Genomic DNA, 81267 nt, shown 5'->3' with positions numbered 1-81267 from the left:
TTTCTTGTTTACTATAATGTTTAATTATAGTTTTAATATCAGTAAACTTGCCATACATAAAGACTCGTGCAATTATAAAATTTTTGTTGGTTTGATTGAGCGTAGTCATATCAATATCCCAAAAGGCAGTATTGCTTAATTCTAATTGCATATCAATAATGTCTATTATTTTGATGTTAAGATAGAAAAAATATACATAATGATACCAACAAAATAGATGATAATAGCATTATGACTGATTTTTTAGAATAATACTAAGTCAATTAAATTTGTTGATTAAACTTAACTTTAGTGAAAAATATACAACATAATATCAACAGCAATATAAAAACTATTTAGCTGTAGAAACGCCTCTGGTTTCTCTAATTGCGGTAACTTTTATTTGTCCTGGATATGTCATCTCGTCTTGTATTTGCTGTGCAATTTTAAATGCAATTTCTTCTACATCGCTGTCTGTAGTTTTTTCTGCTTCTATAATTACACGCAATTCTCTACCTGCTTGTATGGCATATGCTTTTTGTACACCATCGTATTTTATAGCTAGATTTTCTAATTCGCTGATGCGTTTCATATAGCTTTCTAAGATTTCTCTTCTTGCTCCAGGTCTTGCTCCTGAAATAGCATCGCAAGTTTGTATAATTGGTGAAATAACATATAACATTTCCATTTCATCGTGGTGAGCTCCTACTGCATTAATAACTGCTGGATGTTCGCCATATTTTTCACACAATTTTGCTCCTAGTAAAGCGTGAGATAATTCTGGATCTTCGTCGGATACTTTGCCTATATCGTGTAGTAAGCCAGCTCTTTTTGCAAGCTTGACATTCAAGCCCATTTCTGATGCCATAATAGCACATAAGTTGGCAACTTCTCTTGAGTGTTGTAGTAGATTTTGTCCGTAAGAAGAACGGAAACGCATTTTTCCTACAATTTTAATCAACTCTGGATGTAGACCATGAATGCCTAAATCGATTACAGTTCTTTCTCCAATCTCCATAATTTGTTGGTCGAGTTGCTTTTTTGTTTTAGCCACTACTTCTTCAATTCTTGCTGGATGTATTCTACCATCGGTTACTAGTCGTTGTAAACTGATACGAGCGATTTCTCTTTTATAAGCATCATAACCAGAAATTACAATAGCTTCTGGTGTATCGTCTACAATAATTTCTACGCCAGTTGCTGCTTCTAAAGCACGAATATTTCTACCTTCTCTACCAATAATTTGTCCTTTTTGCTCGTCGCTTTGTAAGTTGAAAACAGAAACAGTGTTTTCTATTGCTGTTTCTGCTGCTAGTCGTTGTATAGACTGAATTACGATTTTTTTAGCTTCTTTGTTGGCTTTTAATTTCGCTTCGTCCATTACCATTTTTACATGACTTAAAGCATCGGTTTGTGCTTTGCTTTTGAGTTGTTCTACTAGTTGTGCTTTGGCTTCATCTGCTGTAAGCTTAGCAATTTGTTCTAGTTTTTCTATGTGTTCTTGCTGTGCTTTGTCTAACTCTACTCTTTTCTTTTTAGCAATATCGAGTTGTTCTTCTAAAGCTCCTTTTAAGTCGTCGTATTCTTTTTCTTTTCTTCCTGCATTAGCCAATTTATCTTTTAAAGATTGTTCTACTTGCTTAACTCTATTTTCTGCAACAGCAACTTTTTTATTGCGTTCTTCTATGGTAGCGTTGTGTTCTTCTTTTAGTTTTAAGAAGTGTTCTTTGGCTTCCATCATTTTGTCTTTTTTAAGCGAGTCAGCTTCTGTTTTCGCTTCTTTTAAAATGAGTTCTGCTTGTGCTTTTGCATTTTCTTGCGTGTTTTTAGCTGCTTCAATTTGCTTATCTACATTGGCTTTGAAAATGAATTTTCCTAAAACAATACCTACAATAAGTGCAACTATTGCTGCTATAACTGTGTACATTAAAAATCCCATGTTGTTCCCTTTTTTATGATTTAAAAATGAGCAACCGAGTTAAAATCAGAAAAGTGTAATACCTAAATGTTGGTCGAGTGTGGCTTCTAATTGATCTAATTTTTTATCTAGAGAAGCGTTGGTTAACTTATTTCTGTTTTGCAAAGCTTCTGTAGCAAATTGTAAACAAATCATCGACAAAAAATCTTGCTTGTCTCTATTGAGCAGTGTTTGTTGGTATTCTGCAATTTTATCGTTAATAATTTTAGCAGCTTCACGAACATACCTTTCTTCGTCTGCACTAACCTTTAGTTTATAAGGTCTGCTAGCTATGAGTATATTTATATTTAAAGCTTCTGCCATTACATTGTTATATTAGTTAAACACTCGTCAATTTCTTCAATCATTGTTTTGATTTGTTTTTTAGTCTCTACTCTCTCTTTTTCTGATAATCTAACTTCTTTAGTTGCTTTTATTAATTTATTTTCTTCTTTTAATTGTTCGTTTTGTTTTTTTAAATTTAGTATTTCTTGGCTTAAATCTGAAATATTATTTTTCAAAAGTAATTCAGATTGTTCTAATTTCTTATTTTTTTCTAAAATTAGCTCAATTTTTTTTAAAACTCTATTCCATTTATCGTCAATCTTTGCCATTATCTTATACTTGCTTGTAATTCTTTTTCAAATTTACTAATTAATTTCTTCATTATAGCGTCTATTTCATTATCGGTCAAAGTTTTATTGTCATCTTTAAATGAAAACGAAACTGCATAAGATTTATTTTCCTTACCTATTTTTTCATCTTGATAAATATCAAACACATCTACTGTTTGTAATAATTTTTTAGCGGTTTGCTTGGCTATGGTTTCAATTTGATGAAAAGAAACACTTTGATTGACCAATAAAGCCAAATCTCTTTTTACTGTTGGATATTTACTAATTGGTCGATATTTTATTTTTTGCTCTTGTACCAATTGTAGTAAGTTTTTCCAATTAATAGTAGCAAAATAGACTGCTTGTTTGATGCCAAATAGTTGTTGAAATGTAGTATTTACTTTTCCAAAGCTAAGCATGGTTTTATCACCAAAAATATAATCTAAGCCAAAATCGAAATAAGGCGATTGTGTATCTTGAATGCTATAATTTGTTGTACCTAATTTATTAAGTATAAGTTGTACTATAGATTTTAAGCTATAAAAATCTGCTGTTCGTTCTGCTCTGTTCCAATTGGTATCTTGTTCAACACCACTCATATACAATACTAAGTGCTCGTGTTCTTCGTAGTTTTCTTTTTTATGATATGATTTTCCTAATTCAAAAAAGGCAATGCGTGCTTGCTTGTGATTAATATTATAAGCAACGCTTTCTAGTCCAGAAAATAGCATATTGTTTCGTAGTACATCTAATTCTACATTAATAGAACTGAGTAAATGTACCCATTCTTCTTTTTTAAAGTTTGGATAAGTACTTAGTTTTTCGAGATAGGTTGATTTTGTTAATGGATTGGTCATTATTTCATAAAAACCATTAGCTACTAATACATTAGCTATAGTTTGATAGACTGCATCATCATCAAACAAAGTAGTAAAACTAACACTTGCATTTATTTTAGATGGAATTGGAATATTATTGAAACCGTAAATTCTTAAGATTTCTTCAATAACATCTGCTGATCGTTTTACATCGGTTCTATATGCTGGAACAGAAACTTGTAGTTGGTCTGCTTGTTCATCAACAATATCAATTTCTAAACAATGTAATATATTTTTAATTTCACTAGTTGGAATTTGTTTTCCTAGTAGTTGTTGTACTTGATTGATGTTTAAAGGAACAATTGTATTTGGAAATGTTTGATTTTGAATATCGGTAATATCAGAAATAATTTTTCCGTTGGCAATTTCTACTATTAACTGTGCTGCTCTTTTTAATGCAGTAATGGTAATATTTGGGTCGATGCCTTTTTCAAAATGTGTAGCTGCTTCGGTTCGTAGTTGATGCTTAGTTGATGTTTGACGAATACTTTTTGGATTGAAGTAAGCACTTTCTAAGAAGATAGTAGTTGTAGTATTTTTGACACCAGAATTTAATCCACCATAAACACCAGCAATACACATAGGTTCTTTAGCATTGCAAATCATTAAATCTGTGTCTAGCAACTCAATTGTAGTACCATCTAAAGCAACAAATGATGTTTTGTTAGCAACAGTTTTTACTACAATTTGATTATCTGTTATAGCATTTAAATCGAATGCGTGTAATGGTTGACCGTATTCGTGTAAAATATAATTGGTGATGTCTACTATGTTGTTGATTGGTTTTTGACCAATGGCTTTTAATTTATTTTGTAACCAAATTGGTGATGGTTGTACTGTAATATTATCGATAACAATGCCTGCATATCTTGGACAAGCTACAGCATCTTCTACACTTACTTGTATTGGTTTTTCTGTTTGATTGAATAACGCTTCGTCAATCTTTGGTAGTTGTAGTGCTTCGTTTTTATTTTTTCTAAAGTTGATAGCTGCTAATAAATCTCTTGCTACGCCAATATGAGAGTATGCATCGGTTCGGTTTGGTGTTAAACCAATTTCAAAGATGGTATCTTCATAAATATCATAAATGCTACTTGCAGGAATTCCAACTGTGGTTTCGTTTGGTAGTACAATAATTCCATCGTGAGAAGTTCCGATACCAATTTCATCTTCGGCACAAATCATTCCGTTAGAAACTTCGCCACGAATTTTTGATTTTTTAATGGTAAATGAGTCGCCATTTGTTGGATATAAAGTTGTGTTATTGGTTGCAACAATTACTTTTTGACCAGTTGCTACATTTGGAGCACCACAAACGATGTCTAAAATTTCAGTGCCAATATTTACTTTGGTAACAGCTAATTTATCTGCATTTGGATGCTGTGCTTTTTCAATGACTTCGCCAACGACTAAACCTTTTAAAGCACCTTTAATTGACTCGTACTGTTCTATGCTTTCTACTTCTAAGCCAATATCTGTTAGCAAATGCGAAATTTCATCGATAGACAAATGGTTGATGTCGATATAGTTTTTGAGCCAGTTTAAAGAAATTGTCATACTACAAAAATACAAGCTATATTTTTAATAGCTAAGATTTAGTTATTAGGTGTTTGTTAATTGGTCTATTATGCGTTAAAATTTATTATGAAAAACTTCTACTTGCTAATAACCTAAAATCTATTATGAAAGAGGTCTATTTTGTTTTAGTTTATCTAGAGTGCCATATCTCACAAATAAAAAAGGAAGCCATTACAGCTTCCTTTCTAAATTAATTATTCATCAGATAAAAAACTTTTATTCTTTGTTGGCTTTTTTGCGTTTTGTTTTTACACTAAAGCTCAACTTCTCTTTATCATCAGCATTGGTATCTACTACAATAGTATCGCCTTCGCTAATGTTTGCATTTAAGATTTCTTCTGCTAATGGATCTTCTACATACTTTTGTATTGCTCTATGTAATGGTCTTGCTCCAAACTGTGGATCATATCCTTTTTCTGCTACAAAATCTTTAGCAGCAGTTGTTAACTCAATAGCATAACCTAAAGTTTCTAATCGTTTGTAAACACCACTTAACACAATGTCTATGATTTGATGTATTTGTTCTTTGCCTAAGCTGTTGAATACTACTACATCATCTATACGATTTAAAAACTCTGGCGAAAATGTTTTTTGTAATGCTTTTTGAATAACGCCTCTGCTAATATTGTCGAAGTTGTCTTTAATAGCATTAGTATTAAATCCTACACCAGTTCCAAAATCTTTTAGTTGACGAACACCTATGTTAGAAGTCATGATAATAACAGAATTTTTGAAATCAACTTTTCTGCCAAGACCATCAGTTAACTGACCATCATCTAATACTTGTAATAAAATATTATATACATCTGGATGTGCTTTTTCAATCTCATCTAACAAGATAACAGAATATGGTTTTCTACGCACTTTCTCTGTTAACTGTCCACCTTCTTCGTAGCCAATATATCCTGGAGGTGCACCAATTAAACGAGAGATAGAGAATTTCTCCATGTACTCACTCATGTCAATTCTAATCAATGCATCTTCTGTATCGAACATATAACGAGCTAAAGTTCTAGCTAATTCGGTTTTACCTACACCAGTTGGTCCTAAGAAAATAAATGAACCAATTGGTTTTTTAGGATCTTTTAATCCGACTCTATTTCGTTGAATAGCTTTAGTAATTTTAGCAACAGCTTCATCTTGACCAATCACTTGTTTTTTCAAATCATCTGCCATGTGCGTTAAGCGTTTGCTTTCGGTTTCGGCAACTCTGCTTACAGGAATACCAGTAACCATTGCTACCACTTCTGCAATATTTTCTTCATCAACAGGATAGCGTTTGGTTTTAGCATCTTCTTCCCACTCATGTTTTGCTTGTTCTAATTGTTCCTTCAGCGTTTTCTCTTTATCACGCAACTCAGCAGCTTCTTCATATTTCTGTGTTTTTACTACCTGATTTTTTTGCTCTTTTACTACTTCGATTTCTTCTTCTAGTTTGGTAATATTTTCTGGAACAAAAATATTTTTAAGGTGTACTCTTGCACCAACTTCGTCCATTAAATCGATGGCTTTATCTGGCAAAAATCTATCGGTAATATATCTTGTACTTAAAGAAACACATGCATTAATAGCAGCTTCTGAATAAGATACATTGTGATATTCTTCGTATTTATCTTTTAAGTTATTTAAGATGATTACAGTTTCTTCTGGTGAAGGTGGATCGACGATTACCTTTTGAAATCTTCTATCTAAAGCACCATCTTTTTCTATGTGTTGGCGATATTCATCTAGCGTAGAAGCACCAATACATTGTAACTCACCACGAGCCAACGCTGGTTTAAAAATATTAGAGGCATCTAGAGAACCAGTTGCACCACCAGCACCTACAATAGTATGAATTTCATCGATGAACAAAATGACATCTCTGCTTTTCTCTAATTCTGTCATAATGGCTTTCATTCTTTCTTCAAACTGACCTCTATATTTAGTTCCAGCAACCAAAGCAGCTAAATCTAAAGACACTACTCTTTTATTGAATAAAACTCTAGATACTCTTCGTTGAATAATACGAAGTGCTAAACCTTCTACAATGGCTGTTTTACCAACACCAGGTTCTCCAATTAAAATTGGATTGTTTTTCTTTCTTCTTGATAGAATTTGAGATACTCTTTCTATTTCGTTTTCTCTACCAACAATTGGGTCGAGTTTACCTTCTTCTGCTAATCGAGTAATATCTCTGCCAAAATTATCTAACACTGGTGTATTTGATTTTGGATTGGCTTTTTGCGTTCTACCAGTTCCAGAAAATCCTTTATCTTTTTCGTCGTCATCAGCATCTTCAAAAGATGATTTAGGAAACAGCTCTTGAAAATCATCTGCAATATTTGATGACTGTTGTGTAGAACTATCAACACCATAGTGATAATCTACTTCTGATTTAAAGACTTCGTAGTTAATATCCCATTTTCCTAAAATCTGAGTAATTAAGTTGTCTTTATTCTTTAAGATTGCCAACAATAAATGCTCTGTTCCTACAGTATCTTGCTTAAAACTTTTCGCTTCTAATAAAGTAATTTTAAGTATTTTTTCTGCTTGTCTAGTTAAAGGCAAACTCGTTACATTTACAGGAACAGAAGTAACTTTGTCAGCAATTGTACTTTCAATCTTTCTTTTCAGTAAAGCCAAATCCACTTCTAAATCGGTTAAGATTTTAAGTGCTAAACCACCACCTTCTCTCAACAAACCCAACATTAAATGCTCTGCACCAATTTGATCGTGTCTTAAACGGATAGCTTCCTCTTTACTGAAAGAGATTACTTCTTTTACTTTTGGTGAAAATTTTGAATCCATATATTTTATTATTCAAATACTTTGCCAGTTATTTATTACTGACAATATTACATCATCTAAAGTAATACCGTTTTTTTAAAAATACACCAATGTTGATATAATAATTGTGAAAATAAACAGAAAAAATGATTTTAAATACAAATAAATGGTGATTCTATTGATTATTTAGCATGATTGTTGATGATTATTGAGCAATAAATTTTACTTTTGTTTTTATAAAATATAGATTATGAAATTTAGCGTAGATAAGCAGGAAAAATATATTATATATGAATTTATGGAAGAAAAGTTAACTTCTGCAAATGCACCTTTGTTGAAATCGGAATTGGTGATGGCTGGAACCGAAGGTTATCAAAATATCATTTTAGATTTAAGTGATGTTTCATTTGTAGATTCTTCTGGATTGAGTGCTATATTAATTGGCAATAGAATTTGTAGCGAAGCCGATGGTGTTTTTGCTATTTGTGGTTTGAGTGATGCTGTAAAAAGTCTAATTTCTATTTCTCAGTTAGATGATGTTTTAAATATTTTTTCTACACAACACGATGCTCTGAATGCAATTAATGAGCAAGCTTAATTAGTGATTATTGACTTTTAATGTCTATATATTAGGTAGCAATTCTGCACTTCCTAATCATGGAAGAAATCCAACGGCACAAGCAGTGCAAATAGACCAGAATTGGTATTTGATAGATTGTGGTGAAGCTACTCAAGTTCGATTAATTGAATATGGCATTAAATGGTTTAAAATAAAACAAATATTTATTTCTCATTTACATGGTGATCATTATTATGGTTTGATTGGATTATTAACTACTTATCAATTATTAAAAAGAACAGATCCGTTAACCATTTTTGCACCACCAGCATTAGAACAAATTATACAATTGCAGTTAGCAGCTTCTAATACTACACTTAATTATAAATTGAGCTTTGTTGCAACACAAGCCAATACCTTTGAAAAAATATTTGAAGATAATATTATTGAAGTCCATAGTATTCCGTTGAATCATAAAATTGATACTACTGGTTTTTTATTTAAACAAAAGCAAAGTTTACCTAATATAGATAGTGAAAAAATAAAAGCATTCAATATAGACCCAAAAGATTTTAAGCAATTAAAAGAAGGCATCGATATTGTAGATATAGATGGAAATACAGTTTTAGCAAATGAAGTTACTACTACAAAACATCCATTAAAATCGTATGCATTTTGTTCAGATACTTGTTATGATGAACGCATTGTACCACATATAAAAGATGTTGACTTATTGTACCACGAAGCTACTTTTTTACACGATGCAAAAGATAGGGCAACAGAAACTAAACATTCTACAGCAATAGACGCTGCTACTATTGCACAGTTAGCAAATGTAAAACAGTTAATTATTGGTCATTTTTCTTCGAGATATATTGATTTAACAGTATTAGAAAAAGAAGCCAAAACTGTTTTTGAAAACACACAATTAGCTATTGAAGGAAAGGTTTTTGAGGTCTGAAAAATTCTTAAATCTATTGATAAGTAACAGTGTTTAGTTTTGATTTAGCTAAAGACTTCATACCTTTACAATAAACTAAAAAATCATGCAGTTTATACAATCTGAAATTAATAGCAATAAAGAAAGATACATTCAAGAGCTTTGCAATTGGCTTAAAATTCCATCAATAAGTGCCGATACTAAATATAAAGATGATGTAATTCATGCTGCTGAATTTTTAAAAGCAGCGTTTCAAAAAATTGGCATGGATGAGGTAAAATTATTAGCAACCAAAGGTTATCCAGTAGTCTACGCAGAGAAAATAATTGATGCTAATTTACCTACTGTTTTGGTGTACGGACACTATGATGTGCAACCACCAGACCCAATTGATTTATGGACATCACCACCTTTTGAGCCAGTAGTAAAAACTACTGCTTTACATCCACAAGGTGCTATTTTTGCTCGTGGTGCTTGTGATGATAAAGGTCAAGTATATATGCATGTTAAAGCATTAGAAATCATGCTAAAAAATAATTACACACCATGTAATATCAAAGTAATTATTGAAGGCGAGGAAGAAGTCGGCTCTGCTCACTTAGAAGATTTTTTAATTGAATACAAGCAAAAATTAGCTTGCGATGTTATCTTGGTTTCAGATACTGGAATAATAGACAATAACACACCTTCTATTTGTAATGGTTTGCGTGGTTTATGTTATATGGAAGTAGAATTAACTGGACCAAACAGAGATTTACATTCTGGAATTTATGGTGGTGGCGTTGATAATCCAATCAACAGATTAGCACAATTAATTGGTACGCTTAGAGATGAAAATGGTAAAATTACTATTGCTGGATTTTATGATGATGTAGTAGAATTAACTACAGAAGAAAGACAAGCATTAGCCCAAACGCCTTTTAGCGAACAAGAATTTAAAGAGAGCATAGACATTAAAGCTGCTCCTGTAGAAAAAGGATATACGCTACAAGAACAACTTACCATTCGTCCTACTTTAGATGTCAACGGAATTTGGGGTGGTTATACTGGCGAAGGTGCTAAAACAGTAATTGCTTCTAAAGCAAATGCAAAAATTTCCATGCGATTAGTACCGAATCAATCGTCTAAAAAAATTGCAGACTTGTTTACTAAACACTTTGAAAGCATTACACCAAATACCGTAACTGTAAAAGTCACCGAACATCATGGTGGTGAACCTGTTGTTATTCCTATTGATACCAACGAGTATAAAGCTGCTGAATTGGCAATGGAACAGTCTTTTGGTAAAAAACCAGTTCCACAAAGAAACGGAGCTAGTATTCCAATCGTAGCATTGTTTGAACAAGTATTGGGTGTAAAAACAGTACTCATGGGTTTTGGCTTGGATAGTGATGCCATTCATTCGCCAAATGAACATTTTGGTGTATTCAACTTTTTAAAAGGCATTGAAACCATTCCGTATTTTTATCATTATTATGCTCAATTAAAACAAGCTTGATAAGTAGAGATTCCATACGACAAATTATTGAAGCTGCTCGAATCGAAGAAGTGGTAGCAGACTTTGTGCCTTTAAAAAAAGCTGGTTCAGTACTCAAAGGCAATTGTCCTTTTCACATGGAGAAAACACCTTCGTTTGTAGTTAATCCAAATAAAAATATATTTAAGTGTTTTGGTTGTGGTAAAGGTGGCGATGCTGTTAAATTTGTAATGGAACACGAAAAATTTACCTATCCAGAAGCATTGCGATTCCTAGCACAGAAATTCAATATTACTATTGTAGAAACCGAATCTTCTGAACAAGATAAACAAGCAGCTCAAGAGCAAGAAAGTATTTATATTGTACTGAATTATGCTAAGAAATTTTTTCAGGAGCAATTGTTTGATACCGAACAAGGTAAAAATATTGGTTTGTCGTATTTTAAAGAAAGAGGTTTTTTAGAATCGACGATTAAGTCATTCGATTTAGGTTATGCACCAGATAGTTATGATGCATTTTATAATCAAGCAATTGCAAATGGTCATCAAAAAGAACGATTAATCAATGCTGGATTAATCAAAGAAAAAAATGAAAAGTGCTACGATTTTTTTAGAGATAGAGTGATGTTTCCTATTCACAATGTATCTGGAAAAGTCATTGCTTTTGGTGGAAGAATTTTAAAGCAAAATGAAAAAGCACCGAAATACATCAACACACCAGAAACCGAAGTCTATCATAAAAGTCATATTGTTTATGGTATCTATCAAGCAAAAAATGAAATCAGACAACAAGAAGTATGTTATTTGGTAGAAGGTTATACTGATGTGATTTCGCTACATCAAGCAGGCATTAAAAATGTAGTGGCATCAAGTGGAACTGCTTTAACAAAAGAACAAGTACTACTCATTAAACGCTTTACGCAAAACATTACTATTTTATACGATGGTGATAATGCTGGTATCAAAGCAGCTTTGCGTGGATTAGATATTGTACTAGAACAAGGTTTAAATGTGCATTTGGTTTTGTTACCTAATGGCGAAGATCCAGATTCTTTTGTTCAAACAAATGGCTTAGACAAAACTTTAGACTACATCAATCAAAATAAAAAAGATTTTATATTTTTTAAATCTTCTTTGTTGATGAAAGAAGCTGGTAATGATCCTATAAAAAAATCGGAAGTCATAAAAGATATTGTTGAAAGTATTGCTAAAATCGACGACAATATAAAACGACAATTATATATAAAAGAGTGTGCTAATATTGTTGAAGTTACCGAAAATGTATTAGTTAATGAAACCAATAAGATAAGAACTTCTTCCTTTAAAAAAGCAAGACAAATTAATGAGAGCGAACAACAATCCATTAATAATTATGTTGAAATTGAAGAAGACCACGAACAAAATGCATCTCAGATTCCGAAACTCTATTATCAAGAAAAAGATATATTAAGATTGTTAGTTGAATTTGCAGATGAAGTATATGATAAAGAACATAATGTTGGAGAACATATATTAAGTGAATTAACAGAAGTCGCTTTCAAAAATTCTATGTTCGATAAAGTAGTTCAATATTATATCAAAGGTTATGAAGATGGACATTCGTTTAAAGCATTGAATGACATTGCTATTATTGATGATGAAGACATTAAACAAGTTATTGTAGAATTACAATCATCGCAATATGAGTTAAGTGAGAATTGGTTAAAAATGCACGATATCATCGTTCGAGAATCAAATAGAACATATATTACAGATGTAGATTCGGTGATGAATCGTTTTCGTTTTTATAAATTGATGGAAGCCATGCAAGTCTTAGACCAAAGAATAAAAACAGCAGATGAAAACAAGCAAGTAGAAGAGTTGTATGGTATTCAAATAAAAAAGATGGAATACATTTCACTTAAAATTGACCTAAGTAAAAAAATAGGCACGATTACACATCCTTTTTAAATTTAATGTGTTTTTGTTTGATTTTCTGATAAAAATTAAATACCTTTCTAGCAATAAAAACAAAAAATATGAAAAAACTAACGGTACTAATGTTAGGAATCATTACATTCCTTACATTCTCATGTAAAAAAGACAAAAACGAAGAAGAAGTAGCACAAGCAGCAAGCGAGTTGTATTACACAGCTTGGGCAGATTCTTCGGTTGGCAAAATTGAACTCAACAATGGAAATTTGAATAGTATTATAGCGAAAGGAGCTACTGACAATATTTATGGCAAAGGACCTATTGGCATTACTACAGATGGAACAAATTTTTATGTGACTTTAGAAAAATATAATGGTGCCATTTTTAAAATTTCTAACACAGGTGTCGTTACTTTACTGTATTCTGGAATTGATGCTACAAAAAGCCCAACAGGAATTGTTTATAACAAAAATAATAAAATGTTATATTGGATTGCATCAGATGTAGATAAAATATATTATGCCAACACAAGTGGAACGAGTACACCAACCTCATTGTTTGGAACAACAGCTATAGAAGCTTGGGGCTATGGTTTAGATATTGACCTAAAAACAAATAAAATATATTTTACAGACTGGGATAATATTTGGGTAGGCAACTTAGATGGAACAGGTACACCTTCAAAATTATACGATGGAGATTCGTATTGGCCAGATACATTAAATTCTCCATCAAGTATTATTGTTGATAATGCACACAGCAGAATATATTATACAGATGAATCGACTGATGTAGTAGCTTATGCAAACTTAGATGGAACAGGAAACTTTAATATTCTATTTAATAGTGCAACTGATGGTGTTGACAGAGCAGATGGCTTAGCTATTGATTTTGTTACAAATAAAATCTATTGGTCAGAAACCAACTCAGGTAGAATTAGAGTAGGCAATTTAGATGGAAGTGGAACACCTACAACACTCTTAAATCAAGAGGATGTTTATAAAATACTTTTAAAGTAAGTAAATACTTTTCAATCAGTTAGGTACATACTAATTGTGTATCTAACTGATTTTATTTAAAAAAGAATTTGGGCTTAACCTGAATCTGTAATCAATTCAGTATAAAATAAAAAAGGCAATAGTGTGCTATAACTATTGCCTAAAATGTATAGAAAATAAATATTGCTTATTGTTGTATTAATTTTTCATTGGCTTTGTCTATAAGCTCTTGACTTTTATTCTGAATCGTTTTTAATTTAGATTCGTAAGCTTCAATTGCTTTTAGTTTTGACTGATATTCTGCCTCAGAAATTTCATTAGCTTTTCTTTTTGCTTCTAATTTTTTTTTAGCTAAAGTAATTTTATCTTCTGTAGTACTTACTTTATCTGTAATTTCTTGATTTTTAGTTTTACTCTGATTTAAGATTTCTTGCTCTTTGTTTTTAGCATCTTCAGCTCTTTGTTGACCAAATTCTTTTCCAGATAAATCGCCTTTATTTTTACCATAAGCATTGCCATTATTGCTTTTTTCTTTTAGTTCTTTTTCACCTTTTTCTTTTAATTCGTCCGACTTATTTTCATAGTCTTTTTTGTGTTCGTTGGCTTTGTTTTGGTAAACTTTAGACTTGTCTTGATATTTTTCTTTTTCTTCATTGGCTTTGTCTTCGACATCATCTTTGTCTTTTTCAACATCTTTTTTGATTTTGTCTAGCTTTTCTTGATTGCCTTTGATTTTGTTTTTGCCATTAGCATTTCCATTGCCTTGAGCAAATGCACTTACACTTAGTAATAAAACTAGTGTGGTTAAGAGTGTAGTTATTTTTTTCATTTTTCTTGTTTTTATAAATCGTTTAAAATACTGTCGATACCTTGTTCAACGCTTTGTACTGCTTGCTGTAGAGAATCAGTTGTTTGTTGAATGTTTTGAACATCGTCACTAATTTCAACTACTTCTACTTCTGTTACAGTTTCGTCGTTGTCAGCATCTTTCGTTTTACAAGAAACAATTAGCGTGCCAATTGCTACTAATACTAATAATTTTTTCATTTCATTTAAATTTTAATCAAATCTAACAAACTAATTATCAATGCAGTAGAAATAAATCTAAAAATATGTTATTATTATTCGGTGTGTAATCGTAGATGAATGTTTAGACACATAAACTTCTCTACTTATTGCAGAATTCTCTACGAGAAACTTTTGCTAAGAATAGCAAAAACAGAATAACGACTAAATATTTATTCTAAGTTATGAAAAACTGTCTGAACATCGTCATCTTGTTCTAGCTTGTCGATTAGCTCTAATACTTCGTCTACTTGTTCTTCAGTTAATGTCATAGTATGTGTTGGTATTCTTTGTAACTCCGATTTTTTAACTTCAAATCCTTTTTCTTCCAGTGCTTTTTGCATGCTACCAAAATCTTGAAAAGCAGTATAAATTACAATATCGTCGTCTTCATTTTTTTCTAGCTTATCTAATCCAAAGTCAATTAAATCTAATTCTAGCTCTTCAATATCTATATTATTACTTACAATAGTAAAAACGCCTTTTCTATCAAAAATAAAATCGTGCATACCTTGCGTTCCCATAGAACCATTGGCTTTTTTTAGTATTGCTCTTAAATTGGCAACTGTTCTTGTAGGATTATCGGTAGCTGTTTCAATAACTATGGCAATTGCATGTGGTCCCATTGCTTCGTAAACTACTTCTTCAAATGCTTTTTCATCTTTGTTGGCTGCTCTTTTTATAGCTGCTTCAATTCTATCTTTTGGCATTTGAGCAGCTTTGGCGTTTTGTATAGCTCTTCTTAGCATTGGATTGTTCTCAGGAATATCTCCGCCAGCTTTTACAGCTATTGCAATTTCTCTACCAGCTCTAGTAAACGCTTTTGCCATTTTATCCCATCTTGCAAATTTGGTAGCTTTTCTATATTCAAACGCTCTTCCCATAATCTATTTTTTTGCAAATATAAATCAATTTTAAGAGAGAATTGACTTACATTTTTTTATTTTTATGATATGAGTGGAAAGAAAGGAAAAAATGATTTTATAAAAAAACACGAGTATCCTGGTGGAAAGCAAGCGTTTCAGCAGTTTTTAAAAGAAAATTTAAAATATCCGAAAGCGGCACTAGAAAATAAAATTGAAGGACATGTTTTGGTAGCGTATAGTGTAGACTTTAATGGAAAAGTAACTAGTGCAAAAGTATTAAAAGGCATTGGTTATGGTTGTGATGAAGAAGCTTTGAGAGTTGTACTTTTATTACAGTTTGCACCACAAAATAATCATGGTGTTAAAATATCATCTAGACATAAAATAAAAATTCCATTTAAATTAATGGCTGTTGAAAATACAATACAGTACAATTATACTACGAGTACTGCTACTAAAAAAAATGAAGCAAATAAAACGAATAAGAGTTATAGTTATACTGTAAAAATAAACAAATAAAATAATTATAAATGAATAATAATAATATAAAGATATTATACTTGTTAATCTGCTTATTAATACTAAAAATAGGAAAAAGTTGTATTAATGAATATAGAACTTTACTAGATGGTAGTGTAGTTTTTACAGATAATATAAGTTTTGTGCCACAAGGAAGATTTGATGTAGTTAGAGACAAAGACTATCTAATAGAAAGATTAAATGATGCAAAAGCTAAATATGAAACGACAAAAAACTTAGAAGATTTCTCTGACTTAGGTGCTATGTATGTTTACAATGGTGAGTATTTAAAAGCTAAGGCAATTTTTCAAGCTATAGAAAAATCATTACCAAATTTATACCAAACAGCTGCTAATTTAGGTACGACCTACGAGTTACTCGGATAAAATGATTCTGCTTTAATTTGGATAAAAAAAGCTGTTGAAATAAATCCTGCATCTCATAATCATTCCGAATGGATTCATGTAAAAATACTTGAAGCTAAAATTAAAGCAAATGGAAATGAACAATATTTATGGAATAACAATGTACTTAATCTTAATTTTGGAAACAATCTAAAACCTAAAAATATTAATCATTATAATCTTGATAGTCTAGAAGAACAATTGTATGAACAGTTAACTGAAAGAATGACTTTTATTAAACCAAAAGATCCAATTATAGCACAACTTTTATTTGAGCTTGGTAATATAAATGCTATAAATTATGATGTTAAAAGTGGTTTAGAAGTTTATTTAGTTGCAAAAGAATATGGGTATACTTCAGATTTAATAGATAAAAGAATTGAATATTTTGAAAAACTTCAATCAAAAGCAGAATTTAAGAATAGTAAAGAAAAAGCAAAAAGAAAAGTAAGTAGTAATGCTCATTTTATTTTAATAGGTTTTACTATTAGTATTTTGTTATTAATAATTTTCAGTATTTATATTTATAAAAAAAATAAAAATCAATCAAGCTTATCCTAAAAACTTAGCTTGCTGTTCTTTGGTTGGTAGCATACACGCCTCTCAAGTTTGACACGATATTGAGTTAATTAATTGATTATCAACAATAGTGTTATTGGATTGGCTCACTACAAATTGGATTTTATAGTGTTAGTTTGTCTTTTGGAATGATGGGTTGTAATGGCATTAAACCTATTGCTCTTTGAAGTGCAATTTCGTTTTCTGTTGGTCTTGAACGTACATAGATTTGCTCTTTATTGTGTTGTAACAAGCTTACTTGCATTTTATTTAGCGTAGTTCTTAGCGTATTCTCTGTGAGTTTTAGTCCGCTTTTATTGGTTCTTTGTAGTGTGTAGTTTAATAGTGTATAAGCGATATAGCATAAACAAATATGTCCTTTAATTCGTTTGTCTGTCCAATGAAACATGGGTCTTATTTCTAAGTGTGCTTTAAAGGTTCTAAAGGTGTGTTCTATTTTATAAAGTTGTTTGTATTGTTCTAATACTTGTGTTGCTGTAAGGGTTTTGTTGTTGGTGCTAATAGCCAAAATGCCATCGTACTTTGCATCGTTTATTAGTTTTTGTTCATTCAGTTCATAGCTGCCTTTTGGGTTTTGTTGTATATAAAACCTACTTGCTTTTTTGGTAATTAGAGCTGTATTTTTTAATAGTATTTTAGCTGTAGCTTCTTTGTCTTCTCTATCTTGTTTGTCTTTTTTTGCTCGTTTTTGGCTGTGTGTTACGATGATTGTTTTACCATCGTGTTCTACGGTTTTATATGTAATTACAATGGCTTCGCCAGTTGTATCATGGTATATCCATTGTTTGGTAAAAGAAGCTAAATCGGTAAGCTCGGTTTGTAATGTTTTAGGTAAACTTTTGATGCGTTCGCCAAGTATAAATTCGTAGCCATTGTTTTTGGTAATTTCGATGTTATGTTTCGATAACATACCTCTATCTGCTACCATAATTATTTTTTCTATTTGATATTGTTTTTTTAAATCGATTAATGCTTTTTCAAAAGTATGTCCTTCGTAGGTATTGCCTTCAAAAATTTGATAACCAATCGGATTTTTATCAGTATCTATGAGCATACAAAACAAGATTTGTGTGTTTCCTATTTTGCCATCTTTACTAAATCCTTTTTGCCTAAGTTTGCCTTGTTGTTCTACTTCACTTTCAAAATACAAAGTGGTTACATCATAAAATACAACATCCAATTTTTGATTAAATAAATCTCTGCCTGTTTGGAAAATTTGTTGTTGAATGAGCGATTGATTGTCGGCTAATTTATCTAAAGTTCGATACAAGTGATGTAGCGAAACAGTAGGCAAATTAAGATATTCCGACTGATGTAGATAATTTTGATGTTTACTACACGGATCTTGTAATCGCTCTAAAAGCATCAACAAAACAGCATCCGAAAAATTAAATTGTAGTTTGTTTTTTGAGGCTATTCTGCGAAACACATCTTGCAAACCATAATGCTGTAATACTTTTTGGTAGAGGTATTGATAGCCATAATTGTATCTGCCTAATTCTAACAAATCGCCAGTTAGCAATGCCTTTACTTCGCCACCACCTAACTCAAATAATTGGATACCGATGGCTCGCAATTGGGCTGGTTTATAATCTTCTACTTTGCCAAGTGTGTGTAATATTTTGTGCTTTGATTTGCCCTCATCATTTCGATAGCTTTCTAAGATACGCAAATACGTGCCTGATGATTTTTTCTCTATCCGCAAAAATGACATACTGCAAAAATAGAGCGGATAAACTAATTATAAAAGCAACCAAAAAAAAATCGGCTCACTACAAATTTGAAAAAATAAAAACAAAACTCAATAAAATAAGGCGTTCTCAGTCATATTTTATGAAAAGGTGTCAAACTCGAGAAAAAGCAAAAAGAAAAGTAAGTAGTAATGCTCATTTTATTTTAATAGGTTTTACTATTAGTATTTTGTTATTAATAATTTTCAGTATTTATATTTATAAAAAAAATAAAAATCAATCAAGCTTATCCTAAAAACTTAGCTTGCTGTTCTTTGGTTGGTAGCATACACGCCTCTTGTTTTCCAAACCAATTATATCTGTTTTTAGCTATAAAATCGTAGACGATATTTCTTAAAGGTGCAGGCACTATATAAAAAATTAAAAGTGGTTTCCAATACCAAGGAAAAAACTGTAGTATTTTTAATGCAGCTGTTGATTTGATATATGCTTTTTCATCTTGAATAAAAACAATACTATCTACAGTAGTTGGAACTTGATATTGTTCTAAAAGTTGTTGACCAATAGTAGACTGTAGAGAAGCAAATTTTAATTGATTTTGTTTATCGTTGCGTATAACTAACTGCACACTACTATTACAAAAATTACAAACACCATCAAAAAGTACAATATTATTCATCTTGTTTTATAAACTTTGCAACACCAAACGAACCATTGGTAGTATTTGTAACTCTTACAAGATACATACCACTGCTTAGTGTTTGTATATTCAACAATTTATCTTTATTAATGTTTTGTGTCAATACTTGTTGTCCGTTAATATTAAAAATAGCTACTTCTACTTCATCTTTAATTCCAGATAAATAAATATGTGTTGTAGCTGGATTTGGATACAATTTAATAGAGAAAGTAGTATTTAAATTTTCTTTGATTGGTGTTAAATAACCTGGTAATTTGCTGCCAACAACTGCATTAATAAGTACAGCACCATTTGTAGTCATTCTATACCATTTAGATTCATAATTAACATAAGTATTAGTATTGTTGTTATGATTGATGTCTAAACCAAGCACTGGAGAATCATTATAGTAATTAACAATACCTATATAAAAAGAATCATTTAGCACTAAAGGAAAACCATAACCATTTTGAACATAGTCTGCTTGTAAAGCGTAATACACTTTATTGTTAATGGTATCGTAGCCAAACTCTTTCGATAAATCACTCAATAAAATACCATCGTGTTTGTAAATTACTTCGTCGGTATTACTAGCAACATTTATAGTTTTATAGATGACTATGCTAAATGGTTGTGAATTAGTTAAGTATTTAGAAGCTACAAACTGCATTTTTACAGCTTGAAGTGTATCTGCATGACTTAGTTTATATTTTACTGCCATTCTTGTCTCATCTGGCGAAATACTATATACTTTAAAACCTCTTTCTGGCGAAGCATCATCATAAGCAAAGAAATTACTAAACACTTGATTTTTAGTGAGCATATTATTAGCTAATTCAACGCTAGAAGCACTTGCTTCGGCAGATGTCGCAAAACTATAATCTACCTTAATCGTTACAGTATCATCTGTTAAACCAGTTGGGATATTAATTTTATTATAATTGAAAGGATTAATTGTTTGTGGTTGTAAATCTATAGAAGGACCATTATATGAATTTATTGTTGTAGCATTATTTTCTATTGTTGCAGTGTATTGGTCAACATAATCTGTCGTAGTAAAAATAAAATTATTTCTTACAGAAAGCGTAATTGGCTCAGCTAAAAAAGAAGAATCAAAATGCGAGTAAGGCATTACATAGTAATTTTTCAATAAGCTTGGTACAGGATATTGATAAGCCATATCAAAGATATTTTTTTCTACAGCAGTATCTCTGTTCTTATCGAGCTTTACATAGTCAATATTCCAAATATCATAAACACCACCTAAATTGCCATTTACTTGAAATCTAAATTGAAAGTTATTATATAAGTATGGTGAATCTATTTGTATGAAAACTTGTTTAAAATCTTCTGTATTATTAGCATCTATTCTTTTAATCGTATTCCAGTTGGCATTGTCATCTAAAAACTGAATTAAGACATAATCGGTTCCAGCTTCTGGAGGTTCTCCATTACTTAAATATTCGTAAAAGAAACTCAGCCAAACATTATCTGCCAATGTTAAACCACTTAAATCAATCGGTTGCGAAGTCAATTTATCTGCCAGACCAATTGCTTCTGGATTAGTACTATATGGATTACCTACCGAATTAGTACCATCAAAAGAAGCTACACCAATTGATATTGGATTGATTGGAAAAGTCTGATTAATAAATACAAAGTTGTCTTGCCATAATGCAGGATTAGGATGAGCAGCAGTTTGATAAAAATCATCAAAAAAAGGCAAAGATAAAGCGGCTTGTCTTCTGTTGCTTAATAGTTGATGAAAAGCATTATCAGTGGTTTTATTTACCATAGGGTTTTTAGTCATAGGTACAACCAACTCTTGAGCCAACAATAAATGAGATATTGTAAAAAGTAGTATTAGTATTGCAATATTTTTTTTCAAAGCCATATTTAGAATATAGTATATTTTTTTCTGATTATGGTTGCGTAAACTCAACTGGTGTATCTGTAATATATAATTTAACCGCATTGCCACTTGCCAAAGCACCAACTACACCATACATTGGATCTTGGTTATAAATATAAGCATTCATGGTATCTGCTATCGGACCATCTGCAATTAAATTGCCTAAGTTAATATGTACAGCTTCTAATACCGCTTGTGCTTCTAGTACAGTTAAGCCAATTAGTGGAGGCACTTCTGTAATCTGACTGCCAATACCATCGCCTAATACTAAATCTATAGATGCTCCTTTTTTTACTGTTTTTCCAGGTTCAACTATCTTGCCATTCATCTGAATACCAAGCACAGCATCTTTTGCCATATCTGGAATATAAATTAGCTGACCAATATTTAAACCCCAAGAACTCAAAATTAATTCTGCTTGTCTTCTTGAATTATCTATTATATTAGGAATTTTTACAGAAGGTGGATTCGACGAATTAATAGTTAAATATATTTTTCTGTCTTTTTTAACTTTTGCACCTTTTAATGGATTTTGATAAAGAATAGATAATGGTTTATGTGATTTATCAAAAGTAGAGTCAATTACTCTAAGTTCTAGATGATGCTTTTTTAAAACTTGCTTGGCATCATAAAAAGACATGCCTTGTACATTTGGTACTTCTATAGCATCACCATGTCTAGTATACCAATTAATAAAAAAATTAGTAGCTAGCAATAGCAAACCAGTTGTAACCAAAATTAGCACTATATGTAATAACGATTTCGACATTACTTTATTTAATAATGTTCAAAGATATTGTTTTCCATCATTTTTTTATTACTTAAAAACTAAATAATGTTTAAAATACTGAATTGCACAAATTTGATTTATCTTTAAACAAAAAAATATGTCGTCAAAAATAGCAATGGCACTAGTTTTTGGAGGAAAATCTCCAGAGCATGAAATATCTATTTTATCTGCAAGAAATATTTATCAAGCAATCAATAAAGACAAATACAATGTAACATTAATTGGCATCAATCAATATGGAAAATGGTTTTTAGAAACCGAAGAAAATTTACTAGATAAAAATTGTGTTATAGGTAAAAATAATATTGCTTTAAGTATTGTTTTTGGTGATGATAATCAACAACTCATACGATTAGATAATGCTACTGCTTTACCTTTAATAGAAGTAGCATTTCCAATAACACATGGTCCAAATGGCGAAGATGGAAGTATACAAGGCGTTTTCAGACATATGAATTTAGCTTTTGTTGGTCCAGATGTAATGTCGTCTGCTGTAACTATGGACAAAGACTTTACCAAAAGAATTTTACAACAAGCAGGCATTCAAGTAAGTGATGGAGAAGTTATTTATAAATATGAACAAGATAAAATTAACTATACTACTATATCACAAAAATATGGAAATATAGTATATATAAAACCATGCAACATGGGAAGCTCTATTGGCGTAAGTAAAGCAACCGATGAAGCATCTTTTAATTATGCAATACAAGAAGGTTTTAAATTTGACAATAAATTATTAGTAGAAAAAGCAATTGTTGGTAGAGAAATTGAATGTGCAGTTTTAGGCAATGAGCATGTAGAAGCAAGTACCGTTGGCGAAATTGTAATGCAACAAGGTTTCTATGATTTTGAATCGAAATACCAAAGCGAAGATGCAGCACGACTAGATATTCCTGCTAAAGATTTGACAACAGCACAAATAGAAAAAATTAGACAAACAGCAATAGCTGCGTACAAAGCTTTAGACATTGAAGGTTTAAGTAGAGTAGATGTATTCTTAACAGATGATGATAAGGTAATTGTAAACGAACCAAACACTTTGCCTGGTTTTACTAATATATCGATGTATCCAAAATTGTGGGAAGCATGCGGACTTTCATATGCTGATTTGATAGATAAACTAATTTTATTAGCTATACAAAGACACAAAAGATACATTGCACTACAAAAAGTAAGAATAGCAGATTAACATTCACTAAACTAGTTTTTTATTCTATTGACTATAAATTTACAGTAGCTTAAACTTTATTGATTTAATATTTCTTCAATATTAACCTTTACGATAGATTAACATCAACGACACAAAGAACTCATTTTTAAATTATTTTTTAGTAATTCAAAAAAATTGACAAGCAATACTTTGTGCTATACCTTTGTACTATTATTTTATAACAATATAAACTTTTTAAAAATGGAAATCACAAACAAAATTAAAGAAACAGTTGACACATTTGTTAACGAAGCAAAAACAAACTTAAACGATGTAAAGAGCAATGTTGAAACAACTTACAACAACTTCTTAAACGAAGCTAAAGAAGAGTTAAACATTCAAACTAAAAACTTTAAATCTACATCAGAAAGAATTCAAACTAAATTACAAGGTCCTTTTACATTAGAAAAAATCCAATCTGATGTTAAAGAAGAAGTTGAATTTTTAGTAGCAGACTTTAAAGATGCTTACGAAAGAAATGCTGGAAGAGTAAAAAGTATCATCAACCAAACTCAAGAGCAAGTAGAAGGTTTAAAGAGCAAAGCAGAAAAAACTGCTAAAACTGTAAAAAGCGAAGTTGAGAAAACTGCAGATACAGTTAAAAAAGAAGTAAAGAAAACTACTTCAAAAGCTAAAGCTAGTACTAAAAAAGCTACAGCTAAAGCATAATCTACAACACAGATTACATTTTTAAAAAGAGTCGCCCATTTTTTCTGAGGCGACTCTTTTTTTATTACAAATTGCATTAGCATAAATTATAAATAAAAATACTTGACATAGACTCATTTTTTAATACAAGAAGTACGAAGTACTTCAATGTGAGTAACCATGTGTGTAACTCATGGGATAAAAAAGCATCTAATGTGTAATTTGGGTTTACATTTACAGTATGAGAATCGTAGGACAAATAGATCATCCATTTATAAAAATTACTTTACTACAAATCAACGATAAGTTTTTAATTAAACTAGAACACGGTTTAATGGAACAAACTTATAAAATTCGTATATGCGATGAAATTCCAAATACCGATGTTGTAACACAACTAGTAGACGAAACATTTTTAGGTCAATGCATTGCACAATTTAGTACTATGAATAAAGCATTGTACGAAAGCATGCAAAGACACAATATTGTTTAGTTAGATTTGCAAGGTTTATCTTATCAAAATTACTAGAAAGAAAAATACTGCTGTATAGCGTAGTTTATTCTTAAAAAGTTTCACTCAGAGTTTTACTTTTTGTATAAAATAAAAACAACTCACTGAAAATCAATGAGCTGTTTTGTGTTTTGCGGTCTGGACGAGACTCGAACTCGCGACCTCCTGCGTGACAGGCAGGCATTCTAACCAACTGAACTACCAGACCGTTTTGCATTTATTCAAATGCGAGTGCAAATATAATATTTTTTCTATTCAAAACAATAGTACTATCATTTTTTTTATAACTTTGTATAAATTTTATGGATTTTATAGAAAATATCAAATCTTTCATCATTACGCAGCTTATCCGCAACAAAAAAAGAGATAATAAGCTACGGTTTACAGATATTGAAAGAGCCAATTCTATAGGCATCATTTTTAAAGCAGACAATCCAAATAACAACGAGGTTATCGTAAATTTCGCCAATCAATTAAAACACAACAATAAAGACATTCAGCTCTTGGCTTACATTAATAAGAGAGACGAACATATAAACTATCCATTTCCTTTTATCTCTAATAAAGAGCTAACTTGGTATGGAAAACCTGGAGGTGGCACAGTTGGTTATTTTATTAGAAATCCCTTTGATATTCTAATCAACTTTACTACAAATAAGTGTTCGCCGTTAAACTATATCGTAGCATCATCAGCTGCCAAATTTAGAGTTGGCTTTAACCAATCAGAAGCACTAGATTATTACGACTTTATGTTGGTGGGAAGAGAAAATGATAATGCAACAAACTTAATTGATAATTTAAATAAATATTTACATTAAATATGAGCAATATAAATTTAAGAGGAGTAGGAGTAGCTTTGGTAACACCGTTTCATAATGACAAAGTAAATTATGACGAGTTTGAAAAAGTGTGTGATTATGTAATTAATAATGGAGTGGATTACTTGGTAGTTTTAGGTACTACTGGCGAAGTTGCAACAATGACCGATGAAGAAAGACACGGATTAATTAGAGCAACTGTAAATGTAAATAATGGTAGAGTTCCTGTTGTTGCTGGATTTGGTGGAAACTATACTCAAAAAATTGCAGCAGAGTTAAACAGTTTCGATTTAAGTGGTGTGGATGGAATTTTATCAGTTTCACCATACTATAATAAACCAACACAAGATGGTTTGTATCAGCATTATAAAACAATTGCACAAAGTACTGACTTACCTATTATTTTATACAATGTTCCAGGAAGAACTTCTTCTAATATAAAAGCACAAACTACACTTAAGTTAGCAGAAGAATTTAAAAATATAGTAGCAATAAAAGAAGCGACTAGCGATTGGACGCAAATTATTGAATTGGCACATCACAAACCAGATAATTTTTACTTGCTTTCTGGTAACGACGACTTAATTGTAGCACAAGTAGCTTTAGGTTATGATGGTGTGATTTCTGTAATGGCAAATGGAACACCAAAAATATTTTCTGATATGGTGCACCAAGCATTAGACGGAAATTTTGAAGCTGCTAGAAATTTATTATTCGAAATAGACGATTTAATTGCAATGATGTTTGAGCAAGGCAATCCAGCTGGCGTAAAAAATTTATTGCATCATCTAAATATTTGCTCCGAAGAAGTTCGTTTACCATTAATGCCAATTAATGAAGACTTAAGCATTAGCATTGCTAAAAAAATAGAATACCTAAAAGGTAAATTTGAGCATAAATTATAGTAATAGTTATTTGTCATTAGGTCAATAAAATTATTAGTTTTCGCCATATTGAGCGATAGCGAAATATCTCACCATTAAGTTTTGTCGTCCATGCTGAGCGAAGCATCTCATCTCTAAAAAAGTCGTAATTACGACTTTTGTGAAGTATGAACAAAATGATTAATCTATAAACTAGCAATCTCATTCTGAATTTATTTCAGAATCTTTTTAACTCAAATCAATCTTTATTCTATTAGCAAGAAACAACCAATAACCAATAGACCAATATTTCTTGTAACTTTATGACGCATGTCTAAACAACAACAAAACGCAGTTCGTTTACTACAAAAACTAACATGGTATAAAATATACAATATGTTGTTGGTGTATGTGTCATTCTATTTAACTAAAATACTAAAGCACCCAATTCAGTTTGGCAAACCATTTTCGGTTTCAATAGAACCAACTACTTCATGCAACCTACGATGTCCAGAATGTCCTAGCGGTTTGCGTTCATTTACAAGACCAATAGGTATGTTGCAAGAAGGCTTCTATAAAAAAACAATAGACGAATTAAAAAATCATTTATTATATCTTACATTTTATTTTCAAGGCGAGCCATATCTTAATCCAAAGTTTTTAGAAATGGTACAATATGCCAATCAGCAAAAAATTTATACTTCAACTTCTACCAATGCACATTATTTAAACGATGAAAATGCTAAGAAAACAATACAAAGTGGTTTAGATAGATTAATTATTTCTATTGATGGAACTACTCAAGAAACCTATAAGCAGTATAGAATTGGTGGTCAGTTGTCTAAAGTTTTAGAAGGTACTAAAAATATCATTCGTTGGAAAAAAGCATTAAACAGTGCTACGCCTTTGGTTATTTTTCAGTTTCTGGTAGTGAAACACAACGAACATCAAATAGAAGATTTAAAGCTAATAGCAAAAGAGTATGGAGTAGATGAAGTACTTTTTAAAACAGCTCAGGTCTACGATTTTGAAAATGGCAACGACTTAATTCCTACAATAGATAAATATTCTAGATATAAAAAATTAGATAATGGAAAATATGTCATTAAAAATTTACTAGAAAACTCATGTTGGAAGTTGTGGCATAGTTGTGTAATTACTTGGGACGGAAAAGTAGTGCCTTGCTGTTTTGATAAAGATGCACAACATCAATTAGGAGATTTAAATACGCAGTCGTTTAATGAGATTTGGAAAAATGAAGCGTATAAAAATTTTAGAGTTCAGTTAACCAAAGGTAGAAAAGAAATAGATATTTGTAAAAACTGTTCAGAAGGTTGTGATGTAAACTTTAAATATGAATTCTAATAATAAATATTTAATAGTTATAGCTGGACCAACTGCTGTTGGAAAAACTGCTTTGGCTATTTACTTGGCACAGCACTTTAATACAAGTATTATTTCAGCAGATTCTAGACAAATTTATAAAGAACTTAATATTGGTGTAGCACGACCAAGTACCGATGAATTAAATGCTGCTACACATTTTTGTATTGCACATAAAAGTATACATGAAAAATATACTGCTGGCAATTTTGAACGAGAAGTAAATCAAATTTTAGAAGAACAATTTAATCAAAAAAATATAGTTATTTTATGTGGAGGAACTGGTTTGTACATTAATTCAGTGTTGTATGGTTTTGACGATATTCCTACAGTAGATGAAAACATAAGAAATGATTTACATCAATCATTTACAAAAAACGGAATTGAATTTCTTCAAAATAAATTACAAAAATTAGATATTGATTCGTACAATACAATTGATATTCAAAATCATCAAAGAGTTATAAGAGCTTTAGAAGTTTGTATTGGAACAGGAAAACCTTTTTCAAGTTTTAAGCAAAAAAAAGAAAAGTCATTAAACTTTATACCAATAAAAATTTTGTTAGAAGAAGATAGAACTATTCTATACAACAATATCAACCTACGAGTCGATAAAATGCTAGAACAAGGATTAAAAGCAGAAGTAGAAAAAGTATATCCATTTAAACATTTGTCAGCATTAAAAACTGTTGGTTACCAAGAGTGGTTTGATTTTTTTGATGGAAAAATAGACGAAACAACTGCAATAGAAAAAATAAAACAACACACCAGAAACTTTGCCAAACGACAAATTACTTGGTTTAAAAAAGACACTTCATTTAAAACATTCGCTCCAAGTCAAAAAGAAAAAATTATAGAGTATATTAATGAACATTTAAGTTAATATAGTTTTCAAATCAATTAAATATTCTATTTCTTAATAATCAATTAAGCTAGTAAAAATGAACAAGCTGTAATAATTATACTAAATTAGCTGTTTCACAATTTTATATGAAAGATTATTCTAGAGATTCGTTGGCATTACACGAAAAATTGCAAGGCAAAATCAGCATTAATTTAAAAACGCCATTAGAAAGTAGGTTGGACTTAACGCTGTGCTATTCGCCTGGTGTTGCTGAACCTGTGAAGCAAATTGCGAATGATGAAGAGAAAGTCTGGGATTTAACCATTAAAAATAATACCGTAGCCATTGTTAGCGATGGCTCTGCAATTTTAGGTTTAGGAAATTTAGGTGCAGAAGCAGCCATTCCTGTAATGGAAGGAAAAGCGATGTTGTTTAAAAAGTTTGCAGATATTAATGCTTTTCCAATTTGTTTGGCAACTCAAGAAACCGAAGATATTATCATCACGATAAAAAATATTGCACCAGTTTTTGGTGGCATCAACTTAGAAGATATTTCTTCACCTAGATGTTTTGAAATTGAAGAACGCTTACAAACTTTAGGTATTCCTGTTTTTCACGATGACCAACATGGAACGGCAATTGTTGCTTTGGCTGCATTAATTAATGCTTGTAAATTACTAGATAAAAAATTTGGCAAACTAAAAGTGGTGATTAATGGTGCTGGTGCTGCTGGTTTGGCAATTTCTAAATTGTTGACCTCAGAAGATTTGAAAAGCTTTGGCTTCAAACCTATTGAACAGATTGTAATGTGCGATACGAAAGGCATAATTCATAGCAGCCGTTCTGATTTAAATGACTTTAAGAGAGAGATTTTAAAATATACGAATAAAGACAATAGTAAAGGTACACTTAAAGATGCCATTGTTAATGCAGATGTATTTATTGGTGTAAGTCAAGGAAATGTTTTATCTAAAGACGATGTTAAAACAATGAATACAGCACCAATTATTTTGGCATTAGCAAATCCAAATCCAGAAATTTCACCAGATGATGCTTACGAAGGTGGTGCAGGTGTGGTAGGCACTGGAAGAAGCGATTTACCAAATCAAGTGAATAATGTTTTGGCTTTCCCTGGAATTTTTAAAGGTGCTTTGGCTTGTAGAGCTCGACAAATTACTACGAAAATGAAAATTGCTGCGGCTATTGCTATTGCTGATTGTGTTACTGACTTAAAGCGAGATGAAATTATTCCGAATGCATTAAATATGGAAGTAGCACCTAATGTAGCAGAAGCAGTAAAATCTACTTATTTGAATGACTTAAAAAAACATGCAGCTCCAAAACATGCATTATAATGCAAAGCAAAATTGCCTTAAATGCTTCTTGTCCTGAATTTATTTCAGGATCTAGTTCGTTTTGCCTGTTTACCAACAGGTAAATATCAAGACAAAATGAACGAAAGAATTTATATTTATATAAAAACATATTTATTAAAAAATATATCAAATTATTTTTTTAATGCTTGAGAATTAGAAGAGGAGAAACAAGGTTGTAAGACTAATGAATTTTACTTTATTTTGTATCTAATATGGATAATGAAATTCAGTTATTTCAATTAAGTAATCAACATATTTCTATTTATTTAACTAACTATGGAGCTACACTAGTAAGTTTTTTAGTTAAAGATAAATCCAATCAACTAACAGATATTGTTCTTGGTTATGGTACTATTAATGAATATATAAAAGATGACTATTATATTGGTGCTACAATTGGTCAGTTTGCTAATAGAATTGAATATGGACAATTTGAGTTAAACCATCAACAATTTAAGCTGAGTTGTAATAATGAATTGCACCATTTACATGGTGGAAGTTTTGCTTGGAGTAAACAAATCTGGACAGCAATTCAACACAATGAACAATCTATTTCTTTTTTATTAAATACTAGTAAAATAGACAATGAATATCAATCAACTGTTAAAGTAAAAATTACTTATACTATTATTGATAATGAATTGATGATTGATTACCATGCTACAACAGATAAAACAACAATTATTAATTTAACCAATCATTCGTACTTTAATTTAAGTGGAACAAATGAAAACATAGGCAAACAAGAGCTACAAATATTTGCTGATGCATTTTTTCCATTGCTAGAAAATGGTACTCCAAATCAAACATCATTATCAATAAAAAATACTGTTTTTGATTTTAGCAATGCTAAACCAATAAGTACTGCATTAAATAGTACAGATAGTCAAATTGCACAAGCTAAAGGCATCGACCATTTCTTTATAAAAAATGGAGCTATTAATCAACTAGATGCTGTAGCAATACTTTTCAATAAAACTAATGGTTTGAAGTTGACAGTTGCAACAACAAAACAAGGTGTGCAAATTTATACTGGTAATTTTTTAAATCTAATAAAAGGAAAAGATAATCAGCTATATAATCAGCACTCAGCCATTTGCTTTGAATGTCAAGCAGTACCAAATGCAATTAATCACACTCAATACAAAGACTTAGTACTATTACAACCTAATACAGTTTATCATCATCAAGATAAGTTTGTAGTAGCAGTAAATACTTAATAAACTATTTAGAAATTTTTACTGGCTAATTCATACCAAGCTGTTACGCCATCATAGTAAACCACACCTATATCAGGTTTAAAATAAATGGTGTCAGGTCCAAATAAACTTGTACTACTTTGAAAAGTATATTTATAACAATTGGTATAGGTATTCTCAAGAGATAAAGTTGTTACTGTAGCATTCTTAGAAAATAATTCATATGAATATACTGTGCCATTTAAAGTTCGAGTCCATGTATCACCGACTTGTGCATCTAATGAAATCCACCAATGACTATATTGATTATAGTTGCCATCTAATGAAGTATATAAATCTTTACCACAAGCATGATAATAAATTGTACTAGAACTTCCTGGCTTATATGTTAAAGTTGATTGGTAAGTTCCAACAGAAGGCATTGATTCATTTTTTACTATCATACTATCAGCACCACTTGTCCAATCAGAATAAATATATCTTAATTCATGACCAACACCTAAGTATGGAAAGTTAACACTGCCATCTGTGCAATCACTATTGTTTGCATCATTAATGCTATCTTTCTTACAAGAAACTACTAATAATAAAGACAAACTAATTAGTAAAAAAAAGTATTTTTTCATTGTATAATTTTAGAATGTTTAAGGTATAAAAATACATATTATTATCTGAAATACAACTTTTTTTACGACAAATCTTTGCTAATTAGTTTCATAAACTCACTTCTGGTTGCATTTTTTTCAAATTCGCCAGTAAATGCAGATGTAGTAGTAATAGAATTTTGTTTTTGTACACCACGCATCATCATACACATATGTTTGGCTTCTATTACCACAGCAACGCCAAGTGGTTGCAATGCTTCATTAATACAATCTCTAATTTGAGTAGTGAGTCGTTCTTGCACTTGTAATCGTCTAGCATAAGCATCAACTACTCTAGCAATTTTGCTTAAACCAGTAATTTTACCATTAGGTATATAAGCCACATGTGCCTTTCCGAAAAAAGGCAACATGTGGTGTTCGCATAATGAATACAATTCAATATCTTTTACAATTACCATTTCGCTGTGGTCTTCATTAAAAATAGCAGAAAGAACAATGTCGATTGGATTTATATTATAACCACTGGTTATAAATTGCATGGCTTTTGATACTCTTTCTGGAGTTTTTAATAATCCTTCTCTTTTAACATCTTCACCTAGTAAGTTAAGTATTTCTTGGTAATGACCTTCCATTGCTTTGGTAGCTGTTGCATCGTTTACATTAGTAGTATTTAAATCCATAGTTTAAAAATAGCTTAAATACTTCTAACAAAAAACTATGCCGATTGTTTTTTTGTATCCATTAGCAAAACTTCATTGGCAACAATTTCTGTAACATACTTTTTGTTACCATCTTTATCGTCATAATTTCGATAAGTGAGCTTACCAGTCACTATTACTTCTTTACCTTTTGCTAATTTATCTTCGCAAATAGTTGCTAATTTGTTCCAAACAACCACATTGTGCCATTGTGTGTCGGTTTGTTTGTTGCCATCAGCATCGTAATAATAATCTGAAGTAGCTACACTAAAGTTGGCTACTTTCTTGTCGTTTCCAAATGTTCTTACAATTGGGTCTTTTCCTAACTTTCCAATTAACTGTACTTGATTTTTCATTGCGTTCATAACTAATCATTTAATCGTTCTAAAATATTATTTGCTATTAAGACGCAATTGGAATAAAAATTCCATAAAAATTTTCAAAAAAAATGAAAAAATATTTTTGGATCTAAGAAAGTATAATAAAATAAGGTGCTTTTATTGAGTAAGCGTGATTAAATAAGTAGTTAATAATTTAAATCAATCAAAAACCTTTTAGTAGTAATTGTTTTATTTTTTTGTCTTTTGGTGGATTGCCTAAATAGATATTTATATTTTATTTGGATTTAAAATTTTCAGATTGTCAATATTTTCAAAATCAGCATCAGCAGTTATAAGTGTAAAGTTATTTACAATAGCAGTTGCTGCAATAATTGCATCTGGTGTTTTTATTTTTCTACTTCTTCTAATTCGGACACATTCCGCTACAATATTAGGCGTAATAAATAGTATATTAGAATCATTAATAAACTCTTTAAGTATTGATTCTTTATTTTTATCTTTATTTGTCCAAGAAAGAGCTTCGATTTGAGTAATTACAGAAATATTGGGAATTTTATCAATAACATTAGCCATAAATTGCATGGCACTATCATTCAACAATTCAGAAAAAAAATAAGAGATGGCATTATTATCAATTAAGTATTGCTCCATTCTTTTCTAGAATTTTGAGTGTGTTCATTAAAACTTAAAGCATCTTCTTTAGTAAAAACACCTTTGTATTTTTTAGATATATTTAATTTATTAGTATTGTTATTATGTTTTATTACTTTGATTAAATTCAAATCTTCCATATCCTGTAAAAGTTTTACAGCTTTTTTATTGGTTAACTCTATAATTAATGTGTCGTTCATAATAGTTAATTAAAAGTACAAAATTATTTTAATTTATATCTGAAAAACTTCAAAAACCTTTTAGTAGTAATTGTTTTATTTTTTTGTCTTTTGGTGGATTGCCTAAATAGATATTAAAAATGGTATCGGCTATTAGTTGACAGTCGTTTAAAGTTAAAAATAGCTCGTTGTTTTTATACAATTGCAATTCATTTTTATTGCTATAAATATCTATACTGTCTTTGTATTTTACTGCCGATTGTATAACTGCTTCTTGTATGGCTTCTACTGTAGATTTATATTCGTAGTACAATTTACCTAGTCCGTTTTTCATACCATCGCTTAAATTATCGCTTACTGCTTTTGGCGTTGCTAATGGTGTGATAAGTTGCATACGCAAAACTTTAGCATCAGTTGAAGTTAATATTTCATGTTCATTTGTAGTGCTTTTTTGTAAATACAAACTAATAATATAAGTATCTATAAAAAATTTAGTTCTAATAGCAGCACCATTTAAAAACAAATTCGTGTTGTTGATGTTGATTTGTTGTGCTACTTCAAAATTTGATAACTTCATTTTTTCATTCCTTTTACAAAGCAAGTTCTGCATCTTGGTTCGTAGCTTTCTTTTTCGCCAAGCAAAACAGTTTTATCGTTATCAATTAATCTAAAAGAATAATTTGCCAAAGCACCACACTGCATACAAATTGCATGTACTTTGGTTACATATTCTGCATCTGCCATTAATCGTGGCATTGGTCCAAATGGTTTACCTAAAAAGTCTTTGTCTAAACCAGCAATAATTACACGAATACCTTTGTTGGCTAATTGTTCACAAACGCTTGGTAGTTCTTCATCAAAAAACTGTGCTTCATCAATACCAACTACATCAACATCGTTACTTAATAGCAAAATATTTTGTGAGCTGGCTACTGGCGTAGATAAAATTGAATTGCTATCGTGCGATACGACTGCTTCTTCATCATAGCGCGTATCGACCATTGGTTTAAATATTTCTACACGCAAATTGGCAATTTTGGCTCGTTTTAATCTGCGAATTAGCTCTTCTGTTTTGCCAGAAAACATAGAGCCACAAATCACTTCTATCCAACCATTTTTGGAGTAATTAACATTTTGTTCTAAAAACATTTTTTACATTCAATTATTTTGATATAATATTGGCTACAAATTAAACATTAGCAATGGAAATAAGAAATACTTTATTGAAATTGGAGAATTACTTAGCAGTAGTTACGAATTTAAACAAAACAATTTTGTCAGAAGGCACTATGTCGCCAGAAGAATTGCAACTCATGAAGAAGCATTTGTACATTTGTATTGACAAGATTGAAGAAGTAGAAAGCAAATTAGGTTTAACAATAGACGATGTTTTTGATAAACAGAAAGCATCAGCAGTACAACTAGAAGAAGAAACAATAGTACAAGAAACTGTTATTCCGCAAGAAATTACGATACAAATTCCTAATGATTTAAAGTTGCAGCAAGAAAAGCTACCATCAATTGCTATAGAACATGAGCCAATTTGGGATTTATTTGCTACGAAAATTGAAGAAAAAGAATTGGTCTTAGCAGATGTATATCAAAGCAATCATCAGTTTGAAAATAATATAGAAGAAAAAAATATAGTAAATAATAATGTATATAATGACGATGATGATTTTCTTGTTGAACAAAACTCTAATACGCTAGTAGCAGATGATGAACACAAAGAAGAGTTATTTTTCAATAATGATTTAAAAGATAAAGTAGAATCGACTATTACTGAAGTAGAAAATAAAGTGGAATCTGTTGTAGAAAACACACATCAAACTAACAATTTACTAGTAGCAGAAGACGAAGAAAAAGCAGCGTTATTTTTCAATAATGATTTAAAAGACAAAGTAGAATCGACTATTACTGAAGTAGAAAATAAAGTGGAATCTGTTATAGAAAACACACATCAGACTAACAATTTACTAGTAGCAGAAGACGAAGAAAAAGAAGCGTTATTTTTCAATAATGATTTAAAAGATAAAATAGAATCTACTATTACTGAAGTAGAAAATAAAGTGGAATCTGTTGTAGAAAACACGCATCAGACTAACAATTTACTAGTAGCAGAAGATGAAGAAAAAGAAGCGTTATTTTTCAATAATGATTTAAAAGATAAAGCAGAATCGACCATTACTGAAGTAGAAAATAAAGTGGAATCTGTAGTAGAAAACACACATCAAACTAACAATTTACTAGTAGCAGAAGACGAAGAAAAAGAAGCGTTATTTTTCAGTAATGATTTAAAAGATAAAGTAGAATCTACTATTACTGAAGTAGAAAATAAAGTGGAATCTGTTGTAGAAAACACACATCAAACTAACAATTTACTAGTAGCAGAAGACGAAGAAAAAGCAGCGTTATTTTTCAATAATGATTTAAAAGATAAAATAGAATCTACTATTAATGAAGTAGAAAATAAAGTGGAATCTGTTGTAGAAAACACACATCAAACTAACAATTTACTAGTAGCAGAAGACGAAGAAAAAGCAGCGTTATTTTTCAATAATGATTTAAAAGAAAAAGCAGAATCGACCATTACTGAAGTAGAAAATAAAGTGGAATCTGCTGTAGAAGACACACATCAAACAAAAAGTGATTTTAATTTAGAATTCATTACTGACGAAGACGATAATATGCATATTGCCGTTCCTGAGTTTGACATCAATAGAAAGTCGTTCAGTGAAAATATTTCCCTCAACGAAAAATTTATTTTTGTAAGAGAATTGTTTAATAGTCAGTTTACCGCTTATGAAAAAGAGTTGAAAAAGCTAGACGAAATGAATTCTTACCAAGAAGCAGCACAGTATTGTAATACTACACTATCGGATACTTACAATTGGAAAGCAGCACAAAAGCAAGACAATGTCAATAAGTTTATGAATTTGCTAGAACAGCAATTTCAGTACTAATTTGAATAGTAAGGTGCTTTTAATAAATTCATTCTGAGTAAAGTAGAATGTAGTAAAGTTGCTTAAACTAAATTTGAACCAAAGAAACAATAGTATTCCAAATTCGTTGACTGGTATTCAAATGTTGCTCTAAAAATTTATTTTTATTTGCCATTTCAAGTGTTTTTACTTGAGATTTTTTATCATTTGATATTGTATCAATCAACTGACACCAATCATCTTCATTGCTAATTAAAAAAATAATTTGCTCTTTTGCTAAATTTTCTTCCATAGCAAATTTTGAAATATTATTGCCACAACACACAACAGTATCATAAATCAATGCTTCAAAAATATTGTGTAACTTATTGTTAAAACCACCACCAATAAAACTAATAGTTGCATATCGATATAGGTATTTTAAGACGCCTTTCTTATCTATATATAGTAAATTTTTCCATATTCTATCACTTTCAGAATATCTAAAAAACTTATCTTCAAAAAGTACATTACAAGTTCGATAAAAGTCTTCTGTTGGTTCATGCGGACAAACAATTATTTTAATATTTTCTTTATTGTTTAAACTACAATACCAATGTGCCACAATTCTAACTTCTTCTAAATAACAACTTGCTAAAAGAATAACCAAATTATTGCTACAAAAAGTTTCAAGTTGCTTATCTTCAAAATTATCAATTTTATGTGCAATAGCTTGTTCAATTTTGGTATCTCCAAATTGGTTGACATTAAATATTTTAGTAAAATAAGTATAACTATAATATAAATATTTCTGATAAATAAAACTTCTTTTTTTATCTTCTTGATTAATTAAAAATGTAGGAGTTTGTTTTGCTTTCAATGCAACTAATGTATTCAACCAAATTTCATATCGAATAAAAAAAACAGCTTGTGCTTTAATTTTTTCTACCATTAGTTGAGCATTGTGTTTTGTGTCTAAAGGAAAATAAAAACTAAAATCTACTAAATTGTGTTTGGTAAACAAATCAAAACCTGACTTAGAAAAAAAACTAACTACAATGTGACTGTCTTTTTTTTCTTGCTTTATTATTTTAATTAATGGTAATGCTTGTTCAAATTCTCCAGCAGAACTTACTACAAACCAAAACGAATTTGCTTTTGGTGTATAGTTTACCATTGCTTCTTTAAATAATAGCTGTTGTTGTCTAAAGCTACTAAATTGTTTAAAAATATTTAGTTGCAATAAACTATTTATTATAAAAATTAAAATATTATATACGAGCCAAATTGTCATTTTTTATTGATTATCCAAAATTAAATATACCTAACATTCGGACGAAATGAATTCTAAATAATATTAATAAAATTTGTACCATTAGCCATCTTTTTTTTACACAAGAAGCACAAAGTGCTTCAATATTAATAACCATGTGTGCAACTCTTGGTATAAAAACCTGCTTTTACATTGCAACCTTTCTTAATGTTTTACAAACTTCAGTAGTAACAACAATTTGTAAATATAATCCCAAAATAAACATTTATCTTTGGCAAAATTAAATTTTAGCAATATGAATGTCCAAGCAGACATTAATTCTTATATCAACAAAGAAAAAAAAATAGCAGTTATTGGTTTAGGTTATGTTGGTTTACCAATTGCACTTGAATTTGCTAAAAAATTTAGTGTTATTGGGTTTGATATTAATGCAGAAAGAGTTGCGCTTATGCAAAACAAAATTGATCCAAGTAAAGAATTATCATCAAAAGATTTTGACAATACCGATATTCAGTTTACTGCGAATATAGACGATTTAAAAGCAGCTAATTTTTTTATTGTAGCAGTACCAACACCAGTAGATGATCATAAAGTGCCAGACTTAAAACCTGTTATCAGTGCTTCTACTACAGTTGGTAAAGTAATTAAAAAAGGCGATTGTGTAGTTTTTGAATCTACAGTTTATCCAGGTTGTACCGAAGAAGATTGTATTCCTATTATAGAAGAGTTGTCTGGTTTAAAAGCAATATCAGATTTTACCTATGGCTATTCTCCAGAAAGAATAAATCCAGGCGATAAACAACATACGCTTACAAAAATTACAAAAATAGTTTCTGGTTGTAATAACGAATCACTCGAACTCATTGCTGCAATTTATGGCTCAATTATTGATGCTGGTGTATATAAAGCTACTTCGGTTAAAGTTGCCGAAGCTGCTAAAGTTATAGAAAATACACAACGCGATTTAAACATTGCTTTGATGAATGAACTGTCGCAAATTTTTAATAAAATGGACATCAATACTTATGATGTGCTGGAAGCTGCTGGAACAAAATGGAATTTCTTAAAATTTTTTCCTGGTTTAGTTGGTGGACATTGTATTGGTGTTGATCCATACTATTTAACCTATAAATCGAATCAATTAGGGTACGAGCCAAAAATTATTTTAAGTGGAAGAAGCATCAACGATGGTATGTCTGCTTATGTTGCTAAAAAAATGGTGCAGTATTGGTTAAGTATTGGTAAAAATCCTGCAGATTGCAAAGCTTTAATATTGGGTGCTACTTTTAAAGAAAATGTAAGCGATATTAGAAACTCAAAAATCTTCGATTTATATAAAGAATTGCAAGATTATAATGTATCGGTTACCATTACAGATCCATTAGCATCTAAAGAAGAAGTTCAACATGAATACAATGTTGTATTATATAAAGAAGCCAACGATAAATACGATGCAATTATAATAAGTGTGGCTCATAACAACTATTTAGCTTTAAATGAAGAATATTTTATTAATTTAGCTAATGAAAATTGTATTATAGCCGATTTGAAGAATATCTACAAAGGAAAAATTAATCATTTAAAATACTGGACATTATAATGGACAAAACTATTTTGGTTACAGGCGGTGCTGGTTTTATTGGCTCACATGTGGTTAGATTATTGGTAAATAAATATCCAAACTATCATATAGTTAATGCAGATAAACTAACTTATGCTGGCAATTTAGAAAACCTAAAAGATATAGAAGATGCTAGTAATTATACATTTGTAAAGGTAGATATTGTTGATGCCAATGCAGTTAATCAATTATTCCAACAGTACAATTTTGATGGTGTAATACATTTAGCAGCAGAATCTCATGTCGATAGATCTATAACTAATCCATTAGCATTTATTCAAACCAATGTTATAGGAACTTTTAATTTGTTAGAAGCAGCTAAAAATTCGTGGAAAGATAGTTTTCAAGATAAATTATTTTATCACATCTCTACCGATGAAGTTTATGGATCACTTGGAGAAACTGGTTTATTTTTAGAAACTACACCTTATGATCCTCGTTCGCCTTATTCTTCTTCAAAAGCAAGTTCCGATCATTTTGTAAGAGCTTTTCAAAATACCTATAATCTGCCAACAATAATTTCTAACTGCTCTAATAATTATGGAAGCTATCAGTTTCCAGAAAAATTAATTCCTTTGTTTATCAATAATATCCAAAACAACAAAGCATTACCAGTTTATGGCGATGGAAAATATACACGAGATTGGCTTTGGGTAGAAGACCATGCTACTGCAATTGATACAATTTACCATAACGGAAAAATTGGTGAGACTTACAATATAGGTGGATTTAACGAGTGGCAGAACATCGATTTAATTCATTTGCTTTGCGATATTTTAGATAGAAAACTAGGAAGAGCAGAAGGTACTTCAAAACAATTGATTACTTATATTAAAGACCGACCAGGTCACGACAAAAGATATGCCATTGATGCTTCTAAATTAAATAAAGAATTAGGTTGGAAACCATCATTACAATTTGAAGAAGGATTAGAAAAAACCGTAGATTGGTATTTAGCCAATACTGCATGGTTAGAAAATGTTACTTCTGGCGAATATTTAAATTACTACAACAATCAATATGAAACAACACAAGTTTAATATATTACTTCCACTATTTTTTTTGTTGATGCTTGGTTTTCAAAATACAAGTACAGCACAAATAGTTCCTTTTATTCCACCAACACAACCACAACCAACTATACAAGAAATTATTAAAAAAATTGAAGATACCTTAAGCGTAAAACAAGGTAGTTTAAAATTAGAAGATACTAAATTAGCAGAGGAAAAAGCCAAACAAGTAATTGGCAATAATAAACCACTTGGAACAACTGGAAATCAATCTGAAACTTTATTACAAGAGGCAGTTAAAGCAACAGAAACTGTTGAAAAACTAACAGAAACAGCTACGCTAGAACTTAGAGAAGGTCTCGACTCTGTAGATATTTTTGGATTTGATTATTTTAGAAGAAAGGATATAAAACTTTTTAATAATGCAGTAGATATAAAACCACCAATGAATTATATTTTGGGCGTTGGTGACCAAATTGTAGTGTCTATTTGGGGTTATGCAGATTATAATCGATTATTTTATATAGATAAAGATGGCTACATACAACAAGAAAATATTGGTAGAGTTTACTTAAAAGGATTAACATTAGAACAGGCAAAAGAATTACTTAGAACAAGATTTTCCAATGCCTATATGATTAATAAATCGAATTTTGATGTTTCTTTAAACTATTCAAGAGTAGTAACTATACATGTAGTTGGTGATGTAGAAAATCCAGGTTCTTATACTTTCCCAGCTATTAATACAGCTTTCAATATCTTAGCTTATGTAGGAGGTCCAACCCGTTCAGGTACACTTAGAGATATTCAAATTAAAAGAGATGGAAAAGTTATTCAAAAATTCGACTTATATAAGTTTTTATTCGAACCAGAAAAACAAGGGGATGTTTTCTTAAATAATAATGATTACATCTATGTCCCTCACCAAAAAAATATAGTAAAAATTACTGGTTTTGTACACAAACAAGGTAAATATGAAATGTTACCAACAGAAAATTTTGATGATTTATTAAAATATTGTGGTGGTTTTAAGCCAAATGCCTATAAATCAGTTGTACAAATAAAAAGATACTTAGAAGATAAAACGGTACTACTTGACTTCAATTTAGATAGTCTAAAAGCTAAAGGAGAAAAACTTTTGCTGTTTAATGGAGATGAAATTACAGTGAGAGACATTCCAGAACCAATTAAAAACTTTGTAGAAATTACAGGTTCAGTCATGTTACCAGGTAGATATGAACTGAAAGAAGGAAATAAAGTTAGAGATATCATTGATAAAGCACAAGGATTTAAAGATGATATTTATATGGATGAAGCATATGTTATTCGCACTAATATAGATGATGGTAGAAAAACAATCTATAGAATTAATCTCTATAATGTAATGAACGATGCTAATTCTGTAGATAACTTAGAACTACAAATTAGAGATGTAATTGAAACTTATTCCAAAACTTACTTTATAGATACTTTTAGTATTTCCATTTCTGGAGAAGTGAGAAATCCAAGACGATTTGCATTAGAAAAAGAAATGACACTTAGAGACGCAATTATGATGAGTGGTGGTTTAACTGATTTTGCTTTCTTAGATAAAATTATAATTTATAGAGTAAATGAAGATTTAGCAGATCAAGTTATTTCTTTTAAAATAGATACTACTAATAATTATGCTGCTCTAGATGAATTTAAACTTCAAAAAAGAGATAAAATTATTATACAAAGAGATTTATCAAAGCTTGACAAATATACGATAGAAGTAAATGGCATGGTTAGGAAACCAAGCACTTTACAATACATGGAGAACATGACACTTGCAGATGCTATTATACTTGCAGATGGTTTTAAAATGGAAGCAGCTTCTAATAGAATAGAAATTGCTAGAATTGCCAATTTTGATAAAGCAATAGCACAATCTGTTCCTACACAAATGACTATTTTAAGTTATAGTATTAGCAAAAATATAGGTAAAGATCCAATTGCTAATACCGTTAAATTACAACCATTCGACCAAATTTTTGTGAGAAACACACCAGAGTTTGAATATCAAACTAAAGTAAATATAAGTGGAGAAGTATTATATCCAGGGCAATATGTGCTTACCTCTAAAGATGAAAAATTAAGCTCAGTTATTGAAAGAGCTGGTGGCTTAACGCGTTTTGCTTATCCATTAGGTGCTAAACTGCATAGAAAAGAAAATGGTGTTGGTTTTGTAATTATGGATTTAGAAAAAGTTATGCGTAGAGAAAATTCTAAGTATAACTACATTTTAAAACCAGGCGATTCTATCATTATTCCTACAGTACAAGATTTAGTAGCCATCAAAGGTGCATTTAATTATCCAACAGAAAAAAAACCAGAAATATTATATGTACCATATACACAAGGTAAAGGTGCTAAGTTTTATATTAAAAACTATGGTGCTGGTTATGCTAAAAATGGAAAAAGAATTCGTGCTTATGTAGAATATCCAAACGGAAAAATACAAAAAGCAAGAAAAGCTAAAATTGATAAAGGTGCTACCATCGTCATTCCTCAAAAAGAAAAGAAGAAAGAAAAGAAAGAAAAGAAAGAAAGAGATGGCACTAAATTCTATACCGCAATGAATGCTACTATTGGAACCGTAAGTTCTGTACTAACACTCTATTTATTATACTTAACCATTAGGAATGGAGGAAGATAAAATAAATCAAAATAATAATGTTGATCAAATACAAGAAGATAAAAATGAACTGGCTTCTATAGAGGTTGCTTTGTTGTATGTAAATAAAGTATTTAAAATAATTAAAAAAAATATATTATTATTAATTCTAATATTTATCTTATTTGCACTATATGGTTATAAAAAATCTAAGGAAGAAAAAGAAACAACCTATACTGCGACTATGTCTTTTATTCTATCCGAAGAAACACCTCAAATAAGCTACAATAATATGTTTATTAATCAACAACAAGATGTAAGCTTTAATAATCCTAATAAACTAATGACTTATGCTTTTACAGAAAAAGTAGGTGCTCAAATGTTATTCAAGAAATATACTCTTAATGGAAAAGAAGATTATTTAGCCAATCATTTTTTAAAAATAAACTCTGGGTATAAAGAAAGCTATTTTAAAAATTTTACAGATATTAAAGAGTTATCATCTCAAGAATATGGTACATTTAAGAGAATCTTAGCTGGAATAAAAAAAATTTCAATTATTAATGCAGATCAAGCTCAAATATATTATATTATAATAAATTCAACAAACGAACAATTAGCTGTTTTGCTTTGTCACGCTATGTATGATAATATTATTGATTACTATATAGAAAGAACTACCAATAAAGCAAAAATAAATGTAGACTATTTAAATGACAGACTAAATAAAATCAGCAATCAGTTAGAACAAGCAGAGTTTAACTTAGCAGAGTATAAAGACAAAGCAAATAATTTAGTTACTTATAAAGCAGAGTTAGAAGAAATTAGACAAGAACGAAATAAGCAGTTGTTAGAAAAAGACTTTTTAACTACTACACAACAATTAGAACTAGCAAAAGCAAAGTATGAATCAATTAAACCTTTATTCCAAATTGTTGATGAACCAAGATTGCCATTGCCTAGCGATACACCAAAGCCATACACTACAATTTTAATATATGCCGCAATTGGTTTTATTTTAAATTTCTTAATAATTATAACCCTTTTTATTAAAAAAGAGTATGGCTCAGATATTGCTAGTACATTCAAAAAAGTAAAACAATACAAAGAAGCATGATCCTAACCAAAACGACCATTCCAGATGTATTTATAATTGAACCAACTGTATTTGAAGACGACAGAGGTTTCTTCTACGAAAGCTATAACCAAGAAAAACTAAAAGCACACAATATCAATTATCACTTTGTGCAAGACAATCACTCTAAATCAACTTATGGTGTTTTGCGTGGTCTGCATTTCCAACTCGAACCATATGCACAAACAAAGCTAGTAAGAGTAACACAAGGTGCTGTTTTAGATGTTGCTGTCGATTTAAGAAAAAACTCACCAACATACTTACAACACATTGCTGTTGAACTATCTGCCGAAAACAAAAAACAATTACTCATTCCAAGAGGTTTTGCTCATGGTTTTGTAGTGCTTACACCAACTTGCGAGTTCTTATATAAGTGCGATAATTTCTACAACAAAGCAGCTGATGGCGGAATTTTATATAATGATCCAACTTTAAATATCGATTGGAAAATTCCTAAAGAAGATATTATCTTATCAGAAAAAGATAAAGCACATAAAACTGTTGAAGAAACAGAAGTTAATTTTTATTATAATAAATAATTATATTTATGATTGAAGATATTATAGCAATTGCAAACCAAGCAGGAAAAGAAATATTAAATATATATCACAAAGATTTTAGTATAGAATATAAAGACGATAAATCACCATTAACAGAAGCCGATAAAGTCTCAAATCAAATTATAGTTGATGGATTAAAAAATCTTACACCAAATATTCCTATTATCTCTGAAGAAAATAAACTCATTGATTTTGAAACTAGAAAAACATGGCAACAATGTTGGCTAGTCGATCCAATTGATGGTACTAAAGAGTTTATCAAAAAAAATGGCGAGTTTACAATAAACATAGCATTGATAGAAAATCACGAACCAATTTTATCTGTACTATTTGTTCCTGCTCAAAATAAAATGTTTTATGCACAAAAAAACAAAGGTGCTTTTTTAATTGAAAACAATCAAACCAAACAACTACATATTAGAAATTTAGCAGAAGATGGTGTACTAAAAATCGTAGGTAGTCGCTCACATCAAACACCAGAGTTATTAGCTTATGTTGATGAGCAAAAGCAAAACTATAGCAATGTCGAGTTTGTAGCAGCAGGTAGTTCTCTCAAATTTTGTTTAATTGCAGAAGGTATCGCCGATGTTTATCCAAGGTTAGGACCAACAATGGAATGGGATACTGGTGCAGGTCAACTTATTGCTACAGAAGCAGGAGCAGAAGTGTTAGTATTTGAAACCAAGCAAGTATTACAATACAATAGAGCCAATTTATTAAATCCATACTTTATAGTAAAGCATCCAAATTTATAAGATATTTGTAAAAAAGATAGTAAATGCTTACTACTCAATACTAAAATCTTAATACTAATAAAAAATGGTACGATTATCAGTTAATTTAAATAAAGTAGCACTCATTAGAAACTCAAGAGGAAGTAACTATCCAAACTTGGTACAAGTAGCTCAAGATTGCGAACGATTTGGAGCTCAAGGTATAACGGTGCATCCACGACCAGATGAAAGACATTGTAAGTTTAGCGATTTGCCTTTATTAAAAGCAGTGTGTACTACAGAATTTAATATAGAAGGTTATCCAGATGAAAATTTCATACAGCAAGTATTAGCAGTACAACCACATCAGTGTACATTAGTGCCAGATAATCCGAGTCAAATTACATCAGATCATGGTTGGAATACCATAAAAAATAAATCACTATTGCAAGAAGTCATTGCAACACTACAAGCAAAAAATATTAGAGTATCGCTTTTTATAGATGATGACGAAAAAATGATTGAAGGAGCTAAGGCAGTTGGTGCAGATAGAGTTGAATTTTATACAGGCCCTTTTGCAAAACACTATCATCAAGATAAACAAAAAGCATTAGGCAATATAGTTGCTTGTGCTGATTTGGCTCACCAAATTGGTCTTGGCATTAATGCCGGACACGATTTAAATTTAGAGAACTTAGCTTATTTTAAAGCACAAGTACCACATTTAGCAGAAGTCTCTATCGGTCATGCACTCATTACTGATGCACTATATTATGGTCTGCAAAATACCATTCAAATGTATTTAGCTAAGTTGAGATGAGGAAGCGTCCTCTAACGAGAGACGCTTTGTGAAGTTTATGGAAGGATTTAGATTACACTGAGAAAGAGTGTAAGATTCCAAAAAGCATCTCCTGAAAGGGACGCTTCAGAAAAACAAAACATAAGCATCACATTTGACAGAAGTTTCTATTGGTCAGACACTTATTGCAGATGCAATATACTGTGGTTTGCAAAACACTATACAAATGTATTGCAGTACTTCAAAGAGCGGCTCTCAAAGAGGACGCTCCTTAATCTTTTATGGAATTTGAATACAAAATGCGTCTATAGTAATAAACAAGACATGCCAAGTAAAAGAACAATAGATAGTAATTGTGGTGTTTACTTTATTACATTCACTAATATTAATTGGATGCCACTTTTTGAAATTACAAATACTTATAATTTAATATATAACTGGTTTAATATATTAAAGAAACTGGGTAATTATATTTTAGGATATGTAATAATGCCAAACCATGTTCATATAATAGTCGCTTTTGTAAAGTCAGATAAATCAATAAACAAAATTATAGGTGATGGAAAGCGATTTATGGCGTATGGTATAATTAAGGAATTAAATCAGAAAAATAGAATAGATATACTTAATCAATTAGAAAGTTTTTTGAGCAATAATGAAAGAAAGTATAATAAACAACACAAAGTATTTGAAAACTCTTTTTATTGGATAGAATGTCATAGTAGAAAATTTATTGAACAAAAATTAGACTATATGCATAATAATCCATGTGTAAGTAAATGGAATTTAGCTACAACTATTGTAGACTATAAGCATAGTTCGGCTAGGTTTTATATAACAAACTACGCAAATAAATATGTTACTCACTATTTAGAGTTAGAAGATATAGATTTATCTTTGTAGCGTCCTCTAACGAGAGACGCTTCAGGAAAGAGGAAGAGAGGGCTTTGGGAAGAAAAATATTTTCAATTTTACTAGAGCGTTTTCTAAAAGGGACGCTCTACTTGGATTTTGATTGTAAGATGTGTCTATATAGTAGATGTAATGTTATATGCTACTAGAAAAAAAGATGAAAAATTAGGCGTGTTAAAAATTGAAGAGTAAAATTTAATTGTATTCAAACTATAATTTAAAACCTTGCTATTTCAGCAAGGTTTTTTTCTTTTTTAGAATTTGCGAAAATATTATCTTAGCAATGAGTTTTGAGTTTAATTAAGGATCATAATAAACCTAAGTTGGGTTATATTCCAGCTTTTGATGGTATTAGAGGTGTATTTTCTTTTACCATATTAATTATTCATTTACACTTTAGTTATGTAACCGTACCAAGTACGCTAGGTTATTTTACTATGCATTGTTTTTTTATAATGTCTGCCTATTTATTAAGTAGATCTTTATTAAAAGATAAAACAAATGCCACGAGTTTTGGTAGCTATTTTAAAAACTTTTATACTAAAAGAATACTAAGAATATTTCCTGTATACTATGGTTATATTTTCTTAGCAGTTATAATCGGACTAATTACATTAAAAACAAAAGCCAATCCAATATTAGGTGTAGTTTATGAGATAAAACATTTTTGGTGGATGTTATTAACTTTTACTTATAATTTTAAAGATTTACTTTGTTTGTATACTGGTTTAGATTATGCTAAGAGTCCAATATTTCCTCACCTTTGGTCATTGTCTTTAGAAGAACAATTTTATTTTGTAATACCTTTTGTAATTTATTTTGTTAGTATAAAAAGATTAAAAACAATATCAATAATAATTATTTGTATATTCCCTATATTTAGAATTTTAGGATATTATTATTTAATCAATCATCCTAATATACATCAACAAATAGAACCCAATATGTTTGTGTCTTTTATATTATATAGGTGTACATTTTTTCAGTTTGATGCATTTTTCTACGGAATATTAGTAGCTATTGTTGACTTTAAAAATAAAAAACTTATTAAGTTCTTATTTTATACAATGGTATTTTTACTCATTGCTTCTATCGTTTTTAATGGCATAATAGTTAGTAAAGAAGAAGGCATTTCTTTTACAAGAGCTGTTGCCGATTATGATTTTATGATTAAAAATGGACAAATATTTTATATAGATATTATAGTAAATTCTTTATGTGTGTTTATGTTTTATCTGTCATTTAAATTTAATGATGCATTATCTATATTTGAAAATAAGTTCTTTATTCATGTTGGTAAAATTTCTTTTGGTGTATATGTGTATCAATACTTATTTATTATACCTACAGTGGTTTTATTATTTCCTTATTTAAAAATGTATATGACAGTATGGCTAGCAGAAATAATTTGTGCTACAATATGTTTTGGTGCCTTATTAATATTCTCGGATATAAGCTTTAATAAATATGAAATGTATTTTATCAATCTCAAGAAAAATATTACTAAATAACTAATATTTTACTATTTTTCTCTGACACTTTATTCTTTTATAAGTATATTAATAGACTAATTATTAAATAATTACAAGATTCTATTTATTTTTTTACAAATAAAGCATTTATTTTTTATTGACAATCTAATTTATTTGTCATGAAATAAAAAAATATTTCTGCTTAACCTTATAACTAAATAATTAGTATGAATAATCTTACTAAATCAAGCAAACCATATTACCAACAATTTGATGGTGCAAGAGGATTGTTAACACCTTCTATTTTTTTATTACACCTGCATTTTTTTTACATAAAAGGACCTGCAACATTGGCCAATTTTACGCTACATTCATTTTTTATTGCATCTGGATATTTAATTACATCTATTTTATTAAAAGATAAGGCAAGGTCTAGTAGTTTTAAACACTTTTTTATACAGTATTATATTAAAAGGATACTTCGAATATTTCCTGTTTATTTTGGATATATTTTTTTGGTAATACTTTTAACAGTTTTATATAAACTAATTTTTGGTACAGATTTTTTATTTACTATATCAGAGTTAAAACACTATATTATTACTTTATTTACCTTTACTTATAACTTTAAAGATTTGGCAATTATATTATTTGGAGCACCTAATGTAAGTTCCAATTTTCTCCCACATTTATGGTCAATATCTCTAGAAGAACAATTCTATATAATAGTTCCATTTTTAATTTATTTTCTTAGTAGAACGCAATTAAAAATACTAAGTATAATAGTAATAATATTATTTATTTTTATAAGGATATTTGGATTTTATTATTTGCATTCTAAAACAGATAATTATTTTTTATTAGGTTTTGCTATGGTAAGAAGCTCTGTGTTTCAGTTTGATGCTTTCTTTTTTGGTGTATTTGTTGCATTATTGCCACCAATTAATATTAAATATGTAAAACGACTTTTTTTGTTGTTTGTTTTAATAATAATAATAAATGATGCATTTAATTTGGTGTATATTCAAAATAAATTTGGTATTCACTGGTTTGAAATGATTGGGCGATATGATATCAATGTACGAGGGTTTTCTGTATATACTTCTGATTTTCTATTAAACATTTGTTGTTCTTGCTTTTTAATGCTTGTAATTAGTCCTGAAGTTTATATTTCAATACTCAATAAAAAATTATTTGTAAAGTGGGGAAGAGTTACTTACGGTGGTTATGTATATCAATATTTGTTTATTTTGCCAATAATATATTTTTTATATCCTTTTCTAAACAATCATATCAATCAGTTTTTTAGCGAACTAATCTGTGCTATATTGGCTATTTTCTCAATTATGTCATTTTCATTGCTAAGCTATGATAAGTTTGAATTGTACTTCCTAAATCAAAAAGACAAGCTTTATCGTAAGTTTTTAAAATCATAGTTGTAAAAAAATAAGTTTTCTTACCTTTAAACATAAATACCTATATTATGGAAGCTCAAGGCAAACCATCAGTAAAACTAACTTACTTCGAATCTTTTGACGGAATTAGAGGTGTTTGTTGTTTAATGGTTTTACTACTACACTATCAGTTTACTAAATTTAATATGCCTGCAATAATTGCCTATGTTGGTTTGCATAGTTTCTTTATTATGTCGTCTTTCCTAATTACCAAAACACTTTTAGCAGATATCAATAGAACGGAAAGTATGTGGCAATGTTTTAAAATCTATTGTATAAAAAGATTCACAAGAACATTTCCACTATATTATTTATATGTATTAATTGTAGTTGTTATTGGTGTTATACTACACTTAGCATTTAAAAACACATTTGGCATTTTTACCGAGCTAAAACACTTTGGTATGATGTTGCTTAGTTTTACTTATAATTTTAGAGAAATAGTACAGTTTTTAACAACAGGAAAATATGAACTCTATACCATTCTTACACCACACTTATGGTCGATGGCTTTCGAAGAACAATTTTATATTCTTTTCTTTTTTATACTTTTTTTTACACCATTAAATATTTTAAAAAAAATAGGTTGGGTAATAATTATAGTATATCCAATTTTTAGATTGCTGAGTTATAATTACATGAGTACGATTAATGATGACCAAGAGTTAATCACATTAATTATTGCAAGAAATACTATTTTTCAGTTTGATGTATTTTTCTACGGAATTGTACTCTCATTAACTACATTAAAACCAAGTAAAATTTGGATTTGGTTAACCTATATCTCTGGAATTTTATTAGCAATACTAATGGTTTATAATGCGATCATAAATTCAGATGTATTTGATGTTTCTTTCTTCAAAGCTATTAGAGAAGATAAATATTTTTATCAAAACTATGCTATAGTATATATAGATTTATTAGTAAATGCCTTTTGTACATTTTTATTTGCAGCTGTAAGTTTATATCCAGAAAAATTTAAAATATTTAATATTAAAATATTAAAACAATTTGGAATTCTTACTTATTCACTCTATATTTTTCAATTCTTTTTTATCTTTTTAGGAATAGCTCTAGCAGCAGTAGTTAAGCGATATATTAATGTATATATTGCAGATTTAATTGGACTTTCGTTTGCTTTAGTTACGCTTTATTACTTCTCTTTATTTGTACATAAAAAGTTTGAACTACCTATTCTTTTATGGAAAAATAAGTTTGTAAAACAGTTCTATCCAAAAAGAAAATAAAATATTACGAGGTGCAAACAAATAAAAGCAATACTATTTTCTTCTTTTTAGGCATTTTTATTTTGTCAATTATTGCATTTAAACTAACGCATGGTTTGCAAAACACTATGGATTTACTCTTTGGTGATGAAGCACATTATATGCGTAATGGCGTAGATTTATTTCATACCATTCACAAAGATTGGGGACCATCATATAATATTTGGTATAAATTGCTTTCTTTTTTTCAGTCAGATGTTATTAAACTCTACTATTTAAATTATCAACTTACTACAATACTGATTGGTGTACTTACATTTGTGTTTTTATATGTTTATAAAATAGATTTTAAAATTACACTTTGGCTATCTGCTTGTTTTTTAATTAGTAGCACTGTAGTAGATACTTGGCCAAGAGTATCGCACTTTACGGTAATTATTTTGTTGTTGTCGTTGATAATTATTAAATACATAAAAACATTGCCGAATAAAATGTTAGTGCTATTACTTTGTGTTTTTATTTGCTCTTATGCACGACCAGAATTATTTGTAGTGTTTTATATTTTATCAGCTATAACCGTAGTTGTATTAATTAAAAATATAAAAAATTACAAATCATATGTTGCATTATTCACTTTATGTTTACTTGTTTTTATTTTCTTTTTTGCAGTCTATCAATTTCCACCAGATTCTTTTAAAGGTTACGACAGAAAATACATTGCTTTTTCGCAACACTACGCTATTAATTATGTACTAGAAACAAAAGCACAATTCAATCCAATTTCAGAATGGATTCCTTTTGCAGAAACAAAATTTAAAGGTTGCAACGATTTTAAATGTATTCTACAAAATTACAGCAGTGCCGTTTTTTGGAACATAGGCATCAATATAAAAAGATATTGTTTGTCTTTATTGGTTTTTATAAGTAGTCTTTTATATCCAATTATTATTATTAAAAGTAAAAAAATATTTTTTCTATCAATAATACTATTTTTTGCTATTGTTGCATATGTCTTCATCAACAAAAAAAGTAGAACAAAATTTATTGCAAGTATAAAAGCAAATGCATTCGTATTATTTTTTTTATTGCTGTTTGGTTTACCAAGTGTTGGTTCTTCATTAGTCATTTTTCCAAGACAACATTATTTATTACTACATAGTATATTTATAATTTTTATAATTGCATTGCTGTTTAATGCAATTCCATTAGTAAAAAAAGTGCCTTATGTTTTAGTATTATTAGTCTTTATCGTGTTTATTTGGAAATCACCAAAAGCCAATAAGTATTCGTATTATCAAATGGAAACAGAGAATAAAAATCAGTGCAACAAAAAATTAATCGAATATCTTACTAAGCATAATGATAATAAAGAGCATACTATTTTTTCTAATCATTTAAGTTTAAGTAAGTTCTTGCCAAATAATTTTAGCGACTTTAACACAGAGTATGAGTTTAAAAAAGAAATGTACTTTACTCATTTGTTAATCGATAAAAAAATAGATATTGTAGTAATGAGAGATTTGTTATTGCAAGACCATTTGTTAAGCAAAGATACTACTTTTACTACTTTTGTTAAAGATCCAAGTGTATTTGGATTTAAGAAAGTCAACTTTGAAAATGATTGTAATACTTATTTATTAATAAAAGAATAAATTGAAATTCCTTAAAGAAAACATATTAGATGTTGTTGCTGTGTTGGTTTTATTGCTCATAGGAATAAAATGGGCTGTTGGTCTTAAAACTGCTATGGAAATTGTTTACGGTGATGAAGTAGAATACTTACGCAATGGTGTCGACTTATTTCATACCATTAGGAATAATTGGGGACCATCGTATAATTTATGGTACAAGTTTTTAAGTTTATTTCAGCACGATGTAATTGACTTATATTATCTTAATTTTCAAATCACAGGAATTTTAACAGCTATTTTATTTTATATTTTTTTAAGAATAAATAAAATACATATACTTGTATCATTTTTATTATCTGCCTTCTTTTTTATGTCGATGCTTAATGCTAGTAATTGGCCAAGAGTATCGCACTTTGTAGTAATTGTATTTTTTACTGCAACAATTATTGCTGCTTTTTTTAAAAGCAATACCAATAAATCAATCGTATTAACTAGTGCATTTTTAATTATTGCTTTTGCAAGACCAGAATATTTTATTGCTGTTTTTCTAAGTACATTCATTACCATTTATTGTTGGATAAAAGAAAAAGCGTCGTTCCATTCTACTTGGAAATCACTTGTAGGATTTACACTAATTGCCATTTTATTGTTTGGGATTTTTGGTTTGCCAAGCGGAAAATGGAAAGGCGAAGACAGAAAGTTTAGTGCTTTTAGGCAACACTATGCTATCAATTTAAAGCAAAAAACCAAAGCCAATTTTGATCCAGTTACAGAATGGATGCCAATTACCGAAAAAGAGTTTGAAGGTTGTAAATCATTTACAGAAGTACTTATCAAGTATCCAAATAAAGTCATTAAAAACACACTACAAAATATTAAAACAACAGCACTTTCATTAATTATTGTTTCTGGTGATTTTTTATTTCCTAATGTAGTATTGAATAAGAATAAATTAAAAATATTAATTATATCATTATTTATTTTTGTCTTTGTAGTATCATTTTATAGTAAAACTTATAGACATCAATTCTGGCATTATATCAATAATAATCTCAATTTTGTTTTTGCATTATTACTAGCATTACCAAGTGTAATGATTGCTTTGATGTTGTTTCCTCGAATGCATTATTTATATTTGCAAACACCACTCCTCATTTTATTAATGGCTATTTCAATTAGTATATTTATTAAAAAAATACCTTTTAAAAATATAATATTTTTATTTTTTGCTTTATTTATTTTAATACTTTCTCCAAAAGCAAATGACTATGTTTATTTTCAAATAGACAGTGATATGAAAAACTTCTGTCAACAAAAAACCATGCGTTTACTAATGCAAGATAAAACTCAAAAGCATGTAGTGTTTTCTAATTACTTAAATGTTTCGTACTTGTTGCCTAAAAATTATTCTGAGTTTAATATTGAATACGATTATAAAAAAGGCATGCAGTTTATAAATATAGTAGATAGTTTAAACATTGATATGATTTTAATGAATGATTATATCACTAATAATAAACTACTACAACAAGATACTACATGGTTAAACTTTATTGCCAATCCAAGTGCGTTTGGTTTTCATAAAAAAACAATTAGTACAGATTGCAATAGTTATATTTTACAAAAATGATTAAGCAATTTTTTAATTATATAGAACAAGGTATATACGCTGACACAAGAACAGCACAAAAACCATTTTGGCACTATGCAATTGGTATTTTATTTTTATTGCTAGTAGGCATAAAACTATACGCCAATTTAGAACAACAAATGGATATTCAGTTTGCAGACGAAGCAGCTTACTTAAGATTTGGCTTAGATATACCTAATAGTTTTAACAGAAATTGGGGACCATTATATTGTTTATGGTACAAAGTCTTATCATTTATTACTATAGATACTATAAAATTATATTATTTAAACTATAGACTATTAGGAATTCTATTACCAGTATTAGTGTATATTTTACTACTACGACTAAACATCAATGCTTTATTAGCAGTTTTTATGAGTTTTTGTTTGCTAACTATGGAAAGCAGTGTAATTGCTTGGCCAAGAATTTCGCACTTTTGTTTAATCATCTTAGTACTTGGATTAATCAATATTACTTACTTAAAAGATATAGTTTATAAATTATTATTTTTCGCAATCATTTGTTTGTTGTGTTCTTATGCACGACCAGAATTTTATTTATCATTTTTGATGATAGTTTTTATACTAGTAATTTATTTACTAATTAAAAGAAAAACACTTGTACAAAAACACTTTGTTGCTTTGTTGGCTTTTGTAGCATTAGTAGCAGTATTGCATTTTATATTTAGATTTCCTTCTAATGATTTTTTTGGTTATAAAAGAAGTGTAGCCGCATTTTTTCAGCACTTTGCTTTTGGTATGGTATACCAGAAAAAAGTAAATGCAGATGCTTGGTTAATTTGGGAAGACTTAGCTAAGCAATATTTTGGTACTTGCGACTCTTTACTATGTCTTGTAAAAACAAATCCAAAAATGTTTTTTAGTCATTTATTTTTATGTATAAAAATCCTAATTGTGTCTTTGTTTGTTTCATTTCCAAATTATTGCATTCCATTAGTTCTAATAAAATATAAAAAGATAAAAATTATTTTAACTATTTTGTTTTATATTTCTTTTGCTTATCTATTATTGAATAAAAACAAAAGAAACTATTTTCTAAAACTACTACAACAAAATTTATTCATATTAATTCTACTTATTTGTTTTGTAGTACCAACATTCATTTCTTGTATATTGTATTTTCCAAGAATGCATTATATTTATATGCAAAGTATATTATATATAGTAGTATTAGCATTTTTATTTGAAACGCTAATGCCTATAAAATGCACAAAATATGTTGTAGCAATTGTTTTAGTATTTTCTTCAAGTATAATTCTGATTAATGGAATTAATTACAAATTTTTAAATCTAAATCAAAATAAAGAAGTAGCAAATAAAACTAATCAGCAATTAATAAATTACCTACAATCACTACCTAATAAAAAACATACTGTATTTACCAATATGCCATTTGTAACAGGAATGTTAGATCATCGCTTTAAAGAAGTCAATACTATTTTTGATAAAAAGAAAACGATTCCATTTAAATATTATTTAGAAAATGATAGTATAGATATTATTATTGTTTCAGAAACTTTACTTCGAGATCCACACCTAAGCTCAGATACTTCTTGGAATAATTTTTATAATAACTATGAACAATTTAGTTTTAAACAAGATAGTCTGGCTTCTAACTACTATACTATTTTAATCAAAGAATAATAAAAACGATTGAATGGCATTTGCTCTATCCTTACTTAAATTAATAGCAGATGAAACAGCGATGCCATGAATACCAGTGGCTAATAAACTATTAACATCATCAAAATTAATTCCACCAATAGCTATAATTGGAATATCTATATTTAATTTATTTATTTTTTCTATGATATTTTTATAGCCATCAATTCCAAGAATAGGAGAGAGTTGTTTTTTAGTACTAGTAAATCTAAAAGGACCTAAACCAATATAGTTGATAGGCAATTTTGCAAGTTGAATAATATCGTCTATTGTGTTTGCCGTAGCACCAATAATTTTATCATCGCCTAAAATTTTCCTTGCTGCTAATATAGACATATCATTTTTGCCAAGATGAACTCCATGTGCATCAACCGTTTTTGCAACAGTTACAAAGTCGTTAATAATAAGTGTAGTATTGTACTGATTGGTTATTTGCTTGGCTTCTTGTGCTATTTGTAAAACAGTTGCTTCGTCTTTATCTTTAATTCTAAGCTGAATCCAATCAATACTATTTTCGCAAGCAGTTTGTATTAATGCTTGGTGTGATATATTCGCTAAATCTTGCGTTAAATAATGAAAACGACTTATCATATTTTATGAAAGCCCAATTTTGTGTTGTTACTTAATATATATTTGAGTGTATAATTTTTCGCCAACTGGCAAGATAATTTAAAAGGAATTCCTAATGCTATATTAGATAAAAGTGCAGCAGATAAAACGCAGCCAGTGCCATGTTTTTCTAAATTAGTAATTACATCTGGATGCAAAATATCTAAGCTTTCTCCTTCCCAAACCATATCTGTAGCTGGCGTTTCTATATTATGACCACCTTTTAAAAATACAATACAGTGTGCTGCCATTTTATTACAGGCAACAATAGCATCTTTGTTTTTAGTCAATATTTCAGCTTCTCTCCAGTTGGGTGTAATTACAGTACAGTATTTTAATATCTTTTTTAATGTCTTTTTTTCAATCTTATGTTTAAAGTCATAACCCATAGATGCTCTTAGAATTGGATCCCAAATAATATACGGATGCTCTATTTTTTTATGTAGATATTTTAATAATTTATAAAGTATATCTAAATTTTCTATTAATCCAATTTTAATATACTTTATATCGTATCTTTTAATAATCAGTTTAAGTTGACCTTTAATCTGTTTATAGTGTAGCCAATCTACTGCTTTAAAACTGTCTTCGGTTTGGTAAGTTATAGCTGTTGTAACTGCCATTCCTGCTACTTTGTGCTGTTCAAAGGTTTTAATATCAGCCAAAACACCAGCACCACCACTAGGATCGTAGCCAGCAATGCTCAATGTAATAGGTCGTTTGTTCATACTAGAATGAGTCATTAAATGTACTAAATATTTTTTGAAAATGTTCTATTGCTTTGTTATTATCTTGCCAAAGTGTACCTAAAAGTCCTATTCCATTTATATTATATGATTTAATTTGATTAATATTATCTGCTTGAATGCCTCCAACTGCAAAAATTTTTGAAGTTCTTTCTGTTAGTAATTCATCTTTTATTTGGGTCATGTTCCAATTGTTTTGGTGATTGACTTTTGAAATACTAGGAAAAAATGGTGATAAAATAAGGTGTTTAAATTGACTTTTATACTGTTGTAGCGTAGCAATATCATGTGCAGAAGCAGAACTTATTTTGTGGTTTTGATGTAACCAATCGATTACTTTTTGGTTGTAATTGGTGTTTTTACTCAAAATATCTCTAGTAAAATGATAACCAGCTAAGTCAAATTCTTTAGTAATAATTAAAGAAGTAGTGACGCATTGTTGCCAATATTTTTCTGGAATTTGTTCTACAAAATCGACTAAAGAAAAATCGTCTAACTCAGGTTTTCTAATGTACAAATAAGTGTTAGGATATTCCAAAAGCTGAGTGAGTACATCAATTTCTCCATCAAAATTGTCTGAAGCAGTGTAAATTATGAAATCCATGGTTCAAAATTACAATAAATAAGTAAATGTTATTAAATATATAAAATCTGGAAAGTATGGTATTTGGCATCTTTATTGTCGTATCTTTGTCAAAATTATTTTTTATGACACTTTATGTAGGAAATTTAAATTATGGAGTTACTGAAGATCAGTTAGCTGAATTATTTTCCAATTACCCAAGCTTTCAATCAGCTAAAATTATCACTGATAAATTTACTGGTAAAAGCAAAGGATTTTCATTTGTAGAATTAGACGACTCTAACGAGGCAAGAAATGCTGTAGAAGAATTAAACGGAAAAGAATTAAAAGGTAGAACGCTTGTAGTAAATGAAGCACGACCTAAAGCATAAATTTGAATGTAAAATGAAAGAAAAAGGCAGTAGTTAATTCTACTGCCTTTTTTTGTTGTAGGTTATATCATTATTTTCTTCTTTGCTTCACGCCCCAATCGTACTCAAATTCGCAAAGTAAAGTACCATCTTTGTCATAACCATTTACTGTGGTATGAAATGTTTGTGCATCACCAGTTGTTATTGATTTTAATACACTTTCTGCAATAGTTTTTCCATCATTGCAAACAAAAGTAGTAATTCCTTTAGCTTGTTTGATAAACTTAGCATTGCAACCTGTTACAAATGTAGACACAGATGGTTCTAATTTATGTACATACATCATTAGTAAAATTCCAGATGCTGCTTCTGATGCCATTCCTAAAACAGCCCAATAAGTTGAGCCAAATGGATTTTTATTTAGAAATTTAAAAGGTACGGTTACTTCGCAAGTAGTTTGATTAAGTGTTTTTAGCTTCATGCCAGCAATAGATGCCATTGGTAAAGTATAGGATAATCCTAGTTTATAGCTAATAGGATTGGTCATTACTTTTATATATTGATTTTGTTTTTCTGTAGATAACATAATTAATTTTCTGAACTAAAGATAATAAAAAATTACAATGCATGCATTGGATTTTTAAAATTTTTCGTTGATTATATTTCTATCTCAAGTTAATTAGTATTAAGCTAAATTTACAGTAGAGATTTGGGAAATATAACCATACAAAATGCTATTAACGCACTTTGCTCTGTGATAGAAAAATAATAAAGAGAAAGTGATAACTTCTATATTATTTAGAGCAGAAGACAATCTACACCTTACTCTTGCATACCAGAAAGTTTCCAATCTCTAATGATTTTGATTTGCTCTTCTGTTAATGGAGCTTTTTTACTTTTAAATGGCATGAATTTTTCATCGGTAGTTGGTAGTTGAACTCTTGTTAAAATGTCGTCGATATTTTCTATTGCTACCATATGGTCTTCCAAGTAAACATGTTTTCCTTCTGGATTAGTATGACATGGAGAACAACTTGCTGTAAATATAGGCAATACATCTTCTTTAAAAGAGTATATATTTAATTTAACATCTTCTGATGCCGTCTTACTGGCTTTTTTTGTAGCATTACAACTTACTAGTACTATACTTGCTACTATTATTCCGATAACCTTTTTCATATTTTTTTGTTTTTTATATAATCTATTCTACATTTGGTCGTCATTCCAGAAAATTTCGCAGTATAACGAAGAAATTTATCAGGAATCTGCCGTAAAAATCGTAAAATAGATTCCCAATCAAGTTGAGAATGACGATTTTTACTTTATTTTGCTTCCAAATGTATAACGAGTTAAATATAGTAAAACTTTATAAATTGAACTACAACACCCAAAGTTTTCTTCTACGAATTTCTTTTTTAAGTAGTTGCAACTCTCTACCCATTTGTCCGCCAACAGCTGTATTCTCCTGAGCTCTTCGTATTAAGTACGGAATGACATCTACTACTGGACCATAAGGCATGTATTTTGTTGCATTGTAATCTTGTGCTGCTAAATTAAAACTCAAGTTATCACTCATGCCAAATAATTGTGAAAAATAAATATGTTCATGATTGTTAATTAACTTGTTGTCTTTCATCAATTGTACCATTAGTGCTGTACTTTCTTCATTATGTGTTGCAACACAAATAGCTACATGATTAATGTTTTCTACAGCTATTTGCAAAGCACGATTATAGTCGTTATCTGTGGCTGCTTTAGAACTGTTTAATGGATTTTCTGTATTATTTTGTTTTGCATATTGGGCTTCTTTTTCCATATAAGCACCACGAACTAATTTTACACCATATATAATTTTATTTTCTATAGATTTATTGATTATGTTTTTAAAATATGTTATTCTACTTTTTAAATAACATTGAACAGTATTATATATTAATGGATAGTCTTTGTTGTATTTTAACATCAGCTGATATGCTAAATCGTCTAGTGGATTTTGATACCAACTTTCTTCTGCATCTATAAATAAACTTACTTGATGCTGATGTGCTGTTGCTGCAATATTATTTATTCTATCTATAGATTGTTGATACGATTTTTTTTCGGCAGTGCTTAAATCAATATTGTAGTGTAGTTTTTTTAAGATAGCCGAAGGAATTAATCCAGTAAACTTTGAACATACTTGTTTTACTGCTTGATGCTTTGAGGCAAACTGAATAGCATCTATAATTGTACTCATGGTTTTGTCAAAATCTTCGGTCGTTTCTTTTGCTTCTACACCATAATCTAAAATAGAATGTACTTTATACTGATATAATTTATCTATTTTTTTTTGAGTTAAAGACAGCGTTTCACCACCACAAAAAATACTGTAAATCGTAGGACGCATTCCTAGAACTACAGGAAATTTCAGTCCGTTATTTATCATAGCAGATGCTGTTTTCGTACCAATATTTACTAGCCAGTTGAGATTAATCAACCGATAAATTTGATAAGTTTTAATTAACTCATAGTTAGATAGATACTGAAATGCAATTTGTGTATTGTTAAAATCTATCATTATAAAAAATTTATGCGTTCCAAATTTGCCAACTTTTTTCGGCTTGTAGATATAACATTTCTAACCCATTTTTTGTTGTAGCACCTTTTGATTTTGCGTTGGCTAAAAATACAGTTTCTGTTGGATTATATACTAAATCATAAAATATATGATTTTTTGATACTTGATTATAATTGAGACTAGGACAAGATTGTTCGTTTGGATACATGCCTAATGGTGTTGTATTAACAACTAAAAGATAGTCTGCTAAGTTGTTGTTTTGGTTAAATTCATCGTAGGAAAAAATACTTTGTTGATGATTGGCATTTCTAGATAAATAAATAAATGGAATGTTTAATTGGTTTAAAACATACGCCACTGCTTTGCTAGCACCACCAGTGCCTAAAATAATTGCTTGGTTTATTGTTTGGTTGATGAGTGGTAACAAACTTTGTTCAAATCCAAAGGCATCAGAGTTATGACCACTTAAGATGCCATTGCTAAACTTGATGGTGTTTACTGCACCAATGGTTGTTGCTGCTTCATCTACAGTATCTAAAAATGGTATGATTTGTTGTTTGTATGGAATGGTAACATTGAGTCCTTTTAAGTTGGCATGTTGTTGTATTAAGCTAGGAAATTGAGCGATGTTTTCTAGTGGAAAAGTATCGTAGTAGCTATCTATTATTTCTTCTTTTATAAACTTTTCGGCAAAGTATCCTTTAGAGAAAGAATGCGACAAAGGAAATCCTATTAGTCCATATAAATTTTTAACAGCAGCTAAATTTATCATGCGACAAAGATAATTAATTAGCACCAACTTTTGTCTTGATATAAGACGAAGCAAATTTTGTAAAAGACGCTCTAATTTAATTGCATCAGAGTTATTCAAAGAAAACTCTGATGAGAGAATTGATGGGAAAACAATAGATTCCTGCTTTCGCAGGAATGACGAATCATGATTTTAAATGATAAGTATGGTGCTTTGATTATAAGTTACTCAAGCATTCTTGTACTATAAAATTGTTTTCTAAGTCTGGTGCTATATCAAATAGAATAGTATGATGTGTTGCATCTTCTGCTAGTAATTCTTGTAGCTGTATTTGTGCTTCTTTGTCTTTATGTTGCAATAAAAGTGCGGCTACTTTAGCGTATCTAATTGCTACATTGTTTTTTTGTAGTGAAATAGCATGATCTAAGTAAGAATATACGCCATCTAAATCATCAATATCATATAGTAATTTAGTTAATAAAATATAAGCGTCTGATTTGATAGGCATTAAATCTATCGCACATAAAACGGTAAACATGGCTACATCTTCTTCTTCTAACACAATAGCAGAATTGGCATAAGCTAATAAAAAATCATATTGATCATTATTTAATTCTTTTGCTTTCTCGAACGACTGATGTGCTTTGTCCCATTTATTTTCTTGCTGATAAGTTAAACCTAAATGATAATATGCTTCGCTGTGTGTTGGATCAATACGAATAACTCTATTATAATGATAACGAGCCATTTTATATTTTTCTAGTGCAAAGTAATTGTGTGCTTTAAGCATATTCATTTCTTCATCGTCTTCAAAAAGTGTAGACATTTCCGATAAGATAGCCAAAGCTTTGTCGTACTGTTTTGTTTTATGATACAGAGTTGCTAATTCTATGTATATAAAATCTTCATCTTCATCAATTGCTAATGCAAATTCTAATGCGTCTATAGCTTTATCTAAATTATCTAATGCTTTATAGCTGTAATGTAAATTGTACCACGCATTAAAATTATATGGTTCATTTTCTATTAGTGATTGATGAAATGCTAAACTATCGTAGTGTAGTGCATTAAAATCTGCTGCATAGTTAATTCTAGAAAAAGCTTCTTCATTCGTAGTGTCTTGAATGATGCATTTTTTTAGATATTCATATGCTTTGTTGTACTCGCTTTTATCTTCGTAAACATCGCAAAATTGCAAATAGATTTCTGGTAAATCATCTTTATCTGCTTTTAATTCTAATGCTTGAAGTAACTCTAGTGCTTTATCGTAATTGCCTTCAAAAGTGTAAATTTCGCATCTCAATAAACCAATTCCAATTTCAGATGGATCTAATGCTTCTGCTTTATCTAAGTATTGTAGTGCTTCATCGCAATCTTTGATTTGAAAAGTGAGTTGTGCAAATTTTAACCAAAGCATAGCAGAATAATTATGTACTTCTAGTGCTTTTTGTACTGCATGATAAGCATGGTCTAGCTCTGCTCTACTTTCGTAGTACGCAATTATCGACTCAAAATTATCTTGATTAAAAAAAATAGATTGATTGGTTTTAACTGCCTGTTCGTATTGTTGTACTAATTGGCTAATTTCGTTGTTAAAATTATCGTCAAAATTGGATAGTTGCATAATCTTTACAAAGTTAATATTTAAATTGTATCTTTAAATTAAAGGATGTTAATGAGAAGTTGTAAAATAGTTATACACATATTGTTTTTTTGGTTGCTTATTTTTTCGAATTTAAGTTTCGCTGAATCTATAACAACAGAAGACTCTATAAAGTTCGATAAGCTACATCATATCCAACAAAAATATTTGAATTGGGTAGACAAGAAAGACAGAGAATTACCAATGGCTTTTCCTGCAATAATTGGCAATAAATATGATGGTGTATTGCTTGGTGCTGGTTTAATTAATCTAAAGCAACCTGTAAAAAATGTAGATTTTTCTGGTTTGTTGCTCTACGGATTAAAATCTAAAAAAGTAAGTGGTGTTGCGAATTTGTATTATCAACTGCAACCCAAAAACTCTATTATAAGTAATTTGAACGCTGGTGTACATTTTAAATCGTTTTCGTATAAGTTAACGCCAAAAGCACTAAAATATTATGCCATTGCTCCACGAATTGATATTGCATTTAAAAGCAAGGAACAAAAAACTAAAATTCCTTTAGAACATCAATTGAGTTTTGTAAACCATAATGTTTTAGAACAAGCTTATAGCTATCAAACGAGTAGTGATACTTTGTATAAATTTTATGCTAATGTTTTAGCTTATACTTTACAACTGCAACATCAAAAATATGCTTCTAGTTTTGGTGTTTTTATAGAGCAAAGCAAGCATTATGTAAAAACTGGTTTTGAAGCGAATTCATTTATACAATATGGTTTAAAAGATTGGAAAACTGGTGTTCATTTACGCTTTTTTGGTGGTGGTTTTTTATGGCGAGATAAAGATTTTCGTTTTGGATTAAATACTCAGTATGCTTATAATTTAAGTGGAAAAGTAGGCGAAGTAGATTATTTATATGATGGCAATTACTTTGGTAGAAATGAGCAAACAGGTTTTGCTAGTCAGCAAATTAGTGCTAATGATGGCTATTTTAAAGTGATTAGTTCGCAAAATGGTGTACATATTGGTCAGACCGTAAACTATTTATTTGCATTGAATACTATAGTTGATTTTCCTGTACCTTATGTACCTATTAAATTGTTTTTTGATGTTGGTTATTCGTTTAACAATAAACTTTCGAATGGAAATATTAATGATTTTCCTATAAAAGGATTTCAGTATGATTTAGGTTTAGTGTTTAGTTTCTTAAACAGAGGCATTGAATTTTACCTACCAATTGCTATGAGTAAAGACTTTAAAGATTACTATAAAATATATAATCCGAAATTAAAACAAAAAATAACCTTTGCTATTAATATTAATGAACTGATGTTGCATAAAAAGATTAGAACAATGCAATTTTAGTATTGTTATTTTTGTCTTGACATTTACCTGTTGGCAAACAGACAAAACGAACTAGATACTGAAATAAATTCAGGACAAGCAGCATTTAAGACAATTTTGCTTTGGTCTGTGCTTTTATTCATTTTCAAACTAACTTATCTAGTCGTTTTACTATATCTACCCAAAGTGTGTCTTTCATAGATTTTTTGAAATAACCAAAATGATCAATTTTTTTCAGTCCAAAGTCGCTTGGTTTCAATTCTGAAAAAGTAATTGCTTTTTTACTTTTTACATTTCGCCAAAACGATTGTGTGTTTTTTGTATTAGAAATAGTATCATCTACAGCATAGTAAGTATGTATTGGAAAATCAAAATTTTGATAATGACCAATAGGAACAGTCTTACCATAAAATTTTTTATCAAAAAAATAATTGTCTTTTTCTAGCCAATCTCTCCATTCAAAAACCACCTTTTTAGGTAAGTTTTCCATAAAGCCAAAAGGTTTTGCATTTACAAATCCATTTTTTAAAACACTTATTGGTGAAAAAACATAAAAGAAAAAATACGCTTTTAGTCGGTAAGGCAATGGCATATTAGGATAGTAACCTGTAGAAACTGCTATATTAATTACTCCTGCAACATTACTTAGATCTTCAATAAAACCAATTTGTTGTCCACCAGCACTGTGTCCCATGAAAATAAAAGGTAAAGTTGGAAATTTGTTTTGCAAATATTTTTTTATTGCAGGCATATCTTTTTGTCCGTAATCTGAATAAGTATAATCACAGTTTTTTAAGTTGTCGTTTGGATTGCTTCCTCTGTAATTCCATAGGCAACAGAGATAACCATTTTCTGCTAAGAAAGTTAAAAAAGGAAGATAAAATTTTGTTGGTGTAGCTGTTCCGCAATTGAATTGTATGACTGCTTTTGGATTTTTTGGTACTAGCAGTGTTCCATTAAGTGGTACACCATCATTACAAATTACTTCAAAGTTTTCTTGAGTCATATGTATTATTTATTTTTTAATTAATAATTCATTTAAAATCATTTTTGTCATTTGATTAAAATCATTTTGACTATTTTCTATTCTTGCAACTTGTACTAAAGCCATTAAACTAATAACAATTTGCTTTGCTTTTAATGTAGTATGTTGTATTGGCTTGAATATTTTTTGAGTTTGTCCTTCTTTTAAAATTTCAGTGGTCCATTTTATAATTTGTTTAGAAAAAACTAAAACTTCTTCCTTTAAAGTAGTATCTAAAGTGTTAATGTCAGAAGTTAAAGCACCAACAATACAAACTTTTTGTGTTGTAATGAGTTGTTTGTAGTAAGCAAATAGTTTATTTAATTTTTTAAGTGCTGATTCCTCTTTGGTTTTCATTATAGTTTGATGAAAAATATATTGATGATTTTGTATAACAGCAATTCCTAAATTACTTTTTGTAGGAAAATGATAGTGAATAGAAGAAGTCTTTATACCTAATGTTTTAGCAATGTCGTGATAACTAAAAGCATTATAACCATTGGCAATTATAAGATTATTAGCTATAGCAATTATTTGTTCTTTTGTATCCATATCTTTATCTATCTACTAGTAGATAGATAAAGATAGTATTCTTTTTCGAGTAAACAAAATGTAATTTGATTTTTTATCGCAGAGTCCTCTTTGAGAGACTCTGCTGAGAATATAATTATAGTTTTTTACCGTAGAGACTCTACTCTGAATATAAGATTATGCAGCTACGCAGCATTGTGCTATTTCTTTAGTTTTTCTAATAAGGTTGAAGTGCTACGCACTTCTAATAAACTAATGTATCATTGCAATTATGTATTATAAAAAACTAAACTGTAGTTTTTAAGCTCAATTCTTTTAGTTGTGCATCATCAATTGTGCTTGGTGCATCTAACATTACATCTCTACCTGAATTGTTTTTTGGAAAAGCAATAAAGTCTCGTATAGATTCTACACCATTTAATACTGCACACAATCTATCGAAACCAAAAGCCAAGCCACCATGTGGTGGTGCACCATATTCAAATGCATTCATTAAAAAGCCAAATTGTTTTTTAGCTTCTTCGTCTGTAAATCCTAAGCGTTCAAACATTTTTGCTTGTAGTGTTTTGTCGTAGATTCTAATAGAACCACCGCCAATTTCTACACCATTAATGGCTAAATCGTAAGCATCTGCTCTAACTGCACCTGGATTGGAATATAATTTTTCGATGTCTTCTTTTTTTGGTGATGTAAATGGATGATGCATGGCAAACCATCTGTTGCTGTCTTCATCAAATTCTAACAAAGGAAAGTCTACAACCCAAAGTGGTTTGAATTCGCCTTTTTTTCTTAAACCTAATTGATTGCCCATTTCTAAACGCAACTCATTCATTTGCTTACGCACTTTATCTTTTTCGCCAGATAAAACCAATAACATATCGCCTTGTTGCATATTTGCTTTAGTAGCCCAAAGTTTTAAATCTTCTTCGGTAAAAAATTTATCTACAGATGATTTTAAACTACCATCGTTATTCCATTTTAAATAGATTAAACCTTTAGCACCAATTTGTGGTCGTTTAACAAAATCGGTTAATGCATCAATTTGTTTTCTGGTATATTCACTAGAATTCGCTGCATTAATAGCGATTACTAATTCTGCATCATCGAAGACTTGAAAACCTTTTCCTTTTGCTACATCGTTTATTTCTACAAACTGCATATCAAAACGCAAATCTGGTTTATCACTTCCATACTTCTGCATCGCTTCATCATACGACATTCTAGGAAAATCACCTAGCTCAATGCCTTTAACTTTTTTAAATACTTCTTTTGTTAAATTTTCAAATACATTTAAAATATCTTCTTGTTCAACAAAAGCCATTTCGCAGTCAATTTGTGTAAACTCTGGTTGTCTGTCTGCTCTTAAATCTTCATCTCTAAAACATCTTGTAATTTGATAGTATTTATCAAATCCAGAAACCATAAGCAATTGCTTAAATGTTTGTGGTGATTGTGGCAAGGCATAAAACTGACCTGGATTCATTCTGCTTGGCACTACGAAATCTCTAGCACCTTCTGGCGTTGACTTAATTAAAAAAGGTGTTTCGATATCTAAAAAACCTTGTTCGTTTAAGAAGTTTCTAACTACATGACCTACTTGATGTCTGAACATGATTTTGTCTTTGACTTCGTTGCGTCTTAAATCTAGATAACGATATTGCATTCTCAAATCTTCGCCGCCATCAGTATCATTTTCTATAGTAAAAGGAGGTGTTTTTGCTTTAGATAAAATATTGAGTTCACTAACAATAATTTCAATATCACCAGTTGGCATATTTGGATTTTTATTGCTTCGTTCTACTACTTTTCCTTTAGTTTGAATAACAAACTCTCTACCTAAAGTTCTTGCTAACTCGCATAGTTCTTTGTTGGTTTCCATATTGAAAACGAGTTGTGTAATGCCATATCTATCTCTTAAATCGACGAAAGTCATTCCTCCAAAATCTCTTGTTTTTTGTATCCAACCAGCTAAAGTAACTTCTTGATTTAAGTGTTGTAGATTTAATTCGCCACAAGTATTTGTTCTGAACATAGTAAAATATTTTCCTTACAAAATTAAGCATTTTGGCTATTGTACTACAAGAATGAATAATAATTAATAATTAAAATATCAAGAGAAATTAATCAATTGGTATTAAAGATAAATTTTACTCGAATTGCAACTAATAATTTAAATTGTATATGACTAAAGATTACAAAACCTCACAGTGATTTTGTATATCAATACTTTCCAATACTCAATAACACTAAGGTACAAGCATCTAATGTTTCAATATTTTGTGCTTGTGCTAATTGTTGTAATTCTGCGTTTTCTGTTCCTGGATTAAAAATAATTCGTTTAGGTTGCTGTGCTAAAATATAATCGTAGTACTGTGTTTGTCTTGTTGGATTTAAATACAATGAAATAGTATGTATATCTTCATAATTTTTCCAGTCTGTTTCTACAGGAATATTTCCAATCATTCCATTTTCAAAACCAAGTGCTATAGTTTCAATATCATTAGCTTTTAATTTTTGCACTGCTCTGTTGCTATATCTATCTGGTTTTAAACTTGCACCAAGTACTATTGTTTTTTTCATATAAACAAAGATACTGCTTGTATTTAAGATATACAGAAAAAAGCATTGCCAAAGTTCTAAACTTTGGCAAGCTATATTTAGTTTTTAAAATTGATAGGAGATGCCAAGTTTTAAATACATCATATTAGAACCTGAAGACCTATAGTTAAAATCTGTTTTCTTTTTTTCGCTTAAAAAGCCACGCCAACCAAACTCTGTTTTGTAACTTAAGTTATCTTTAATTCTAACTTCATATGCTGTGTTTATAATACAACCCAATCCAAAATATTTATAATTATTAGATTCTACTTTGTAATTATCGCTTCCCATAAAATAATATTCTATATAATCATTTCTTCTATCAAAAGTACCACGAGTGGTAATACCCAAACCTAGAGATAGTTTATTATTAGGTTTGTTTAGTAAATAACTTTTTAAATATGTACTAAAACTACTAGTTGAGTTTTTACTGGTGTAAATCTATATTCGCCAATTAAAATATCAACACTAGGAAAAACAACCATATCGTTGCTAGTTTTAAAACCATGTGTATATAGTAATTCATTTTCAATAGCTACATATTTATGAAAATTATAGGCTGTAATTTAAGCCCAAACCAAGACCAACATAAACCGTAGGTTTTCCAGAAATAAAACTTACTTCTAAGCTTGGTTGTATACTGTGTTTATTATTTATTGGTATACTATCTTTTGCATTACTATCTATACAAAATACTAATAATGTGAGTATTATTATAAATTTAGCTCTCATTATTCTTTTACTCTCTTTTTTGTATAGTATATCTTAAATAAGGTGTAAAATAAATATGTTCGGCACTTTGCACAGAAAGCAAATATTGAAATTGCGATTTGATGCCTATGCTAAACTTATCATTAATAGCGTATTCATAAGCTAATTGAAAAGGTAATCCAAATTCTGTTACTTTCAAATCTGATATTCCAACAAAAGATGGATATGGAGTATTATTATATATTAAATTTATATTTGGTGTTCTTATGAAACTAAATAATATACCAGTACCAAGATGTATGGAATTCTTTTTAAATGTAAACTTTTTATTAAAAGTTATTTGCGTTGCAAATATCTATCTACCATTTTGCCGTTATAATCAAATGTAATGTCTGGTTGAAATGGATTTTGTGGTATGTCTCCATATGTAAAATTTCTACCAAACCTATTATAATCCATACCCATAGAAATATAAAAATTTCTTCTTAGCATTATATTAAACTCTCCAAACAAATTAAAACCAATCGGCTTTTTTCTTTGTAAATCTATAAGTCCTGTATTCTGGCCTGCAGGTGCTTCAAAGTCTAATACTTTATTCCAAATACTATACGATAGACCAATGCCAGAAGTAATAGAAAACCTATTTTGTGGTTTAGGTGCTTTTTCTTTTGCTTGTATACCAGAACAAAGCAATAGAAAAATACAAAAAACAAATTTATTCATGGTTTTAGTTTTAAAAAGCATTGCCAAAGTTTAGAACTTTGGCAATGTTATATTTGGTTTTTAAAATTGATAGGAGATGCCAATTCCTGCTTTTAGAAAGCTACTACCTCCTGTTCTATATTTTTCATTTTTTTCTCTGTCGTAAGCTCTTTTACTTAAATCTGTAAAATAATGATTGTACCCAAAAGAAAAATTCAATCCTATATTGTTTTTTAAAATATAAGTATAACAAATATTACTTGAAATTCCTAGGTCATTATATTGCTCAAAAAAAGTTTGAGTAATTATTAATTCTGGTGCTGAACTTCCATTAGGTTGCAAATCTACTATCCCAGAAGTAATTACATCTGTTATATTTCTATATTCAATAGCTAACCCAAGCTTAAGTTTGCTTTTAGTATTGTTAATGCAATAAAAATTTCCTTTTATGTTTAATAATATACTAGAAGTTAGACTTGGAACTTTCTTGTCAAAACTAATACTACCATTTATACCATCTAAGTAATTCTCTTTCCAATCATTTAAATTTCTTTTTGCTCTATTAAACCCTAAAGAAGTTTGTAAGCCAATCCAACGATTAAATACATATTCATAATTTACATCAAACATAAACCCATTCGTAAAGTATTGATTATGTTTATTATAATACATATTGCCGCCAATATTATGCCTTTTTATTATTGATATAGAATCATTTTTTGCAGAAACCTGTACACAATTAAATATCAATATGATAATTACTAAATATTTGTATTTCATAATTATATTTATTAATAGATAATTGGTAGTGTAAATTGAACACCATTCATATTATATATTGGCCAACTTTGTTCAGTTCCATTTCCAAGATTAGAGTTTAATTTATTCGTATTATAGAACATTATTCTATCATATGTAGTATGACCAACATGGTCATCTTTATTGCCTATATTTATATTAACACTAAAAGGTATTCTAATTCCAGCTATTTCAGCTTCAACATTAATATTTAAATTTATCCATTCTTTTAGACCACCATCATCTTCATAAATCCCAAACACTTGGTTGAATTCCAAAATATTCCATGAATGATCCCAAATATAGTTTAGTGTAAACCACTTTCCTTTATCTTTTCTACTAAAATTTCTTCCTTGTAAGTTACTTGCATTAACTGTACTATTGGAATTATTAATATTTAAAGGAGCTTTTGCTATATAAAACCTAAACTCTGGGCCACCCATTAAAAATCCTTCATGGTCACTAGTATATTTAAATCTTCCTAAGTTAACATACATTGGATCTAAAATAGTACTTGTTGAGCTAGTTGTTGTTCCGCTTCCTGAAGTGCTACCACTATTTGGGTCATATGGATCTACTTCTTCATATATCTCGATAGGAGCTATTCTGTTATTATCAAACTGACCTATAACTAATACTGGTTCTTGTAGTGCTAATGTTTCATTAACCAATATAGCAGCTAATTCTTCTTCGTCATCTCCTTCTATTTTCCAACCATCATTTTCCTCTTCTTTAATCTCATCTTGGTAAGTTACTGCAAATGTTTCTGGTGTTGGATAATCTTCATGATAAGGAAAGTAAAACTCTACATCGTTTTCTACTAGTTCATCAATAAGTGTTTGTGTTGCTAAAGTTCTTGCATTAGCATTGGCTGTTATTCCTAACTCATTATAAATAGCTTCGGCAATTTTACTTGGCTTGTCTAAAATAGTATTCCACTTATTAGGTAAAATTTCTTTAAAGTAAACGGCTTCGTCTCTCCATTCGTGTTTGCTTGTAATAGCTCTAACGCTTTGGTAAATTTCTTGTCTTACTGCTAGATCTTTAACAATCTTTGCCATTAATAGAGCAGCTTCTTGATTAATTTTAGCACGATGCTGTTGCTCGGCTGTTAAATTAGTTTGTGGTTCTTGTTTTAACACTTCTTCTTTTTTACAAGCGTTAAAAGTTAACAAAGCAAATAGTACTATTACTAGTAGTTTTGCTGTTTGCTGTTTGCTGTTTGCTGTTTTCATATTTTTTATTTTGTTCACAAATATAAATATAAAAACTTGAAAAATAAAAAATATTTTATAAAACAATAAAATTTGAACAAATTAAATTTATAAGTAGTTGTTTTTGTGTACTTGTTAATAGTTATAGTGCAAATATGTTATAAGTAAAATGAAATACCAAAACAGTTTTACAGCTTTTGTGACATGTTAAAATTGAAATATAAATATGTTATTTATTGATTATGAGTTATATGCAATAAAAAAAGGTGCTTTTTTGTGACATATTAAGAGAATAACATTGCCAAAGTTTAGAACTTTAGCAATGTTATAGTATGAGATTAATCTTCTTTCAACTCTAACAGCACCATATTTTCTACATGGTAAGTGTGTGGAAATAAATCAAATGCTTGGCTTTTTATAATATTATATTTTTCTGCTAATAATGCAACATCTCTGGCTTGTGTAACTGGATTACAGCTTACATACACTATAGTTGGTGGCAATTCTTGTAAAAAAACTTGTATCACATTAGGATGTAGTCCAGCTCGTGGTGGATCTACAATAATTTTATTTGGTTTGCCATGTTGTGCAATAAAATTTTGGTCTAACAAAGCTTCTACAGTTCCACTTGTAAAAGAACAATTGTCTATTTTATTGAGTGTTGCATTAAAATTGGCATCATCAATAGCTTCGGGAATTTGTTCAATACCAATTACTTGTTTGCATAAATGGGCAATGTATAAAGCAATACTTCCAGTTCCAGTGTATAAATCGTATACAATTTCGTTAGTGCTAAAATTGCCAAACTCAATTATGGTGTCATATAGTTTTTTTGCTTGTGCAGTATTCGTCTGAAAAAATGACTTTACACCAATTTTGTATTGTACATTTCCAAGTTGTTCTATAATATATTCCTTTCCAGAATAATTAATAACATTTAAATCGTAAACAGCATCATTCTTTTTGGTATTGATAGCATAGTTTAAAGAAGTTATATTTTTAAAATTCGTTTTAATATAATCTAATAGTTCAAAATTCTTGTCATCGTTTTCACCAAAACTCAACAATAACATCCATTCTCCAATGCTAGTATTTCTAATCATTACATTTCTTAAGTTGCCTTCATGAAACTTTACATTGTAAAAAGACATATTATTATCTATAGCAAATTGGTAAATAGCATTTCTAATTGTGTTGGCAAAATCGTCTTGTAAATAACATTTATTAATGTGTAATATATGTTCAAATCGTTTTGGAATATGAAAACCTAAAGCATTTCTATTAAATTCCAAACCACTTTTTATTTGTTCGTCTGTTAGCCAAGCTCTATTAGAAAAAGTATATTCTGTTTTGTTTCTATAAAATTCGGTTTTGTCTGCACCAACAATTGGCAAAACAGTTTCAATATTTAATTTGCCAACTCGTTTAAAAGCATCTGCTACAATTTGCGTTTTGTATTTCAATTGATTAGTATAACTAGCATGTTGCCAAGTACAGCCACCACAAGTTCCAAAATATTCACAAAATGCATTAATTCTATCATTAGAAGCTTGTTTTACTTCAATGATTTCTGCTAGTGCAAAATCTTTTTTTTGTCTCGTTAATCTCACATCAACAACATCATTTGGCAAAGCTTTACTAACAAAAATTACTTTGCCATCAACTCTTGCAATTGCTTTTCCTTCGGGAGCAATTTGCTCAATTACAATATCTTTAAGTATAGTTCTCTTCATTTATGCTACAAATTTACTACATATATTGAATATTAAATTTTAGATTTTTTGTAAATTTGAGAGTTATGAAGCAATTGCTACTTTTTATATTTTTCTTATCTTTTTTTAATACAATATTTTCTCAAATAATACAAGAAAACTTTAATACGGATGATTTTAAAAATACTTGGACATTGAGTAGTAATGTAGAACATGCATTGGCTATTGGAAAAGATTACTCTAAATTTGTTCGCTTTCATCCAAAATATCAAAATGAACATATAATAATGCCAAATTTTGTTACTGATGGAAACGCTTATCAAATTAAGTTTGATTGGAACAAAGCTAGAAATAATAGTTTAGATTCAGTACAATTTCAAGTTTCTAATGACAATGGAACTTCGTGGCAAAGTATATATAGTATTATTAATGGTAATGAAAGAAACTGGATAACTGATTCTTTTGTTATTACTTTAAATGGAAATACATTAATTAGATTACTATATCAATCAACAGGCACATTTCCTTCACAGTATTTCAATTTTGATAATTTTATAGTAGAAAAAATAAATCTCACTGCAATAAAAAACAATGCACAAGTTTTAAATTGTAGCATTTATCCAAATCCAAGCACAAACTTTATTAATATAAAAGTAAATAGTCAAAATATAGATAGCTATATTTTACAAATTATAGACAACTCCGGAAAAATACATCACCAGCAATCACTTAATAGTATTTATAATATTTTACTTGGTATTGATGTATCTTCCTATACTAAAGGAAATTATATTGTTAATATTTATAATGATATGTATCAATATTCTAAAAAAATAATAATTCAGTAAATGAAAAATATTATACCAATTATATTACTATTAGTGTTTGTAATTATATTTACTTCAACTAAATCTGCAACTGTTGGCTCGTTTCAGCAGTTTATTCTGGTAAATGATAGCAATACACCAATAACTCAATCTTTCTCTCTGAGTAATTTTACTATTAATTGGAATGCTAGTAATTTACAATTAAGTATTCGTAATAATGGAAAAATATTATGGCAAAATCTATCAAATACAGGATTTATTGGTGCAGCTATTGGCGATGAAACTATTACAGAACAAGCAGGTTCTTTTTCTATAAAAGATAATATTCAAAACATAACTACACATCAAACGGTACATCAAATCTTAGCAACACTAGATACTATTTATATTATTGGTGATATTTTTTTAGCTAATGATACTATTGAGTACACATTAACTTTCTCTCTAAACCAATATGGCGACTTACATTTTTTGCTTACTACTAATAACTTAAACTACAATCGATTGTTTTTGAGTTATGCTTGTAATAGCAGTGAGCAGTTCTTTGGTTTAGGCGAACAACAATCTCATTTTAATCATAAAGGCAATAGAGTGCCAATTATAGTGCAAGAACAAGGTGTTGGAAGAGGTGATGTTTATAGCAATAATCCAATTGAAAATTTTATAGTAAACTTAGTTTTAGGTAATGCAGTTGGCGATGATTACACTTCTTATAAAGTAGCACCACATTATATTAGTTCAAATATTAATTCATTGTATTTAGAGAATTATGAATACTCTGAATTTGATTTTACTAAAAACAATCAAGTGCAAATTGAACTTTTTTCTACTACAATGCAAGGCAATATTATTTATGCCAATACAGTTTATGATGTATTTAAATCATATACTAATTTTTGTGGTAGAATGAATGTCTTGCCAGATTGGATTAGCAATGGTGCAATAATTGGCATGCAAGGTGGTACTCAAAAATTTTATAATGTTTGGCAAACACTCAATGATGCAGATGTACCAATTACTGCTTTTTGGTTACAAGATTGGGTTGGACAAAGAACTTCTGCTGTTGGTAAACAGTTGTGGTGGAATTGGGAATTAGATAATCAACATTATCCAAATTGGAACAATATTTATGATACACTACAACAAAACAATATTCAACTAATGGGTTATATCAATCCGTTTTTAGTAAGAGTAAATGGCGAAAAACCTAACTTTAGAAGAAATCAATATGCAGAAGCTAGAGACAATAATTATTTAGCTTTAAATCATAATGGCAATATTTATCAAGTTCAAAATACATCTTTTTCTTCTGCTATTTTAGACTTAAGTAATGATGATGCTATTGAATGGACAAAAGATATTATTAAAGATGAGCTACTAGCAAGAGGTTTAAAAGGTTGGATGGCAGATTTTGCAGAAGCTTTACCTTTTGAAGTAGAATTACATAGTGGAGAATCTCCTAGTACTTTTCATAATAAGTATCCAGAAGTTTGGGAAAAATTAAATAAAGATGCTATTAACGAAGTTGGATTAACTGATAGTATTATTTTCTTTTCTAGAGCAGGTTATGCTCAAAGTCCAAAATATACAACACTGTTTTGGCAAGGCGATCAAATTGTAGGTTGGGGCGAAAACGATGGATTAAAATCTGCGGTAACTGGTTTACTTTGTGCTGGCTTGTCTGGTTTTACCTTAAACCATAGCGATATTGGTGGATACACTTCTATAGGTGTAGAATTACTAAATGTAACTTTCTTAAAACGAAGTCAAGAGTTGTTGAGAAGATGGACAGAAATGGCAGCTTTTACACCAGTATTTAGAACACACGAAGGTTTAGGTCCAGATAAAAACTATCAAGTATATCAAGATGATAGTACAGCACAGCATTTTGCTAAGCAAGCAAAAATATTTCAAGCTTGGTTTTTTTATAGAAAACAACTTATGCAAGAAGCTCAAGACTATGGTTATCCAATATGCAGACATATGTTTGTAGAGTTTCCGAATGATGTAAATACATATACCATATCTTATCAACAATATATGGTTGGTAAAGAGTTATTAGTGGCACCAATTTTAAATCCCAATACTACAAAAACTAGTGTTTATTTACCACAAGGAACTTGGGAAAACTTATGGACAGGAGAAATTATTAATAGCACAGGTCAAACTATTACAGTTACTGGTTTAACTGATAGAGCAGCAGTTTTCTTTCCACAAGGTTCTACAATAGGAAATACATTTAAACAAAATCTAGTTAGTGCAGGTGTTTATTAAAGCCATTACTTGTTAAAAATAATTAAAAGCTTTGTAATCATTTGAAATATCTATTTTATGCTACAAAAATTGGTATTTTTGATTAAAATAAATGTTATGAAAAGATTTTTACCTATTCTTTTAATATTTTCATTTGTAACCAATAGTAAGGCAAGCGACGAAGTTTTATTTACTGTTGGTGGAAAACCAGTTACACAATCGGAGTTTGAATATATTTATACCAAAAATAATTTTAATAATCAAGCAAACTATAGTAAACAATCATTAGACGATTATTTAAATTTATATATCAATTTTAGATTGAAAGTTGAAGAAGCACTAGCACTTGGTTTAGACAAAGATGAAAAACTAAATGCAGAACTAAATACTTACGAAAAACAACTACTCAATGCCTATATTGATAAAGAAGTCTTAGATAAAGTACTACAAACCGAATACGATAGAAGCAAACAAGATGTTAATATTAGTCATATATTTATAGCTTCTAATCAAGGTGATGATGATGAAATTGCTGAACAAAAAATCAAGAACATTTATCAAACGCTACAAAAAGGCAATATTAATTTTGAAGACTTAGTTTATATGTCTGACGATAAAGCTTCTGCTGCTAAAAACGGAAATTTAGGTTGGTACAATAGTTATCAAATTATCTATCCAGAAATTGAAAATGCAGTGTATAGTTTAAAAAAAGGAGAAATCAGTCAACCAATAAAAACAAAATTAGGTTATCATATATTAAAATTAAATGATACTAGAACTGCATTACCAAAAATTAAAGTTGCAGTTATTAAAAAATTTAAACCATTAGATGGTGATTCGACTAGAAGCAAACAAGTAGCAGATGATGTTCAAAATATCTACAATCAATTAAAAAAAGGAGCCGATTTTACTGAGATGGTAAACTTGTATAGCGAAGACGAACTATCTAAGAAAAATGGAGGTATTTTACCTTGGTTTGGCATTAATGAGTTTTTTTCTGGATTTGAAGATGCTGCGTACAGTTTAAAAAACATAGGTGATATTTCAAAACCAATCGAAACAAAATCTGCATGGTATATCATTCAAAAATTAGATGAACAAAAACCTGTAGGTTATAATGAAGCAGCAATTACATTAAAAACAAAATTATTAAATAGTAATCAATATGATTATGCATTAGACCAATTTCTAAACAAACAGAAAGCAGAGAACAACTTAGTAATAGACAATCACAATAGAGTGTTATTTTTACAACGACTACAAGATTTAGCTAAAACATATCCATTTAAATATCAAGAAAAAGATAATCCATTAACAGTAGCTACTATTGGTAATGTTGATATTAATGAAAACGATTTAGGTAAAAATATAGAAAAAATATATTATTCATTTAATGTAGATAAAAACATCGACAGAAATTATGCTTTAATTGATGAAGCAATTAATATGATGGTGCTAGAAAATTTCAAGCAAAATGTAAAAGACAACAATACAGAATTTAATCAGCTGATGAATGAGTACAAAAATGGAATTATGATTTTTGATTTGTCTGAAAAAAATGTGTGGAATGTAGCTGCATCAGATTCTGCTGGAATTGAAAACTACTACAATACACATCTCAACGAATTTACTACACCAAGTACTATGGACACTAGAACATTTGAGTTGAGCAATAAAAAAGTAGCTAAAAAAATATATAAAACAATTAAATTAACACCAGATATTGCTACAAATGCAGTGATAGATCAAGCTAAAGTATTAGGCGATAAATCTGTTACTGTAGATAAACAAGTAGATGAAGTAGACAAAAATTCACCATCAGTATTATATAGTTCAGATGGTACTAAATACTTTATTGTACAAGAATGTAATTTTAACGAATCTAAAGTAAAACCACTCGATGAATGCAGAGGTTTTGTGATTGCAGCGTATCAAAATCAAATAGAAAAAGATTGGATAAATACACTTCAAACTAAGTTTCCTGTAAACATTAACGAAAAAGTGCTTCAAAAAATGATAAAAAACTAAATTTCACATTTAGAAAAAACAGAAAACACTACTTTTGTATCAATTCAATAAAAAATATGTATAAATATTGCACCATATTAATTTGTTTATTTGCACTTCAAGCCAAATCGCAAAATATATTACTAGATAAAATAGATGCTATTATCGACGATAAAATTGTACTACACTCTGATATAGAAAACCAAATTATTTTACTTGGATTAGAAGAAGAAGATTCAGTAGATTCTAGATGCGAGTTAATGTATCAGTTAATTTTTAATAAAGTACTTACTAACGAAGCAGAAAAAGATTCGTTACCAATTTCTGCCGACGATGTAGAAGACGAACTCAATAGAAAAATAAACTACTTTGTATCTATGGCTGGTTCGGTAGAAGCATTTGAAGATTACTATAAAAAGAACATAGAACAAATTAAAGACGATTACAGACAAGATGTAAAAGAACAAATGTTTGCCGATGAAATGCAAAGAACAATTGTTCAAGACATTAAAATTACACCATCAGAAGTAAAACAGTTTTACGATAAAATACCAAAAGACCAACTGCCATATTTTAATGCAGAAGTAGAAGTAAAACAAATTGTCATTAAACCAAAAATTAGTGCAGAACAAGATAGCTTGGCTTACGCAAAAATTAGTAAAATTAGAGATGATTTAAAAAGTGGCAAATCATTCGAATTACTAGCAACACTTTATTCAGAAGATATTGGTTCAGCACAAGATGGAGGAAATTTAGGTTGGGCTTCTAGAGGCAACTTTGTAAAAGAATTTGAAGCAGCAGCTTTTAAATTACAACCTAATGAAATTTCAGACATCGTTAAAACAGATTTTGGTTATCATGTTATTCAATTAAATGAAAGGAGAGGCGACCAAATAAATTTAAGACATATATTAGTTCGTCCAAAATCTACAGCAGATGATGCAGAATTAGCTTTTAATACTTTAGATTCTATACGAAACTTAATTATAGATAAAAAACTCTCTTTTTTTGATGCAGTTCAAAAATACTCTGATGATGAAAACTCAAAAACAGTTGGTGGTTCATTACTCAACTACGAAACAGGAAGCACCGTTTTAGATATTACTACACTAAAAGAAGATCCAGAATTATACCAAGCAATAGATCAATTAAAAGTAGGCGAATTATCTAAACCCAAAATGTATCAAACGCAACAAGGCGAAACAGCGTATAGAGTTTTATTACTAGAAAGCAGAAGCGAACCACATGTTGCAAACTTACAACAAGACTACGACAGAATTCAAACAGCAGCTAAATCATCTAAAGAAGAAGAAGTAATGCAAAAGTGGTTTGAAAAAAAATTACAAAAAACTTATCTTCAGTTAGATGATAGCTATAGCAATTGCGAAAATTTAAAAAAAATCACAAACCAATCTTATGAGTAAATTCGAAAATGATGTGCAAGGAATAGATAGCTTAGCTAAAGATTATCAAGCTTTACTGCAAGAAATTCATAAAGTAATTGTTGGTCAAGAAGAAGTTATAGAACATGTACTGTTATCAATTTTTTGCGATAGTCATAGCTTGCTAGTAGGTGTTCCTGGATTAGCAAAAACATTACTCGTAAAAACAGTTGCCGATGTACTTGATTTGAATTTTAAAAGAATACAGTTTACACCAGATTTAATGCCATCTGATATTATTGGTGCCGAAATTTTAAACGAAGACCGACAGTTTAAATTTAATAAAGGACCAATATTTGCTAATATTGTTTTAGCCGATGAAATTAATCGTACACCACCCAAAACACAATCTGCTTTACTAGAAGCCATGCAAGAAAGACAAGTAACAGCAGCTGGATTACAACATACACTAGAACCACCATTTTTTGTACTAGCAACACAAAACCCAATAGAACAAGAAGGAACTTATCCATTACCAGAAGCACAATTAGACCGTTTTATGTTTAATATAGTGTTAGACTATCCTAAATATAACGAAGAAATAAATATAGTAAAAACTACTACAACAGACAGTGATGTTAGCGTAAGCAAAATGATAGATAAACAAAAAATTATTGCTTACCAACATCTAATAAGAAGAATGCCAATTGCAGATAATGTAGTAGAATATGCAGTAAAACTAGTAAGTTCTACTAGACCAAACACCGACAAAGCAGCAGCTATTGT

Annotated in this window: 80 protein-coding genes and 1 tRNA gene (1 of these 81 cut by a window edge); 40 read left to right on the top strand and 41 right to left on the bottom strand. The window is 29.5% G+C overall.

The features are described from left to right. From H6553_14160 to H6553_14135, 6 genes are all read right to left on the bottom strand, one after another. Window positions 1-151, bottom strand: a 151-nt coding sequence (locus tag H6553_14160; protein MCB9034977.1) for a hypothetical protein, incomplete at its 3' end; no start/stop codon positions are given. Between the two features lie 180 nt (window positions 152-331). Continuing rightward, window positions 332-1918, bottom strand: coding sequence for a ribonuclease Y (gene rny / locus H6553_14155; protein MCB9034976.1), 1587 nt, complete (start codon window positions 1916-1918; stop codon window positions 332-334). 45 nt (window positions 1919-1963) lie between these two features. Further along, entirely contained in the window at window positions 1964-2260 is a 297-nt protein-coding gene (locus tag H6553_14150; GenBank protein MCB9034975.1) for a cell division protein ZapA, read from the bottom strand. Next, entirely contained in the window at window positions 2260-2550 is a 291-nt protein-coding gene (locus H6553_14145) for a hypothetical protein (GenBank protein MCB9034974.1), read from the bottom strand. The genes H6553_14150 and H6553_14145 overlap by 1 nt, the downstream gene beginning before the upstream one ends. Next, window positions 2550-4985: a phenylalanine--tRNA ligase subunit beta gene (locus H6553_14140; protein MCB9034973.1), complete on the bottom strand. Its 2436-nt coding sequence runs from the start codon at window positions 4983-4985 to the stop codon at window positions 2550-2552. Before H6553_14140 ends, H6553_14145 begins: the two co-directional genes overlap by 1 nt. A gap of 237 nt (window positions 4986-5222) precedes the next feature. Then, entirely contained in the window at window positions 5223-7796 is a 2574-nt protein-coding gene (locus H6553_14135; GenBank protein ID MCB9034972.1) for an ATP-dependent Clp protease ATP-binding subunit, read from the bottom strand. Window positions 7797-8025: 229 nt separating this feature from the next. Between H6553_14135 and H6553_14130 the strand changes: the two genes are divergently transcribed. From H6553_14130 to H6553_14110, 5 genes are all read left to right on the top strand, one after another. After that, a complete protein-coding gene (locus H6553_14130; protein ID MCB9034971.1) occupies window positions 8026-8373 on the top strand; it encodes an STAS domain-containing protein in 348 nt (115 codons plus the stop codon). Between the two features lie 10 nt (window positions 8374-8383). Then, window positions 8384-9295 carry a ribonuclease Z gene (locus H6553_14125; GenBank protein ID MCB9034970.1) on the top strand — a complete coding sequence of 304 codons (912 nt, stop codon included), beginning with the start codon at window positions 8384-8386 and terminating at the stop codon, window positions 9293-9295. A gap of 85 nt (window positions 9296-9380) precedes the next feature. After that, a complete protein-coding gene (locus tag H6553_14120; protein ID MCB9034969.1) occupies window positions 9381-10772 on the top strand; it encodes a dipeptidase in 1392 nt (463 codons plus the stop codon). After that, window positions 10769-12700, top strand: coding sequence for a DNA primase (locus H6553_14115; GenBank protein MCB9034968.1), 1932 nt, complete (start codon window positions 10769-10771; stop codon window positions 12698-12700). The genes H6553_14120 and H6553_14115 overlap by 4 nt, the downstream gene beginning before the upstream one ends. A 68-nt stretch (window positions 12701-12768) precedes the next feature. Then, window positions 12769-13683 (top strand): hypothetical protein, encoded by a 915-nt coding sequence (locus H6553_14110; GenBank protein ID MCB9034967.1) that lies wholly within the window; start codon window positions 12769-12771, stop codon window positions 13681-13683. 166 nt (window positions 13684-13849) lie between these two features. On the opposite strand, the gene H6553_14105 is transcribed toward H6553_14110, so the two are convergent. The 3 genes from H6553_14105 to H6553_14095 form a co-directional block, all read right to left on the bottom strand. Next, a complete protein-coding gene (locus H6553_14105) occupies window positions 13850-14491 on the bottom strand; it encodes a hypothetical protein (protein MCB9034966.1) in 642 nt (213 codons plus the stop codon). Between the two features lie 11 nt (window positions 14492-14502). Beyond that, window positions 14503-14709, bottom strand: coding sequence for a hypothetical protein (locus tag H6553_14100; protein ID MCB9034965.1), 207 nt, complete (start codon window positions 14707-14709; stop codon window positions 14503-14505). 191 nt (window positions 14710-14900) lie between these two features. Then, window positions 14901-15611 carry a YebC/PmpR family DNA-binding transcriptional regulator gene (locus H6553_14095; GenBank protein MCB9034964.1) on the bottom strand — a complete coding sequence of 237 codons (711 nt, stop codon included), beginning with the start codon at window positions 15609-15611 and terminating at the stop codon, window positions 14901-14903. Between the two features lie 69 nt (window positions 15612-15680). On the opposite strand from H6553_14095, the gene H6553_14090 reads away from it, so the two are divergent. The 3 genes from H6553_14090 to H6553_14080 all read left to right on the top strand — a co-directional run bounded on the left by H6553_14090 (window position 15681) and on the right by H6553_14080 (window position 17077). After that, complete coding sequence (locus tag H6553_14090; GenBank protein MCB9034963.1) at window positions 15681-16112, top strand: energy transducer TonB; 432 nt, start codon at window positions 15681-15683, stop codon at window positions 16110-16112. 11 nt (window positions 16113-16123) lie between these two features. Next, complete coding sequence (locus H6553_14085; protein MCB9034962.1) at window positions 16124-16498, top strand: hypothetical protein; 375 nt, start codon at window positions 16124-16126, stop codon at window positions 16496-16498. Window positions 16499-16741: 243 nt separating this feature from the next. Beyond that, window positions 16742-17077 carry a hypothetical protein gene (locus H6553_14080; protein MCB9034961.1) on the top strand — a complete coding sequence of 112 codons (336 nt, stop codon included), beginning with the start codon at window positions 16742-16744 and terminating at the stop codon, window positions 17075-17077. A 121-nt stretch (window positions 17078-17198) separates the two neighbouring features. Here the strand turns inward: H6553_14080 and H6553_14075 are convergent, their stop codons facing one another. The 4 genes from H6553_14075 to H6553_14060 all read right to left on the bottom strand — a co-directional run bounded on the left by H6553_14075 (window position 17199) and on the right by H6553_14060 (window position 22146). After that, complete coding sequence (locus tag H6553_14075) at window positions 17199-18809, bottom strand: IS1634 family transposase (protein ID MCB9034960.1); 1611 nt, start codon at window positions 18807-18809, stop codon at window positions 17199-17201. A gap of 263 nt (window positions 18810-19072) precedes the next feature. Further along, window positions 19073-19465: a thiol-disulfide oxidoreductase DCC family protein gene (locus H6553_14070; protein MCB9034959.1), complete on the bottom strand. Its 393-nt coding sequence runs from the start codon at window positions 19463-19465 to the stop codon at window positions 19073-19075. Continuing rightward, window positions 19458-21275, bottom strand: a complete 1818-nt coding sequence (locus tag H6553_14065) for a T9SS type A sorting domain-containing protein (protein ID MCB9034958.1) — start codon at window positions 21273-21275, stop codon at window positions 19458-19460. The genes H6553_14070 and H6553_14065 overlap by 8 nt, the downstream gene beginning before the upstream one ends. Before the next feature lie 112 nt (window positions 21276-21387). After that, the gene (locus H6553_14060) at window positions 21388-22146 is read right to left on the bottom strand and encodes a PASTA domain-containing protein (protein ID MCB9034957.1); all 759 of its coding nucleotides are present in this window, start codon (window positions 22144-22146) and stop codon (window positions 21388-21390) included. Between the two features lie 118 nt (window positions 22147-22264). Between H6553_14060 and H6553_14055 the strand changes: the two genes are divergently transcribed. From H6553_14055 to H6553_14045, 3 genes are all read left to right on the top strand, one after another. Further along, entirely contained in the window at window positions 22265-23359 is a 1095-nt protein-coding gene (locus H6553_14055; protein MCB9034956.1) for a D-alanine--D-alanine ligase, read from the top strand. 222 nt (window positions 23360-23581) lie between these two features. Next, window positions 23582-24049 carry a hypothetical protein gene (locus H6553_14050; protein ID MCB9034955.1) on the top strand — a complete coding sequence of 156 codons (468 nt, stop codon included), beginning with the start codon at window positions 23582-23584 and terminating at the stop codon, window positions 24047-24049. 220 nt (window positions 24050-24269) lie between these two features. After that, window positions 24270-24521 carry a hypothetical protein gene (locus H6553_14045; GenBank protein MCB9034954.1) on the top strand — a complete coding sequence of 84 codons (252 nt, stop codon included), beginning with the start codon at window positions 24270-24272 and terminating at the stop codon, window positions 24519-24521. 152 nt (window positions 24522-24673) lie between these two features. On the opposite strand, the gene H6553_14040 is transcribed toward H6553_14045, so the two are convergent. Beyond that, window positions 24674-24747: transfer RNA gene (locus H6553_14040), tRNA-Asp, on the bottom strand. Between the two features lie 94 nt (window positions 24748-24841). Between H6553_14040 and H6553_14035 the strand changes: the two genes are divergently transcribed. The 6 genes from H6553_14035 (at window position 24842) to H6553_14010 (ending at window position 31043) form a co-directional block, all read left to right on the top strand. Next, the gene (locus H6553_14035) at window positions 24842-25357 is read left to right on the top strand and encodes a hypothetical protein (GenBank protein ID MCB9034953.1); all 516 of its coding nucleotides are present in this window, start codon (window positions 24842-24844) and stop codon (window positions 25355-25357) included. A gap of 2 nt (window positions 25358-25359) precedes the next feature. After that, entirely contained in the window at window positions 25360-26262 is a 903-nt protein-coding gene (locus H6553_14030) for a 4-hydroxy-tetrahydrodipicolinate synthase (protein MCB9034952.1), read from the top strand. 288 nt (window positions 26263-26550) lie between these two features. After that, window positions 26551-27585, top strand: a complete 1035-nt coding sequence (locus tag H6553_14025) for an SPASM domain-containing protein (GenBank protein ID MCB9034951.1) — start codon at window positions 26551-26553, stop codon at window positions 27583-27585. Beyond that, window positions 27575-28486, top strand: a complete 912-nt coding sequence (gene miaA, locus H6553_14020; protein ID MCB9034950.1) for a tRNA (adenosine(37)-N6)-dimethylallyltransferase MiaA — start codon at window positions 27575-27577, stop codon at window positions 28484-28486. The genes H6553_14025 and miaA overlap by 11 nt, the downstream gene beginning before the upstream one ends. Before the next feature lie 107 nt (window positions 28487-28593). Next, window positions 28594-29802 carry an NADP-dependent malic enzyme gene (locus H6553_14015; GenBank protein MCB9034949.1) on the top strand — a complete coding sequence of 403 codons (1209 nt, stop codon included), beginning with the start codon at window positions 28594-28596 and terminating at the stop codon, window positions 29800-29802. A 233-nt stretch (window positions 29803-30035) separates the two neighbouring features. Further along, entirely contained in the window at window positions 30036-31043 is a 1008-nt protein-coding gene (locus tag H6553_14010; GenBank protein MCB9034948.1) for a galactose mutarotase, read from the top strand. An 8-nt stretch (window positions 31044-31051) separates the two neighbouring features. Here the strand turns inward: H6553_14010 and H6553_14005 are convergent, their stop codons facing one another. The 7 genes from H6553_14005 to H6553_13975 all read right to left on the bottom strand — a co-directional run bounded on the left by H6553_14005 (window position 31052) and on the right by H6553_13975 (window position 34645). Continuing rightward, the gene (locus H6553_14005; protein MCB9034947.1) at window positions 31052-31648 is read right to left on the bottom strand and encodes a hypothetical protein; all 597 of its coding nucleotides are present in this window, start codon (window positions 31646-31648) and stop codon (window positions 31052-31054) included. Window positions 31649-31710: 62 nt separating this feature from the next. Continuing rightward, window positions 31711-32307 carry a GTP cyclohydrolase I FolE gene (folE, locus tag H6553_14000; protein ID MCB9034946.1) on the bottom strand — a complete coding sequence of 199 codons (597 nt, stop codon included), beginning with the start codon at window positions 32305-32307 and terminating at the stop codon, window positions 31711-31713. Window positions 32308-32342: 35 nt separating this feature from the next. Next, window positions 32343-32690 (bottom strand): single-stranded DNA-binding protein, encoded by a 348-nt coding sequence (locus tag H6553_13995; protein ID MCB9034945.1) that lies wholly within the window; start codon window positions 32688-32690, stop codon window positions 32343-32345. Window positions 32691-32933: 243 nt separating this feature from the next. Then, window positions 32934-33317 (bottom strand): type II toxin-antitoxin system VapC family toxin, encoded by a 384-nt coding sequence (locus H6553_13990; GenBank protein ID MCB9034944.1) that lies wholly within the window; start codon window positions 33315-33317, stop codon window positions 32934-32936. Further along, window positions 33302-33517 carry a hypothetical protein gene (locus tag H6553_13985; GenBank protein ID MCB9034943.1) on the bottom strand — a complete coding sequence of 72 codons (216 nt, stop codon included), beginning with the start codon at window positions 33515-33517 and terminating at the stop codon, window positions 33302-33304. The genes H6553_13990 and H6553_13985 overlap by 16 nt, the downstream gene beginning before the upstream one ends. A gap of 49 nt (window positions 33518-33566) precedes the next feature. Further along, on the bottom strand, window positions 33567-34073 hold the full coding sequence (locus H6553_13980; GenBank protein MCB9034942.1) for a chalcone isomerase family protein: 507 nt from the start codon (window positions 34071-34073) through the stop codon (window positions 33567-33569). Continuing rightward, the gene (locus H6553_13975; GenBank protein ID MCB9034941.1) at window positions 34070-34645 is read right to left on the bottom strand and encodes a thymidine kinase; all 576 of its coding nucleotides are present in this window, start codon (window positions 34643-34645) and stop codon (window positions 34070-34072) included. Before H6553_13975 ends, H6553_13980 begins: the two co-directional genes overlap by 4 nt. Before the next feature lie 53 nt (window positions 34646-34698). On the opposite strand from H6553_13975, the gene H6553_13970 reads away from it, so the two are divergent. Beyond that, complete coding sequence (locus H6553_13970; protein MCB9034940.1) at window positions 34699-36459, top strand: hypothetical protein; 1761 nt, start codon at window positions 34699-34701, stop codon at window positions 36457-36459. Between the two features lie 67 nt (window positions 36460-36526). Here the strand turns inward: H6553_13970 and H6553_13965 are convergent, their stop codons facing one another. Then, window positions 36527-37711: a hypothetical protein gene (locus H6553_13965; protein ID MCB9034939.1), complete on the bottom strand. Its 1185-nt coding sequence runs from the start codon at window positions 37709-37711 to the stop codon at window positions 36527-36529. A 274-nt stretch (window positions 37712-37985) separates the two neighbouring features. Here H6553_13965 and H6553_13960 point away from each other — a divergent pair, with 274 nt between their 5' ends. The 15 genes from H6553_13960 (at window position 37986) to H6553_13890 (ending at window position 56158) form a co-directional block, all read left to right on the top strand. Next, window positions 37986-39290: a nucleotide sugar dehydrogenase gene (locus H6553_13960; GenBank protein ID MCB9034938.1), complete on the top strand. Its 1305-nt coding sequence runs from the start codon at window positions 37986-37988 to the stop codon at window positions 39288-39290. Continuing rightward, window positions 39290-40351, top strand: coding sequence for a dTDP-glucose 4,6-dehydratase (gene rfbB / locus H6553_13955; GenBank protein ID MCB9034937.1), 1062 nt, complete (start codon window positions 39290-39292; stop codon window positions 40349-40351). The genes H6553_13960 and rfbB overlap by 1 nt, the downstream gene beginning before the upstream one ends. Continuing rightward, window positions 40332-43001, top strand: a complete 2670-nt coding sequence (locus H6553_13950; protein ID MCB9034936.1) for an SLBB domain-containing protein — start codon at window positions 40332-40334, stop codon at window positions 42999-43001. The genes rfbB and H6553_13950 overlap by 20 nt, the downstream gene beginning before the upstream one ends. Further along, complete coding sequence (locus tag H6553_13945; protein ID MCB9034935.1) at window positions 42988-44076, top strand: hypothetical protein; 1089 nt, start codon at window positions 42988-42990, stop codon at window positions 44074-44076. Before H6553_13950 ends, H6553_13945 begins: the two co-directional genes overlap by 14 nt. Beyond that, complete coding sequence (gene rfbC / locus H6553_13940) at window positions 44073-44633, top strand: dTDP-4-dehydrorhamnose 3,5-epimerase (protein MCB9034934.1); 561 nt, start codon at window positions 44073-44075, stop codon at window positions 44631-44633. The genes H6553_13945 and rfbC overlap by 4 nt, the downstream gene beginning before the upstream one ends. An 8-nt stretch (window positions 44634-44641) precedes the next feature. Continuing rightward, window positions 44642-45409, top strand: coding sequence for a 3'(2'),5'-bisphosphate nucleotidase CysQ (gene cysQ / locus H6553_13935; protein ID MCB9034933.1), 768 nt, complete (start codon window positions 44642-44644; stop codon window positions 45407-45409). A gap of 64 nt (window positions 45410-45473) precedes the next feature. Further along, window positions 45474-46187, top strand: a complete 714-nt coding sequence (locus tag H6553_13930) for a pyridoxine 5'-phosphate synthase (GenBank protein ID MCB9034932.1) — start codon at window positions 45474-45476, stop codon at window positions 46185-46187. Window positions 46188-46320: 133 nt separating this feature from the next. Next, complete coding sequence (locus H6553_13925) at window positions 46321-46458, top strand: pyridoxine 5'-phosphate synthase (GenBank protein MCB9034931.1); 138 nt, start codon at window positions 46321-46323, stop codon at window positions 46456-46458. A gap of 32 nt (window positions 46459-46490) precedes the next feature. Next, window positions 46491-47069, top strand: coding sequence for a hypothetical protein (locus H6553_13920; GenBank protein MCB9034930.1), 579 nt, complete (start codon window positions 46491-46493; stop codon window positions 47067-47069). A 299-nt stretch (window positions 47070-47368) separates the two neighbouring features. Continuing rightward, window positions 47369-48589 carry an acyltransferase gene (locus H6553_13915; protein ID MCB9034929.1) on the top strand — a complete coding sequence of 407 codons (1221 nt, stop codon included), beginning with the start codon at window positions 47369-47371 and terminating at the stop codon, window positions 48587-48589. Between the two features lie 188 nt (window positions 48590-48777). Beyond that, a complete protein-coding gene (locus H6553_13910; protein ID MCB9034928.1) occupies window positions 48778-49986 on the top strand; it encodes an acyltransferase in 1209 nt (402 codons plus the stop codon). 47 nt (window positions 49987-50033) lie between these two features. Further along, window positions 50034-51251 (top strand): acyltransferase, encoded by a 1218-nt coding sequence (locus H6553_13905; protein ID MCB9034927.1) that lies wholly within the window; start codon window positions 50034-50036, stop codon window positions 51249-51251. Window positions 51252-51262: 11 nt separating this feature from the next. Next, window positions 51263-52882 (top strand): hypothetical protein, encoded by a 1620-nt coding sequence (locus H6553_13900; GenBank protein MCB9034926.1) that lies wholly within the window; start codon window positions 51263-51265, stop codon window positions 52880-52882. A 1-nt stretch (window position 52883) separates the two neighbouring features. Beyond that, a complete protein-coding gene (locus H6553_13895) occupies window positions 52884-54491 on the top strand; it encodes a hypothetical protein (protein MCB9034925.1) in 1608 nt (535 codons plus the stop codon). Continuing rightward, window positions 54488-56158: a hypothetical protein gene (locus H6553_13890; protein MCB9034924.1), complete on the top strand. Its 1671-nt coding sequence runs from the start codon at window positions 54488-54490 to the stop codon at window positions 56156-56158. Before H6553_13895 ends, H6553_13890 begins: the two co-directional genes overlap by 4 nt. On the opposite strand, the gene H6553_13885 is transcribed toward H6553_13890, so the two are convergent. Genes H6553_13885 through H6553_13875 form a run of 3 tightly spaced genes read right to left on the bottom strand, consistent with a single transcriptional unit; the run spans window position 56144 to window position 58135 of the window. Next, a complete protein-coding gene (locus H6553_13885) occupies window positions 56144-56767 on the bottom strand; it encodes a thiamine phosphate synthase (protein MCB9034923.1) in 624 nt (207 codons plus the stop codon). The genes H6553_13890 and H6553_13885 overlap by 15 nt on opposite strands. Then, the gene (locus H6553_13880; GenBank protein ID MCB9034922.1) at window positions 56764-57513 is read right to left on the bottom strand and encodes a hydroxymethylpyrimidine/phosphomethylpyrimidine kinase; all 750 of its coding nucleotides are present in this window, start codon (window positions 57511-57513) and stop codon (window positions 56764-56766) included. Before H6553_13880 ends, H6553_13885 begins: the two co-directional genes overlap by 4 nt. A gap of 1 nt (window position 57514) precedes the next feature. After that, a complete protein-coding gene (locus H6553_13875) occupies window positions 57515-58135 on the bottom strand; it encodes a thiamine phosphate synthase (GenBank protein MCB9034921.1) in 621 nt (206 codons plus the stop codon). A 104-nt stretch (window positions 58136-58239) separates the two neighbouring features. Here H6553_13875 and H6553_13870 point away from each other — a divergent pair, with 104 nt between their 5' ends. After that, window positions 58240-58485, top strand: coding sequence for an RNA-binding protein (locus tag H6553_13870; GenBank protein ID MCB9034920.1), 246 nt, complete (start codon window positions 58240-58242; stop codon window positions 58483-58485). A gap of 70 nt (window positions 58486-58555) precedes the next feature. Here H6553_13870 and H6553_13865 read toward each other — a convergent pair whose 3' ends face one another. The 5 genes from H6553_13865 to H6553_13845 all read right to left on the bottom strand — a co-directional run bounded on the left by H6553_13865 (window position 58556) and on the right by H6553_13845 (window position 63396). Further along, window positions 58556-59050 (bottom strand): DUF4442 domain-containing protein, encoded by a 495-nt coding sequence (locus H6553_13865; GenBank protein MCB9034919.1) that lies wholly within the window; start codon window positions 59048-59050, stop codon window positions 58556-58558. 236 nt (window positions 59051-59286) lie between these two features. Beyond that, entirely contained in the window at window positions 59287-59643 is a 357-nt protein-coding gene (locus tag H6553_13860; protein ID MCB9034918.1) for a hypothetical protein, read from the bottom strand. A 199-nt stretch (window positions 59644-59842) separates the two neighbouring features. Then, window positions 59843-61021 carry a proline dehydrogenase family protein gene (locus tag H6553_13855; protein MCB9034917.1) on the bottom strand — a complete coding sequence of 393 codons (1179 nt, stop codon included), beginning with the start codon at window positions 61019-61021 and terminating at the stop codon, window positions 59843-59845. A 10-nt stretch (window positions 61022-61031) separates the two neighbouring features. Next, window positions 61032-61793, bottom strand: coding sequence for a shikimate dehydrogenase (locus tag H6553_13850; GenBank protein ID MCB9034916.1), 762 nt, complete (start codon window positions 61791-61793; stop codon window positions 61032-61034). A gap of 196 nt (window positions 61794-61989) precedes the next feature. After that, a complete protein-coding gene (locus tag H6553_13845; GenBank protein MCB9034915.1) occupies window positions 61990-63396 on the bottom strand; it encodes a tetratricopeptide repeat protein in 1407 nt (468 codons plus the stop codon). A gap of 186 nt (window positions 63397-63582) precedes the next feature. On the opposite strand from H6553_13845, the gene H6553_13840 reads away from it, so the two are divergent. Beyond that, the gene (locus tag H6553_13840) at window positions 63583-64743 is read left to right on the top strand and encodes a hypothetical protein (protein MCB9034914.1); all 1161 of its coding nucleotides are present in this window, start codon (window positions 63583-63585) and stop codon (window positions 64741-64743) included. Window positions 64744-64867: 124 nt separating this feature from the next. On the opposite strand, the gene H6553_13835 is transcribed toward H6553_13840, so the two are convergent. The 11 genes from H6553_13835 to rlmD form a co-directional block, all read right to left on the bottom strand. Next, complete coding sequence (locus tag H6553_13835) at window positions 64868-65728, bottom strand: alpha/beta hydrolase (protein ID MCB9034913.1); 861 nt, start codon at window positions 65726-65728, stop codon at window positions 64868-64870. 9 nt (window positions 65729-65737) lie between these two features. Beyond that, on the bottom strand, window positions 65738-66298 hold the full coding sequence (locus H6553_13830) for a TetR/AcrR family transcriptional regulator (GenBank protein ID MCB9034912.1): 561 nt from the start codon (window positions 66296-66298) through the stop codon (window positions 65738-65740). A 265-nt stretch (window positions 66299-66563) separates the two neighbouring features. Further along, window positions 66564-68309, bottom strand: a complete 1746-nt coding sequence (gene aspS, locus H6553_13825; protein ID MCB9034911.1) for an aspartate--tRNA ligase — start codon at window positions 68307-68309, stop codon at window positions 66564-66566. Between the two features lie 188 nt (window positions 68310-68497). Continuing rightward, on the bottom strand, window positions 68498-68857 hold the full coding sequence (locus H6553_13820; GenBank protein MCB9034910.1) for a CoA-binding protein: 360 nt from the start codon (window positions 68855-68857) through the stop codon (window positions 68498-68500). 84 nt (window positions 68858-68941) lie between these two features. Beyond that, window positions 68942-69226, bottom strand: a complete 285-nt coding sequence (locus H6553_13815) for a hypothetical protein (protein MCB9034909.1) — start codon at window positions 69224-69226, stop codon at window positions 68942-68944. A 201-nt stretch (window positions 69227-69427) separates the two neighbouring features. Continuing rightward, window positions 69428-69607: a hypothetical protein gene (locus H6553_13810; GenBank protein MCB9034908.1), complete on the bottom strand. Its 180-nt coding sequence runs from the start codon at window positions 69605-69607 to the stop codon at window positions 69428-69430. A gap of 7 nt (window positions 69608-69614) precedes the next feature. Next, window positions 69615-69785 carry a hypothetical protein gene (locus H6553_13805; GenBank protein ID MCB9034907.1) on the bottom strand — a complete coding sequence of 57 codons (171 nt, stop codon included), beginning with the start codon at window positions 69783-69785 and terminating at the stop codon, window positions 69615-69617. Window positions 69786-69922: 137 nt separating this feature from the next. Further along, complete coding sequence (locus tag H6553_13800) at window positions 69923-70309, bottom strand: hypothetical protein (GenBank protein ID MCB9034906.1); 387 nt, start codon at window positions 70307-70309, stop codon at window positions 69923-69925. Between the two features lie 60 nt (window positions 70310-70369). Beyond that, window positions 70370-71068 carry a hypothetical protein gene (locus H6553_13795; GenBank protein ID MCB9034905.1) on the bottom strand — a complete coding sequence of 233 codons (699 nt, stop codon included), beginning with the start codon at window positions 71066-71068 and terminating at the stop codon, window positions 70370-70372. 11 nt (window positions 71069-71079) lie between these two features. After that, window positions 71080-72321: a hypothetical protein gene (locus H6553_13790; GenBank protein MCB9034904.1), complete on the bottom strand. Its 1242-nt coding sequence runs from the start codon at window positions 72319-72321 to the stop codon at window positions 71080-71082. A gap of 317 nt (window positions 72322-72638) precedes the next feature. Next, window positions 72639-74033 (bottom strand): 23S rRNA (uracil(1939)-C(5))-methyltransferase RlmD, encoded by a 1395-nt coding sequence (gene rlmD, locus H6553_13785; GenBank protein MCB9034903.1) that lies wholly within the window; start codon window positions 74031-74033, stop codon window positions 72639-72641. 65 nt (window positions 74034-74098) lie between these two features. Between rlmD and H6553_13780 the strand changes: the two genes are divergently transcribed. From H6553_13780 to H6553_13760, 5 genes are all read left to right on the top strand, one after another. Beyond that, window positions 74099-74860 carry a T9SS type A sorting domain-containing protein gene (locus tag H6553_13780; protein MCB9034902.1) on the top strand — a complete coding sequence of 254 codons (762 nt, stop codon included), beginning with the start codon at window positions 74099-74101 and terminating at the stop codon, window positions 74858-74860. Continuing rightward, complete coding sequence (locus H6553_13775) at window positions 74861-77113, top strand: alpha-glucosidase (GenBank protein ID MCB9034901.1); 2253 nt, start codon at window positions 74861-74863, stop codon at window positions 77111-77113. A 96-nt stretch (window positions 77114-77209) separates the two neighbouring features. Beyond that, the gene (locus tag H6553_13770; protein ID MCB9034900.1) at window positions 77210-79120 is read left to right on the top strand and encodes a peptidylprolyl isomerase; all 1911 of its coding nucleotides are present in this window, start codon (window positions 77210-77212) and stop codon (window positions 79118-79120) included. Between the two features lie 56 nt (window positions 79121-79176). Next, a complete protein-coding gene (locus tag H6553_13765; GenBank protein ID MCB9034899.1) occupies window positions 79177-80523 on the top strand; it encodes a peptidylprolyl isomerase in 1347 nt (448 codons plus the stop codon). Continuing rightward, window positions 80516-81267, top strand: partial view of an AAA family ATPase gene (locus tag H6553_13760; GenBank protein MCB9034898.1) — the 5' portion only. It continues 214 nt past the right edge of the window; only the first 752 of its 966 coding nucleotides appear in the window; it begins with the start codon at window positions 80516-80518; the stop codon falls past the right edge of the window. Before H6553_13765 ends, H6553_13760 begins: the two co-directional genes overlap by 8 nt.

Source organism: Chitinophagales bacterium (genome assembly GCA_020636535.1).
In the GTDB taxonomy this organism is placed as follows: Bacteria; Bacteroidota; Bacteroidia; order Chitinophagales; family JADIYW01; genus JADJSS01.
This window is presented reverse-complemented; position numbering and strand designations above follow the sequence as displayed.

Bases quoted from the DNA above. Each gene is read 5' to 3' on its own strand.
- H6553_14055 (MCB9034956.1), top strand. From the start codon at position 22,265: ATGTCGTCAAAAATAGCAATGGCACTAGTTTTTGGAGGAAAATCTCCA.
- H6553_14025 (MCB9034951.1), top strand. From the start codon at position 26,551: ATGTCTAAACAACAACAAAACGCAGTTCGTTTACTACAAAAACTAACA.
- H6553_13905 (MCB9034927.1), top strand. From the start codon at position 50,034: ATGGAAGCTCAAGGCAAACCATCAGTAAAACTAACTTACTTCGAATCT.
- H6553_13990 (MCB9034944.1), bottom strand. From the start codon at position 33,317: ATGGAGCAATACTTAATTGATAATAATGCCATCTCTTATTTTTTTTCT.
- H6553_13845 (MCB9034915.1), bottom strand. From the start codon at position 63,396: ATGCAACTATCCAATTTTGACGATAATTTTAACAACGAAATTAGCCAA.
- H6553_14135 (MCB9034972.1), bottom strand. From the start codon at position 7,796: ATGGATTCAAAATTTTCACCAAAAGTAAAAGAAGTAATCTCTTTCAGT.
- H6553_13995 (MCB9034945.1), bottom strand. From the start codon at position 32,690: ATGAACGCAATGAAAAATCAAGTACAGTTAATTGGAAAGTTAGGAAAA.
- H6553_13795 (MCB9034905.1), bottom strand. From the start codon at position 71,068: ATGAAATACAAATATTTAGTAATTATCATATTGATATTTAATTGTGTA.
- miaA (MCB9034950.1), top strand. From the start codon at position 27,575: ATGAATTCTAATAATAAATATTTAATAGTTATAGCTGGACCAACTGCT.
- H6553_14030 (MCB9034952.1), top strand. From the start codon at position 25,360: ATGAGCAATATAAATTTAAGAGGAGTAGGAGTAGCTTTGGTAACACCG.
- H6553_13765 (MCB9034899.1), top strand. From the start codon at position 79,177: ATGTATAAATATTGCACCATATTAATTTGTTTATTTGCACTTCAAGCC.
- H6553_13835 (MCB9034913.1), bottom strand. From the start codon at position 65,728: ATGACTCAAGAAAACTTTGAAGTAATTTGTAATGATGGTGTACCACTT.
- H6553_14120 (MCB9034969.1), top strand. From the start codon at position 9,381: ATGCAGTTTATACAATCTGAAATTAATAGCAATAAAGAAAGATACATT.
- aspS (MCB9034911.1), bottom strand. From the start codon at position 68,309: ATGTTCAGAACAAATACTTGTGGCGAATTAAATCTACAACACTTAAAT.
- H6553_14060 (MCB9034957.1), bottom strand. From the start codon at position 22,146: ATGTCGAAATCGTTATTACATATAGTGCTAATTTTGGTTACAACTGGT.
- H6553_14100 (MCB9034965.1), bottom strand. From the start codon at position 14,709: ATGAAAAAATTATTAGTATTAGTAGCAATTGGCACGCTAATTGTTTCT.
- rny (MCB9034976.1), bottom strand. From the start codon at position 1,918: ATGGGATTTTTAATGTACACAGTTATAGCAGCAATAGTTGCACTTATT.
- H6553_13790 (MCB9034904.1), bottom strand. From the start codon at position 72,321: ATGAAAACAGCAAACAGCAAACAGCAAACAGCAAAACTACTAGTAATA.
- H6553_14070 (MCB9034959.1), bottom strand. From the start codon at position 19,465: ATGAATAATATTGTACTTTTTGATGGTGTTTGTAATTTTTGTAATAGT.
- cysQ (MCB9034933.1), top strand. From the start codon at position 44,642: ATGATTGAAGATATTATAGCAATTGCAAACCAAGCAGGAAAAGAAATA.
- H6553_14130 (MCB9034971.1), top strand. From the start codon at position 8,026: ATGAAATTTAGCGTAGATAAGCAGGAAAAATATATTATATATGAATTT.
- H6553_13775 (MCB9034901.1), top strand. From the start codon at position 74,861: ATGAAAAATATTATACCAATTATATTACTATTAGTGTTTGTAATTATA.
- H6553_13885 (MCB9034923.1), bottom strand. From the start codon at position 56,767: ATGATAAGTCGTTTTCATTATTTAACGCAAGATTTAGCGAATATATCA.
- H6553_14140 (MCB9034973.1), bottom strand. From the start codon at position 4,985: ATGACAATTTCTTTAAACTGGCTCAAAAACTATATCGACATCAACCAT.
- H6553_13770 (MCB9034900.1), top strand. From the start codon at position 77,210: ATGAAAAGATTTTTACCTATTCTTTTAATATTTTCATTTGTAACCAAT.
- H6553_14105 (MCB9034966.1), bottom strand. From the start codon at position 14,491: ATGAAAAAAATAACTACACTCTTAACCACACTAGTTTTATTACTAAGT.
- H6553_13865 (MCB9034919.1), bottom strand. From the start codon at position 59,050: ATGTTATCTACAGAAAAACAAAATCAATATATAAAAGTAATGACCAAT.
- H6553_13950 (MCB9034936.1), top strand. From the start codon at position 40,332: ATGAAACAACACAAGTTTAATATATTACTTCCACTATTTTTTTTGTTG.
- H6553_14080 (MCB9034961.1), top strand. From the start codon at position 16,742: ATGACTTTTATTAAACCAAAAGATCCAATTATAGCACAACTTTTATTT.
- H6553_13945 (MCB9034935.1), top strand. From the start codon at position 42,988: ATGGAGGAAGATAAAATAAATCAAAATAATAATGTTGATCAAATACAA.
- H6553_13880 (MCB9034922.1), bottom strand. From the start codon at position 57,513: ATGAACAAACGACCTATTACATTGAGCATTGCTGGCTACGATCCTAGT.
- H6553_13960 (MCB9034938.1), top strand. From the start codon at position 37,986: ATGAATGTCCAAGCAGACATTAATTCTTATATCAACAAAGAAAAAAAA.
- rfbB (MCB9034937.1), top strand. From the start codon at position 39,290: ATGGACAAAACTATTTTGGTTACAGGCGGTGCTGGTTTTATTGGCTCA.
- H6553_13970 (MCB9034940.1), top strand. From the start codon at position 34,699: ATGGAAATAAGAAATACTTTATTGAAATTGGAGAATTACTTAGCAGTA.
- H6553_13920 (MCB9034930.1), top strand. From the start codon at position 46,491: ATGCCAAGTAAAAGAACAATAGATAGTAATTGTGGTGTTTACTTTATT.
- H6553_13875 (MCB9034921.1), bottom strand. From the start codon at position 58,135: ATGGATTTCATAATTTACACTGCTTCAGACAATTTTGATGGAGAAATT.
- H6553_13975 (MCB9034941.1), bottom strand. From the start codon at position 34,645: ATGTTTTTAGAACAAAATGTTAATTACTCCAAAAATGGTTGGATAGAA.
- H6553_13860 (MCB9034918.1), bottom strand. From the start codon at position 59,643: ATGAAAAAGGTTATCGGAATAATAGTAGCAAGTATAGTACTAGTAAGT.
- rlmD (MCB9034903.1), bottom strand. From the start codon at position 74,033: ATGAAGAGAACTATACTTAAAGATATTGTAATTGAGCAAATTGCTCCC.
- H6553_13870 (MCB9034920.1), top strand. From the start codon at position 58,240: ATGACACTTTATGTAGGAAATTTAAATTATGGAGTTACTGAAGATCAG.
- H6553_13830 (MCB9034912.1), bottom strand. From the start codon at position 66,298: ATGGATACAAAAGAACAAATAATTGCTATAGCTAATAATCTTATAATT.
- H6553_13890 (MCB9034924.1), top strand. From the start codon at position 54,488: ATGATTAAGCAATTTTTTAATTATATAGAACAAGGTATATACGCTGAC.
- H6553_14145 (MCB9034974.1), bottom strand. From the start codon at position 2,550: ATGGCAAAGATTGACGATAAATGGAATAGAGTTTTAAAAAAAATTGAG.
- H6553_13800 (MCB9034906.1), bottom strand. From the start codon at position 70,309: ATGAATAAATTTGTTTTTTGTATTTTTCTATTGCTTTGTTCTGGTATA.
- H6553_14045 (MCB9034954.1), top strand. From the start codon at position 24,270: ATGAGAATCGTAGGACAAATAGATCATCCATTTATAAAAATTACTTTA.
- H6553_13985 (MCB9034943.1), bottom strand. From the start codon at position 33,517: ATGAACGACACATTAATTATAGAGTTAACCAATAAAAAAGCTGTAAAA.
- H6553_14150 (MCB9034975.1), bottom strand. From the start codon at position 2,260: ATGGCAGAAGCTTTAAATATAAATATACTCATAGCTAGCAGACCTTAT.
- H6553_13930 (MCB9034932.1), top strand. From the start codon at position 45,474: ATGGTACGATTATCAGTTAATTTAAATAAAGTAGCACTCATTAGAAAC.
- H6553_14035 (MCB9034953.1), top strand. From the start codon at position 24,842: ATGGATTTTATAGAAAATATCAAATCTTTCATCATTACGCAGCTTATC.
- H6553_13850 (MCB9034916.1), bottom strand. From the start codon at position 61,793: ATGATAAATTTAGCTGCTGTTAAAAATTTATATGGACTAATAGGATTT.
- H6553_13965 (MCB9034939.1), bottom strand. From the start codon at position 37,711: ATGACAATTTGGCTCGTATATAATATTTTAATTTTTATAATAAATAGT.
- H6553_14065 (MCB9034958.1), bottom strand. From the start codon at position 21,275: ATGACTAAAAACCCTATGGTAAATAAAACCACTGATAATGCTTTTCAT.
- H6553_14085 (MCB9034962.1), top strand. From the start codon at position 16,124: ATGAATAATAATAATATAAAGATATTATACTTGTTAATCTGCTTATTA.
- H6553_14050 (MCB9034955.1), top strand. From the start codon at position 23,582: ATGGAAATCACAAACAAAATTAAAGAAACAGTTGACACATTTGTTAAC.
- folE (MCB9034946.1), bottom strand. From the start codon at position 32,307: ATGGATTTAAATACTACTAATGTAAACGATGCAACAGCTACCAAAGCA.
- rfbC (MCB9034934.1), top strand. From the start codon at position 44,073: ATGATCCTAACCAAAACGACCATTCCAGATGTATTTATAATTGAACCA.
- H6553_13810 (MCB9034908.1), bottom strand. From the start codon at position 69,607: ATGAGAGCTAAATTTATAATAATACTCACATTATTAGTATTTTGTATA.
- H6553_14095 (MCB9034964.1), bottom strand. From the start codon at position 15,611: ATGGGAAGAGCGTTTGAATATAGAAAAGCTACCAAATTTGCAAGATGG.
- H6553_14015 (MCB9034949.1), top strand. From the start codon at position 28,594: ATGAAAGATTATTCTAGAGATTCGTTGGCATTACACGAAAAATTGCAA.
- H6553_14010 (MCB9034948.1), top strand. From the start codon at position 30,036: ATGGATAATGAAATTCAGTTATTTCAATTAAGTAATCAACATATTTCT.
- H6553_14075 (MCB9034960.1), bottom strand. From the start codon at position 18,809: ATGTCATTTTTGCGGATAGAGAAAAAATCATCAGGCACGTATTTGCGT.
- H6553_13855 (MCB9034917.1), bottom strand. From the start codon at position 61,021: ATGATAGATTTTAACAATACACAAATTGCATTTCAGTATCTATCTAAC.
- H6553_13910 (MCB9034928.1), top strand. From the start codon at position 48,778: ATGAATAATCTTACTAAATCAAGCAAACCATATTACCAACAATTTGAT.
- H6553_13980 (MCB9034942.1), bottom strand. From the start codon at position 34,073: ATGAAGTTATCAAATTTTGAAGTAGCACAACAAATCAACATCAACAAC.
- H6553_14005 (MCB9034947.1), bottom strand. From the start codon at position 31,648: ATGAAAAAATACTTTTTTTTACTAATTAGTTTGTCTTTATTATTAGTA.
- H6553_13820 (MCB9034910.1), bottom strand. From the start codon at position 68,857: ATGAAAAAAACAATAGTACTTGGTGCAAGTTTAAAACCAGATAGATAT.
- H6553_14110 (MCB9034967.1), top strand. From the start codon at position 12,769: ATGAAAAAACTAACGGTACTAATGTTAGGAATCATTACATTCCTTACA.
- H6553_13780 (MCB9034902.1), top strand. From the start codon at position 74,099: ATGAAGCAATTGCTACTTTTTATATTTTTCTTATCTTTTTTTAATACA.
- H6553_14090 (MCB9034963.1), top strand. From the start codon at position 15,681: ATGAGTGGAAAGAAAGGAAAAAATGATTTTATAAAAAAACACGAGTAT.